This is a genomic window from Arthrobacter sp. zg-Y844 (assembly GCF_024385465.1).
Taxonomy (GTDB): domain Bacteria; phylum Actinomycetota; class Actinomycetes; order Actinomycetales; family Micrococcaceae; genus Arthrobacter_B.
In genome coordinates this window covers 1246357-1356608 of record NZ_JANFLS010000001.1, presented here as the reverse complement: position 1 = coordinate 1356608, position 110252 = coordinate 1246357, and the positions used below count along the sequence as shown (strand labels likewise).

General features: G+C 66.6%; 113 protein-coding genes, 4 tRNA genes and 1 riboswitch. Of the genes, 41 read left to right on the top strand and 76 right to left on the bottom strand.

The window, feature by feature from the left end; genetic code table 11:
- Nucleotides 1-117 precede the first annotated feature (117 nt).
- On the top strand, nt 118-1467 hold the full coding sequence (locus tag NNX35_RS06535) for an O-acetylhomoserine aminocarboxypropyltransferase/cysteine synthase family protein (protein WP_255867272.1): 1350 nt from the start codon (nt 118-120) through the stop codon (nt 1465-1467).
- On the top strand, nt 1457-1963 hold the full coding sequence (locus NNX35_RS06530; RefSeq protein ID WP_255765657.1) for a CoA-binding protein: 507 nt from the start codon (nt 1457-1459) through the stop codon (nt 1961-1963). The genes NNX35_RS06535 and NNX35_RS06530 overlap by 11 nt, the downstream gene beginning before the upstream one ends.
- 19 nt (nt 1964-1982) lie before the next feature.
- Here NNX35_RS06530 and NNX35_RS06525 read toward each other — a convergent pair whose 3' ends face one another.
- The 4 genes from NNX35_RS06525 to NNX35_RS06510 form a co-directional block, all read right to left on the bottom strand.
- The gene (locus NNX35_RS06525) at nt 1983-2729 is read right to left on the bottom strand and encodes a hypothetical protein (RefSeq protein ID WP_255867271.1); all 747 of its coding nucleotides are present in this window, start codon (nt 2727-2729) and stop codon (nt 1983-1985) included.
- Nucleotides 2713-3273 (bottom strand): RNA polymerase sigma factor, encoded by a 561-nt coding sequence (locus NNX35_RS06520; RefSeq protein ID WP_255765655.1) that lies wholly within the window; start codon nt 3271-3273, stop codon nt 2713-2715. Before NNX35_RS06520 ends, NNX35_RS06525 begins: the two co-directional genes overlap by 17 nt.
- Before the next feature lie 197 nt (nt 3274-3470).
- Nucleotides 3471-4277 carry a carbon-nitrogen hydrolase family protein gene (locus tag NNX35_RS06515; protein ID WP_255765654.1) on the bottom strand — a complete coding sequence of 269 codons (807 nt, stop codon included), beginning with the start codon at nt 4275-4277 and terminating at the stop codon, nt 3471-3473.
- Nucleotides 4278-4315: 38 nt separating this feature from the next.
- A complete protein-coding gene (locus NNX35_RS06510) occupies nt 4316-5434 on the bottom strand; it encodes an NAD(P)-dependent alcohol dehydrogenase (RefSeq protein WP_255765653.1) in 1119 nt (372 codons plus the stop codon).
- 94 nt (nt 5435-5528) lie between these two features.
- Here NNX35_RS06510 and NNX35_RS06505 point away from each other — a divergent pair, with 94 nt between their 5' ends.
- Nucleotides 5529-6524 (top strand): DUF2804 domain-containing protein, encoded by a 996-nt coding sequence (locus NNX35_RS06505; protein WP_255867270.1) that lies wholly within the window; start codon nt 5529-5531, stop codon nt 6522-6524.
- A gap of 106 nt (nt 6525-6630) precedes the next feature.
- Nucleotides 6631-7026 (top strand): VOC family protein, encoded by a 396-nt coding sequence (locus NNX35_RS06500; RefSeq protein WP_255765651.1) that lies wholly within the window; start codon nt 6631-6633, stop codon nt 7024-7026.
- A 55-nt stretch (nt 7027-7081) separates the two neighbouring features.
- On the opposite strand, the gene NNX35_RS06495 is transcribed toward NNX35_RS06500, so the two are convergent.
- Nucleotides 7082-8371 (bottom strand): adenylosuccinate synthase, encoded by a 1290-nt coding sequence (locus NNX35_RS06495; RefSeq protein WP_227920787.1) that lies wholly within the window; start codon nt 8369-8371, stop codon nt 7082-7084.
- Nucleotides 8372-8588: 217 nt separating this feature from the next.
- Here NNX35_RS06495 and NNX35_RS06490 point away from each other — a divergent pair, with 217 nt between their 5' ends.
- From NNX35_RS06490 to NNX35_RS06480, 3 genes are all read left to right on the top strand, one after another.
- Nucleotides 8589-9182 carry a hypothetical protein gene (locus tag NNX35_RS06490; RefSeq protein ID WP_255867269.1) on the top strand — a complete coding sequence of 198 codons (594 nt, stop codon included), beginning with the start codon at nt 8589-8591 and terminating at the stop codon, nt 9180-9182.
- Nucleotides 9183-9546: 364 nt separating this feature from the next.
- The gene (locus NNX35_RS06485) at nt 9547-10008 is read left to right on the top strand and encodes an excalibur calcium-binding domain-containing protein (protein WP_255867268.1); all 462 of its coding nucleotides are present in this window, start codon (nt 9547-9549) and stop codon (nt 10006-10008) included.
- Nucleotides 10009-10284: 276 nt separating this feature from the next.
- The gene (locus NNX35_RS06480) at nt 10285-10740 is read left to right on the top strand and encodes a class F sortase (RefSeq protein WP_255867267.1); all 456 of its coding nucleotides are present in this window, start codon (nt 10285-10287) and stop codon (nt 10738-10740) included.
- 91 nt (nt 10741-10831) lie between these two features.
- Here the strand turns inward: NNX35_RS06480 and NNX35_RS06475 are convergent, their stop codons facing one another.
- The 4 genes from NNX35_RS06475 to NNX35_RS06460 form a co-directional block, all read right to left on the bottom strand.
- Nucleotides 10832-11455, bottom strand: coding sequence for a GyrI-like domain-containing protein (locus NNX35_RS06475; RefSeq protein ID WP_255867266.1), 624 nt, complete (start codon nt 11453-11455; stop codon nt 10832-10834).
- 170 nt (nt 11456-11625) lie between these two features.
- Entirely contained in the window at nt 11626-12048 is a 423-nt protein-coding gene (locus tag NNX35_RS06470) for a DUF3151 domain-containing protein (protein ID WP_255867265.1), read from the bottom strand.
- Nucleotides 12048-13067, bottom strand: a complete 1020-nt coding sequence (fbaA, locus tag NNX35_RS06465; RefSeq protein ID WP_227920761.1) for a class II fructose-bisphosphate aldolase — start codon at nt 13065-13067, stop codon at nt 12048-12050. Before fbaA ends, NNX35_RS06470 begins: the two co-directional genes overlap by 1 nt.
- A gap of 125 nt (nt 13068-13192) precedes the next feature.
- Nucleotides 13193-13861: an RNA methyltransferase gene (locus NNX35_RS06460; protein ID WP_255765755.1), complete on the bottom strand. Its 669-nt coding sequence runs from the start codon at nt 13859-13861 to the stop codon at nt 13193-13195.
- A gap of 163 nt (nt 13862-14024) precedes the next feature.
- On the opposite strand from NNX35_RS06460, the gene NNX35_RS06455 reads away from it, so the two are divergent.
- Nucleotides 14025-14777, top strand: coding sequence for an HAD-IIA family hydrolase (locus NNX35_RS06455; protein WP_255765754.1), 753 nt, complete (start codon nt 14025-14027; stop codon nt 14775-14777).
- 27 nt (nt 14778-14804) lie between these two features.
- On the opposite strand, the gene NNX35_RS06450 is transcribed toward NNX35_RS06455, so the two are convergent.
- Together NNX35_RS06450 and pyrE are read right to left on the bottom strand one after the other, a co-directional pair.
- Nucleotides 14805-15815 carry an alpha/beta fold hydrolase gene (locus NNX35_RS06450; protein ID WP_255867264.1) on the bottom strand — a complete coding sequence of 337 codons (1011 nt, stop codon included), beginning with the start codon at nt 15813-15815 and terminating at the stop codon, nt 14805-14807.
- A 28-nt stretch (nt 15816-15843) separates the two neighbouring features.
- Nucleotides 15844-16413 carry an orotate phosphoribosyltransferase gene (gene pyrE, locus NNX35_RS06445; RefSeq protein WP_255765645.1) on the bottom strand — a complete coding sequence of 190 codons (570 nt, stop codon included), beginning with the start codon at nt 16411-16413 and terminating at the stop codon, nt 15844-15846.
- 153 nt (nt 16414-16566) lie between these two features.
- On the opposite strand from pyrE, the gene nadE reads away from it, so the two are divergent.
- From nadE to NNX35_RS06430, 3 genes are all read left to right on the top strand, one after another.
- Nucleotides 16567-17388, top strand: a complete 822-nt coding sequence (nadE, locus tag NNX35_RS06440; protein ID WP_255765644.1) for an ammonia-dependent NAD(+) synthetase — start codon at nt 16567-16569, stop codon at nt 17386-17388.
- A 115-nt stretch (nt 17389-17503) separates the two neighbouring features.
- Entirely contained in the window at nt 17504-18307 is an 804-nt protein-coding gene (locus tag NNX35_RS06435) for an exodeoxyribonuclease III (protein WP_255765643.1), read from the top strand.
- Between the two features lie 2 nt (nt 18308-18309).
- Nucleotides 18310-19164, top strand: a complete 855-nt coding sequence (locus NNX35_RS06430) for a hypothetical protein (RefSeq protein WP_255765642.1) — start codon at nt 18310-18312, stop codon at nt 19162-19164.
- A gap of 6 nt (nt 19165-19170) precedes the next feature.
- On the opposite strand, the gene NNX35_RS06425 is transcribed toward NNX35_RS06430, so the two are convergent.
- The 8 genes from NNX35_RS06425 to NNX35_RS06390 all read right to left on the bottom strand — a co-directional run bounded on the left by NNX35_RS06425 (nt 19171) and on the right by NNX35_RS06390 (nt 21978).
- A complete protein-coding gene (locus NNX35_RS06425; RefSeq protein ID WP_255867263.1) occupies nt 19171-19779 on the bottom strand; it encodes a hypothetical protein in 609 nt (202 codons plus the stop codon).
- Nucleotides 19776-20363, bottom strand: a complete 588-nt coding sequence (locus tag NNX35_RS06420; RefSeq protein ID WP_255765640.1) for a DUF6286 domain-containing protein — start codon at nt 20361-20363, stop codon at nt 19776-19778. The genes NNX35_RS06425 and NNX35_RS06420 overlap by 4 nt, the downstream gene beginning before the upstream one ends.
- Nucleotides 20360-20734: a hypothetical protein gene (locus tag NNX35_RS06415; protein WP_255765753.1), complete on the bottom strand. Its 375-nt coding sequence runs from the start codon at nt 20732-20734 to the stop codon at nt 20360-20362. The genes NNX35_RS06420 and NNX35_RS06415 overlap by 4 nt, the downstream gene beginning before the upstream one ends.
- 11 nt (nt 20735-20745) lie before the next feature.
- Nucleotides 20746-20937, bottom strand: coding sequence for a DUF2273 domain-containing protein (locus NNX35_RS06410; protein WP_230025100.1), 192 nt, complete (start codon nt 20935-20937; stop codon nt 20746-20748).
- Between the two features lie 64 nt (nt 20938-21001).
- On the bottom strand, nt 21002-21496 hold the full coding sequence (locus NNX35_RS06405; protein WP_255867262.1) for an Asp23/Gls24 family envelope stress response protein: 495 nt from the start codon (nt 21494-21496) through the stop codon (nt 21002-21004).
- A 144-nt stretch (nt 21497-21640) separates the two neighbouring features.
- Nucleotides 21641-21716 (bottom strand) — tRNA-Phe (locus NNX35_RS06400).
- 56 nt (nt 21717-21772) lie between these two features.
- Nucleotides 21773-21846, bottom strand: a tRNA-Asp gene (locus NNX35_RS06395).
- Between the two features lie 59 nt (nt 21847-21905).
- Nucleotides 21906-21978: transfer RNA gene (locus tag NNX35_RS06390), tRNA-Glu, on the bottom strand.
- A gap of 145 nt (nt 21979-22123) precedes the next feature.
- Here NNX35_RS06390 and NNX35_RS06385 point away from each other — a divergent pair.
- Both NNX35_RS06385 and NNX35_RS06380 read left to right on the top strand, forming a co-directional pair.
- Nucleotides 22124-22483 carry a metallopeptidase family protein gene (locus NNX35_RS06385; RefSeq protein ID WP_227920973.1) on the top strand — a complete coding sequence of 120 codons (360 nt, stop codon included), beginning with the start codon at nt 22124-22126 and terminating at the stop codon, nt 22481-22483.
- Between the two features lie 9 nt (nt 22484-22492).
- Nucleotides 22493-23422, top strand: a complete 930-nt coding sequence (locus NNX35_RS06380) for a cation diffusion facilitator family transporter (RefSeq protein ID WP_255765638.1) — start codon at nt 22493-22495, stop codon at nt 23420-23422.
- Nucleotides 23423-23436: 14 nt separating this feature from the next.
- Here NNX35_RS06380 and NNX35_RS06375 read toward each other — a convergent pair whose 3' ends face one another.
- A complete protein-coding gene (locus NNX35_RS06375; RefSeq protein WP_255765637.1) occupies nt 23437-24441 on the bottom strand; it encodes a universal stress protein in 1005 nt (334 codons plus the stop codon).
- 170 nt (nt 24442-24611) lie between these two features.
- On the opposite strand from NNX35_RS06375, the gene NNX35_RS06370 reads away from it, so the two are divergent.
- Complete coding sequence (locus tag NNX35_RS06370) at nt 24612-25253, top strand: FAD-binding protein (protein ID WP_255765636.1); 642 nt, start codon at nt 24612-24614, stop codon at nt 25251-25253.
- 3 nt (nt 25254-25256) lie between these two features.
- On the opposite strand, the gene NNX35_RS06365 is transcribed toward NNX35_RS06370, so the two are convergent.
- Nucleotides 25257-25862 (bottom strand): copper resistance CopC family protein, encoded by a 606-nt coding sequence (locus NNX35_RS06365; protein ID WP_255867261.1) that lies wholly within the window; start codon nt 25860-25862, stop codon nt 25257-25259.
- A 110-nt stretch (nt 25863-25972) separates the two neighbouring features.
- On the opposite strand from NNX35_RS06365, the gene NNX35_RS06360 reads away from it, so the two are divergent.
- Nucleotides 25973-27403 (top strand): NCS2 family permease, encoded by a 1431-nt coding sequence (locus NNX35_RS06360; RefSeq protein ID WP_255867260.1) that lies wholly within the window; start codon nt 25973-25975, stop codon nt 27401-27403.
- A 94-nt stretch (nt 27404-27497) separates the two neighbouring features.
- Here the strand turns inward: NNX35_RS06360 and NNX35_RS06355 are convergent, their stop codons facing one another.
- The 6 genes from NNX35_RS06355 to NNX35_RS06330 form a co-directional block, all read right to left on the bottom strand.
- Nucleotides 27498-29711 (bottom strand): catalase, encoded by a 2214-nt coding sequence (locus NNX35_RS06355; RefSeq protein ID WP_255867259.1) that lies wholly within the window; start codon nt 29709-29711, stop codon nt 27498-27500.
- Nucleotides 29712-29842: 131 nt separating this feature from the next.
- Nucleotides 29843-30736: a spermidine synthase gene (locus NNX35_RS06350; RefSeq protein WP_255765632.1), complete on the bottom strand. Its 894-nt coding sequence runs from the start codon at nt 30734-30736 to the stop codon at nt 29843-29845.
- Complete coding sequence (locus NNX35_RS06345; protein ID WP_255867258.1) at nt 30736-31248, bottom strand: GNAT family N-acetyltransferase; 513 nt, start codon at nt 31246-31248, stop codon at nt 30736-30738. Before NNX35_RS06345 ends, NNX35_RS06350 begins: the two co-directional genes overlap by 1 nt.
- 46 nt (nt 31249-31294) lie before the next feature.
- Entirely contained in the window at nt 31295-31945 is a 651-nt protein-coding gene (locus NNX35_RS06340) for an O-methyltransferase (RefSeq protein WP_255867257.1), read from the bottom strand.
- A 41-nt stretch (nt 31946-31986) separates the two neighbouring features.
- Nucleotides 31987-32331 carry a thiamine-binding protein gene (locus tag NNX35_RS06335; protein ID WP_255765629.1) on the bottom strand — a complete coding sequence of 115 codons (345 nt, stop codon included), beginning with the start codon at nt 32329-32331 and terminating at the stop codon, nt 31987-31989.
- Between the two features lie 102 nt (nt 32332-32433).
- Nucleotides 32434-33948, bottom strand: a complete 1515-nt coding sequence (locus NNX35_RS06330) for an amino acid permease (protein WP_255862160.1) — start codon at nt 33946-33948, stop codon at nt 32434-32436.
- A gap of 244 nt (nt 33949-34192) precedes the next feature.
- Between NNX35_RS06330 and pta the strand changes: the two genes are divergently transcribed.
- The 5 genes from pta (at nt 34193) to NNX35_RS06305 (ending at nt 40909) form a co-directional block, all read left to right on the top strand.
- Nucleotides 34193-36265 carry a phosphate acetyltransferase gene (gene pta, locus NNX35_RS06325; RefSeq protein WP_255765627.1) on the top strand — a complete coding sequence of 691 codons (2073 nt, stop codon included), beginning with the start codon at nt 34193-34195 and terminating at the stop codon, nt 36263-36265.
- Nucleotides 36266-37411, top strand: a complete 1146-nt coding sequence (locus tag NNX35_RS06320; RefSeq protein WP_255867256.1) for an acetate/propionate family kinase — start codon at nt 36266-36268, stop codon at nt 37409-37411.
- Between the two features lie 119 nt (nt 37412-37530).
- Nucleotides 37531-38004 carry a hypothetical protein gene (locus NNX35_RS06315; RefSeq protein ID WP_255867255.1) on the top strand — a complete coding sequence of 158 codons (474 nt, stop codon included), beginning with the start codon at nt 37531-37533 and terminating at the stop codon, nt 38002-38004.
- A 143-nt stretch (nt 38005-38147) separates the two neighbouring features.
- Nucleotides 38148-39335: a zinc-dependent alcohol dehydrogenase gene (locus tag NNX35_RS06310; RefSeq protein ID WP_255765624.1), complete on the top strand. Its 1188-nt coding sequence runs from the start codon at nt 38148-38150 to the stop codon at nt 39333-39335.
- Nucleotides 39336-39562: 227 nt separating this feature from the next.
- A complete protein-coding gene (locus NNX35_RS06305; protein ID WP_255867254.1) occupies nt 39563-40909 on the top strand; it encodes an MFS transporter in 1347 nt (448 codons plus the stop codon).
- 48 nt (nt 40910-40957) lie between these two features.
- Here NNX35_RS06305 and NNX35_RS06300 read toward each other — a convergent pair whose 3' ends face one another.
- From NNX35_RS06300 to NNX35_RS06290, 3 genes are read right to left on the bottom strand one after another with little or no spacing between them, the layout of a single operon-like run.
- Nucleotides 40958-41476, bottom strand: coding sequence for a metallophosphoesterase (locus NNX35_RS06300; RefSeq protein WP_255867253.1), 519 nt, complete (start codon nt 41474-41476; stop codon nt 40958-40960).
- 3 nt (nt 41477-41479) lie between these two features.
- Nucleotides 41480-41875: a hypothetical protein gene (locus NNX35_RS06295; RefSeq protein ID WP_227920692.1), complete on the bottom strand. Its 396-nt coding sequence runs from the start codon at nt 41873-41875 to the stop codon at nt 41480-41482.
- Nucleotides 41872-43734 (bottom strand): glycoside hydrolase family 15 protein, encoded by a 1863-nt coding sequence (locus tag NNX35_RS06290; protein ID WP_255867251.1) that lies wholly within the window; start codon nt 43732-43734, stop codon nt 41872-41874. The genes NNX35_RS06295 and NNX35_RS06290 overlap by 4 nt, the downstream gene beginning before the upstream one ends.
- Before the next feature lie 234 nt (nt 43735-43968).
- Between NNX35_RS06290 and NNX35_RS06285 the strand changes: the two genes are divergently transcribed.
- A complete protein-coding gene (locus tag NNX35_RS06285; RefSeq protein WP_255867327.1) occupies nt 43969-45174 on the top strand; it encodes a DUF445 domain-containing protein in 1206 nt (401 codons plus the stop codon).
- An 86-nt stretch (nt 45175-45260) separates the two neighbouring features.
- Here NNX35_RS06285 and NNX35_RS06280 read toward each other — a convergent pair whose 3' ends face one another.
- The 3 genes from NNX35_RS06280 to NNX35_RS06270 all read right to left on the bottom strand — a co-directional run bounded on the left by NNX35_RS06280 (nt 45261) and on the right by NNX35_RS06270 (nt 47265).
- Nucleotides 45261-46013: a hypothetical protein gene (locus NNX35_RS06280; RefSeq protein ID WP_370646968.1), complete on the bottom strand. Its 753-nt coding sequence runs from the start codon at nt 46011-46013 to the stop codon at nt 45261-45263.
- Between the two features lie 158 nt (nt 46014-46171).
- Entirely contained in the window at nt 46172-46441 is a 270-nt protein-coding gene (locus tag NNX35_RS06275; RefSeq protein ID WP_255765620.1) for a GlsB/YeaQ/YmgE family stress response membrane protein, read from the bottom strand.
- A 191-nt stretch (nt 46442-46632) separates the two neighbouring features.
- Nucleotides 46633-47265: an alpha/beta hydrolase gene (locus NNX35_RS06270; RefSeq protein ID WP_255867250.1), complete on the bottom strand. Its 633-nt coding sequence runs from the start codon at nt 47263-47265 to the stop codon at nt 46633-46635.
- 245 nt (nt 47266-47510) lie between these two features.
- Here NNX35_RS06270 and NNX35_RS06265 point away from each other — a divergent pair, with 245 nt between their 5' ends.
- Genes NNX35_RS06265 through NNX35_RS06250 form a run of 4 tightly spaced genes read left to right on the top strand, consistent with a single transcriptional unit; the run spans nt 47511 to nt 52835 of the window.
- Complete coding sequence (locus tag NNX35_RS06265) at nt 47511-48566, top strand: 1-phosphofructokinase family hexose kinase (protein ID WP_255862162.1); 1056 nt, start codon at nt 47511-47513, stop codon at nt 48564-48566.
- Nucleotides 48566-50773, top strand: coding sequence for a fructose-specific PTS transporter subunit EIIC (locus tag NNX35_RS06260; protein ID WP_255867249.1), 2208 nt, complete (start codon nt 48566-48568; stop codon nt 50771-50773). Before NNX35_RS06265 ends, NNX35_RS06260 begins: the two co-directional genes overlap by 1 nt.
- Nucleotides 50774-50804: 31 nt before the next feature.
- A complete protein-coding gene (gene ptsP, locus NNX35_RS06255) occupies nt 50805-52505 on the top strand; it encodes a phosphoenolpyruvate--protein phosphotransferase (protein ID WP_255765750.1) in 1701 nt (566 codons plus the stop codon).
- Nucleotides 52506-52556: 51 nt separating this feature from the next.
- The gene (locus NNX35_RS06250) at nt 52557-52835 is read left to right on the top strand and encodes an HPr family phosphocarrier protein (RefSeq protein WP_255765616.1); all 279 of its coding nucleotides are present in this window, start codon (nt 52557-52559) and stop codon (nt 52833-52835) included.
- A 208-nt stretch (nt 52836-53043) separates the two neighbouring features.
- On the opposite strand, the gene NNX35_RS06245 is transcribed toward NNX35_RS06250, so the two are convergent.
- From NNX35_RS06245 to NNX35_RS06230, 4 genes are all read right to left on the bottom strand, one after another.
- Nucleotides 53044-53781, bottom strand: a complete 738-nt coding sequence (locus tag NNX35_RS06245; RefSeq protein WP_255765615.1) for a hypothetical protein — start codon at nt 53779-53781, stop codon at nt 53044-53046.
- Nucleotides 53778-54503, bottom strand: a complete 726-nt coding sequence (locus NNX35_RS06240) for a hypothetical protein (protein ID WP_255765614.1) — start codon at nt 54501-54503, stop codon at nt 53778-53780. The genes NNX35_RS06245 and NNX35_RS06240 overlap by 4 nt, the downstream gene beginning before the upstream one ends.
- Nucleotides 54504-54633: 130 nt before the next feature.
- A complete protein-coding gene (locus NNX35_RS06235) occupies nt 54634-54933 on the bottom strand; it encodes a GNAT family N-acetyltransferase (RefSeq protein ID WP_255765613.1) in 300 nt (99 codons plus the stop codon).
- Nucleotides 54934-54978: 45 nt separating this feature from the next.
- On the bottom strand, nt 54979-55551 hold the full coding sequence (locus NNX35_RS06230) for a hypothetical protein (RefSeq protein ID WP_255867248.1): 573 nt from the start codon (nt 55549-55551) through the stop codon (nt 54979-54981).
- A gap of 190 nt (nt 55552-55741) precedes the next feature.
- On the opposite strand from NNX35_RS06230, the gene NNX35_RS06225 reads away from it, so the two are divergent.
- Together NNX35_RS06225 and NNX35_RS16165 are read left to right on the top strand one after the other, a co-directional pair.
- On the top strand, nt 55742-56830 hold the full coding sequence (locus NNX35_RS06225) for an iron-containing redox enzyme family protein (protein ID WP_255862166.1): 1089 nt from the start codon (nt 55742-55744) through the stop codon (nt 56828-56830).
- A complete protein-coding gene (locus NNX35_RS16165; RefSeq protein WP_370646966.1) occupies nt 56827-57168 on the top strand; it encodes a CDGSH iron-sulfur domain-containing protein in 342 nt (113 codons plus the stop codon). Before NNX35_RS06225 ends, NNX35_RS16165 begins: the two co-directional genes overlap by 4 nt.
- Before the next feature lie 61 nt (nt 57169-57229).
- Here NNX35_RS16165 and NNX35_RS06215 read toward each other — a convergent pair.
- Nucleotides 57230-57302, bottom strand: a tRNA-Lys gene (locus NNX35_RS06215).
- A gap of 150 nt (nt 57303-57452) precedes the next feature.
- On the opposite strand from NNX35_RS06215, the gene NNX35_RS06210 reads away from it, so the two are divergent.
- The 3 genes from NNX35_RS06210 to NNX35_RS06200 all read left to right on the top strand — a co-directional run bounded on the left by NNX35_RS06210 (nt 57453) and on the right by NNX35_RS06200 (nt 60057).
- Nucleotides 57453-58094, top strand: coding sequence for a hypothetical protein (locus tag NNX35_RS06210; protein WP_255765610.1), 642 nt, complete (start codon nt 57453-57455; stop codon nt 58092-58094).
- Nucleotides 58095-58427: 333 nt separating this feature from the next.
- Complete coding sequence (locus NNX35_RS06205) at nt 58428-59045, top strand: DUF47 domain-containing protein (RefSeq protein WP_255765609.1); 618 nt, start codon at nt 58428-58430, stop codon at nt 59043-59045.
- Nucleotide 59046: 1 nt separating this feature from the next.
- A complete protein-coding gene (locus NNX35_RS06200; protein WP_255867247.1) occupies nt 59047-60057 on the top strand; it encodes an inorganic phosphate transporter in 1011 nt (336 codons plus the stop codon).
- 7 nt (nt 60058-60064) lie between these two features.
- Here NNX35_RS06200 and pstB read toward each other — a convergent pair whose 3' ends face one another.
- The 4 genes from pstB to pstS all read right to left on the bottom strand — a co-directional run bounded on the left by pstB (nt 60065) and on the right by pstS (nt 64183).
- On the bottom strand, nt 60065-60844 hold the full coding sequence (pstB, locus tag NNX35_RS06195) for a phosphate ABC transporter ATP-binding protein PstB (RefSeq protein WP_229951410.1): 780 nt from the start codon (nt 60842-60844) through the stop codon (nt 60065-60067).
- A gap of 31 nt (nt 60845-60875) precedes the next feature.
- Entirely contained in the window at nt 60876-61985 is a 1110-nt protein-coding gene (gene pstA / locus NNX35_RS06190; RefSeq protein ID WP_255867246.1) for a phosphate ABC transporter permease PstA, read from the bottom strand.
- On the bottom strand, nt 61985-62917 hold the full coding sequence (pstC, locus tag NNX35_RS06185; RefSeq protein ID WP_255765606.1) for a phosphate ABC transporter permease subunit PstC: 933 nt from the start codon (nt 62915-62917) through the stop codon (nt 61985-61987). The genes pstA and pstC overlap by 1 nt, the downstream gene beginning before the upstream one ends.
- 117 nt (nt 62918-63034) lie before the next feature.
- Nucleotides 63035-64183, bottom strand: coding sequence for a phosphate ABC transporter substrate-binding protein PstS (gene pstS / locus NNX35_RS06180; protein ID WP_255867245.1), 1149 nt, complete (start codon nt 64181-64183; stop codon nt 63035-63037).
- A gap of 193 nt (nt 64184-64376) precedes the next feature.
- On the opposite strand from pstS, the gene NNX35_RS06175 reads away from it, so the two are divergent.
- The 3 genes from NNX35_RS06175 to disA all read left to right on the top strand — a co-directional run bounded on the left by NNX35_RS06175 (nt 64377) and on the right by disA (nt 68194).
- The gene (locus NNX35_RS06175; RefSeq protein ID WP_255765604.1) at nt 64377-65507 is read left to right on the top strand and encodes an aromatic acid exporter family protein; all 1131 of its coding nucleotides are present in this window, start codon (nt 64377-64379) and stop codon (nt 65505-65507) included.
- 44 nt (nt 65508-65551) lie between these two features.
- Nucleotides 65552-66919 (top strand): DNA repair protein RadA, encoded by a 1368-nt coding sequence (gene radA / locus NNX35_RS06170; protein ID WP_255765603.1) that lies wholly within the window; start codon nt 65552-65554, stop codon nt 66917-66919.
- A gap of 198 nt (nt 66920-67117) precedes the next feature.
- Complete coding sequence (gene disA / locus NNX35_RS06165) at nt 67118-68194, top strand: DNA integrity scanning diadenylate cyclase DisA (RefSeq protein WP_227920642.1); 1077 nt, start codon at nt 67118-67120, stop codon at nt 68192-68194.
- A gap of 2 nt (nt 68195-68196) precedes the next feature.
- Here disA and NNX35_RS06160 read toward each other — a convergent pair whose 3' ends face one another.
- Entirely contained in the window at nt 68197-68859 is a 663-nt protein-coding gene (locus NNX35_RS06160; RefSeq protein ID WP_255862169.1) for a hypothetical protein, read from the bottom strand.
- 97 nt (nt 68860-68956) lie between these two features.
- On the opposite strand from NNX35_RS06160, the gene NNX35_RS06155 reads away from it, so the two are divergent.
- A complete protein-coding gene (locus NNX35_RS06155) occupies nt 68957-69898 on the top strand; it encodes an A/G-specific adenine glycosylase (protein ID WP_255867244.1) in 942 nt (313 codons plus the stop codon).
- 12 nt (nt 69899-69910) lie between these two features.
- On the opposite strand, the gene dhaM is transcribed toward NNX35_RS06155, so the two are convergent.
- From dhaM to dacB, 22 genes are all read right to left on the bottom strand, one after another.
- Nucleotides 69911-70627 (bottom strand): dihydroxyacetone kinase phosphoryl donor subunit DhaM, encoded by a 717-nt coding sequence (gene dhaM / locus NNX35_RS06150; protein ID WP_255867243.1) that lies wholly within the window; start codon nt 70625-70627, stop codon nt 69911-69913.
- Entirely contained in the window at nt 70624-71265 is a 642-nt protein-coding gene (dhaL, locus tag NNX35_RS06145; protein WP_255765599.1) for a dihydroxyacetone kinase subunit DhaL, read from the bottom strand. The genes dhaM and dhaL overlap by 4 nt, the downstream gene beginning before the upstream one ends.
- Nucleotides 71266-71267: 2 nt before the next feature.
- Nucleotides 71268-72269 carry a dihydroxyacetone kinase subunit DhaK gene (gene dhaK, locus NNX35_RS06140; RefSeq protein WP_255862172.1) on the bottom strand — a complete coding sequence of 334 codons (1002 nt, stop codon included), beginning with the start codon at nt 72267-72269 and terminating at the stop codon, nt 71268-71270.
- Between the two features lie 204 nt (nt 72270-72473).
- Nucleotides 72474-72650 carry a CsbD family protein gene (locus NNX35_RS06135; RefSeq protein WP_227920630.1) on the bottom strand — a complete coding sequence of 59 codons (177 nt, stop codon included), beginning with the start codon at nt 72648-72650 and terminating at the stop codon, nt 72474-72476.
- Nucleotides 72651-72841: 191 nt separating this feature from the next.
- Nucleotides 72842-73339 (bottom strand): amino-acid N-acetyltransferase, encoded by a 498-nt coding sequence (locus NNX35_RS06130; RefSeq protein WP_255765749.1) that lies wholly within the window; start codon nt 73337-73339, stop codon nt 72842-72844.
- Nucleotides 73340-73505: 166 nt separating this feature from the next.
- Nucleotides 73506-76013: an ATP-dependent Clp protease ATP-binding subunit gene (locus NNX35_RS06125; protein ID WP_227920628.1), complete on the bottom strand. Its 2508-nt coding sequence runs from the start codon at nt 76011-76013 to the stop codon at nt 73506-73508.
- A gap of 96 nt (nt 76014-76109) precedes the next feature.
- A complete protein-coding gene (locus NNX35_RS06120; protein ID WP_255765597.1) occupies nt 76110-76436 on the bottom strand; it encodes an Lsr2 family protein in 327 nt (108 codons plus the stop codon).
- Nucleotides 76437-76712: 276 nt separating this feature from the next.
- Nucleotides 76713-78167 (bottom strand): lysine--tRNA ligase, encoded by a 1455-nt coding sequence (lysS, locus tag NNX35_RS06110; RefSeq protein WP_255867326.1) that lies wholly within the window; start codon nt 78165-78167, stop codon nt 76713-76715.
- A 137-nt stretch (nt 78168-78304) separates the two neighbouring features.
- Nucleotides 78305-79204 (bottom strand): pantoate--beta-alanine ligase, encoded by a 900-nt coding sequence (gene panC / locus NNX35_RS06105; protein WP_255867242.1) that lies wholly within the window; start codon nt 79202-79204, stop codon nt 78305-78307.
- Nucleotides 79205-79236: 32 nt separating this feature from the next.
- Nucleotides 79237-80157: a Rossmann-like and DUF2520 domain-containing protein gene (locus tag NNX35_RS06100; protein WP_255765595.1), complete on the bottom strand. Its 921-nt coding sequence runs from the start codon at nt 80155-80157 to the stop codon at nt 79237-79239.
- Nucleotides 80144-81787, bottom strand: coding sequence for a PH domain-containing protein (locus NNX35_RS06095; protein WP_255867241.1), 1644 nt, complete (start codon nt 81785-81787; stop codon nt 80144-80146). The genes NNX35_RS06100 and NNX35_RS06095 overlap by 14 nt, the downstream gene beginning before the upstream one ends.
- Nucleotides 81784-82296, bottom strand: a complete 513-nt coding sequence (locus tag NNX35_RS06090; RefSeq protein ID WP_255765593.1) for a PH domain-containing protein — start codon at nt 82294-82296, stop codon at nt 81784-81786. The genes NNX35_RS06095 and NNX35_RS06090 overlap by 4 nt, the downstream gene beginning before the upstream one ends.
- The gene (locus NNX35_RS06085; RefSeq protein WP_255765592.1) at nt 82289-82807 is read right to left on the bottom strand and encodes a DUF3180 domain-containing protein; all 519 of its coding nucleotides are present in this window, start codon (nt 82805-82807) and stop codon (nt 82289-82291) included. Before NNX35_RS06085 ends, NNX35_RS06090 begins: the two co-directional genes overlap by 8 nt.
- A 4-nt stretch (nt 82808-82811) precedes the next feature.
- Nucleotides 82812-83303: a 2-amino-4-hydroxy-6-hydroxymethyldihydropteridine diphosphokinase gene (folK, locus tag NNX35_RS06080; protein ID WP_255867240.1), complete on the bottom strand. Its 492-nt coding sequence runs from the start codon at nt 83301-83303 to the stop codon at nt 82812-82814.
- Complete coding sequence (gene folB, locus NNX35_RS06075) at nt 83300-83701, bottom strand: dihydroneopterin aldolase (RefSeq protein ID WP_255867239.1); 402 nt, start codon at nt 83699-83701, stop codon at nt 83300-83302. The genes folK and folB overlap by 4 nt, the downstream gene beginning before the upstream one ends.
- Nucleotides 83702-83705: 4 nt before the next feature.
- Complete coding sequence (gene folP, locus NNX35_RS06070; protein WP_255867238.1) at nt 83706-84611, bottom strand: dihydropteroate synthase; 906 nt, start codon at nt 84609-84611, stop codon at nt 83706-83708.
- 7 nt (nt 84612-84618) lie between these two features.
- On the bottom strand, nt 84619-85233 hold the full coding sequence (folE, locus tag NNX35_RS06065) for a GTP cyclohydrolase I FolE (protein ID WP_255765588.1): 615 nt from the start codon (nt 85231-85233) through the stop codon (nt 84619-84621).
- 69 nt (nt 85234-85302) lie between these two features.
- Nucleotides 85303-87387, bottom strand: coding sequence for an ATP-dependent zinc metalloprotease FtsH (gene ftsH, locus NNX35_RS06060; RefSeq protein WP_255765587.1), 2085 nt, complete (start codon nt 87385-87387; stop codon nt 85303-85305).
- A 188-nt stretch (nt 87388-87575) separates the two neighbouring features.
- Nucleotides 87576-88127 (bottom strand): hypoxanthine phosphoribosyltransferase, encoded by a 552-nt coding sequence (gene hpt / locus NNX35_RS06055; RefSeq protein WP_255765586.1) that lies wholly within the window; start codon nt 88125-88127, stop codon nt 87576-87578.
- A gap of 38 nt (nt 88128-88165) precedes the next feature.
- Nucleotides 88166-89329 carry a tRNA lysidine(34) synthetase TilS gene (gene tilS / locus NNX35_RS06050; RefSeq protein WP_255867237.1) on the bottom strand — a complete coding sequence of 388 codons (1164 nt, stop codon included), beginning with the start codon at nt 89327-89329 and terminating at the stop codon, nt 88166-88168.
- 6 nt (nt 89330-89335) lie between these two features.
- Nucleotides 89336-90520, bottom strand: a complete 1185-nt coding sequence (locus NNX35_RS06045) for a zinc-dependent metalloprotease (protein ID WP_255765585.1) — start codon at nt 90518-90520, stop codon at nt 89336-89338.
- 67 nt (nt 90521-90587) lie between these two features.
- Complete coding sequence (gene dacB, locus NNX35_RS06040; RefSeq protein ID WP_255867236.1) at nt 90588-92012, bottom strand: D-alanyl-D-alanine carboxypeptidase/D-alanyl-D-alanine-endopeptidase; 1425 nt, start codon at nt 92010-92012, stop codon at nt 90588-90590.
- 227 nt (nt 92013-92239) lie between these two features.
- Between dacB and NNX35_RS06035 the strand changes: the two genes are divergently transcribed.
- On the top strand, nt 92240-92785 hold the full coding sequence (locus NNX35_RS06035) for an inorganic diphosphatase (protein WP_255765746.1): 546 nt from the start codon (nt 92240-92242) through the stop codon (nt 92783-92785).
- Nucleotides 92786-92866: 81 nt separating this feature from the next.
- On the opposite strand, the gene NNX35_RS06030 is transcribed toward NNX35_RS06035, so the two are convergent.
- Nucleotides 92867-93079: a hypothetical protein gene (locus NNX35_RS06030; protein WP_255765583.1), complete on the bottom strand. Its 213-nt coding sequence runs from the start codon at nt 93077-93079 to the stop codon at nt 92867-92869.
- Nucleotides 93080-93154: 75 nt separating this feature from the next.
- Here NNX35_RS06030 and NNX35_RS06025 point away from each other — a divergent pair, with 75 nt between their 5' ends.
- Nucleotides 93155-93790: a hypothetical protein gene (locus tag NNX35_RS06025; RefSeq protein WP_255765582.1), complete on the top strand. Its 636-nt coding sequence runs from the start codon at nt 93155-93157 to the stop codon at nt 93788-93790.
- Between the two features lies 1 nt (nt 93791).
- On the opposite strand, the gene NNX35_RS06020 is transcribed toward NNX35_RS06025, so the two are convergent.
- On the bottom strand, nt 93792-94637 hold the full coding sequence (locus NNX35_RS06020; RefSeq protein WP_255765581.1) for an HAD family hydrolase: 846 nt from the start codon (nt 94635-94637) through the stop codon (nt 93792-93794).
- Between the two features lie 141 nt (nt 94638-94778).
- Nucleotides 94779-96053 (bottom strand): serine--tRNA ligase, encoded by a 1275-nt coding sequence (gene serS / locus NNX35_RS06015; RefSeq protein ID WP_255765580.1) that lies wholly within the window; start codon nt 96051-96053, stop codon nt 94779-94781.
- Between the two features lie 67 nt (nt 96054-96120).
- On the opposite strand from serS, the gene NNX35_RS06010 reads away from it, so the two are divergent.
- Nucleotides 96121-97194 carry a diacylglycerol kinase family protein gene (locus NNX35_RS06010; RefSeq protein WP_255765579.1) on the top strand — a complete coding sequence of 358 codons (1074 nt, stop codon included), beginning with the start codon at nt 96121-96123 and terminating at the stop codon, nt 97192-97194.
- Between the two features lie 46 nt (nt 97195-97240).
- On the opposite strand, the gene NNX35_RS06005 is transcribed toward NNX35_RS06010, so the two are convergent.
- Genes NNX35_RS06005 through NNX35_RS05990 form a run of 4 tightly spaced genes read right to left on the bottom strand, consistent with a single transcriptional unit; the run spans nt 97241 to nt 99922 of the window.
- Nucleotides 97241-97558 carry a hypothetical protein gene (locus tag NNX35_RS06005; RefSeq protein WP_255765578.1) on the bottom strand — a complete coding sequence of 106 codons (318 nt, stop codon included), beginning with the start codon at nt 97556-97558 and terminating at the stop codon, nt 97241-97243.
- Nucleotides 97559-97593: 35 nt separating this feature from the next.
- Nucleotides 97594-98568, bottom strand: coding sequence for a DNA topoisomerase IB (locus NNX35_RS06000; protein ID WP_255765577.1), 975 nt, complete (start codon nt 98566-98568; stop codon nt 97594-97596).
- A gap of 50 nt (nt 98569-98618) precedes the next feature.
- Nucleotides 98619-99599, bottom strand: coding sequence for a prephenate dehydratase (pheA, locus tag NNX35_RS05995; RefSeq protein WP_255765576.1), 981 nt, complete (start codon nt 99597-99599; stop codon nt 98619-98621).
- Nucleotides 99596-99922 carry a rhodanese-like domain-containing protein gene (locus tag NNX35_RS05990; RefSeq protein WP_227920571.1) on the bottom strand — a complete coding sequence of 109 codons (327 nt, stop codon included), beginning with the start codon at nt 99920-99922 and terminating at the stop codon, nt 99596-99598. The genes pheA and NNX35_RS05990 overlap by 4 nt, the downstream gene beginning before the upstream one ends.
- Nucleotides 99923-100073: 151 nt before the next feature.
- Between NNX35_RS05990 and NNX35_RS05985 the strand changes: the two genes are divergently transcribed.
- The gene (locus NNX35_RS05985) at nt 100074-101474 is read left to right on the top strand and encodes an amidase (RefSeq protein WP_255765575.1); all 1401 of its coding nucleotides are present in this window, start codon (nt 100074-100076) and stop codon (nt 101472-101474) included.
- A gap of 1 nt (nt 101475) precedes the next feature.
- Here NNX35_RS05985 and NNX35_RS05980 read toward each other — a convergent pair whose 3' ends face one another.
- Entirely contained in the window at nt 101476-102468 is a 993-nt protein-coding gene (locus NNX35_RS05980) for an MsnO8 family LLM class oxidoreductase (RefSeq protein ID WP_255765574.1), read from the bottom strand.
- Between the two features lie 270 nt (nt 102469-102738).
- On the opposite strand from NNX35_RS05980, the gene NNX35_RS05975 reads away from it, so the two are divergent.
- Both NNX35_RS05975 and NNX35_RS05970 read left to right on the top strand, forming a co-directional pair.
- Nucleotides 102739-104142, top strand: a complete 1404-nt coding sequence (locus NNX35_RS05975; protein ID WP_370646979.1) for a peptide MFS transporter — start codon at nt 102739-102741, stop codon at nt 104140-104142.
- Nucleotides 104143-104265: 123 nt separating this feature from the next.
- Nucleotides 104266-104389: riboswitch (SAM riboswitch) on the top strand.
- Between the two features lie 19 nt (nt 104390-104408).
- Nucleotides 104409-105614 (top strand): cobalamin-independent methionine synthase II family protein, encoded by a 1206-nt coding sequence (locus tag NNX35_RS05970; protein ID WP_255765571.1) that lies wholly within the window; start codon nt 104409-104411, stop codon nt 105612-105614.
- Between the two features lie 69 nt (nt 105615-105683).
- Here NNX35_RS05970 and NNX35_RS05965 read toward each other — a convergent pair whose 3' ends face one another.
- Nucleotides 105684-106049 carry a hypothetical protein gene (locus NNX35_RS05965; RefSeq protein WP_255765570.1) on the bottom strand — a complete coding sequence of 122 codons (366 nt, stop codon included), beginning with the start codon at nt 106047-106049 and terminating at the stop codon, nt 105684-105686.
- 116 nt (nt 106050-106165) lie between these two features.
- Here NNX35_RS05965 and pgm point away from each other — a divergent pair, with 116 nt between their 5' ends.
- The gene (gene pgm / locus NNX35_RS05960; RefSeq protein ID WP_255765569.1) at nt 106166-107797 is read left to right on the top strand and encodes a phosphoglucomutase (alpha-D-glucose-1,6-bisphosphate-dependent); all 1632 of its coding nucleotides are present in this window, start codon (nt 106166-106168) and stop codon (nt 107795-107797) included.
- Nucleotides 107798-107874: 77 nt separating this feature from the next.
- On the opposite strand, the gene NNX35_RS05955 is transcribed toward pgm, so the two are convergent.
- Nucleotides 107875-109311, bottom strand: a complete 1437-nt coding sequence (locus tag NNX35_RS05955) for an aldehyde dehydrogenase family protein (RefSeq protein ID WP_255765568.1) — start codon at nt 109309-109311, stop codon at nt 107875-107877.
- Nucleotides 109308-110183 (bottom strand): SDR family NAD(P)-dependent oxidoreductase, encoded by an 876-nt coding sequence (locus NNX35_RS05950; protein ID WP_255765567.1) that lies wholly within the window; start codon nt 110181-110183, stop codon nt 109308-109310. The genes NNX35_RS05955 and NNX35_RS05950 overlap by 4 nt, the downstream gene beginning before the upstream one ends.
- Between the last annotated feature and the right edge of the window lie 69 nt (nt 110184-110252).

Below are 110252 nucleotides of genomic sequence, written 5' to 3'. Positions count from 1 at the left end.
GTCCGTGCGCCCTGCCGGCACCCGCCCTGCTCCCCATTGTTTGCCTGACGGCAACAATTCTTCAACGGTTCCCGCGTTTCCAGCCCTCCATACTCCCCAGGAAGGAGCACTCAGCATATGAGTGAACACCAGTTCGGTTTCCGCACGCGTGCCCTGCACGCCGGCGGAACCCCCGATGCCCTGCACGGCGCACGCGCCGTTCCCATCTACCAGTCGACCTCGTTTGTCTTCAAGGACACGGACGACGCCGCGAATCTGTTCTCGCTGCAGAAGTACGGCAGCATCTACTCACGGATCGGCAACCCCACGGTGGCGGCCTTCGAGGAACGCATCGCATCACTGGAGGGCGGAATCGGGGCGGTGGCGACGGCGTCGGGCATGTCCGCGGAATTCATCACCTTCGCCGCGCTCTGCTCCGCCGGGGACCACATCGTGGCGTCGGCCCAGCTGTACGGCGGCACCTTCACCCAGCTGGACGTGACCCTGCGCCGGTTCGGGATTGACACCACCTTTGTGGCCGGCACCGATCCGGCGGACTATGCCGCGGCCGTGCAGGAAAACACCAAGGCCGTCTACGCCGAGGTGGTGGCCAATCCCAGCGGCGAAGTGACGGACATCGAGGCCCTGGCCCGGGTGGCGCACGACGCCGGGGTGCCGCTGATCCTCGACGCCACCCTCAGCACCCCCTATCTGGTCCAGCCCTTCACCCACGGCGCGGACATCGTCATCCATTCCGCCACCAAGTTCCTGGGCGGACACGGCACCACCCTGGGCGGCGTCGTGGTGGAGAGCGGCCGGTTCGACTGGGGCAACGGTAAATTCCCGGCTATGACGGAACCGGTGCCCAGCTACGGAAACATCTCCTGGTGGGGGAATTTCGGCGAATACGGGTTCCTGACCAAGCTGCGCTCCGAACAGCTGAGGGACATCGGACCCTCCCTCAGTGCCACCTCGGCTTTTGCCCTCCTGCAGGGAGTGGAGACGCTGGCGCAGCGGCTGGATGAGCACCTGCGCAACGCCCAGGCGGTGGCTGAATGGCTGGACTCGGATCCCCGGGTGTCCTGGGTCAGTTACGCAGGGCTGCCCTCACATCCGCATTATGAGCGGGCCCGGAAGTATCTGCCCAAGGGACCCGGATCGGTATTCAGCTTCGGCGTCCGGGGCGGACGTGCCGCGGGGCAGGCGTTCATCGAGGCGCTCCAGCTGGCCTCGCATCTGGCGAACGTGGGCGATTCCCGCACGCTCGTGATCCATCCCGGGTCCACCACGCACCAACAGCTCTCGCCGGAGCAGCTTCGCAGTGCAGGAGTACCCGAGGACCTGATCCGGATTTCCGTGGGCCTTGAGGACCTGGAGGACATTCTCTGGGACCTGGACCAGGCATTGGCGGTGGCCTGCGGGGGCGCAGGCAGCCGGAAAGTTTCCACCGCCGCACCCGCCCTCGAGGAGGCCGCCCATGTCCGCTGACACCGCCGCACAACGTTCCTGGACTGGACCAACGGCGCCGGAACGGCTGGCGTTGCTGCGCTCGGCAGAATCCATCGCAATTGTCGGCGCGTCGGCCAAGGCCTCCCGGGCGTCCTACTTCGTTGCCACCTATCTGCTCTCCTCCTCGCGGTACCGGGTCTATTTCGTGAACCCGGCAGCGAAGGAGATCCTGGGCCGGCCGGTGTATCCCTCGCTGGCGGACCTCCCGGAGGTGCCGGACATTGTGGACGTGTTCCGCCGCCACGAGGACCTGCCCGCAGTGCTGGCTGAGGCCCGGACGGCCGGCGCGAAAACGCTGTGGCTGCAACTGGGATCCTGGCACGAGGAGGTGGCCCGGGACGCCGAACAATCCGGATTAAAGGTGGTGATGGACCGCTGCATCAAGATCGAGCATGCGCGCTTCCACGGCGGCTTGAACCTGGCCGGCTTTAATACCGGGGTGATCTCCGCAAAGCGGCAGCTGACCGCGCAGTGACCGGGCCGGCACTGAATTCCTAGCGGCCCCGGCCGGACTGGCCGTGGCCGTGGGAGTTGGACGCGCCTTTGCCCCGGCCATTTTCCGGGCCCGAGTCCTGGCGTGATGCTCCACGGTCACCGGCGGGATCCGCTCCGGCGCGCTTGGAGTCCTGTCCCCGGCCGGCGGCATTGGGGTTCCCGTGCAGGTCATCGCCGCGAGGCGGGTCCGGAACAACTGCTTTGCCGCCCCCAACGCCGGGAAGGGGAGGGTTGCCCGGATCCATGCCCGGAGCGGGGACGATAGCCTGCTCCGGTTCCGGTTCCGGCTCGGGGACGGGCGCAGGTACCGGGACGGCTTCCACGACCGGGGCGGGCTCCGGCGCCGGAACATCAGCAGGGGCCAGCGGATCCGTGACGGCCTCCGGGGCAGCGGGCTCGGCTCGTTCCAGCGTGGGCGCTTCCGGCGTGAAGGTGACCTCGGGAGTCGGATCCGCCCGGATCAGGAAGTCAGGGTTGGCCGCCACGCCGCCTGCACCGACGGCCATGGCCCCGATCAGGGCTGCCCCGAGAATCACGCCGCGGCCGCGGCCGCGCCGGGGGCGAAGCGGGACGGGGGTCCCGGCAAACAGGGCAGCCAGCTCTCCGTCCGGTTCCGGCGCGGGCACGCGGGACTGCATGCGCAGCGCGAGCAGCTGCTCAACCAGGTCGGGGGACTCCGCTACGCCGGATTCCGCGAGGAGGCCGCGGACATGGAGCGTGTCCTGCGCTTCAGGATGCTCGTTCATTGTCCGGTACCTCCTTCCGTTCGAGTTGGTTCTTGAGTACGCCCAGTGCGCGGCGCTGAAGCTGCTTGACCGCTCCGGCACTGCGTCCCATGATCTTCGCCGATTCATCAATGGAAAGATCAGCCACCACACGCAGCAGCAGGACTTCCTTTTGCTGCGCTGTGAGCCCTTCCAGCAGCGCTGCGGCTCCGGCATCGGTGCCGAGCACGCTTTCCTCGGCGGATTCTGTTTCACGGCGGTCCAGCTCCGGATCGAACACGGCCATCACCGGCTCGCGCTCGCGCCGTCGAACGTCGTCCACCATGCGGGCGTGGGCAACGGAGAAAGCGAAGGTTCGAGCGCCGCGGAGGCCTCCGTTAAGCGTGTCCAGCTTGGAGAACAGAGTCAGGAAGACTTCCTGCGTGAGTGCTTCTGGGTCGTCGCACCCCTTGGAGCGGAGGTAGCCGAGGATGCCGGGCGCGAAGTCGTCGTAGATTTCCCGCAAAGCCGCCGGTTTTCGGGCACGCGCATCACGGAGCGTTTGCTCGGTAAGCGGTGCAGGCACGGCGGATTCACTTTCCTGGGAAGCGGGAGTGGTCCAAATGCTACCGTGTCCGCCGCCGTAGGCATGCGTGCAACGGCCGCACCGATGCTCGTTGGGGGGATAAGCCTCGGCGCGGCCGTTACAAACAGGTAATCGCGAACGGGTAGGAAAAGGTTACGCACCTCGCGGAAAATCTTTTCAGCGCCGGCCTCCCGGGCCTAGTGCGCCTCCACAATCCGCGCATTTCCGGCAAAACGGCGGTTCTTCAACACCGGCAGGAACTGGCGGACGTCGTCGATCCGCTGACGGGTGACGTCCGCCGTCACTACCGCCTCACGCTCTTCCTCCAGCGCCGCCTGAGGCACTCCCATGGGGTCCAAAATGACGGAGTGGCCCACGGTATGCCGGCTGGATGTTCCCGCCGCGGCAACCCACAGCGTGTTCTCGATGGCACGGGCCTTGAGCAGGGTTTCCCAGTGGTCGATCTTGTGCTCGCCCTTGAACCAGGCCGCCGGCACAGCCAGCAGATCTGCGTCCAGGTCGGCGAGCGCCCTGGCCAGTTCCGGGAAGCGCAGGTCATAGCAGGTCATGACACCCACCCGGAGGTCACCTACCTGCATAACCTTCACACCGCCGTCGCCCGGTTTGATCCGGGTCGATTCGGCGTAGGAGAACGCGTCGTAGAGATGCAGCTTGCGGTAGGTGTCCACAATCCGTCCGGTCGCATCGATGAGGACCAGGGTGTTGAAGGGCCGTTCCTCACCGCTGGACTCGTAGCCGCCGGCGATCACCGCGATTCCGAGCTCGGCGGCGAGCAGGGACAGCTGGGAGACGAAAGTGGTCCAGGAGGCGTCGACGGCGGCGGCCAGCGATCCTTCCACCTTGCCGATGCTGAACATGGATTCTTCGGGGAAGATGATCAGCTCGGACCCCTCGGCGCGGGCCTTGCCGGCCAGGGAGCGCATGGTGTCCAGGTTCTCCCGGACCTCACCGGCGGGGCTGAACTGACCGACGCTGACTAACACTTTCGACCACCTTCGTTTCGGGCTCGCTTGCCCCCAGCCTAGACCAGGTCCTCGAAGTGGAGGACGGGTTTCAGGACGCTTCCGCTCTTGGCTGCCGCGGCCGCCTCATTGATGTCCCGGAACGAGTACCGGGTGATCATCTTTTCCAGCGGGAACCGGCCCTGCTGCACCAGGTCCACCAGCGCCGGCAGGAACAGCTGCGGGTTGGAATCCCCCTCGGTAATTCCCAGGATCTGGCGCCCGTTGAGCATGAAGTTCACGTCCAGGCTCATGGTGCTGCCCGCGGCGGGTGCACCGATCAGTCCGAGCTTGCCCAGCGGTGCCAGCACCGAGGCGGCGGTTTCCGCCACCTTGACGCTGCCGGTGGTTTCCAGGGCGTGGGTGACGCCCTGGCCGCCGGTCAGTTCCATCAGCGCCTGGACGGCGTCGGTGTTCCCGGAGTTCACGACGTCGGTGGCCCCCAGTTCCCGGGCCAGTTCCAGCCGGGAATCCACCAGGTCCATAACGATAATGCGCGTGGCCGGGGACAGGGCGGCGGCCATTACGGCGGCCAGGCCTACGGGGCCGGCGCCGAACACGGCCAGAACGGATCCCGGCTCGGGCTTCAGGACGTTCAGCACGGCTCCGGCGCCGGTCTGGATGCCGCAGCCCAGCGGTGCCAGCAGGGATAGATCCGCGGCCGGATCCACCTTGGTTACGCCGCGTTCGTCCGCCAGGACCAGGTTGGAGAAGGACGACTGGGCGAAGAAGTGCCCGTGCAGGTCGGTGCCGTTTTCCGAAAGGGTGGAGCTGCCGTCCGCGCGTTCCCCGCCGAGGAGGTTGCGGGACAGGAATTCAACGCAGTACGCAGGGTGGGCACTGCGGCAGTTGCGGCACACTCCGCAGCTGGTGAAGGTCAGCAGGACGTGGTCTCCGGGCTGCACCGAAGTCACGGCGCTTCCCACGGCTTCCACCACGCCGGCACCTTCGTGGCCCAGGACACCGGGCAGCGGAAAAGGAATGTGGCCTGCCTGCACACCCAGGTCGGTGCCGCAGACTCCGCTGGCCACCACCCGGACCAGTACCTCGTCCGGACGGGGATCATCCAGCGTCACTTCTGCAAGTTCGAAGGGCTGGTTGGTGCCGCGCAGGACGGCGGCCGTAGCTGTGCTGGTCATGTCTGCCTTTCCCGGCCGGATCGGGTCACCCGACACGATCTGCGGCGGCGTTCCGGCACGTCTTCACCCTACGCCCGCCCTAGACTTGGGCGGCATGGATGAAATCACCGCCCCCGTTGACCTCGGCTCACCTGCCGGGGTGCTCAATCCGGCAGCCGTGGGCTTTGCCCGTAGCGCCCTGCACCGTCCCGTGGTCCCCTCCGGCGCCAAAGGCGGCTGGCGGGCCAAGCGCTGGGAGTACTGGGGCATCCTCACGCCCGAGCTCGCCGTCGGCCTGACCATTGCCCACCTGGATTACGCCTCCACCCTGCAGCTCTACGTGTTCGAACGCGGCACGGGCCGGGAGACCAGCCTGGAGCCGCTGAAGATCCTGCCTTCCTACGTGGACGTCTCCCTGCCGGATACGCTGCCGCCGCTCACTGCCTTCGGCGCCTTTGGCGGTGCCGGCCTGCGTTTCCACGATGCCGACGGCGGCACCCGCCTGCAGGCCTCGTCGCCGCGGATCACCGCGGACCTGTTCACCGAAGCGGACGGGGATGTCCTCGGCGTGGTGGTGCCATGGTCAGCGAGCCGTTACCAGTACACGCTGAAGGACGTAGCCCGCCGGGTTTCGGGCACCGTCACCGTGGACGGGCGCGAGTATCCGGTCGGCGGAGAAGATTCGTTTGCCGTGCTGGACCGCGGCCGCGGACGCTGGCCGTACTCGCAGCGCTGGAACTGGGGGGTCGGCTCGGGCACGGTGGACGGCACCCGGCTGGGACTGCAGGTCGGCGGGAAGTGGACCGCCAACACGCCGGCCACGGAGAACGCCCTGATCGTGGACGGGCAGCTGCACCATTACGACGGCGAACTGGAGTTCGAGTACGACCTCGCCGATCCGGCGTCGACCTGGCGGGTGCATGGACCGTGGATCGACGCCACCCTCACCCCGTTCCACCGTCGCACCGCGGCAACGAACGCCGTCGTGATCAGCGCCCGGACCTGGCAGGCCTTCGGCACGTGGACCGGCGCTGCGCGCACCCCGGACGGCACCGAGTATTCCCTGGACGGGCTGGGCGGCTGGATCGAGGAGGCCCGGAACCGCTGGTAGCCGGGCACCGACCGCACCGGTTCCGGCGCGGGAATCCGGCCGTTGACCGGTGTCCCGGGCCCTGTTAGCTTCGGGAATCATTTCCCTCGCCGGACAGGAGAACTCCATGGCCCTTGTCATCTCATCCATTGCCCTCGACGCGGCAGATCCGCCGCGGCTGGCGGAGTTCTGGACCCAGGCGCTGGGCTACCGGATTGCGGAAACCAACGACGCCGACGTCGTTTCGCTGGTTCGGGCTGACGGCAGGGCCGGTCCGGACATCGACATCATCCCCGTGCCCGAGAGTAAGACGGTCAAGAACCGGCTGCACTTGGACCTGCGGGCAGCGCACGGCAGTACCCAGGACCAGGAAGTGGAACGGCTGCTCGCACTGGGCGCGGTCCGGACCGACGTGGGGCAGGGAACCGAGGTGGACTGGGTGGTGCTGGCCGATCCGGAGGGCAACGAGTTCTGCGTGCTGAGCCGCTCCGAAGCGGCCCCGGATCCGCAGGCCGCCCGGTAGGCACACGGAAGGCCCCCAGCCTCAAGGACTGCGGGGCCTTCCGTGCGTGGTGGCTTTACTCGTTGATGAGGTCCCGCACCACGATGGTCTGGTCGCGGTCCGGGCCCACGCCGATGGCGGAGAAGCGCGTGCCGGACATCTTTTCCAGCGCCAGCACGTAGTTCCGGGCGTTGTCCGGGAGGTCCTCAAGGGTCTTGGCCCCGGTGATGTCCTCGGTCCAGCCGTCAAAGTACTCGAAGATCGGCTTGGCGTGGTGGAAGTCGGTCTGCGTCATCGGCATCTCGTCGAACCGCACGCCGTCGACGTCGTAGGCCACGCACACCGGGATCTTCTCGATGCCGGTCAGGACATCCAGCTTGGTCACGAAGTAGTCCGTGAAGCCGTTGACGCGGGAAGCGTGGCGGGCCAGGACGGCGTCGTACCAGCCGCAGCGGCGCGGGCGGCCGGTGTTCACGCCGAACTCGCCGCCGGTCTTCTGCAGGTACAGGCCCATGTCATCAAACAGTTCGGTGGGGAACGGGCCGGCACCGACACGGGTGGTGTAGGCCTTGATGATGCCCACGGAACGGGTGATCCGGGTGGGGCCGATACCCGAGCCCACGGACGCGCCGCCCGCGGTCGGGTTGGAGGACGTGACGAACGGGTAGGTGCCGTGGTCCACGTCCAGGAACGTGGCCTGGCCGCCCTCCATGAGGATGACCTTGCCCTCGTCCAGGGCGGAGTTCAGCTCGTAGGTCGAGTCGATGACCATGGGACGCAGCCGGTCCGCGTAGGAGAGGAAGTACTGGACCACCTCTTCGGCGTCGATATCGCGGCGGTTGTAGACCTTCAGCAGCAGCTGGTTCTTCTGCTTCAGGGAGCCTTCGACCTTCTGGCGCAGGATGGACTCGTCAAAGATGTCCTGGACACGGATGCCCAGCCGGGCCACCTTGTCCATGTAGGCCGGGCCGATGCCGCGTCCGGTGGTGCCGATGGCACGCTTGCCCAGGAAGCGCTCGGTGACCTTGTCCATCACCTGGTGGAACGGGGCCACCAGGTGCGCATTGGCGGAAATCCGGAGCTTGGACGTATCCGCACCGCGGGATTCGAGGCCGTCGATCTCGGCGAAGAGCGCCTCAAGGTTCACCACGCAGCCGTTGCCGATCACCGGAATCGCGTTGGGGCTGAGGATGCCTGCGGGCAGCAGCTTGAGTTCGTATTTTTCACCGCCGACGACGACGGTGTGGCCGGCATTGTTTCCGCCGTTGGGTTTGACGACGTAATCGACGCGGCCGCCGAGCAGGTCGGTGGCCTTACCTTTACCTTCGTCGCCCCACTGGGCGCCGACGATGACAATAGCTGGCATGGGATCCTCCCCCATTAGATACGGGACGGAGCTGCTTGGTTGCAGATCCGCTACCGTGCATGAGAACGCCCCTGAACCTGCGTCTCCTGCCTTACGGCGTACCTCGGCGCAAGTTGCGGGGCTCTTACCTGCCAAGTTTAGCCGATCATGCTGTTGCTCACTTGAAAATACGCTGCGGGGGCATCTATCTTCGGTGCTTCGCAGGTAGCGTGGCCGGATGGACCGATTCCGCGGCTACATTGCTGGGCTGGGTACTGCCTCCGGTACGAGGCTGGTGGTTGGGCACTGGCTCGAGTCCCCGCTGGGCGCTTTCACCGACGTGATGGCCGAGGACGACGCCGGCGTGCGGACGCTGCTGGCCCCGTCCGACGCGGCGGCCCGGTATATCGGCGAAACCTACAGTTTCGACCGGACCGTGGTGGCGCCCGTGGACGCAGTCCTTTCCCGAGAGGCGCTCCGGGTGGCCGCGGGACCCTTGCGGCTTGAGGCCGTGCTGGGGCCGGTGACCTTCCTGGGCCGGGTATTGGAGCATGTGCCGGGTCCGCTGGCCGTGGCTCCGTGGTGGCTGCGGCTGATCAATCCCGTCGCCAAACTGCTGGCTCCGGGCGTGCAGACCGCCGGATCGGCGGGCGGCGGCCGGCGGGAGTTCTACGGCGTCCGGTCCATTCGATCACTGGTGTCCGCTACTGCAGCGTGGGACGGCGCCGATCTGGGCGGGCTGCGTCCGGTCCAGCCGCCCGTGAACTTCGGCTTCAGTTCCGTTCCGGCTGCCCCGCGGATTGTCGCCGTCACCACCACCATCCTGCCCTGAGCTTGCGGGGCCGGGTCCCTCCCCGTCCCGGATCCCTGCGCTTTGTCCGGGCTCCTGCGCTTTGTCCGGGCTCCCTGCGTTTTGTCCGGATCCCTGCGCCGCGCAGCGAGGGGATCCGGACAAACCGCAGGGATTGGGACATATCGGAGGGATTCGACGGGAGTTGACGCCATTCGATGCCAGCACGCTCAGTCTCCGTCTCCGAAGCTGTTGCGTGAGGGCAACCTTTGCCCCGGCGAACTATTTCGGCTCTGCCGTGCCCAATTTCCTGCCCGGGGGAAGCGGGGCGATTGCCCGGATACCTACGCTTTCAGAGTCATCCACCCCCTGGATGCCCTTCTTTACTCAGAAAGCAGGGAATCAGATGAAAAAGACGACAGCCGGCCTCACACTGGCGGCCATCACCGGATTCGGGCTCCTTTCGGCGACGCCGGCGCTGGCCGACGAACCAGCTCGCACCTATGCGGCGCCGTATCCCAACTGCACCGAGGCGGCAGCCGCCGGAGCGTACAACATTCCTTCCACCGATCCGGGCTATGGCCCACATCTTGACCGCAACATGAACGGCATCGGATGCGAGGACTCTTCCCGGCCCATGCCCCAGCCGCAGGGGCATCTGGACAGCGACGGGACCTGGATTCCGTCTTATGTGGAACAAATGCCCGCCCAGGTGGGCAGGGTGCCCGCGGGCGGCGCCAACACCGGAATCACGCAGGAGCCGGAGGAATCCAGCGCCGAAGGCCTTGCCATTGGCGGCGGCCTGGTGCTCGCGGCGGCAGCAGGCGGCACCTTCATGGTGCGGCGGCGCCTCGCCGGCCAGGAATAAGCGGATCCCGGGGACCGGATCGAGATGAGGAAAACTCCGGGCGGCCGCCGCAGAAGCCTTGGTGCGGCTGCGGCGGCCGCACTTCTCCTCGCAGGGGCCGGCAGCGCCGGTCCCGTAAGCGTCCGTAACGCTGCAGCAACAGCCCTTGTCCCGGCTCCAACTGCCTCTGCACGGACCGCCCCGGAAACGGCCGTACCGGTACCCGCGCCGCCGTCGCCGTCGCCGTCGCTACCACCTGCCGCGGCGCCCTCCGCATCGAACGTCCAGAGCGCGGGAATGCCGGAATCCGCACCGGCGACGTTGCGCATCCCTTCGATCGGGGCGTCGTCGAGACTTATCCGCCTGGGCCTGGACGACGACGGCGCACTGCAGGTCCCTCCGGGCAAACCGGGTTCACCCGCCGGCTGGTACGAGTATTCCCCAACCCCGGGCGAAACGGGTCCGGCCGTGCTGCTTGGCCATGTGAATGCCGAGGGAGGTGGTCCCGGGATTTTCGCCGACCTCCGCCGGCTCTCCCCCGGCGACCGGATTGAGGTGGTCCGGGAAGACGGCAGCACGGCCGTTTTCACGGTGCTCAGCGGCGAGCAGTATCCCAAGGACAACTTCCCCACGTCACAGGTGTACGGCAACACTGCCGGGCCGGAACTCCGCCTGATTACCTGCGATGGCTACGATCCCAAAACGGGCCGCTTCGACGACAACTTCGTGGTGTACGCCGCGATGGTTCCCTGAAGCTGCGCTGCCGTCCTGCTGACCGGAAAAGTGCCCGGCATGAGGCATCGACTTTTCTGCCTGTTGGAAGCCGGCGGAAAACCGCTCTAACTCAGAGTTCGATGCTACGGACCGGCTGGCGCAGAACCGTCCGTAGTTTCTCCGGAGCCGCCCGCCTCGGGTCGCTGAGGTACACCTCGTGGTGGTCGCCGTTGAAGGTCAGCCCTCGCTCGGGCATCCAGGAGCCGTGCAGCCGGGCCAGGACCGGACCCTCGTCGTCGTAGGGTCCGATGTACAGGATCTGCGCCGCGAGACCCTCCGTGAGCGTCAGCAACCGCACCTGGTCCAGCCCGGGAACCTTCTTCTTGGCGGCCACCGAAGCAACAGCCGCGTCCACCATTTCCGGAGTGATCCACTCCGGCTGCGCAATGAGCATGGTCCAGTCCCAGGAGCCCTTGTCGCGGCGGCTAAAGGCCTCCGTATCCTCGGCACGCCACAGACCTTCCAGCGGGCCGACCGTAAAGTCCGCCTCCAGCTCATCCTTCGAGGCGAACTTCAGTGAATACGCCACCGGATAGAGGCACTCGAGGGCCCGGGTGTATTCGGGCGAGGTGTTGGGGTCACCGTGCCCGTCGACGGCGAGGTAGTGCATGATCGGCACGTCCACCAACGTGAAGTCCCGGCCGCCGGGCGAATAGAGCTCGGGGTAGGAGCGTTTCAGGTCGAACTTTTCCATGCGCTGTCCACCTTTCGAGCGGCTTTCCAGCGTAGGCGTGTGCACCCGGATACCGGGAGGCCCGGCCCCGCAAGGGCATCCCGCCAGGGCCAGAAAGGAACCGCAGGCGCCAGAACGGCGGCCCCCCGGAAAACCGGGGAACCGCCGTCGTTGTGGTGAAGCCGAGGAGCCTACAGGCTTTCGATAGCTGCCTTGGCCTGCGGATCGGAATCGTCCAGGAACTTGCGGATCCGGTCCACTTCCTCGGTCTCCCCGATGGCCGCAGCCGCGCGGCCCAGCGCGTACAGCGAGCGCAGGAAACCGCGGTTGGGAACGTGCGACCACGGGATGGGGCCGACGCCGCGCCAGCCGGCACGGCGCAGGGAATCCAGTCCGCGGTGGTACCCCACCCGGGCGTAGGCGTAGGACTCGATGTTCCGGCCCTCCTCGAACGCCTCGTCCGCGAGCGCTGCCCACACCTGCGAGGAGGTGGGGAACTGCGCTGCGAGATCCACCGGTTCGTCGCCGGCCTCCAGGCGGGCGACGACGTCGGTCTCCTCCGGCAGGTAGGTGGCGTCGGGGCCGAGGAGGTTCTTGCGGAATTCGTCTGACATTAGAGTGCCTTACCTGCCGATCCAAGGTTCTGTGCTGCTTCCACCACGCGGGCGGCCATGCCCTTTTCAGCGGCTGCACCCCAGACGCGCGGATCGTACTGCTTCTTGTTGCCCACTTCGCCGTCCACCTTCAGTACGCCGTCGTAATTGCGCAGCATGTGGTCCGCCACCGGGCGGGTGTAGGCGTACTGGGTGTCGGTGTCGATGTTCATCTTGACGACGCCGTAGGAGACGGCGTCGGCGATCTCCTGGGCGGAGGAACCCGAGCCGCCGTGGAAGACCAGGTCGAACGGCCGGTCCTTGCCGATGGAGCCGCCCACCGCGTCCTGGATTTCCTTGAGGATTTCCGGACGCAGCTTCACGCCGCCGGGCTTGTACACGCCGTGGACGTTGCCGAAGGTCAGGGCAGTGATGTAGCGGCCCTTGCTGCCGTCGCCGAGGGCTTCGATGGTGGCCATGCCGTCCTGGACCGTGGTGTAGAGCTTGTCGTTGATGGCGTTCTCCACGCCGTCTTCTTCACCGCCGACGGTGCCGATCTCCACCTCGAGGATGATCTTGGCGGCCGCCGTGCGGGCCAGCAGTTCCTGGGCGATGCGCAGGTTGTCTTCAAGGGTCTCGGCCGAGCCGTCCCACATGTGCGAGTTGAAGATCGGATCCTCGCCGCGCTTCACGGCAGCTTCGGAGGCGGCCAGCAGCGGCAGGACAAAGTCATCCAGCTTGTCCTTGGGGCAGTGGTCGGTGTGCAGCGCAATGTTCACGTTGTAGCTCTTGGCTACTTCCTTGGCGTAGGCAGCGAACGCGAGGGAACCGGCGACCATGTTCTTCACCGAGGCGCCGGACCAATAGGCCGCACCGCCGGTGGATACCTGCACAATGCCGTCCGAACCTGCTTCGGCGAAACCTGCGAGCGCGGCGTTGAGGGTCTGCGAGGAGGTGACGTTGACTGCCGGATACGCGAAGCCCCCTGCCTTGGCTCGGTCGATCATCTCGGCATAAATCTCCGGGGTTGCAATAGGCATGCTGACTCCAAGGTCGATACGGCAGGGCCTTCAGCCCTCGTTGGCTCCTTACATCCTAGCCACAAGTGTCCCTGCGGCATCAGGTACCGGCGCCGGATTACGACGCCGGTTTCCGGGGTGCGCTGCTAGCCCACCTTCTGGCCGAACACATGCCGGCGGATCCAGCCATGCATCGCGATGGCGGCGGCGGAGCCGGCGTTGATGGAACGGGTGGAGCCGAACTGGGCAATCGACAGGGTGGCGTCCGCTGCGGCGTGGACTTCCGGGCTCAGCCCGGGCCCCTCCTGGCCGAAGACCAGCACGCAGTTTTCCGGGAGTTCGTAGGTTTCCAGCGGCACCGAGTCCGGGAAGTTGTCGATTCCAATGATGTGCAGGCCTTCGCTGCGGGCCCACTGCACAAAGTCCTCAACGGTGGGGTGGTTGCGGATGTGCTGGTAGCGGTCGGTGACCATGGCACCGCGGCGGTTCCACCGGCGTCGTCCGATGATGTGCACTTCCTTCGCCATAAAGGCGTTGGCCGTGCGCACCACTGTGCCGATGTTGAAATCGTGCTGCCAGTTCTCGATGGCCACGTGGAACGGATGCCGCCGGGTGTCCAGGTCCGCCACGATCGCGTCATGCTTCCAGTAACGGTATTCGTCCACCACGTTGCGCGCGTCCCCGTTGGCCAGCAGTTCAGGATCCCAGTGATCCCCTTCCGGCAGCGGCCCCTCCCAGGGACCCACACCCACCTGGTGCAACGGTGCGGCGGCTTCATCTACGGTGTCATTGCTGACTTCTTCGGGGCTGTCTATCACCCTTCCAGCCTAAGGTGAAAGACTGGCAACGCCCGCTTCCGGCGCCTCCGGGACAGGTTCCAAGGCCGTGCGGCGCGCTGTAAGGCGAGGCAGTAATGCAGTATGCGAGAAATGGGAGACCGTGGGCGAAAACGAGAACATTGAATGCTGGCTGACGGACATGGACGGGGTCCTGGTTCACGAAAACCACCCCATCCCCGGTGCCGCTGAGCTGATTGAGCGCTGGGTCTCCACCTCCAAGCGGTTCCTGGTGCTGACCAACAACTCCATCTACACCCCGCGGGACCTTGCCGCACGCCTGCGTGCCTCGGGGCTGGAGGTGCCGGAAGAAAACCTCTGGACCTCCGCGCTGGCCACGGCAGAGTTCCTCAAGGACCAGGTGAAGAACTCCGGCACTCCGGGGCGCTGCTTCGTGGTGGGTGAGGCCGGATTGACGACGGCGCTGCATGAGGCAGGCATGATCCTCACCGACACCACTCCGGACTATGTGGTGCTGGGCGAGACCCGCACCTATTCCTTTGGCACCATCACCAAGGCGATCCGGCTCATCCTGGACGGCGCCCGTTTCATTGCCACCAACCCGGACGTCACGGGTCCTTCGCAGGAGGGACCGCTCCCGGCCACCGGCGCCATCGCCGCACTGATCACGGCGGCCACCAAGATGGAGCCCTACATTGTCGGCAAGCCGAACCCGATGATGTTCCGGTCCGCGATGCGCAAGATCGACGCCCACTCCGAAACCACGGCCATGATCGGCGACCGGATGGATACCGACATCGTGGCAGGCATCGAGGCGGGACTGCACACGGTGCTGGTGCTCAGCGGCATCACCCAGCGCGAGGACATCAACCGGTATCCGTTCCGGCCCACGCAGATCATGAACTCCGTCGCGGACCTGATCAACACCATCTGAGGACTCCCGGAACCTGGCCGGGCGGGGTTATTCCTCCGCCCGGAGACCTCCCGAGGGTCCTGGCGGGCCGAAGAGCCGCAGCACTTCCAGCACTATGTCCTCATAGACCGCGGGGTTCCACTGCGGGCTGGCGTGGGCCGGACGGGCTCCTTCGGTGACCAGCGAGCTGGTCAGCAGGTTCTCCGGGAACGCTGCCTCCCAGCCGGCCCGGGCCGTGCCGTAGTCCACCGTTTGGTCCTCCGGGTTTCCGATGAATGCCAGCTTCGTCCCGCCCAGCGATCCCGAAAACCGGGGAGCCGTGAAGTGGTAGATGTAGGACGCCTGGGACTGGATGAGCCGGCTGGACGGGGCCAGCGGCGAAAGCTGTTCCAGGGTTTGTTCCGCGACCGTCCGCCAGGACCGTTCATTCCTGTGCAGCATGCGCTCCCCCAGTTCGTAACCGCCGCGCAGCCCGGTGGTGATCCGGTAGCCGTTGTCGTACAGGAACACCGCTCCCTTGAACATGGCCTGGTCGCGGACGGCACTCCGGCCCGACGGGCTGGAGTCCAGGACAATCAGGTCGACGGCGACGCCCCGGCTGGCCAGCCCGGCGGCCACCTGCACCGCCAGCATCCCGCCGAAGCTGTGCCCGTAGAAGTAGACACGCGTCAGCGAGTGTTCCCGGATGGATGCATGCACCGCCTCCAGGATTGCCGGGACCTTCAAACCCCTGTTGGAATACCCGATCCCGGCGAGCTGTCCCCGCGTGGTCAGGGCCGGGCGCAGGGAGCGCAGGAGCCAGCCGGTTTCCTCCCAGCTGGTCTTGTAGCCGGGGAACAGGAACCACATGGCATGCGGAAACCGGCGTTCGGCGTCGTCGTCGGGCACGCGCAGGATTTCCAGCTCTTCACGGTAGTGCTGGACGCGGTCGGTGACCACAAGATCGGTGCCGAGCACAATCCCCGCCAGCGAACCGGCCAGGAAGCGGCGCCGGGATACCCGGTGCAGGTCTGCCGTGGTCCGAAGGAGTTCCCTCGGATCGGGAGGTGCCGGTTCCATCGAACCGGTGCCGCGGCGGTTGCTGCGGCTATCCGAGCCCGAGCTCATCCTTGCCGAACGCAAACAGATAGGGAACGCCGGCCTCGGCCTCGATGCGTTCCTTCGCTCCGGTGTCCCGGTCCACGATGACTGCCACGGCCACCACGTTGCCTCCGGCGTTGCGCACGCCCTCGACGGCGGTCAGCGCCGACCCGCCGGTAGTGGACGTGTCTTCCAGGACCACCACGTTGCGGCCGGCGACGTCGGGGCCTTCCACCTGGCGGCCCATGCCGTAGGACTTCTGTGCCTTGCGGACAACAAAGGCGTCCACGGCGCGGCCGGCGCGGGTGGCCGCATGCATAACGGCGGTGCCCACCGGGTCCGCGCCCATGGTCAGTCCGCCGGCGTTGGTGAACTCAATGCCCGCGCTGTCCAGCAGTTCCAGCATCACGTCACCGACCAGCACCGACGCTTCGTGCTGCAGCGTGACGCGGCGCAGGTCAATGTAGTAATCCGCCTCGGCGCCGGAGGAAAGCACCACTTTGCCCCGCACCACCGCCAGCTCCATGATCAGTTCGAGCAGCCGGGCGCGGGACGGGGCGATTGCGGGCGAAGTCATGGCTCAATCCTAGCTACGGGCACCGGCAGGACAGGGCTTTGGTCCCTTATGCGAATGTGGCGCCGGTCGATTCGGACAACCCGGGCCTGCGGCGGCGCAACTCGCGCGGCCTTTCCCGGGCACGGCGGGACCGTCGGATATAGGCTGTGATCCATGCGGAAACTACAAGCGGAAATCATTGCCGAACTGGGAGTTCAGCCCACCATTGATGCGGCCGCGGAAATCCGCCGCCGGGTGGACTTCCTCAAGGACTATCTGCACGCCTCACACTCCAAGGGGTACGTCCTGGGCATCAGCGGCGGCGTGGATTCCACGCTTGCGGGCAAGCTTGCCCAGCTGGCCGTGGACGAGCTGAAAGCCGAGGGCACCGACGCGGAGTTCATTGCCCTCCGACTGCCGTATCGGGTCCAGCATGACGAAGCCGACGCCCAGGCAGCACTCGGGTTCATCGCGCCGTCCAAGTCCCTGGTCTACAACGTCGGACCGGCAGTGGACGGCTTCGAAGACGAATATGTGAAGATGACCGGCGAGAAAATCACCGACTTCAACAAGGGCAACATCAAGGCACGGGTACGCATGACCGCACAGTACGCAGTGGCCGGCCAGCACAACCTGCTGGTGATCGGCACCGACCACGCCGCCGAGTCCGTCACGGGTTTCTTCACGAAGTTCGGCGACGGCGGCGCGGATCTCCTGCCCCTTTCCGGCCTGGACAAGCGCCAGAACCGGGCCCTGCTGGCCGAACTGGGCGCCCCGGAAACGCTCATCGCCAAGGCGCCCACCGCGGATCTGCTGGATGACAAGCCCGGCCAGACCGACGAAACCGAATTGGGCCTGAGCTACGACACCATCGACGGCTATCTGGAAGGCGGGGACACGCCTGCCGAAGACGCCGAAAAGATCGAGGCACGCTTTGTGATGACCCGGCACAAACGCACCGTACCGGTCACCGTTTCCGACACCTGGTGGAAATAGCGTCAGCTTCCGTGGCGTGCACCCTTCTAAGCGGGCGGTCCGTCCATACCGCCCGCTTACCCCTTGTGGCGCGGGGCGCAGTGTGGAGCCGGACGGGATTCGGTAACGTAGCAGTGTGAAGATAGCTACCTGGAACGTGAACTCCATCCGCGCCCGAGCCGACCGCATTGAGGCCTGGCTGCAGCGCTCCGACGTCGACGTCCTTGCCATTCAGGAAACCAAGGCGAAGGACGACAACTTCCCCTGGGAGCTGTTCGAAAAGAACGGTTACGAGGTGGCGCACTTCGGGCTGAGCCAGTGGAACGGTGTGGCCATCGCGTCCCGCGTGGGGCTCGACGACGTCGAACGCACCTTCCCGGACCAGCCGATGTTCGGCAAGACCGAAGAAACCACCGTGGCCGAGGCCCGCGCCATAGGTGCCACCTGCGGCGGCGTGCGGGTGTGGAGCCTGTACGTACCCAACGGCCGCGCCGTGGATGATCCGCACATGCCCTACAAGCTGCAATGGCTCAAGACGCTCAAGGACCACGCGGCGGAGTGGATCACCAAGGATCCGTCCCTGGAACTGGCCCTGATGGGTGACTGGAACATTGCCCCGGAAGATGACGATGTCTGGGACATCGACTGGTTCCGCGCCCAGAATGCCACGCACGTCACCGAACCCGAGCGGCAGGCCTTCAACGAGTTCCTTGACGCCGGGTTCACCGACGTCGTCCGGCCTTTCCATCCCGGCCCCGGCGTCTACACCTACTGGGACTACACCCAGCTGCGGTTCCCCAAGCGCCAGGGTATGCGCATCGACTTCGTCCTGGGCTCCCCGGCCCTGGCCAAGCGCGTGACCGGTGCCGTGATCGACCGGGAAGAACGCAAGGGCAAGGGCGCTTCGGACCACGCACCCGTGATTGTGGAACTGGACTAGCCGTGGCGCGGCATCCGCAGCAGTCGCTGTACCGCACCTTCCCGTTTGTCTCCTACCTCCGCGTCTACGAACCGCTGGACGCCTTTGATGACAGCCAGCAGCTGGCAATCATGGAGCAGCGTGCCCGCGGACGCCACGAAACCGAGGTCCTGGAACGCACCGACGCCGTCCGCCGGCTGGTCCGGGTGGTCTCGGACCCCTTCCCCCACAACGCCACGGACCTGGTCCGGGTGCTGCATTATCCGGCGCAGGAAGGGGTCACCAACCGGTTGTACTGCCCCAACCAGCTGGCCGTGCGCACTTCCCTGGCGGCGGAGTCCCTGGGCGAGTCCATCCGCGGCCCCCTAGTGGACGTGCTGGTCCCTGAAGTGGCCCGCGAGGCCCACGCGGCGCGGCTGGATCCGGATTCCTTTGCCGACTCGCTGGCGAAGCTCCACACCCGCTCCGCCACCTGGGGCGTGCCCTTCGGCTGGTTTGTCCTGCTGCACGAGGAGGACCACACCGAGGTGGTGGAGGATGACGGGCATGTCCAGACCGTCCGGCTCTCCGCGCCGGTGCTGCAGTGCATTGACCGGGCGCGTGCAGCCTCGGCAGCCTTGGCCATAGCTGCTCCGGAACTTGACCTGCTGGACGAGCTGGCCGAACTGACAGCCTGGCTGGAAGTCTTTGATCCGGACGCCGTGCTGGAGCTGGACTACGGCCCGGTGGCGGACCTCGTCTTCCCGGACGACTCCCCCTCCGATGTGCGGCTGGGGATCGAGTCCCTGGCCGACGGCGATATGACCGGCGCTGCCGCCGCGTACCGCCGGCTGGCGTCGCGGTGGATCCCCATCCGGCAGTTGGCCCGGGCCTCCTAGGCAGTCCTAGCGGACCCGGTCCTCCCGGCCGAAGCGCAGCCGGCGGCCGGCCTCCAGGCTCAGCAGCACCGGGGTCTGGTGTCCGAGGACGGTGTCCAGGGTTTCCACCAGCGCGGTGGCGTCGGCGGCAATCAGGTGCGGAGCGGCCCCCTGCCGCGGGGTAATCCGCACCCGCAGGGCGCTGCGCCCCTTCACGGAGTACGTGCTGACGGCGGAGGCGGCAACATCGGGGTTGTCCTGCAGGGCGGTGCGCAGGGCCTGCTCGGCCACGGTTCCGCTGATCGCGACCCGGCCGGGGGCGCCGTCGTCGTACTCGGAGACAAGTGTTCCCGTCCGGCCGCCGCCCTGGCCGGCCATCCACACCGCCATCAGCACGATGCCCAGGAAGCTAAGCACGGCAAGTGCGACCCAGATCCAGCTGCCGCCGCCCCCGGGCAGTGCCGTGGCGGAGAGCGCTGAGTCGATGGCCTGTCCGGCGTCGGCTGCAAACCTGTGCCAGACCTGCGCCGCGGCAGGCCAGACGGAAATGAGCACCAGCCCTCCGCCGATGCACATCAGCACGAACCCAAGAAGCCCAAGCAGGAAACGGTTCAGCGCGCGAGGTGTGGCGTTCACTGTCCAATCACCCCGGTTTCGGCAACCCGTACGCGGACCGCCGGCTGCGGGTCCAGCTTGGTCAGCAGCAACTCGTCCTCCACTGCGCCCCGCACCGCCTCGGCATCCACGGGAGTGCCCGACGTCGGGCGGATCTGCACCTCCACCAGTGTCCTTCCCACCGTTACGAGCACCTGCTGCGGCGTGACGTCAGCACGCATCCGGGCGCACCGGGCCAGCGATGCGGCCAGGACTTCGCCGTCCACAACGACGGCGGCACGCGGGTTGGGCAGCGCATAGCGGGCGCGGCGTCCGGGCAGCACGGCCGGCAGGAAGAACAGCAGGCCGGCAAGGAAAATCAGTGCACCGGATAATCCGAGGATCACCGGGTCCGTACCCGCGGGAAGATCCGCCAACCACCGTCCGAAGGTAGGCGGATCGATCAGCCACGCCTCCTGGCCCAGCGCCTGGAGCACGGATTCCAGCAGGACATACGCGAAAAAGAGAATGCCAAGGACGGCCGCAAAGGACGACGCGGCGGTGCGGGCCGAATGGGTTTCCCGTCGAAGGATTCTGTTGGTTACGTCCAGGTCCGCCTGCTTCACTGCACCCGCCTTCCTTCCACCGGCAGCGCGCCGGTGATGCGGATGTCGACCCGGGAAAGCCGGGACCCGGTAAGGTCAGCCACCCGTCGGAGCAAAACAGGTTTGGCGGCGTGCGCCCGCTCCCAGACCGTCCCGCCGGCGCGCTGCAGCATGGCGGGAGTGAGGACCTGCAGCGGCGGCAGCGCAATGGGCAGGGATACCGAGAGCGCGAGCAGCCCGCGGTCATCGGTCCACTGCACGCGCACCTGCTGTGCCGGCACGCCAAAGTATTCGGCCGCGGCCGCCTTGGCGGTGCTGGTCAGCGCCTGGGTGCTGATCCGGTTATGCCCGGCCAGCACCGACCCGGTCTCCATCGCCGGCGGCGCGGTCATCCCGGCGGCGCTCACGAAGAGGAGCGGCGGCCGGTCAGCGCATCGGAAACGCTGCGGAAGTCGATCTTTCCTTCCGCAGCGCGGCCCAGCAGCGCTCCGACTGCAATGAACAGGGCGGTCAGCAGAAAGCCCCAAAAATCGAATATCAGTGCGGCGAAAGCCAGTACGGCCCCGATTGCCATTCCCACGACTGTTGGTTTCATTTCCCCTGCCTTAATACCTGCTCCACATAACCCGGTGCGTCCTGCGAGGAACGTGCTTTGAAGCCTATACCGCTTTCGCGCCGCCGACCTGTGCGGAACCGGTTGGCTCGGTGGGAAGCTGCACGTCCGAAATTTCCACGTTAACCTCCACCACGCGAAGGCCCACGAGTTTTTCCACGGCACCGTAGACCGCGGCACGGACATTGTTCGCAACTACCGTCAGGGCATTGCCGTAGACGGCGGTCAAACTGATATCGACGGCGACTTCGCGTTCGCCGACCTCCACGTGCACACCGGAGGTGGCGTTTGAGCCGCCGACGGCGTCGCGCACCGCACCGAGCGCCCGCCCCGAACTGTTGCCGAGGGCGAAGACGCCGGGAACCGCCCGGGCGGCAATTGCGGCAACCTTGGCCACCGCCTGCTCGCTGATGGAGTTCCGGCCGCCGATCACGGCGGCATCGCCGGTGCCCGTTACGGCGTGCGCCGGGCCTGCCGGTGCGGGGGCGGTTGGTGCCGCAGTGACGGGAGCGTTCGCTGATGTGTTCCGGGGCTCATCCATGGGATCAGCGTATCCCGGGAGCGGGACGTTTTGCAGGGCGCAGCAGCAGCCGCTGATCCGCGCCGGGGGGCCGGAGGGCCGCCTCCGCGGGGCAAAAAGAAAAACCCCGTCCTGTCTCCTGCGAGACAGCTACGGGGTTTTAGCTGGTGGCTCCGACCGGCGTCGATCCGGTGACCTTTCGATTTTCAGTCGAACGCTCTACCAACTGAGCTACAGAGCCTGGCATCATCAACCGATGATCACCGAGATCTTCCAAATCGCTTCAGAAAATCTGAGCGACCCTGACGGGACTTGAACCCGCGACCTCCGCCGTGACAGGGCGGCGCGCTAACCAGCTGCGCTACAGGGCCTTGCATTTCACGAGTGTAAACTCTACCAGATTCTCGCCGGCTCATTTACCACTCCTGAGTACCCCCAACGGGATTCGAACCCGTGCCGCCGCCGTGAAAGGGCGGTGTCCTAGGCCGCTAGACGATGGGGGCCAACAGAACACACATGGAATGAAGCGGCTGGTGAACCAGTCGTTTCGCTCCGTTGTGGACTCTAAAACTATAGGGCTTATTTCCGGAATATCCAAAACGGTTCCGGTGAGGCCTGCGCCACTACAGTGGAGGGGTGCCAATCGAGATGAACCCGGACGAGTTCGACGCCTGTGTGGAAGCAGCCCTCGACTCCATTCCGGCGGACCTGTCCCGCGCCATGAACAACGTGGCGGTCTTCATCGAGGACGAGTATGAGCCGGGTCCGCACGAAGATCCGGACACGGAACTGCTGGGGGTCTATGAAGGGACCCCGCTGACCGAGCGGGATTCCTGGTGGGATGCGGGTTCCCTGCCGGACCGGATTGTGGTGTTCCGCGGACCCTTGCTGCGGATGTGCGACAGCCGGGAGGAAGTGGTGGACGAGGTCCGCATCACGGTCATCCATGAGGTGGCCCATCACTTCGGCATCAACGACGAACGGCTGCACGAACTGGGCTGGGGCTAGCCTTTAACCATGAGTGAACATCACGGGCACAGCCACGGGCTGGGCACAGTCACCGCTACCGGAAAGCACCGGCGGCGCCTCCTGATCGTTTTCCTCATCACCATCTCGGTGGTCCTGATCCAGGTTGCCGGTGCCCTGCTTTCCGGATCCCTGGCCCTGCTTGCCGACGCCGGCCACATGCTCTCCGACGCGGCCGGGGTTTCCATTGCGTTGTTCGCGGCGTGGATTGCCGCCCGCCCGGCCACGTCGCGGCGGACCTACGGCTACCAGCGGGCCGAAGTACTGGCCGCCCTGGCCAATGCCGTGCTGCTGATTGTGATTGCCGTAGTGATCTTCGTCGAGGCGGTCCGCCGCCTCGGCAGCGAGACCGACGTCGACACCGGGCTGATGCTGCCCTTCGCCGTCGTGGGCGGCCTGGCGAACCTCATTTCCCTGCTGGTGCTGCACGCCGGCCGCAAGGAATCCCTGAATGTGCGCGGCGCCTACCTGGAGGTGCTGGGGGACCTGCTGGGCTCGGCCGCCGTGGTGGTGTCCGCCGTCGTCATCATGACCACCGGCTATCAGCAGGCGGATACCTGGGCCTCCATCCTGATTGCCCTGATGATTGCCCCGCGGGCCTGGTCGCTGCTGCGGGAAGTGATCGACGTGCTCCTGGAAGCCACCCCGCAGGGCGTGGACGTGGGCATGATCCGCGACCACATTGTGTCGGTGGACGGGGTGTCGGACGCGCACGACATCCACATCTGGACCATCACCTCCGGGGTTCCGGTGTTCTCCGCACACGTGGTGCTGGAGGAGGAACACCTCACTCCGGACGGCCTGGACACCATCCTGGACCGGCTGACCAGATGCCTGAGCAGCCACTTCGACACAGAGCACTGCACCTTCCAGCTGGAGCCGGCCAGCCACGCCGTGCACGAAGGCCAGCAGCACGCCTGACCGCGTGCGGCCGGTTACTCGGCGATCATGGGGCCGAAGTTCGGCCGGTCCAGCAGCCGGGGATCGTCATGGTCCGGCACCACCATCAGCGGCCCCTTTGCGTGGTGCAGCACGCTCTGGCTGGTGGACCCCATCAGCATGCCGGCAAAGCCGCCGCGGCCGCGGGTGCCCAGCACCAGGAGCTCGACCTTTGCGGTGCGTTCAATCAGGATCTCGCCCGGGGCCCCGTCCACCAGCTCAACGGTCATTTCCAGTCCGGGGAAGTGGCTCTGCAGCCAGTCCCGGCCGGCGTCGAGCTGTTCATGCAGCTCCGCATGCAGCGCCTCGATGTCCAGCGGGGCAGGCACCCAGGCCAGCGAGCCGGTGAACGGCGGCAACGCGCACAGAATACGCAGGGGCAGCCCCATGCTCTGCGCCTGTTCGGCCGCAACCAGTGATGCTGCACGGCCCTGTTCCGAACCGTCCACGCCGACGACGACGGCGCGGTGCACGGCGTCCGGATCCGGCGAGTTGGCCGGCGGCCGCACTCCCGAGTCGGGAAGCCGCCCGGCGGTCCGCAGCGGCACCACGACCGTGGGGCACTTCGCGTGTGCCGGGAGGGCGCTGGAGACCGAACCCAGCAGGCGCCCGACAAAACCGCCGCGGCCGCGTGATCCCACCACCATGAGGTCCGCGTCTTCGGAGAGCTCCAGCAGGACGGCGGCCGCATCTCCGGTCTCCACCCGCGGGATCACTTCCACCCCGTAGTGGCTGATCCGCTCCACGGCCTCGTCCAGCACCTGCCGGGCGCCGTCGCGGATCATTGCGTCATCAACAGTGGTGTAGCCGGCGTCCATGGAGGAAGCGGCGAAAATGGGCACGGTGTACGCCGTCACGACGTGCAGCGGACACTCCCGCCGCCGCGCCTCCCGGGCAGCCCAGAACAATGCGCAGATACTCTGGTCGGATCCATCCACACCGACGACGATGCCCGCAGGCCCGTCGGCACCGGCCCCTGCGCCCCAGGTCGAATCAGTCATATGCCGCTCCCTCTGGTCCCCAACCGGCGTCATCCTCCGGCTGTCCTTGGCAGTAGCGTACCGCGCCGGGCAGCGGGCTACGCTACCGCAGCCGGGCAAGTGCCTATATGGTTCCGCCTCAGGACCGCAGCCTGTGGGGAGGTTCCAAAACCGTCGGAAGGAACGACTGCGTGGATTCTTTCCCGAACGCGCAAACCGGTTCCGCTGGGCAGAAGGAAACAGCGCACGAGGAAACGGCAACGGAGCTAACCGAGGCCGTGGTGATCGGCTGCGGACTCAGCGGGTTGGCGGTGGCCACCGAACTATGCCGGCAGGGGGTGGACTCGATAGTGGTCCACGGACCGGCGCCGGCTGCTGCCACCATCAGGGAGGCAGCGTCAGAGCCGGAGGTCTTCCCGGAACGGTTGGAACTGCTGCGCGTGCTGCACGCCTATGCTGCCAGCCACCGGCTGGACGTCCGGGAGGATTCCGCAGCGCAGGAAATGACCTTGGCTGCTTCCGCCGGCCTGCTTCCCTCGCCGGCGGCTGCCCCCGGCAAATGGGCCATCCGCACCGGCAGCAACCTGCTCCTGGCCGACTACGTGGTGCTCACCAGTTGCTCCAGATCGGACCTGCGGAAGCTGGCCCGGGCGCTGGGCGTGACCGCCGGACCGGAAGCAGTGGAGGCGTTGCGGGGAATCGGCGTGTACCTCGTCGGCGTGGGCGAGAACCTGCTGCCGTCCCTCCGCGGGCTCATGCGCCAAGCCAAGGCGGCAGGCGAGGCCATTGCGGACGCAGGGTCACCTGCCCCGCAAGGCCCTGCCCAGGGGTGAGCGTTAGTCCTCGCGCAGCCGCCGGCGCACAACCAGGGCAATCAGCACTGCCACGGCGAGAAGCACCACCGCTGCCGGTACGACCACCGTCCACGGGGATCCGGCATCGGCGGACTGGTTCAGCACCGGGCTTTGGGTCGCTGCGGGCGGCAGGGGCGCAGCAGTAGACGGAGCGGCGGTGCCGGTGGCGGTTCCGGTGCCGCCACTGCCCGCCACCGTAAACCCGAATGTCCCCTCGATCGGGTGGGCATCCGAGGACACCACGCGCCACTGAACCGTGTAGCTTCCGGCGGGCGCTCCGGGGCGGAGCGGCTGGGTGGCGGTGTTGTCCAGGATCCGCACCTGGCCCTGGGCCCAGTCCGTTCCTTCCTCATCCAAAACCCGCACCTCGGAGCCGATGGCCGCCGGAACGTTTGAGAAGGTCAGCTCCACGGACTCCGGAGCCGTGTCCACCACTGCACCGTTGCCCGGAGTGCTGCCCGTGAGTTCATCGTGGGCAGCAGCAGGCGGGGCGGAGAGAAGCAGCCCCGCGCAGAGGGCCAGCAGGAAGGCAGCAGCCACAGCGGCGAAACCGGACTTGGAAAGGTAATTGCGCACAAGGTTCGTCACCGTTTCAGCCTAACCGCCAGTTCTTCACGGCACTGCCGCGTGCCCGCGATAAGATCTAAATGCTGGATTCCCTCACCATCCCCACCACTGGTCAGTTCAGAGGACGCGTCATGCTCAAACAAGGTTCAAAGCTGGACCGTTACTTCGAAATCACCAAACGCGGTTCCTCCGTATCAGCCGAAATACGCGGCGGCTTGGCCACGTTTTTCGCCATGAGCTACATCGTGGTCCTTAACCCGCTGATTCTCGGCGGCGAGGACTCGATGGGCAACACCATGCCCGGCCCTGCAATTGCCGCGGGCACTGCCCTGGTGGCAGGCATCCTGACCCTGATTATGGGCATCTGGGCCAAGCACCCGTTCGCGATCGCCACGGGATTGGGCGTCAACGCCTTCGTAGCCGTGACGGTTGCCTCCAATGACGGATTGACCTGGCCTGATGTGATGGGCCTGGTAGTCATCGCGGGCCTGGCGATGGTGATCCTGGTGCTCACCGGATTCCGTACCGCCGTTTTCCGTGCAGTTCCGCCCAGCCTGAAAACAGCGATCGTGGTCGGCATCGGCCTGTTCGTAGCGCTGGTCGGCCTGGTCAACGCGGGCTTTGTCCGGCGCAATCCGGATGAGGCCGGCACTACTGTTCCGCTGGGCCTGGGCAACGGCGGCCAGTTGCTGGGGTGGCCCACGCTGGTGTTCGTCTTCGGCCTGCTGCTGACCATTGTGCTGATGTCCCGCAAGGTCCGGGGCGCAATCCTCATCGGCATCGTCGCCTCGACCGCTTTCGCCGTGATTGTCGAATGGCTGGCCGAGCCGGGCAGCCAGGGTGCCGGTGTGGCTACCGGCTGGTCGCTGGTGACCCCGAGCATGCCGCAGTGGGCTGCTCCGGATCTCTCCCTGATCGGCGATGTCAGCCTCGTAGGGTCCTTCCAGACCCTGGGCGGAGTTGCCGCCTCGCTGCTGGTCTTCGTGATCCTGCTCAGCATCTTCTTCGACGCGATGGGCACCATGGTGGGCCTCGCCACCGAGGCCGGCAGCATCGACAAGGACGGCAACATCCCGCGCGTGGAGCGCGTCCTCCTGGTGGATGCCGCAGGCGCGGTGGCCGGCGGCGGTGCCGGGGTTTCCTCCAACCAGATTTTCGTGGAGTCCGGCGCCGGCATCGGCGAAGGTGCGCGCACCGGGCTCGCCTCCGTGGTGACCGGCCTGCTGTTCATCGTGGCCATGTTCCTGACACCGCTGATCTATCTGGTGCCGTTCGAAGCCGTGGCCCCTGCCCTGGTGGTCGTGGGCTACCTGATGGTCTCCCAGGTGGGCAAGATCGACTGGAGCGACATCGGGCTGGCCCTGCCGTCCTTCCTCACCTTCACGCTGATGCCGTTCACGTACTCGATTGCTGACGGCCTGGGTGCCGGGTTCATCTCCTTCACCGTCATCCGCGTCTTCCAGGGCCGGGGCCGAGAGGTCCACCCCCTGATGTACGTGGTGGCAGCGGCATTCGCCCTGTTCTTCGGCATCGGTCCCATCAGGGAGCTGGCAGGGATCTAGGGAGCGATTCCACCCGGTACTGCCAAACACGAAGGGATCCGCGGCCGCGGATCCCTTCGTGTCTTAACCGGTTTCGGCACCGCAACCGCATCAGCTATGCAGCAGGAAAACGCTCCCACACCCGGTGGTTCGCCAGGAGCGCGGTAACGCCGGAGGCAACCTCGGCGGCTCCGCCTACAACAACGCCGGGTGTTTCAGCGGGGATGCCGGCGGCCGAAAGGACCGAAGCGCCGTCCCCCCAGGCCCCGATGGCCTTGGCATGGCGGAAGGCTTCCGTCAGGAGCAGGGTGACCCTCGGGTCAAGGGAGGGGTGCCCGCCGGGATTGCCCGCCTTGGCATCCAAACTGTCCACCGCATCCGGTGCCGCGGCACCCGAGGCCGCAACAACCACGGCATCGAATTCGGTGGAACGGGCCGTCAGGTAGGTCCGCTGGACAGTGATTTCAGCGCCCAGCTTGCCGCCGTGCGGTGCAATGACCAGCGGGACCATGCCCTCTGCATGGACAGCTGCCAGGACCTCGGAAACCGAGGCCAGGTCGGATGTTTCATCGGCGACAACACCGACCACCCGGCCCGCTACCGGCCAGGAGCCGCCGAGCTGGCTGAGGGCCGGGCTGGGGGCGGTGTCGGCAACGGCGAGGGCGGGAGCCGGGGCCGCCAGGCCCAGGCCGGCAGCCACGTCCTCGGCAAGGCGCTTGTCGATATTCGCAAGCGACTGGAGCTGGCGCAGCCGGATGTTCTCCTCATAGCACTTGCCCAGTTCAAACGTGTAGGCCTGAACCACATGGTCCTGCTCCACCGGCGTCAGGGAACGGAAGAACATCCGCGCCTGGCTGTAGTGGTCATCAAATGTCGCCGGATTCTCGCGCACCTTGCGGGCCGCGGGCACCTCGACAGGAACGTCGATGAAGGCACCCATGTCTGCTCCGGCCATGAACGGGCAGCCGCCGTCGAGGGAGTTGGGCTTATACGGCGCCACGCCGGAATGGTCCGCACTCTGGTGGAACCCGTCCCGGAGCATGTCGTTGACGGGTGCATGCGGGCGGTTGATGGGAATCCGGCTGAAGTTCGGGCCACCCAGCCGGGTCAGCTGGGTATCGATGTAGGAGAACAACCGGCCCTGCAGCAGCGGGTCATTGGTGACGTCGATGCCCGGCACCAGGTGTCCGGGGTGGAAGGCCACCTGTTCGGTTTCCGCGAAGTAATTCGTGGTGTTCGCGTTAAGCGTCATGGTGCCGATGACCTGGACGGGAGCCAGTTCCTCGGGGACGAGCTTCGTCGGGTCCAGCAGGTCGATGCCCTCGAACATTTCGTCTTCGGTGTCGGGGAAGACCTGGATGCCCAGGTCCCACTGCGGGAACGCGCCGGCTTCAATCGCGTCTGCGAGGTCGCGCCGGTGGAAGTCCGGATCCATGCCGTTGATGATCTGCGCTTCTTCCCAGACCAGGGAGTGCACACCCTGCCGGGGCTTCCAGTGGAACTTCACCAGGGTGGTTTCGCCCTTGGCGTTGATCAGGCGGAAGGTGTGGACGCCGAAGCCCTCCATGGTGCGGTAGGACCGCGGGATGCCGCGGTCGGACATGTTCCACATGGTGTGATGCTGCGCTTCGGTGTGCAGCGAGACGAAGTCCCAGAAGGTGTCGTGGGCGCTCTGGGCCTGCGGAATTTCCCGGTCCGGGTGCGGCTTCCCGGCGTGGATCACGTCGGGGAACTTGATCGCATCCTGGATGAAGAACACCGGAATGTTGTTGCCGACCAGGTCATAGTTGCCCTCGGCGGTGTAGAACTTGGTGCTGAAACCGCGGGTGTCCCGGACCGTGTCCGCAGAACCGCGGGAGCCGAGCACGGTGGAGAAGCGCACAAAGACGGGGGTTTCCACGCCCTTGGCCAGGAAACCGGCCTGCGTGACTCCTTCGGCCGCGCCGTTGGCGGTAAACACGCCGTGGGCGGCAGCGCCGCGGGCGTGGACCACGCGCTCGGGAATGCGCTCGTGGTCGAAGTGGGTGATCTTTTCCCGCAGGTGGTGGTCCTGCAGAAGCACCGGGCCCCGGGGGCCGGCCTTCAGGGAGTGATCGGTGTCCCGCAACCGCGCACCCTGGGCAGTTGTGAGGAATTGTCCGCTCTGCGCGGTGGAGGCCTTCGGCGCCCCGGTGGCCACACCTGTGGCAGTCACGGTCTCCGGTCCATCCTGGTCCGGCTTGGGCGGCAGCGGTTCGCGCGGCTGCGTCGGTTCGGCCAGTTCCGGGGCCTGCGGCGCCGGGGCGCCCGGTACGGGCAGGTCGGGTTCGGATGTGCTCTTGCTGAACATGTAGCCTCCATCGTGGTTGGTCCAACCGCCGCCCGAAGGCCACGGTCATTCTCACCACCCTACTGAAGTAAGCATGCTGATTGTCAACGGAGCTGCCGGGCGGCCACCTTCGGCAGGTACTCCCCGTGGCGCTACCGGCGGGGGGCCGGGACCGGCTGTTCCGCGGGCACTTCCCGGACAGGATCGTCATGCAGCGGCCGGGAACCGGCCGCGAAGCTGCGCACTTTTGCGTCATCCCACAGGTGGGCCGGCACCGCTCCCCCCAGCAGGGTGCGGGGCAGGGACGGATCCTCCGCAAACGGGGTGTCGCTGCCGGCCAGGATGATATTGCCGTAACGACGGCCCTTCAGCATGGCCGGATCGGCTATCGCCGCGGTGTACTCAAACGCCGCACAGATGGTGGCGGCTTCGGCGCGGGCGCCGCGCAGGTCCGGGGTGTCACCGCAGTTCACCACGTAGACGCCGCCGGGAGCGAGCACCCGGGCCACGTGCGCGGTGAATTCCGCCGTCGTCAGCGGCACCGGTGTCTTGGCGCCGGCAAAGACATCGCGGATCACCAGGTCGCGGCTGTCCTCGTGCAGGGTCTCGGTGACTGCACGCGCCTCCCCCACCCGCAGCCGCAGCAGGGGTGCCCGGGGCAGGTCAAACCACCCGCGGACCAGCTCCGCCAGCCTGCCGTCCAGTTCCACGGCAACCTGCCGGGCACCGGGATAGACGGCGGCCAGGTACCGGGCCAGCGAACACGCCGCCGCACCCAGGTGCAGGGCACGCAGCGAGGCGTCCGGACGCCAGCGGGATTCCACCAGGGCAACGATCCAGCGCATGTATTCGAAGTCCAGATGCCGCGGGTCGGCAAGGTCGATATGCGAACTGTGCACTCCGTTCACCATCAGGATCCAGCCGTCGGAGCTGAAGGAGTCCGGAACCAGCTCGCACGTTCCCGTGTCGATCGGATAGGTGCCGGCGACCGGGCCGGTGCCGGCCACGGCGTCCACCGGATCCTTGCCGGGGCGCTTGCGCCCCATCAGTGCCTCACCATCCGGATTTCCACCATGCCGGTGCCGGCCCAGACCTGCGGCAGGTCCTTTGACGTTCCGTCTGCCACGAAGCCGTTGCGCCGGTAAAACGCCTGGGCACGCGCATTGTCCTCTAGCACCCAGACGTAAGCGGGTTCCTTGTCCACGGCCTGCTCCAGCAAGGCCTGCCCAACACCCTTTCCATACGCTTCGGCGAGGATGTAGATGGACCAAAGTTCCAGCGGAACGTCCGCGTCGCTGTCCCGTGCGGGACCGGCGGACGCGAAACCAAGGAGCCGGCCGTCTTCCGAGTGGGCCAGCCAGTTTCGAATAGCCGGCTCCATTGCCTGTTCGGCCAGGGCTGCCCGCCGGTGTTCGACGGCGGCGCTGCGGTCCGCTTCCCGGCGCCGGAACACCTCATCCCCCAGTACATGGGCGTAACTCTCCCGCCAAGACTGCAGATGGACGGACACGAAGTCCTCGGCGTCGCCGGGGAGGGCGCGCCGGATACTAAAGCTCATATCTCCAGCTTAAGTCGGCACCGGCTGCGTCCCTGACCGGGGAGCGTCACAGCACCACCGCCAGCGCAAACCCGTCCCACCCCTTGCTCCCCACTGTCTGGAGGGCCGTGGCGTCCAGCCGCGGATGCGAGCCCAGGATGTCCACGGCAGCGCGGGTGCCCTGCACCGCGTCATCGCCCCCGGGGTCCAGGACGCTGCCGCCGCGCACCACGTTGTCCAGCACAATCACGCTCCCCGGCCGGGACAGTTTCACCGCCCACTCCAGGTAGGCGGGGTTGTTGACCTTGTCCGCGTCAATGAAAAACAGGTCGAACGGCGCCGCTTCCGCCAGATCCGGCAGGGTGTCCAGGGCTGCACCCACCCGAATGGTCACGCGGTCCAGAAGCCCGGCCGCAGCCAGATTGGCGCGGGCCACCTCCGCATGGCGGGGTTCGTATTCACACGTGATGAGTTCGCCGTCGTCGGGCAGTGCCCGGGCGAGCCAGGCCGTGCTGAATCCGCCCAGGGTGCCGATCTCCAGGATCCGCCGGGCCCCCGAAATGCGGGCCAGCAGCATCAGGAACTTCCCCTGCGCGGCGGTTACCTCGATTGTCGGCAGCCCTGCGGCCCCGGTCGCAGCAACGATGGCCTTCAGCTGGTCATCCGGCCGCACCACGCGGCTGCTGAGGTACTCCTCGACCTGCTCCCACTGCGACATCCCCTGCTCCCGTTCCGCCGGCGCGTCCGGCCGCTGCGTACCTAGGCGTGCCCGCTGTACTCGTCCAGGTCGCCGAGTGCCTTTTCCAGCCGTTCCACCTTGCCGGTCAATTCACCGGTGTGCCCCGGCCGGATATCCGCCTTGAGCACCAGCGACACCCGGCTGCCGTACTGGCCAACCGCTTCCGTGGCCCGGCGGATGACATCCATCACTTCGTCCCACTCACCCTCAAGGGTGGTGAACATGGCGTCCGTGGAATTCGGCAGGCCGGATTCCCGGACGATTCGAACGGCGGCGGCCACGGCGTCGTGCACGGAGGCCGAAGGACCGGCGGCTGGGGTCTGCGGTCCGGTACCGGACGGAGCGACGGAAAAGGCTACAAGCATCTGCCCAGTGTGCCACTGCAGGCACCAAAAAACCCGCGCAGGCCGCCGGAGCAGCCTACGCGGGTTTGGAGGTTTCCCGGCGGACCGTTCGGCCCGCAGGGCTCAGACTGCCGTGTCCCGGCTTGCACCGGCGGCGGCCACGTCATGGAACTTCTCGTTGAGACGCGAATGCCGCTGCCCGTAGGCGAAGTACAACAGGAAGCCGATGACCAGCCAGCCCGCGAAGTAGATCCAGGTCTCAACCGCCAGGTTGGTCATCAGGTACAGGCACAGCACCGCGGAAAGGACGGGGATCACCGGACCGAAGGGCACCCGGAAGGCCGGGCGCAGGTCCGGACGCTTCTTCCGCAGCACCAGGATGCCCAGGCTGACCACCACGAACGCGGAGAGCGTGCCGATGTTGATCATTTCCTCGAGTACGTCCACCCGCGTGAACCCTGCCACCACGGCGACCAGGGCGCCGAGGATGATCTGCAGCCGGGCCGGTGTGGAGTGCTTGTCGCTGGTCCGGGAGAGCGAGCGGGGCAGCAGGCCGTCCCGGGACATCGCCAGCACCACGCGGGCCAGGCCCATCAGCAGCACCATGATCACCGTGGTCAGGCCAATCAGGGATCCGACGGCGATGACCGATGCCGCACCGGTGTTTCCCACGAGGGCAAAGGCCGTTGCGAGGTTGGGGTCTTCGGCTGCGGCCAGGTCGGTGTAGGGGACCATGCCGGTCAGGGCCAGGGAGACGCCGATGTAAAGCAGCGTGACTACGGCCAGGCCGGCGAAGATGCCCCGCGGAAGGGTCTTGCCCGGATCCTTGACCTCTTCGGCAGAGGTGGCCACGACGTCGAATCCGATGAAAGCGAAGAAAACGATGGCGGCACCGGCAAAGACACCGAACAATCCGTACTGCGCGGGGGCGGCACCGGTGAGGAAGGAGAACAGGGACTGCTGCAGGACCCCCGAGCTTCCATCAGTGGCGGTGGCGACCGGATCCGGAATAAACGGCGTGTAGTTCTCCGCCTTGACGTAGAAGAAACCGGCGACGATCACGAAGAGAACCACGCCCACCTTGATGATGGTGAAAACGTTGCTTACCTGGGCGGAAAGCTTGGTACCCATGACCAGCAGGAAGGTAAAGATTGCGACGATCAGGAACGGGCCCCAGGTCAGCGAAAGCACGCCCAGGTCCAGCGTGGCGGGTATGTCCCAGCCGATCAGCGCAAAGACCTCGCTGAGGTAGATGCCCCAGTACTTCGCGATCACTGCCGCTGCCGTGAACAGCTCCAGGATGAGGTTCCAGCCGATGATCCAGGCCACCAGCTCACCCATCGTGGCGTAGGTGAACACGTAGGCGGAGCCTGCCACCGGGATGGCCGTGGCGAACTCCGCGTAACACATGATGGCGAGCGCGCAGGTGATCGCCGCCAGCACGAACGAAAGGGTTACGGCCGGGCCGGAGAACTGCGCCGCAGCCCGGGCGCCTACCGAGAAGATGCCGGCGCCTACGGCCACCGCGACGCCCATGATCATGAGGTCCCAGGTGGTGAGTGAGCGCTTTAGCCGACGGCCGGGCTCGTCGGCATCCGCAAGGGAACTCTCGATGGGTTTTGTACGGAAGAGACTCACGTGGATCCTCGCCTTATCTGAGGGAAATCTAACCGATCAATCGTAGTCCGGGCGCCGTGCGGCTCTTATTTTAGTCTCACATGCTGAGACAAAGGATTCCAAAAAGCTGCGGCTGCGGAACCGGCGCCGGGGCGCTGGCTGGCAAGTGCCGCTGCCTTTTGCGAGGATGGATATGACGTACGCCACTCGCTTGTCAGGGGCGGCTAACCCAGGTTTTATCCCGGCAACGAACGGACAAGCAGCTATGGCCCGCGGAATCTATGTAAGCGCCATGACGCCCGGATCCGGCAAGTCCCTGATCAGCCTGGGGCTGGCGGACATGCTCGGCCGGCACGCAGACCGGGTGGGCTTCTTCAGGCCGATTGTCGAGGGTGACAACCCGGCACAGGATCCCATGGTGGAGCTGATGCAGCGCCGCTTCAACCTGGGTCCGGCCACCTGCCGCGGTGGCCTGACCCGGACTCAGCTGCGTGCATTGCTGGTTGCCGGGGAGCGCGGCGAGGTTGATGCCCGCTGCCTGGCCGTCTACAGCGAAATCGCCGCAAACTGCGACGTCGTCATTGTCGAAGGCACCGATCTCTCCGGGCACGACGTCGCCCTGGAGTTCGATCTCAATGCCCGGCTGGCCAATGACCTGGGCACCGTCGTGCTCGCCGTCGTCAACGCCCAGGAAACCACTGCGGCGGAGACTGCCGACGCCGTCGACGTGGCACGCCGCCAATTGGCCGACGCGAAGTGCGACCTGCTGGCCGTGATGGTCAACCGGGCAGCGCCGTCCGACGTCGAGGCCATCACCGCCGCTATCCGGCCCGGACAGAGCGGCCGGCCGGTCTACGTCATTCCCGAGCAGAGTGAAATCTCCCAGCCGTCGATCGCCGAAGTGCAGACGGCACTGCGGGCCCGCCAAGTGGCCGGCAGCGCCAACCTTGAACGCGACGTTTCCGCAGTCAAGGTTGCCGCCATGACCGTGGGGAACTTCATCCCCCAGCTTTCGGACGGGACCCTGGTGATTGTCCCGGCCGACCGCGCCGACGTTATGGTCGCCACCCTGGCATCCTCCTTCTCCTCGGACTTTCCCGTGGCCAGCGGCATGATCCTCACCGGCGGCATCGATGTGGAACCGGCCATCCTGGGGCTGCTGGCGTCGGCACCCTTTCCCGTCTTCGAAGTCGAAACGGACACCTATATCACTGCGCGCAGGGTCAGCAGGGTCCGGGGCGAGATCTCCAGCGGCAACCGGCGGAAGGTTGCCGCAGCCCTGGGCACCTGGTCCCGGCATGTGGATGAGGCCGAGTTGCTGGAACGCCTGGCGCTCCCCCGCCCTGCCACCACCACACCGCTGCGGTTCCTCAACGAGCTGATCGTGCGGGCCCGCACCAGCCGGCAGCGGATCGTGCTGCCGGAAGGACTGGACCTGCGGGTGCTGCAGGCCGCAGAGATCCTCAGCCGGCGGGACGTATGTGCACTGACGGTGCTGGGCCCGGAGGGCCAGATCCGCGAACTGGCAGCAAGCGAGGGCATTGACCTGTCCAACATCAACCTCATCAACCCGGCCACCAGCGCCCTGCGGGAGGAATTCGCCCGGGAATACGCCACTCTGCGCAAGCACAAGGGCGTCTCCCTGGAAGACGCCAACGAACGTATGCTCCACGGGGCATATTTCGGCACCATGATGGTGCAGCTGGGCAGGGTGGACGGCATGGTCTCCGGCGCGGCCCACACCACCGCCAACACCATCCGGCCCGCACTGGAGTTCATCCGGACCCGGGAGGGAGTCAAGATCGTCTCCTCGGTGTTCCTGATGCTGCTGGAGGACCGCGTCCTGGTGTACGGCGACTGTGCAGTGAATCCGGACCCGGACGCCGAGCAGCTGGCGGACATCGCCCTCGCCTCCGCCGCCACCGCCGAGCAGTTCGGTGTCACCCCGCGGGTCGCCATGCTCTCCTACGCCACCGGCTCCTCCGGAAAGGGCGGCTCGGTGGAACGCGTCCGGCAGGCCACCGAGCTGGTCCGCCGCGCCCGCCCGGATCTCCCGGTGGAAGGACCCATCCAGTACGACGCCGCCGTCGATGCCTCCGTAGCGGCCTCCAAGGCACCCGGGTCCTCAGTGGCGGGACAGGCCACGGTATTCATCTTCCCCGACCTGAATACCGGAAATAACACCTACAAGGCCGTGCAGCAGTCCGCCGGAGCCGTGGCCGTGGGCCCGATCCTGCAGGGCCTGCGCAAACCAGTCAACGACCTCAGCCGCGGCTGCACCGTCGAGGACATCGTGAACACCGTGGCCATCACCGCAGTGCAGGCACAGGAGGATTAAATGCTGGTTCTTGTCATCAATTCCGGATCCTCTTCGCTGAAGTACCAGGTCCGGGAGACCGATACCCAGGAACTGCTGGCCAAGGGGATCATCGACCGGATCGGCGACGTGGTTCCGGACCACGCGTCCGCGCTGGAAGAACTCAGCAGCCGGCTCCGCGACGAGCTGGACGGACGCACAATCGACGCCGTGGGGCATCGGGTGGTGCACGGCGGGGAACGCTTCAGCGAACCCGTATTGGTCAACAACGAGATTGTCCGCTCGATTGAACGGCTCAGCCCGCTGGCCCCGTTGCACAACCCCGCGAGCGCCATGGGTATCCGCGCGGTCCATGAAAAGTGGCCGAAGATGCCGCAGGTGGCCGTCTTCGACACCGCTTTCCACCGCACCCTGCCCGAACACGCCTGGCGCTACGCACTGCCCGACAGCCTGTACCGGCGTCACGGCATCCGCCGTTACGGTTTCCACGGCACCAGCTACGCCTACGTCGCACCGGCGGCTGCACGCTTCCTGGGCATTGAGCCGTCAAAGTTCGACGGCGTGATCGCCCATCTGGGCAACGGTGCCTCGGTGGCGGCCATCAAGGACGGCAGGAGCATCGACACCTCCATGGGATTCACTCCCCTGGAGGGCCTGGTGATGGGCACCCGCAGCGGAGACGTTGACCCGTCGATCCTCGTTTTCCTGGCCCGGCAGGGGTACGACGCCGACACCCTGGACAACCTGCTCAACCGGGAATCCGGGCTGCGGGCCCTGGCCGGCGAGTCGGACATGCGCGGAATCGAGGAAGCGGCCGACAACGGCAATGAGCAGGCTCGGCTGGCCCTGACCGTGGCCGCCTACCGGCTGGCCAAGTACATCGGCGCCTACCACGTGGCCGTGGGCGGCGCGCAGGCCGTGGTCTTCACTGCCGGGATCGGCGAAAACGGCTGGCATTTCCGCCGGCTGGTGGTGGACCAGCTGGGCCCCCTCGGCATCCGGCTCGACCCCGAAGCCAATCTGGCACCCGGCAAGCAGGCCCGGCGGATCAGCACGCCCGACTCTGCCATTTCCGTCCTCGTGGTGCCCACCGACGAAGAGGAGGCCATTGCGGAGGCGACCGCCGCCGTCGTCGAACGCCACAAGGAATCCGCAGCTACCTATTGACGGTTTGCAACCGAAATCCGCTAAAAGGGGAAGAACGGCAGACAGCAGGACATCCGCGTTGGTACGGTTGCAGACCCGGTTAAGCAGCGGCCGGGGATACCTGTCGGCGTGGAGAAGACATGGAAAATCCGCTGCGTGTTCTGGTCCAGATAGATACGCGGAATGCAGCCGCCTCGATTGAAGTCCGTGGAGAACTCACGGGCGCCAGCTGCGAGACCCTGCTGAACATCCTCCAGCACACCGCTACCCTGGGCGCCGACATCTGCGTGAACCTCACGCGCACCGTCCGGATTGAGGCCGCCGCTTTGGAGGTGCTCGCCGGGGTCGCGGACGACGTCGAACGCTCAGCGCCTGCCAACCTGCAGCTGCGCGTGCATATCCAGCTTCCACCGGACGCCCTGCCCGGCCATCCGACCGCGGGCGGCCTCCTCCCGGGGAGCCGGGAAGTACTGGATAACGACACTGCACTGGCAATGATCCTGTGCCGGGATACCCGGGTCCTTGCCGGGGCCCGTGAGCCCGGACCCGGGGACGCCGCGATACCCGCCGGAACCGCACCTCAGTGGCGTGTCCTGCCGGGCCGCCGCCCCTAGCCCGCTCGCCGCGCACCCTCCCGCCCACCCGGAGGCGGCATTCTGCCAGAACAAACACCTGTTTTGTCAGTACGCTTATGAATTGACACAATGGAGTTAGTTCTTTCAACGCACTCAGAATGCAACTAGCAGGAGGTTCGCACGTGAAAGCAGTTACATGGCAGGGAAAAGAGTCCGTCAGCGTAGAGGTGGTTCCGGATCCGGTGATCCAGGAACCGACCGACGCCATCATCCGCGTCACTTCCACCGCCGTCTGCGGTTCGGACCTCCACCTCTACGCCGTCCTGATGCCGTACATGAAGCCGGGTGACATCCTCGGCCACGAGTCCATGGGCATCGTGGAAGAGGTCGGCTCGGCCGTCACCAACCTGAAGAAGGGCGACCGCGTGGTCATCCCCTTCCAGATTTCCTGCGGCAGCTGCTACATGTGCCGCCAGGGCCTGCAGACCCAGTGCGAGGTGACCCAGGTGCGGGAGAAGGGAATGGGCGCCCAGCTGTTCGGCTTCTCGGAGCTCTACGGTTCCGTCCCGGGCGGCCAGGCTGAATACCTGCGCGTGCCGCATGCCGACTACGGCCCCATCAAGGTCGGCTCGGAACTGCCGGACCACCGCTACCTGTTCCTCTCCGACATCCTGCCCACCGCCTGGCAGGGCGTCCAGTACGCCAACGTGCCCGACGGCGGCACGCTCGCCGTCTACGGCCTGGGACCGGTGGGCCAGTTCGCTGCCCGTATCGGCACCCACCTCGGCTACCGCGTCATCGGCGTCGACCCCGTGGAGGAGCGCCGCAAGCTCGCCGGCCAGTACGGCGTCGAGGTCCTGGACCTGCACAAGGACATTGCCGACGAGCTGCGCGAAATGACCGACGGCCGCGGCCCCGACTCGGTGGTGGACGCCGTCGGCATGGAAGCCCACGGCTCCCCGGTCGGCAAGGCCGCCCAGACTGCTGTTGGCCTGCTGCCGGACAAGCTGGCCCAGAAGGCCATGGAAACCGCCGGAACGGACCGGCTCTCCGCCCTGCACGGCGCCCTCGACGCGGTGCGACGCGGCGGAACGGTCTCACTCAGCGGCGTGTACGGCGGCACGGCCAGCCCGATGCCGCTGATGAACATGTTCGACAAGCAGCTGAACCTGCGGATGGGCCAGTGCAACGTCAAGCGCTGGGTTGATGACCTGATGCCGCTGGTCGAGGACTCCGCCGATCCGCTGGGCGTGACCAACCTGGTGACCCACCAGGCCAGCCTTGAGGACGCACCGGAGCTGTACGAGAAGTTCCAGAAGAAGGAAGACGGCTGCATCAAGGTTGTCTTCCAGCCCGGTATCCAGAACTAACCGACACCGGCTCTGCCGCAGAAAGCCAGGACCCGCCGCAAGGCCGCGGGTCCTGGCTTTCTGCGGTTAACCGCCCCGGCAGCCCGCCGGGGACGGGTACACGGATGTAATTCGCACCACACAGCCCTGTGGCCCTACACTCATTGAGGTTCTTCAAACGAACACCCGTTCGGCATGCGTACAAGCGTGGCCGGTCCCCCGCCCCCAGAGCAAGTTAGGTAAGGCCCATGGAAATCAAGGAACGCATCGAAGCGGCTCCTATGAAGCGAATGCAGGTCGGCATTGTCGCCATCTGCGTCGCCCTGAACATGATCGACGGCTTTGACGTCCTGGTTATGGCTTTCAGCGCCAATTCGATCAGCGAGCACTGGGACCTCACCGGTGCCCAGTTGGGCATGCTGCTCTCCTCGGCCCTCTTCGGCATGGCGGTGGGATCCATCCTGGTGGCCCAGGTGGCGGACATCATCGGCCGGCAGAAAACCATCCTGATCTGTGCGCTGGTGATTTCGGCGGGGATGTTCGCCTCCGCGTTCGCTCCGTCCTATGCGGTCCTCTTTGTGCTGCGCTTCATCACCGGACTGGCCATCGGCACCATGCAGGCGAGCCTCAACGTCTTCGTCTCCGAGTACTCCTCGGCCAAACGGCGTTCCACCGCGATCAGCTTCTACAGCGCCGGGCAGCCTATCGGCGGCATGCTGGGCGGCATCATTGCGGGCATCCTCATCGCGGCCTACAGCTGGCACGCGGCGTTCATTTTCGGCGGCATCATCACGCTGGCCATGATTCCGTTCATCCTGAAGCTGCTGCCCGAATCCCTGGACTACCTCATGACCCGGCGCCCGGCCGGCGCGCTGGAGAAGACCAACCGCATCCTGGCCCGCCTGGACCAGCCGCAGATCACCGAACTGCCCCTCATCCCCCAGGGCACGGCGCTGACCGTCGGCTCACGCTGGAAGTCCCTGTTCTCCGGCAAATACGCGGCGACTACGATCTTCCTGTCCATCGCGTTCATGATGCTGATGGCGAGCTTCTACTTCGCGAACTCCTGGACGCCCAAGCTGGTCGCTTCCAGCGGCTTCACGGCACAGGACGGCATCGACGCCGGCGTGCTCTTCAGCCTCGGCGCGATCATCGGTTCCATCGTCTTCGGACTGATCGCCGCCCGCTTCGCCGTCAAATGGGTCCTGGTCACGTTCTTTGTCCTCGCCGCAGGCGGCTTCGGCGTGTACGCGGTCTCCACCGGCGCACTGCCCACGGCCCTGCTGGCGGCGGCCCTGCTGGGCTTCCTGGTGAACGCAGGCATCGCCGGCATGTTCTCCATCGGTCCCGTGTACTACTCCTCGGACGTCCGCGCCACGGCGGTCGGGTTCATCACCGGCATGGGCCGGGTGGGTGCCATCATCTCCCCGATCGTGGCCGGTTCCCTGATCGACGGCGGCTGGGAACCCGGCAACCTTTACTTCCTCTTCATCGTCCCGATGCTTGTGGGCGGCGGAGCGATCGCCTGCCTGCGGACCGGCCGGCGCAAGACGGCCGAGCCGGCCGCCCTCCGCAAGGACACCGTCCCGGCCTGACCGGGCACCGCGGTGCCGCACCGAAAGGCGCGGCACCCGGAACGTCCCCTAGGAACGCCCGATCCCCCGCGGTGGAAGCCGCCGGAGATCGGGCGTTGCCGTTTTCCCGTCAATCTCCAGGCGCAGGTAGGTGCAGAACGGCTGGCGCCGGCGGTCCGTGGGGGACCCGGGGTTCAGCAGGCGCATCCCTGCAGGTGTTACGGAGTCCCACGGGATGTGGCTGTGGCCGAAGACCAGCAGGTCCGTGTCCGGGAACTGGGCGTCCATCCGCGCTTCCCGCTTTGCGGCGGGACCTGTCTCATGCACGACGGCGAGCCGCACCTCTTCAACCACCGCCCGGGCCACCAGCGGCAGCCGGTTCCGCAGGTCGGGGCCGTCGTTGTTGCCGTAACAGGCGATCAGCCGCCGTGAGCGGGACTGGATCTGGTCGAGCAGCTCCTCATTCACCCAGTCACCGGCATGCACCACAATGTCGGCCGCTTCAATGTCCGCCCAGAGGACCTCGGGAAGCACTTTCGCCCGCTTGGGCAGATGGGTATCCGAAAGCAGGAGGAGCTTCGTCGACATCCGCTATTTCCGCAGGTTCCATGCCCAGAGGATCAACGGCAGCTGGAGCGGGAGCCGGACACTGTGGATCAGTTTCTCTTTGTCCCCGCCGCGGGGGCCGAAGGCACGCTGCAGGGCAGAGATATGCCCCGCAATGAAGGCAACATACATGGCCGCCGTCCCCGTTGCCGCCAGCCGCCGAGTAGCCGGCAACAGCAGTCCGGCGGCGGCCGCGAACTCAATGACTCCGCTGACGTGCGTCCACTGCCGCCGGGTCAGCACACCGAACTTCCCCTCGGTATCGGTGCTGATGCTGCGTGGAACCACCGCGTTGTAGAAGCGCGGGTTGCGGAAGTGGTTGACGGCGCTGGTGGTCAGCAGGGCCGCCATGGCAGCTGCTGAGAGCGTCTGTCGGTTCATCGGGTTCCTTCGGTTGTGGGGACGGCCGCCTGCCGGGATGCCGCGGTCGGCACTTGTGCCGCGACGGCAACGGCAATTGCATCGGCTGCTCGGACCAGGGCCAGGTGGGAAAACGCCTGTGGAAAGTTGCCGGCCATGGTGTTGTTTTCTGCATCATATTCCTCACTGAGCAGACCAAGCTCGTTGGCGTACCCCACCAGCTGGTCCATCAGCCGCCGGGCCTCGGCGAGCCGGCCCGAGTGGGCGTACTGTTCCACCAGCCAGAAGCTGCACGCCAGGAAGGGGTTCTCCCCCGCCGCCAGTCCGTCCACCCCGGTTTCGGTGGCATAGCGCAGCAGGAGTCCGGAGCCGTTGACCAGCTCCGACTCCAGCCGGGAAACCGTGCCCAGCATTTTTTCGTCGTCGTAGGCAACGAAACCCACGTGCGGCAGCTGGAGCAGGGCGGCGTCCACGGTGCCGCTGCCGTAGAACTGGGTGAAGGAGTTCAGGTCGGGATCCCAGCCGCGTTCCATCACTTCGTCGCGCAGTCCGTCCCGCAGCCCTTCCCAGACCTCCACCGGCCCGTCGAGGCCGTAGGTCCTGGCGGCCTTGGCCGCGCGGTCGAAGGCAGCCCACATCATGACGCGCGAGTGGGTGAAGTGCCGGGGCGTCCCGCGCATCTCCCAGATGCCGCGGTCCGGTTCCTCCAGGTGCTTTTCCAGGAAGGTCAGCAGCGCCCGCTGCAGCGGCCAGGAAAAGTGGTCCTCCGGCACGCCCCGGTCCCGCAGCCGGTCCAGGGCCACCATCACTTCGCCCACGACGTCGGCCTGGTACTGCCCCACGGCCCCGTTGCCGATGCGCACGGGTGCAGCTCCCGCATAACCGGGAAACTGCGGGAGGATCCGTTCCGGAAGTTCCCGGCCCCCGTCCACGGCATACATGATCTGCAGGTCCTCCGGATCTCCTGCCACGGCACGGAGGAGCCAGCTGCGCCACTGCAGGGCCTCGTCCTCGTACCCGTGGGTCAGCATGGCTTCGAGCGTCAGGGCGGCGTCCCGCAGCCAGCAGTACCGGTAGTCCCAGTTCCGGTCCCCTCCTGCCGCCTCGGGCAGTGAGGTGGTGGGAGCGGCGACAATCCCGCCGGTGTCCTCATGGGTCAGGGCACGCAGGACCAGCAGCGAACGCCGTACCGCGTGTTCATAGGGGACGTTCTGCGGGCACTGCCGGCCCCAGCCCTGCCAGTAGGCGACGGTCCGCTCCAAGGCCGCGTCAACGTTCTGCCGGGGCGGTACCGGCCGGTGCGAGGGGTACCACGTGAGTTCCAGGTCAACGCATTCCCCGGCCCGGACTTCGAAGCGCCCTACGTGGCGGTGGTTGTCTGCTTCGGGCAGGCTCGGCCCGCGCAGGACCAGGGCACCCGGGCCCGCGATGGCGGAAAGGTGTTCGCCGTCGTCGTCCCACCCCCGGAAAACCCAGGGAATGACCGTGCCGTAATCAAAGCGGATCTCCAGTTCCTGCCTCATGTCCACAGTGCCGCTCAGGCCCTCGATCCGGCGGGTAAGGGACGCCCGGCGGTCCTTCACCGGCATGAAGTCCGTGACCCGGACCGCTCCGGAGGGTGTCTGCCAATGGGTACGCAGCACGAAGGTGGACTCAACATACCCGCGGTGCGTTACGGTCGCTGCGGGATGTTCCGGCGCCAGCAGCCACCGGCCGTGGTCGCTGCTCCCGAGCAGCGCACCGAACACCGAGGGCGAATCGAACCGCGGCAGGCAGAGCCAGTCCATGCTGCCGGTCCGCGATATGAGGGCTCCGGTATGCAGGTCCGAAACCAGCGCATAATCCTCTATGGGGGATGCCATGGCACTACTCAACCACACGGTGCCGAAGCAGATGCCCCGGTTCGTAGCGCAGCTGCGGCAATCACTGATTAGATTGGGGTGGTCCCGCGCAGAAGTTCCTTGCAGCGGATCGGCAGCGGGACCGGCACTGGATTAGGGAGCGGTATTGAAACACGCGTCAACCTCGAAGATGTCCTTCTCAGTGAAGGAGGTACACGCGTGAGCGTGGTTGCCCAGCCCACCGACGAGCAGCGCGCCTATGCCCTGCGGCGCATGAAAATGCTGGCCACGGGCCTGCTGATCCTCCTGGCCGTCATCTTCCTCTTTTCCTTCGCACTGCAGGACAGGTACCCTTGGCTGGAATACGTCCGCGCTGCGGCGGAGGGCGGCATGGTGGGCGCCCTTGCCGACTGGTTCGCGGTCACCGCCCTGTTCAAGCATCCGATGGGGGTGAAGATCCCGCACACAGCCATCATCCCGGAGAAAAAGGACCAGATCGGGGCGTCCCTGGGCCAGTTCGTGGAACAGAACTTCCTGGCCGAAGACATCATCCGGGCCAAGCTCGATTCCATGCAGGTTGCTGCGAAGGCAGGCACCTGGCTGGCGCGGCCCGAGGGAGACGAACGCGTCGCCACCGAAGGTGCCGCAGCCATCCGCGGGGCCCTGAGGGTGCTCGACGACGACGCCGTCCGCGACGTCCTGGAATCCATGTTCCGCCGCCACGTGGTGGACCCGCAGTGGGGGCCGCCGGCCGGAAAGATGGCCCAGCGGATCTTCGAAGAGGGCCACCACCACCAGCTGGTCAACCTGATTGTGGACAGCCTGTCCGACTGGGTGCTGGCCAACCCCGAAGTGATCGGCCGGCTGGTAACCGAGCGTTCGCCGTCGTGGGTTCCCGCCTTCGTGGATGACCTGGTCGGCGAGCGCGTGCAGATCCAGGCCGAACGGTTCCTGATCGACGTGCAGGAAAACCCCAACCACCAGCTGCGAGTGGCCTTGGACAACTACCTCACCGGAGTGGCCCGGGACCTGCAGGAGGACCCCAAGACCATGGCGAAGGCCGATGTGGTGAAGGAGCAGGTCCTGGATGATCCGCGCGTGCGCGAATTGATGACCTCCACCTGGACCACCATCAAAAACGCGCTGATGACGGCCGCCGATGACCCGGACAGCGAACTCACGCGGAACTTCAAGTCCGCACTTCAGGACTTCGGTACCCGCCTGATCAACGAGCCGGAGCTGGCGGCCAAGGTGAACGGCTACGTGGCGGACGCTGCGGGCTACCTGGTCCGCACGTACAGCAACGACATTGCCGCCGTCATTACCGAGACGGTGGAGAACTGGGATGCGCAGGAGACCTCGGAGAAGATCGAACTGCAGGTCGGCAAGGACCTGCAGTTCATCCGGATCAACGGCACCGTGGTTGGTTCGCTGGCCGGACTGGCGATCTTCACCATCGCCACGGCTGTATTCGGCTGATCCGGGTCCGGAGAAAAGGAACGCTTAGGACAGAAAGGCCCGCCGGCAAATGCCGGCGGGCCTTTCTCCGTCGAGGGACAGTTGCCCTAGGCGGACTTCTCCAGCTGGTCCAGTTCGCCTGCCAGCTGTCCGGGGATCGACGCCGGCGGTTCACCGAAGGCGGCCCGGGTCGCCTTGATAACACCCTTGCCCATGGCACGGTTGCCCACGCCGCCGACGACGGCGCCCACACCCAGCGGCAGGGCACGTCCAAGCAGGGCGGTGCCCTGCTTGGCCATGACCCGCTTGAGGAACTGCTTGCGGATGCTGCCGCCCACCGAGCCCATCAGGCCGGAGGGCATGCTGCCCATGCTGCTGCCCCAGGCCTGTGCGGTTCCGCGTCCGGACAGGGACTGCATCATGGAGGTCCCTTCCTCGCCCAGCATGATGGCCATGACCATGGTCCGTGACTTCTCCGGATCGGCCAGCCGGACTCCGTGCAGTTCAGCCACCGACTGCGCGTACAGGGCTGTCGCCTCGAGGAACCCGACGGTCGCTGCGGCTGACAGGCCAAGTGCCGCGACGGTTCCCACGCCCGGAACCACGGCGGTGGCACCGATGGCCGCGCCGCCGCCGGTCACCACGTTGATGTAGTGCCGGTCCAGGATGCTGATCAGCTCGGCGGCATTGGCGGACGGGTTCTTGCGCTGCATCCTGCGGATGTTCGCCAGCACCAGCGGCCGCTGGACTTCCACGGCACGCTCGATGGCCTTCACAACCTGAGGCTTGGGCTTGCCGTCCGCGCCCATAGTGGCTCGTCCGGCCAGTTTGGCTGCGGGATTGAACTTACGTCGCTTCACAGAACTCTCCTCGGGGAAATCCGGTACAGGCTTCACGCCTGCGGTATTGCTCCAACACCAGCGGGTTTTACCTAAAGCAAAGGGCGGGGTCCGGCGGAATATTCCGCCGGGGCCCCGCCCTCTAAATCAACGCCGCGTCAGCGGCGTTTACGCGCTAATTAGGCGCGGTTGCCGCTCTTGCGGGTGACGAAGCCGTAGATCACGAGGACGACAATGGCGCCGACGATGGCAACGAGCCAGGTCTGGATGGACCAGAATTCTTCAAGACCGACGCCGAAGATGGCGCTGCCGATCCAGCCGCCCAGCAGAGCGCCGATGACACCCAGAACCAGAGTGGCGATCCAGCCGCCGCCCTGACGACCCGGGAGGATCATCTTTGCAATTGCACCTGCGATGAGACCAAGAATAAGGAACGCAATGAAACCCATGAGATTCTCCTTGCTATGTGAGTGACAGTGATTTGAAGCACGACCTTGTGAGCCACGCTTTCCTCCAGACTACTTGATCAGCAACCTTACGTCACAGTCCGGAGGGAATTCCCATTCAGCCGGGGGTGTGTTAGGTACCGCGGGTGTGCGCCCAATTCCAGCTATTGTCCCCTGGGGCGTGTCGGCGTTCCCTACGGCGTGTCGGGGACAAGGTATCGGCGAAGGAAAACCGCTACATCGGTCATTTCACGCGTACCTATGGAATGCCCCATTCCCGAATAGGTCCGTGCCGTCAGCGCCACATTCTCGTCAAGCCACTGCGCGGTGTAATCCACTGCGTCTGCATTAATAACCCAGTCCTCCCGGTCCCGCCCCCAAAAGAACGGCACCCTTACGGGCAGCGGTTCCGCGGCGGCGAGGAGTTCGTTGCGGGCAATAAAACCGGAAAGGCCGACGACGGCGCGAAAATCCTGCGGCCTCAGCCGCAGCAGCGTGCCGGCCATGGCCATGCCCTGGGAAAATCCCACCAGCGAGATGCCGGTGAATCCGTATTCCGTCCGGGTCCGGTTCAGCCAGGCCAGCAGCGAGAGGGCGGATTCCAGGACCTCGGCGGTGTCCGAGTTCAGGAGCGGATCCAGCAGGAACCACCCGCTGGCTCCGCCCACGTCCAACGGCCCCCGCACCGCGGCTCCGACAGCAGAAGGCGGCAGGGCAATGAAGAGCCGCTCCATTGCCTGCTCGCCGGATCCGTAGCCGTGCAGAAAGACCACCAGTTCGCGCCCCCGGCGCCGCTCCGCCGGCTCGGACCACGTTACGTTTTCCATCGGTTCAGCGTAGCGCTGCACGCCGTTTGCAGGCCGTCGGCGCGGCGCCGCCCGAGGGCCATTGCCACGGGTGGTGCGGCAAAAGTAGAGTCGCATTCAGCGCATATACGTGGCAATTGCCACAGATCGCGGGCGTGCATGTATCCAAGCAAAAGCCACCAAAAGCACCGGGAACCGCACCGGCAAGCCGTTCCCCACCCAACAGCGGCCGGCCCTGGCAGGCACGGCCTGGACGGATCCCCTTCATGATCCTCACCCTTACCGCCAATCCCAGCCTTGACCGCACCGTCCAACTCCCCGGAGTACTGGAGCGGGGAGCCGTCCAGCGCGCCGTTGCCGCGGGGGAAGAACCGGGCGGCAAAGGCGTCAACGTCTCCCGGGCCCTGACCGTCTCCGGCATCCGGTCCGTTGCCGTCCTTCCCGGCGCCGACACCGATCCCGTCATGGCCGGATTGCGGCAGGCGGGAGTCGAGTACTTGAACCTGCCCATCACGGCACCGCTGCGCAGCAACATCACGCTCACGGAGCCGGACGGCACCACTACCAAGATCAATGCTCCCGGTCCGCCGCTGAAGCCGGTGGAGCAGGAAGCACTGATCTCCCTGCTGGTAGGGGCCTGCACCGCCAGTGACAGCGGCCCGGGTTCCTGGCTGGTGCTGGCCGGCTCCCTCCCCCCGGAAGTGCCGCCGGACTTTTACGCTTCGGTGGCCCACACCGTGAGGGACCGGCTGGGGGCCAAGGCACCCCGCATAGCCATCGACTCATCCGGACCGCCGCTCATGGGCGCGCTGCTCCACGGAGCGGAGCCGGACCTGCTTAAACCCAATGCCGAGGAACTCTCCGAAGCCACGGGGTTTTCCTCCGAAGCGGAGCTGGAAGCCGACCCCCTGCTGGCGGCGCGGGCGGCGGGGATGCTGATTGAACGCGGCGTCGGCGCTGTCCTCGCCACTTTGGGCGCCAGGGGCGCACTGCTGGTCACCGCGCACGGAAGCTGGCTGGCCACCCGGCCACCCGTGCAGGCCCGCTCGACGGTTGGCGCAGGGGATTCGGCCCTGGCCGGGTACCTGCTTGCCGATGTCTCCGGTGCGGCGCCCCCGGACTGCCTACGGCAGGCCGTGGCCCACGGTGCCGCCGCTGCTTCCCTTCCCGGAACCACTGTCCCAGCCGTTACAGCCACTGATCCCGGAGCGGTAACGGTCACCACCCTCAACGGCACCCGGGGCACCCCCCGGGGAGCTGCCGCCGCAGGGAGCGCCACCGCTTCGCCGTCGTCGTCGTCGTCTTCGAAGGAGGAAAGCTGATGTCGGACCTCATTACGCCGGATCTGGTCACATTGGACGAGAACCTGGGCACGGACAAGACCGCTGTTATCGGCCATTTGGCCCGGGGCGTGGTGGCCGCGGGACGAGCCACCAACTACGAAGACCTCTACGCGGATGCGATGGCCCGTGAATCGAAGACCGCCACCGGCGTGCCCGGCGGCATTGCGATTCCGCACTGCCGATCCGCGGCGGTCACCCAACCGACGCTCGCCATGGCACGGATCCGCCCCGCAGTGGACTGGGGAGCGAAGGACGGCCCCGCCGACATCGTCTTTTTCATTGCAGCTCCGGAAGGAGCGGACCAGGAACACCTCCAGCTGCTCGCAAAGCTGGCCCGATCACTCATCCGTAAGGACTTCACCGCCTCCCTACGTTCGGCTACCTCGCCGGTGCAGATCGTGGAACTGGTCGACGGAGCCCTCGGACTCGGCCCGGCACCGGACAGCGCCGGAAGCGCCGCCGGTGCGGGCGGCGCCGCTGCGGCGGGTGCGGCCACCGGCGCGACTGCCGTGGGCAGCGACGCCGGCTCCCACGACGCCGGCTCCCGCAACGGGGGCTCCCGCGACGGGGGCTCCCGCGACGGGGGCCAAGCGGACGGAACCGGTGACGGCGGACACGGAGCCGACGCTCCTGCGTCCGCGGGCGGTACCGGGGCAACCCAAACCGACACCTCGAGGTCACGGCATCTGGTCGCCGTCACCGCGTGCCCCACCGGTATTGCGCACACCTACATGGCCGCTGATTCCCTCGCCGCGGCAGCTGCCGAGCGAGGCGTCGACCTGCAGGTGGAAACCCAGGGTTCCGCCAAATCCACTCCCCTGGACCCCTCGGTGATCCGCAACGCGGAAGCGGTGATCTTCGCCGTCGACGTCGATGTCCGGGACAAGGGGCGCTTCGCCGGGAAACCGCTGATCAGCGGACCCGTGAAACGCGGCATCGACGAACCGGGCGTGATGATCGACGAAGCCCTCAACGCAGTCAATGACCCGAATGCCCGGCGCGTGTCCGGAGGCGGCGGCGGCGGGGAGGAGAACGAAGGCGGGTCCGGCTCCGGCGGCGAAGGCTTCGGCGGACAGCTCAAGCGGGCGCTGCTGACCGGCGTCAGCTACATGATTCCGTTTGTTGCCGGCGGCGGCCTGCTGATTGCCCTCGGCTTCCTCCTGGGCGGCTACGAGCTCGCCCTGTCGGTCGACGACGTTGCCAACGGAGACCGGATGCTGGACGGCACGTCCCTCCTGAATCCGCCGCCTGAAGGGATAATCGCCTATCTCGGGGCCGTGTTCTGGAAGATCGGCTCCCTGTCCATGGGCTTCCTGGTGCCTGCCCTGGCCGGCTACATTGCGTATGCCCTGGCCGACCGGCCCGGCATCGCACCGGGCTTCACTGCAGGCGCCGTGGCGGTGTTTATGGATGCCGGCTTCATCGGCGGCATCATCGGCGGCCTGCTGGCCGGTTACGCGGCCCGCTGGATCGGCGGCTGGAACGTTCCGTCGTGGATGCGGGGGCTGATGCCGGTGGTCATCATTCCGCTTTTGGCGTCGATCATAGCCTCCGGCCTGATGATGCTGGTCCTGGGCGGACCCATTGCCGCCTTGACCCTGGGACTGAATGACTGGCTGACCGGCCTCACCGGTGTGGCGGCCATCGGCCTGGGCATCATTCTCGGCCTGATGATGGGTTCCGATCTGGGTGGCCCGATCAACAAGGTGGCGTACGCGTTTGCCGTGGCCGGGCTTGGGGAAGGCAGCTTCGAGAACCAGGTGCCGTGGGAAATCATGGCAGCGGTCATGGCCGCCGGCATGGTCCCGCCGCTGGGCATGGCCTTTGCCTCCACGGTGCTGGCAAAGAACCAGTTCAGCATGGCCCTGCGCGAGAACGGAAAGGCTGCGTGGCTGCTGGGCGCGGCCTTCATTTCGGAGGGCGCCATCCCGTTTGCCGCTTCCGATTTCTTCCGGGTCATTCCCTCCACCATGCTGGGCGGTGCGGTGGCCGGTGCGATCTGTCTGGGCACCGGGGTAACCTCACAGGCACCGCACGGCGGTATCTTCGTGTTCTTCGCCATCGGCAACCTGCTGATGTTCATCGTCGCCATACTGGCCGGAGCAGCCGTTACCGGGTTCGTTTACGTGGCTTTGAAACGGTTCGTGAAGCCCCGGAAAAAGGTGGAGGAACCAGCAATTGCCTAAAGCACAGTCGATGAAGAGGAAGGCTTAGATGATGCGGACCATCCAGGGAATCGGAGTCAGTGCCGGACGCGTCCTCGGCCCCTCGCGCCGGATGCCGCCTCCGGTGCCCGAGCCTGACGCCGAGGCGAAACCCGCCCCGGGCAGCACGGTGGACGGGGAGAAAAGCCGCCTCAAGGATGCCGCTGAAGCAGTCCGGGGGGACCTTAAGCACCGGGCGGAAACTGCCTCGGGCGACGCGAAAGCCGTATTGGATGCCACCGCCATGATGGCTTCCGATCCCATGCTGCTCAAAGCGGCGGGCAAACACATCAACGCAGGCATGGCTACGGACCGGGCCATCTGGGAAGCGGGCATGGAGGTAGCCGCCATGCTCCAGAGCCTCGGCGGCTACATGGCTGAACGGACCCAGGACGTGCTGGATGTCCGCGCCCGGATTGTCGCCGAACTCAACGGACTGCCGGCACCCGGGATTCCGGCTTCCGATGTTCCCTTTATCCTCACGGCCGTGGAGCTGGCACCGGCAGACACCGCAACGCTGGACCCGGCAATGGTGATCGGCCTGGTCACCAGCGAGGGCGGCCCGCAGTCCCACACGGCAATCCTCGCCCGCTCCCTGGGCCTGCCCGCCGTGGTCGGAGCCCCCGGCGCGGACGAAGTTCCTGATGGAGCCGAGATCTATCTCGACGGCGCGGCCGGCACCGTGGTGGTGGAACCCGGGGCAGAGGAACGGGAGGCCGCGCACAAATACGCTGCACGCTCCGCACTTCCGGCGTTCAACGGCACGGGCTCAACCTCGGACGGGTACCTGGTGCCGTTGTTGGCCAACGTGGGGTCGGGGAAGGACGCCCGGGCCGCGGCAGAGGCAGGTGCCGAAGGAATCGGGCTGCTCCGCACGGAGTTCTGTTTCCTCGGCAGGGATACCGAACCCACCATCGAGGAACAGGTTGCCGCCTACGGTGCGGTGTTCGAAGCGTTCCCCGGCCGGAAGGTAGTGATCCGGACCCTCGACGCCGGCGCGGACAAGCCGCTCCCGTTCCTGACGGACGCAACGGAGCCCAACCCGGCGCTGGGGGTACGCGGATTCCGGACCGACCAGGCCACACCCGGTGTCCTTGCCCGCCAGCTCGAGGCTATTGCCGCTGCCGCCGGGGCCTCCACGGCGGATGTCTGGGTCATGGCACCGATGGTCTCCACCGCAGAGGAGGCCGCCGACTTCGCGGTGATGTGCGCCGGAGCCGGTCTCGGCATGCCCGGGGTGATGGTGGAGGTGCCGTCGGCGGCCATCATGTCCGAAGCCATCCTTTCGCGGGTGAGGTTTGCCAGCCTGGGCACCAATGACCTGACGCAGTACACCATGGCCTCGGACCGGCAGCTGGGTTCGCTGGCGTCGCTGAACGACCCGTGGCAGCCAGCTGTCCTGCAGTTGATTTCCGCCACCGTGGCCGGTGCGGCAAGGGCCACGGCACTGGACCCGGCTGCCGGCGCCAGGACCGTGGGTGTTTGTGGTGAGGCAGCCGCCGACCCCGCACTCGCCGTCGTCCTGGCCGGTATGGGGGTGAACACGCTGTCGATGACCCCCCGGGCGTTGTCCACCGTGGGGGCGGTCCTGGCTTCCGTGACCCATGACCAGGCGAAAGAGTTGTCCGCGAGGGCCCTGGCGGCACACTCCGCGGCCGAAGCGCGGACCATCGTCCGCAGCCGGCTGCCCATCCTCGAACAGCTCGGCCTGTAGGCGGGCAAGGCGGAACAAAAGCCAGCAGCTAAACCACGGAAGGAACGAAAAATGGCAGAACGCAAAGCCACAGTGGCCAGCAGGGTGGGACTCCATGCCCGGCCGGCATCGATCTTCGCGGAAGCGGCAGCGGCCCAGCCCGTCGACGTGACCATAGCGATGGAAGGGGAACCCGCCGAAGAGGCAATGGATGCCTCGAGCATGCTCTCCCTGATGAGCCTGGGTGCATCGCACGGAGATGTGGTGGTGCTCCGCTCGGACGGCGCGGGTGCGGAAACGGCCCTGGAGGAACTGGCCAAGATTCTCGAGACGGATCTGGATGCGACCTAGGCAGCCCGGGCAAGAGGCGGGGCGCCGATCCGTTCCATGATTGTCCCGCCTTTTGCCTTCAGCACCGGTTACTTCCGGAAATGACGAAGCCAGCGGCAGTGCCGCTGGCTTCGTTGCAACTTCACGCTGACCCCCCACAGGCAGCGGACGTTACATATTCATTATTCTGGCATACAAACATGAAATCGTGAACAACTTTACCTAATTGTCATCTTGTGTAGTAAGGAGTCAGCAGGCTTTGCTTTTCCTTCTTTTTTGAGGCGATACCGAAGAGGGCCACGGCAGCGAGCCCCGCCGTGAGAACAATGACCGAGGAATGCGGAAGGATATAGTCCCAAACACCGGTCTGCTGTCCGGTTACCCACAGCACCGACCAGATCAGGATCTCGGCAAGGGCAAACCCTATCAACGCCGATCCGACCCGCAGCAGGGCCGGCCGCCTCGCGGTCGCAGCAACCCGGAAAGCGGGGATGATCAGGCAGGCGGCTATATAGGCGGGATAGATCCGCCCGAGCACTGAGTAGGCCCAGACATGCTCCTGGTGCATATAGCCGTTGAGGCCCGGCGAAGAGACAGGCATTTCACACATGCTGAACAACACGGTGGTGGCGATGACGGTAGCAGCCAGCACTACGAGTCCGGGTAGCCCAAGAATGATTCGCCGCACCTGGGGGGCCCGGAAGGCTGCAGCGGCACTTCCGCCAATGAACGCTACAACTCCGTAGGTCGCATAACGGAGAATCAGGTTCGCATGGTTTGCTCCGCCCAGCAAAGCATCCACGGGAAGGTATATCGACGGAATGCTCAGCGCAACTCCGATGGTGGTAGCTGCGAGCCCCCAAAAGAGCATTGGATTGCGCCCCCGGATAGCCAGCGGCAGCCGAACCAGGGTAAAGACAGCCACAACGGCCAGCGCGCCAAACTGAATGGCGGAGGCTATATTCATCCCAGGTTCTCCAAGAGCGTTAGATCATTTTCCACATCGTGTTCAAACTTCCTTAGTTGCTTTCCCGCCCCGTCCAAGCGGTCCCGGGCCAGAAACAGGAGTTCGGAATCGGTGAGCGCAGCCAGAGCTTCCTGCTGGCCCTTCTGCGGCCAGCCGGCCTCCTCCGGCGTAACCAGCCCGGTGGCCACCAGGCCGCCCGGCAGCGAAGCGCCCGCAATCCGCGCAGCTTCCACGGCCAGCTCAGGTGCCAGCCGGGCCGCGGAAAGCTGGGCCGAAATATTCTGGGGTGCAACGCCGGTCCGGGCGCTAAGCTGCTGGCGCAGGTCCCCCGGGTCTACTGCCTCGAACCAGGAACGGATCGCGTTCCGGTGCGGATGCTTGGCAAGGTCGGGGCATTCCGGGGGTCCACTCTGGGTGGCCCTGGCCAGGATCATTTGCAGGATGCAGATGTAGGAAACCTGGCTGATGAGTTCCGCGGGGTTGGGCCGCCACGGCCCGCCGAGCAGATCGGAGTACTCCTCGAAGTCAGAAAGGGCCTCTACCGGATTTTTCCCGTACGCCCGGGCTACCCGGACCACGGTAATCTCCGCTACTTTGCCCCGGACAACCTGCTGGGCCAGGGTGGAGCGCTTGATCCCCGTCCGGCGGCAAACGTCCGCATTGGATTCACCCGGAGCCACTGCGGTGCGCCAATTTTGGAAAGCCTTGGCAGACACCGCCATTTTGGCCCCCCTCGATTGGATTTACCCGAACAAATGGAATTATACTGTTGGAACTGGCTTCCCCTTCTGCGTTCCCCCCATATGCAGAGCGGGAAGCCAGCTTCAATTAACGCGCGGCCTGCCGCTCCGGCTATTCCTGCGGCCAGGACACATGGTGGCTGTATTCCGGATGCTTGCCAAGGTACGCGGCCATATAGGAGCAGTACGGCTTGACCCGTCGCCCGCCGCTCACAATGTCCTCCACGGCGTAGCGGGCCAGACGTGATGAGTAGCCCTGATGCCGGAAATCCGGCTCCATTTCCGTGTGGGTCAAAGCGACGCCGTCCGGCTCCACCTGATAATCGGCCATGCCCACGAGGGTGCCGTCCAGCCGCAGTTCGTACCGATTCAGCGCTTCATTGCGCGTGACGCTGATGTCTTTGCTAGTCATGGCCCGAGACTGCCACGCATTCCCACCGCGGTCCAGTCCCCGCCGTCAGGCCGCCCGCCCGCCGTCAACGGTCGCTTCCGCGCGTCGCAGCGAGTCTTCCAGCACGGTGACGGCTTCGGCGTAGGCAGCAGCCTCCGCCGCGGTTCCCGCTTCGGGGCGGAGCTGCTCGGCAACCTTCAGCGCCCGGATAAAGGTCCGTGTTTCCGGGGTGCGCAGGTCCAGCAACTGCGGGTTTTCCGCCGCGAGCCAGGGGTCCAGTTCATAGGCACTCCAGCGGGCCAGGACGTCCCGGTGCCGGGCGGCAGCGGCATTTACAACTGCCTCCAGCTGTTGGCGTTCGCGGTTCCGGCGACGACGGCGGTCCCGCCGCCCCACCCAAAGCGCCGCTGCGATACTGCCCGCCACCACAACGGCTCCGACGGCGGCCGATGCGGCCGACGTGGCAGCCAACACCCAGGCAGCGGTCAGGAGCACTCCCAGGAACGCGGAGAACCCGACCCAGAAGAGGTTTTCCCCGTCCCGGGTACCAAGCGCACGGTCCACACCGGCAGACCCGGCCACCAGCACTGCCGCCAGCAGCAGCAGCGGCAGAACCGTTGAAGGATCCGTACCGGGCATATCCACCCTCCTGCGTATTGTCGTTTGCCTCCATTGCACCGAACCCGGCGGCAAAGGTCAATGCCGGCCCCGGCCGCCCGGCAAAACAGGCCCCGTGGGGCCACACCAAGTATGCTGACGGTTGGATTCGTTCCAACCAACCCATGAAACCCGCCGGAAAAGCACCCTGTAGTGCGTTGTAAGGAAAGCAATGAAGATTCCCGCCCCGAGAGGGCCCGTCAGCGCCACCTTGATTGACCTCCTCCAGAACCGCGGCGGAACAGGTCATGCCAACGCCTACGGTTCCTTGAACCTGCTGGTGGACGAAGCACTGGCTGCCACTGCGGACCTGTTCCGTGACGAAGACCTCCAGCTGGCCCTGTTCTGCCTGTACGAGCTGCATTACAGCGGACTGGACGGAGTTGAAGACGCGGCAGAGTGGGATCCCGAGCTGATCCGCGTGCGGGCACGGCTGGAGGCCGCCTTCGAGGATGTGCTGCGCCGTACGGTGCCCGTCCCCGAGCTGCCCGCACCGGAAAGCGAAGCCGTCGCGGAGACCCTCTTCCGCCTGGCAGCCGAAGACGACAGCCCCAGCGTCTCCCGGTTTATTGCCAGCAAGGCCAGCGTGGAACAGCTTCGCGAGTTCCTGATCCTGCGCTCGATCTACCAACTGAAGGAAGCGGATCCGCACAGCTGGGCCATCCCGCGCCTGCCGGTGGGCCGCGCAAAGGCGGCGTTGGTCGAAATCCAGGCCGATGAGTACGGCGGCGGGCGGGTGGAGCGGATGCACTCGAAGCTGTTCGGCACCACCATGGAAGGCCTGGACCTGGATTCCGGCTACGGGTACTACATTGACCAGGTTCCCGCCCTGACCCTGGCATCCTCCAACGCCATGTCGCTTTTCGGACTGAACCGCCGGCTGCGCGGCGCCATTGCCGGGCACCTGGCGGCGTTCGAGATGACGTCCTCGATCCCCAACTCGTTCTACGCCCGCGGGTTCCGCCGGCACGGGTTCAGCGACGATGTCACCTACTACTTCGACGAGCATGTGGAAGCGGATGCAGTGCACGAACAGATTGCCGCACGGGACCTGGCCGGAGGCTTGGCCGAGGCTGAACCCGATCTGCTCGCCGACGTCATTTTCGGCGCCGCAACTGTCCTGGCCATCGATGCGATGCTCGGCGAAGACCAGCTGAATGCCTGGCAGGCGGGCGAATCCGCGCTGCTGCTTCCCCTGGTGAACGACGGCGGCAAGGCAGCGCTGGCCGCAACCGCAGCGGCCGACGGAGTAACCCCGTGACGGCTCCGGCGGCCGGCCCCGTAGATGAGAAGGACGCCGAACACGCGGACGTCCAGGCGGAGCAGGACGGCGCCGACGCGTGGAAGACACGGGAAGGAGCCGCTCCCGCTTCGATCGTGGCCTGCCCCAACGGTCCCCTGCTGGTCCGCGGCGACTTTGAAATTGTCACGCCTGACGGGGTTCCGGTACCCCGTGACCGGGAAACCGTTGCCCTGTGCCGGTGCGGCGGTTCGGCCATCAAGCCGTACTGCGACGGCACCCACAAGCTGATGAAGTTCGATACCGCCCGCCGTCGTCCGGTTCCGGCACCGGCGCGCAAAGCGGCGGAAGAGGCGTAACCCGGCGGTGCCGGATACAGAAATGGCTTGCCTTCAATGAAGGCAAGCCATTTCTGTTCGGTGCGCCCAGCAGGGCTCGAACCTGCGACCCACGACTTAAAAGGACGTTGCTCTACCAACTGAGCTATAGGCGCTCCACCGGCCCCGGCTTTTGACAGCGCGCGGACCGACTGTCCCACTTTATCGCACACCACACAGATCGTGGAAAACCCCGGTCTGGAGCACGGCAGGGTACCCCGGGGACCGCCTCGATTTCCGCGTAAGTGCCGGAGTATTCTTCCAGTATGAGTGAGTCCAATTCAACGCCGCGCCATCACAAGCCAAAGCCTCTTGCACCTGTGGACTTCGCCAATTTCCCCGGCGGTGCCGATCCGGCACGCGTTTCGGAGGCGGCCCATCTTGCCGCCCAGGCGCTGGTCCACCACGGCCGCGAGAGCACCGATCCGGAAGTCACCCGCCGGCTCGTGGAACTGACCGACCAGCAGGGGGTGGAAGCGGTGGCCGAGATGTGGGCTGAAAGCCCCGCCCGGTCCCTGCCCGGCGCCCTCTGGCGCCTGTATGCCCTCCGTGCGTCCATCCAGCGGAACCCGGAACGGATCGCCGCCTACTACGCCGCAGGCAAAGACGTTGCCCAGGTATCCAAGGTAGTCGCCGGAGTAGCCGAGCCCCTCGGAGCGGACGAAATGCGGGCCATGGCGGACACCATTCTTTCCGGTGCCTTCGAGGGTGACTTCGACGTCGCGCTGGAGCGTTTCGCCGCGTTCTGCCGCGTGGTGGCCCTCGGCCAGGCCAACCATGCCGATGCCTCGGAGGCCTCCAACGGGGACCGGGCCACCCTGCTGACCCGCAACGCGCGCCAACTGGTGCACACGGCCGAGGACCTGGAGCACTCGGCAGCCGCCTGGCGGCGCGGAGAGCTCGACTAGCCGTGCCGCGGCGGGCACAGTGTCAAGCCCCACAGTGTCAAGCCCCACAGTGGCGCTCCGCACAGTGCCGCCCCGGCCTGCAGGGCCGTGTTGACATCACCGGCCGAGCGTAGAAAACTGAAATCGGTGTCGGACTGCGGAACCCCCGGGCTTCAACTCTGAGCCGCTTCGAGCGGCCTTCCGCCGAGAGGCGCTCCCGGTCCGGCACCGTTACTTTTCCCCAGCTGGTTCCCAGCGGGAGTCTTTCGCGGGCGTCCCCGTAATTCCAGACCCGCCATCGGATATTCTTGGGGCTGTGAGCACCCTTACTTCCCCGGCCGACGTTCGTCCAACGTGAAGCTTCAACTCTTCCCCCAAGAGAATGCCGGGCTTGAGCTGCTTTCCCGGATGGCGTCCCAACTGCTGCGCGGCACCAGCGTGCTGGCGGAGATCCTCGGAGCAGAACCGGAGGAATTCGACCGGCTGACCGAGCAGCTGCATCAGATCGATGCCGAAACCACCGATCTGCACTTTGCACTGATGACGCAGATGCGGACCAGCTTCATCAACCCGCTCCCCCGTGAAGACCTCTACGAGCTTTCCCTGCTCCTGATGTCCGCCATGGAGTGCCTGGACGCCTCAGCGGAAACCATTTCCCTCTACAAGCTCACAGGAGTGTCCCGCCGGGCGTCCGAGCAGCTGGAAGTCATCGGCCGCCAGGCTGAGCTGACCGCCGCCGCCATGCGGCGGCTGGCTTCGCTGGAGGACCTGGAAGAATACTGGATCGAAATGCTCCGGCTGGCCCGGCGGGCCGAGCGGTCCCGGCGGATCTGGGTGGCGGAACTGATGCGCGAGTACAAGCCAATGGCCTATGCCCGGCACCGGGACCTTGCCGACCAGCTTTCGGGAACCTCGGCGCAGCTGCGCCTGGCGGCCACGTTCGTGGGCGGCGTCCTCGTCCGGGAATCCTAGGGTGGCCACCCTCCTCCTGGCCGGCGTCGTCCTGCTCGCCGGAGCCTATGCCTTCCTCAACGGCTTCCATGACGCCTCCAACTCGGTGGCCACCTCCGTCCGCACCCGGGCACTGACCCCCACCGTGGCCATTCTGCTGGCCGCCGGCTTCAATCTCCTGGGTGCGTTGGTGAGCACCGCATTGGCCGTTGCCCTGACCGTCCGGTTTGTGGATCTCCCGGCCGGACCAGAGGGCCTCGGCATCCTGATTGCCGGGCTGCTGGCGGCGTGCGGATGGGGGGTGTGGACCTGGTGGCGGCGGATGCCGTCGTCATCCACGTCCGCCCTGGTGGGCGGGCTGGTGGGTTCCGGCGCGGCCTCAACCCTAGTGGGCGGGCACAACATAGCCGAGTCCTACCGGCTGATCTGGGAGCAGATAGCCCTGCCGCTGCTGCTGTCCCCCCTGATCGCCTTTGCACTGGCCTACCTGCTGGTTTTTCCGGCCACGTGGCTGATGCGTTACAGCTCTCCGCGCCGCGGAGACGCCGGAAACCGGATAGCGCAGTCCGTCTTCACCTCGGCTTTCTCCCTGGGGCACGGAATCCAGGACGGGCAACGGACCATGGCCGTGGTGGTGCTTGCGCTGCTGGCCGCGGGGCAGACAATTGAAACCGACATTCCCCTCTGGGTGCAGCTCTTTGCGGCGCTGGCCCTGACCGCCGGCACGCTCTTCGGCGGCTGGCGGATCACGCACACACTGGGGTACCGGCTGGTCCGGATGGACCCGCTGCGGGGCATGAGCGCCCAGGCGGTCAGCTCCGCGATGCTGTTCCTGGGTGCGCTCTGGCTGCACATTCCGCTCTCCAGCACCCAGACCATGACGTCCGCCATCGTCGGCGCCGGCACCAACCAGCGCTTTTCCACCGTCCGCTTCATCCCGCTGCGGGAAATCCTCGTCACCTGGCTGGTCACGGCGCCCATAACCGCGCTGCTCGGCGGGATCCTGCTGCTGGCCCTCAGCCCGCTCCTCTAGCCGCCGCTTATCCGAAACGTCCGGAGACGTAGTCTTCCGTGGCCTGCTCGGCGGGGTTGCTGAAGATGACGGGAGTGTCGGCGTATTCGATCAGCCGGCCGGGCTTGCCGGTGCCGGCGATGTTGAAGAACGCCGTCTTGTCCGACACCCGCGCCGCCTGCTGCATGTTGTGGGTAACGATGACCACGGTGTAGTCGCTCTTGAGTTCCTCGATGAGGTCCTCGATGGCCAGCGTCGAGATGGGGTCCAGGGCGGAGCAGGGCTCGTCCATCAGGATCACCTCCGGCGACACCGCTATGGCGCGGGCTATGCACAGGCGCTGCTGCTGGCCGCCGGAGAGCCCGGAGCCCGGCTTGTCCAGGCGGTCACGGACCTCTTTCCAGAGGTTGGCGCCGGTCAGGGACTTTTCCACCAGGTCATCGGCGTCGGACTTCGAGATGCGCTTGTTGTTCAGTTTCACGCCTGCCAGCACATTGTCCCGGATGGACATGGTGGGGAACGGGTTGGGCCGCTGGAACACCATGCCCACGTGGCTGCGGACGGTCACCGGATCAACGCCGGGGCCGTAGAGGTTCTCCCCGTCCAGCAGCACTTCACCTTCGACACGTGCGCCGGGGAGTACCTCGTGCATCCGGTTCAGGGTGCGCAGGAAGGTGGATTTGCCGCAGCCCGAGGGGCCGATGAAGGCGGTCACGGAGCGGGGTTCAATGTTGATGTTGACGTCCTGGACGGCAAGGAAATTGCCGTAGTAGACATTCAAGTCTTTGACGTCGATGCGCTTGGACATGGTTTCCTTCTCGGTAAATCGCTGTACAGGGCTAGCGGGAGGTCCGGGGGGCGAATATCCGGGCAATCAGGCGGGCGCCCAGGTTCAGCAGCATCACCATGATGATCAGGATCAGTGCTGCCGCCCAGGCCCGCTGGGTACTCGGATCTGTGTTGGTCGGGGAGGTGGGGCTCATCAGCTGCCGGTAGATAAAGGTGGGCAGCGTGCTCATCCAGCCCGCAAACGCGTTGAAGTTGATGGTGTTGACGAAGCCGGCGGTGACCAGCAGGGGTGCCGTTTCCCCGATCACGCGGGCGATCGCCAAGGTGACGCCGGAGGCAATGCCGGAAATCGCTGTGGGCACCACTACCTTCAGGATGGTCCGCCACTTACGCACGCCCAGGGCGTAGGAAGCCTCGCGTAGCTCGTTGGGCACGATCTTGAGCATTTCCTCGGTGGAGCGGACCACCACCGGGATCATCAGCACGGAGAGGGCGACGGCGGCAACGAATCCGGTGCGGGTGCCCGGCCCGAAGACGAGCCCGAAGAACGCGGCGGCAAACAGGCCGGCCACAATCGAGGGGATACCGGTCATCACATCCACAAAGAACGTGATGGCCCGCGAAAGTGTTCCGCCCCGGCTGTATTCCACCAGGTAGACGGCGGCGAGCAGGCCCACGGGCACCGAAATGACCGTGGCCCAGAAGGTGATCAGCAGGGTGCCGACAATGCCGTGGTACGCGCCGCCCAGGACCGCTGTCCCGTTGTCCGTCGTGGCGTTGTCCACGGCGCCGGTCATGCCGCCCATGGAAGTGAGCAGGAAATCCGGGCTGAGGCCGGGCAGCCCGCGGACCAGGACGGTGAAGATCACCGATACCAGGGGCAGCAGCGCCAGCAGGAAGGCACCGCAGACCAGGTTCGTGGCGAGGCGGTCCACTGCATGCCGCCTGCCCTCCACGACCCAGGTGGCAACCGTGCCGCCGATGACGAAAAGCACGGCGGTGAAGATTGCGAAGGACGTGACGGAGAAGCCGATGAGGGCGGACAGTGCCGCCCCCAGGATCAAGGCAGCGGCCAGCACGACCCAAGGCGTATAGCGGGGCAGCCTGTTCTTGGTCAGCAGGGACCCGGGACGGCTGAGGGCGGAGGTTGTATCGAGCATCAGTTGGCTCCAGAGAATTCTTTGTGGCGGCTGATGATCCAGCGGGCAATGATGTTGACCGCCAGCGTGATCAGGAACAGCACGAGTCCTGCAGCGATCAGTTCCGAGAGCCGGAGCCCGAATGCTTCAGGGAAGTTCAGGGCGATCTCGGCGGCGATGGTCTGGTTGCCGGGCCGGATCAGGCTGGCGATCAGGCCGCCGGAGGAGAGCACCAGGGCCACGGCCATGGTTTCGCCCAGCGCACGTCCCAGCCCCAGCATGACGGCACTGACGACACCGGGACGGGCGAAGGGGAAAACGGCCATCCGGATCATTTCCCAGCGCGTGGCGCCCATGGCCAGGGCCGCTTCCTCGTGCAGCTTGGGCGTCTGCAGGAAGATCTCCCGGGTAAGGGAGGTAATGATCGGCAGCACCATCACGGAAAGCACAATTCCGGCCGTGAGCATGGTTTTGCCGGTCTGGCTGGCGGGACCGGCGAATATCGGAATCCATCCGGCGTTTTCGGCCAGCCAGTTGTACGGACCCACGAGTGCCGGGGCCAGCACTGTCATGCCCCAGGCACCGTAGACCACCGACGGGATGGCCGCGAGCAGGTCCACCAGGTAGCCCAGTCCCTGCGCGAGCCGCCGCGGGGCGTAGTGGGAGATGAACAGGGCGACGCCGATTCCCACCGGAGTGGCGATCAGCAGGGCGATTAGGGCGGCAATCACCGTTCCGATGACCAGTGGCAGGATGTACTGTCCGAACCCGCCGCCGCCGGAGATGTCCGCCGGATCGGCCATGAACGTGGGCAGCGCCTGCCACATCAGGAAAACGGCCACGCAGAACAGGACGAACAGGATCAGGCACCCGGCTGTCACCGTAATGCCGGAGAAAACCTTGTCTCCGGCACGGCCCGCGCCGCTTTCTCCCGTTATGGACTTGCTGGACACTACTCACCCTTCGAAATGCGTTGCGTGCAGACTCTTTTATCAGTGTAGGGACTCCGCCTCGGAGCGGCCCCTGCCCTCCCCGTGCTGAGACCCGGGGAGGGCAGGATGGTGGTCGGGCTAGGAACGCACCTGGATGGACTCCAATGCGGTTTCGGCCTTGCTCCGCAGGCTCTCGGAGAGCGGCGCACTGCCCGCGGCGTCGGACGCGGCAGCCTGGCCTTCGTCGCTGACCACGTAGTCGCCGAAAGCACGGACCAGGTCCACCGTCTGCTGGTCCTCATAGCTGGTGCAGAACACGTGGTAGCTCACCAGCACCACGGGGTAGGCACCCGATTCTGCCGTGTCGCGGTCCAGGTCCATGGCCATATCCGCTTCCGGACGACCCTCCCCTGTCACCGGGGTGGAGGATTCGACGGCGAGGGCGGCGGCGTCGGCGCTGAACGGCACATAGGCATCGCCCACCTTGACGCTGACCTTGCCCAGGGAGCCGGCTGCCGACGCGTCGGCATAGGTGATGCCACCCTCAGTGGAAGTCACCGTGGAAATAACGCCGCCGGTGCCGGAGGCGCTTTCCCCATTCGGCAGCCCGGCCGGCCATTCACCTGATGCCTTATCCGTCCACTTTTCGGGTGCTGCTTCGGCCAGGTATTCGGTGAAGTTCTTGGTGGTGCCCGATTCGTCGCCGCGGTGTACCGCCGTGATGGCGGTGTCCGGCAACTCAACTGCTTCGTTCTGCGCGGCGATGGCCGGGTCATTCCACGTGGTGACCTCGCCGCGGAAGATCGCTGCGATGGTGTCTGCGTCGAGGTTCAGGTCCGTTATGCCGGGAAGGTTGAAGGCCACGGCGATCGGCGAGATGTAGACCGGCACGTGGATGGCGCCGTCGGGTCCGCAGACTTCGGCGGCCGCGGCGGTTTCCTCATCATCAAGGTAGGCGTCGGACCCGGCGAACTGGACGCCGCCGGCCAGCAGCGCTTCCCGGCCGGCGCCCGAGCCGTCCGGTGAATACTGCACCGATGCTTCCGGATTGGCTGCACCGAAGCCGGCGATCCAGGCCTGCATGGCCGCATCCTGGGAGGAGGCACCGGCACCGGAAAGCGTGCCCGTGACGGAACTTTCCGAACTCCCCGCAGTCGGGGCCGCGGAGGGTGCAGCGCTGTCCGTGCCGCAGGCGGCCAGGCCGAGTGCGGCAACAAGTGAAACTGAAAGTACGGATGCAGCGCGGTTCAAAACCTTCACTATCGTGTCCCTTTCGAGGGGTTTCATTCGGCGCGGGTGCGCCGGGAAGCTGATTGCGGAAAAGCAGTCGAGCACGCGGAACCTCCAGCACGTTCCTGTTCAAGGGTGGCGAAGCAAGGTGAACGGAAAGTTAACGCCCGCCGGGCAGTCGAAGAACATCCGTTGCCGCCGAATGTAACGCCGGATACAGGTTGCCCTCAGCTCCCCCTAGACTGGTTTCATGCCCCAACGCAGCTCCTTCGCCAAAAGCCGGGGTTTCCTGCAGAACCGGGCCCGCGTAGGGCTGCAGCGCAGCCGCAATTCCGTGGTGCCGGCCCTCCAAATGACCATCTGCGCCGTCGGAGCGTACGCCTTTGCCGAGTACGTGCTCGGGCACGAGGGCCCGCTGTTCGCCGCGACGGCCGCCCTGATTTCCCTGGGCTTCTCCCGGGAACCGCGGACCCGCAGGGTGCTGGAGGTGGGAATCGGCTGCACGCTGGGCATCACCATTGGCGAAATCCTGCTCACCCTCCTGGGCAACGGTCTCGCCCAGGCCGCCGTCGTCCTTTTCCTCTCGGTGATGCTGGCCCGCTTTCTGGACCGCGGCGTTATCTTCACTACCCAGCTGGGGCTGCAGTCCCTGCTGGTGGTGCTCCTGCCCGCCCCGGACGGCGGTGTGTTCACCCGCAGCGTGGACGCCATAGTGGGCGGCGTTTTTGCCCTCGTGGTGACCATGCTGGCGCCGCGGGATCCGCGCCGGGAACCGAAGTCCAACATCCGCGAGCTCCTGCACGAACTGTCTGCCGTGCTGCGCCAGTGTTCCGAAGCCATCGCCAAGAGCGATTCCACCATTGCCTGGCATGCGCTGGTCCGGGCCCGCAACACCCAACCCCAGCTGGACACCCTGGCCCGCAGCGTCCGGGATGCACGGGAAGTCGCCCGGATTTCGCCCGCCTACCGGCGGTACCTGGCGGAACTGGGAGACCTGCGCGGCTCCATCGGCTATCTGGACCTGGCGGTCCGCAACAGCCGGGTTTTCGCCCGCCGGACGACGTCGGTCATTAACCATGCGTCGCTGGGTGACGAGGCCATCGAGAACGTGTCGGAGGTGCTGAACGAGACGGCCGATGCCGTGAATGTCCTGGCCCGCGCGCTGGGCGGCGGGGAAGGCCCGGACACCCGGCTCCGGCACCTTCGCCAGGCCCGCAACGAGCTGGCCGCGGTGGGGAGCCGCCTGCATCCGAAGTCGCTGGGCATCACGGATCTGCAGGGCGACGCGCTCATCATGCTTTTCCGCCCCCTCGTGGTGGACCTGCTGGAATCCACCGGGCTCACCCACGAAGAGGCGGTTACCTACCTCTCGGAGGTCTGAGCCGGCCGGAAGAAAGTGTCAGTGCCGCGGGATAGCCTGATTCCATGGCAACAAAGACTGCACGGCCCAAGACCGCCAACTTCCGCTGCTCGGAGTGCGGCTGGACGACGGCCAAATGGGTTGGACGCTGCGGCGAGTGCCAGGCCTGGGGAACGGTGGAGGAATCCGGCGAAGTCCTGGCCCGGACCACCGCCGCCACCGTGGTTGCCCGCCCGGCCCTGCGGATCGGCGAGGTAGACGCCACCACTGCCGCGTACCAGGCCACCGGGGTAGGTGAACTGGACCGCGTCCTGGGTGGAGGCCTGGTTCCCGGTGCGGTGATCCTGCTGGCCGGGGAGCCCGGTGTGGGTAAGTCCACCCTGCTCCTCGACGTCGCCGCCCGCGTCGCCGGCCTGGGCCGCGATGTCCTGTACGTCACCGGGGAGGAATCCACGGCGCAGGTGAAACTGCGGGCCGAGCGCATCGGCGCCGTGTCGGAGAACCTCTATCTCAGTGCGGAAACGGACCTCAGCCAGGCACTGGGCCAGGTGGAGCAGGTCTCCCCCGGGCTGCTCATTGTCGACTCCGTCCAGACCCTGAGCAGTAGCGCCGTGGACGGCAGCGCCGGCGGCGTCAGCCAGGTCCGCGAGGTGGCCGCGTCTTTGATCAATGCCGCGAAGACCCGGAACATGACCACCCTGCTGGTCGGCCACGTCACCAAGGACGGCTCCATCGCCGGCCCCCGGCTCCTGGAGCACCTGGTGGACGTTGTGTGCCAGTTCGACGGCGACAGGCATTCGAGGCTTCGGCTGCTGCGTGCGGTCAAGAACCGCTACGGACCTACGGACGAGGTGGGCTGCTTCGACCTGACCGAAGACGGCATCGAAGGGCTCGCCGACCCCAGCGGACTCTTCGTCTCGCGTACCAAGGACCCGGTCTCAGGCACCTGCATCACGGTCACGCTGGAGGGCAAGCGGCCGTTGGTCGCGGAGGTCCAGTCCCTGGTCGCCGAAACCGGAAATGCCCAGGCCCGCCGCGCCACCAGCGGCGTTGATGCCTCCCGCGTTGCCATGCTCCTGGCGGTTCTGCAGCAGCGCGCCTCCATGAGCCTGGCCAAGGATGACAGTTACGTCTCCACCGTAGGCGGCGTGAAGCTTGGCGAGCCCGCCACGGACCTGGCAGTGGCGCTGGCGGTGGCGTCGGCGAAAATGAACAAACCGCTGCCGGCCCAGCTCATAGCCTTCGGCGAGGTCGGACTGGCCGGGGAGGTGCGTCCGGTGCCCGGTATCGCACGGCGGATCAACGAGGCCGAACGGCTCGGTTTCACGCACGCCGTCGTTCCGGCTTCCCCGAACGGACCGGGAAACGTCCCCTCCGGCTTCAAGGTCCGGGAGGTCTCCACGTTGGCCGAGGCCCTGGAGCTGCTCTTCTAGCACTGCCGTTTCCGAAGATCCCGGGGAGCCGCCGGTGAGCGGTATCACCGCAGCTGTCTCCAGCGGCCTGCAGGCGGGCCCGGTCCGGGACGTGCCGTGGTTCACGAGTTGGATGGTCTACCCGGATCTCCCACTAGTATAGGGACGGGCAAGCCTCAGCCCAGATCATCCAGGCCCCCGGGCCGGAAGGAAGTGACCATGGCCCGCAGTCCCGAAGACGCGCTTAAAGCAACCCTGGCGCGGGTCGCACCCGGGACCGAGCTCCGCGACGGACTCGAGCGCATCCTGCGGGGCCGCACCGGCGCCCTGATCGTCCTCGGCTTTGACCGCGCGGTGGACAGCATCTGCTCCGGCGGGTTTGATATCGGCATCGACTTCTCCCCCACCAGGCTGCGGGAGCTGGCCAAAATGGACGGCGCGATCGTCTGCGACCGCGACGCCGGGAACATCCTGCGCGCGGCGGTGCAGCTGGTCCCCGACCACACCATCGAAACGCATGAATCCGGCACCCGGCACCGGACCGCCGAACGCGTGGCCATCCAGACCGGCTTCCCCGTGATTTCGGTCAGCCAGTCCATGCGGATCATCCAGCTCTACGTCGGCGGACTCCGCCACGTCCTCGAAGGATCCGAGCCGGTCCTGGCGCGTGCCAACCAGGCACTGGCAACCCTCGAGCGCTACCGCGCCCGGCTGGACCAGGTCACCAATTCCCTGTCCGCCTTGGAAATCGAGGCAATGGTGACGGTCCGCGACGTAGCGGTCACGCTGCAGCGCCAGGAAATGGTCCGCCGCATTTCCGAGGAAATCTCGCAGTACGTCCTCGAACTCGGGGTCGACGGCCGCCTGCTGTCCCTCCAGTTGGAGGAACTGACCACCGGCCTCGGCCCGGGCAGCGAAATGATCCTGCGCGACTACGCGGACCTGAATGACGGAAAGCGCAACATCGAGGAACAGATCTCCACGCTGCAGAACATGAGCTCGTCCGAAATGGTGGACCTGGGCAAGATCGCCTCGGTGGTCGGTTTCCAGCCGGGCCAGGATTCGCTCGAAGCCGTAGTGCAGCCGCGCGGCTACCGGCTCCTGAGCAATATCAAGTCGGTTCCCCCCGCGGTATCCAACCGGTTGGTGGACCACTTCGGCGGCCTGCAGAACCTGATGGCCGCCAACATCGATGACCTGATGACCGTCGACGGCATCGGCGAGCAGCGCGCCCGCACCGTCCGGGAAGGCCTCTCCCGGATCGCGGAGACCAGCCTCCTCGACCGGTTCATGTAGGCCTATTCCAGTTCGAAAACAGCCGTTTCGCTGGTGACTTCCCCGAGCCTGGCAGTGAACACGTAGTAGCCGGGGTTCGGGTTGGAAGCCACGGCAGCGCAGCCCGGAGCCGAGCGGTTCCGGTCCCAGGTGAAGTTGGCTGTCTCGGATGCGCCCGGTTCCACCGTCTTGAGGTAGTCCTCGCCGCCGTCCTGGCAGTCAGTGGAAGAAAAAATCCGGTCCGAGCCGCTGGCTACCGAAAACTCCATCTGCGACGTGCCCACGTTGATCTCGCAGGCGGATTTCCCCGTGTTCGTGACCGTCAGCGCCAGGATCGGTGTGGCACCGGCCGGGTAGACCTGGGCATCGGTGGCAGCAGTAACCAGCACGGACTCTGCGGGGCAGGCGGACTCCGACGGGGTCGCCGCGGGTTTCGGAGCCTTCGACGCTTTCGTCTCGGCCGCAGGCGTGGCGGCCGGCGCGGTAAGGACCGGAGAGGGGACGGTGGCGTCGGCTACGGGCTGTTTTTCCGGTGTCAAAGCGCCGATCACGCCGGCAACCGCGAACCCGAGTCCCACCAGGAGCAGCACCGCGAGGATGCCTGCAACCAGCCGCCGCCGGCGGTAGACGGCGGGGCTCGGACGGCGCGGACCGGGGCGTGGTCCGGCCGGCTGCTGTCTTCCCATCCCATCCATGGTTCAAGGCTAGGGATCAAGACAGCGATTACGAGGCGCACCACGCCGGTTAGTAGAGTATTGCTGGTCATATGCAAGGGAGTGCAGCATGGATTCACAGGTGGAAGACCTGCACCGCCGGATTACCGGGTGGTTCGCCGGCAATGCCCGCGAGTTGCCCTGGCGGGACGCCGGGCGCACGCCCTGGGGTGTTCTGGTCAGCGAAATCATGCTCCAGCAGACGCCGGTGGTACGGGTGCTGCCCGTCTGGACTGAATGGCTGCAGCGCTGGCCGACGCCGGCCGGGTTGGCTTCGGAGCCCAGCGGGGAAGCCGTCCGGGCCTGGGGCCGGCTGGGCTATCCCCGGCGGGCCCTGCGGCTGCACGCGGCGGCAAAGGCCATTGTCGAGGAGTTCGGCGGCGAGGTGCCGTCCACTTATCCGGAGCTGCTGCGGTTGCCGGGAGTGGGTGATTACACCGCCGCCGCTGTGGCTGCGTTTGCCTTCGGGCGGCGGGAAACGGTGGTGGACACCAATATCCGCCGGGTGCATGCCCGGGCAGTAACCGGGAACGCCTTGCCCTCACCGTCCCTTACCGCTGCCGAGATGCGGCTGGCCGCTTCCCTGCTGCCCCTCGACACCAGCGACTCCGTGGCCTGGAATGCCTCTGTCATGGAACTCGGCGCACTGGTCTGCACCGCCCGCAGCCCTCGGTGCGGGGAGTGTCCGATCTTGGACCGCTGCGCCTGGGTGGCAGCGGGCAGGCCGGAACCCCATTACGCGGCCAAGGGCCAGGCCTGGGCCGGCACGGACCGGCAGGTCCGCGGGGCCATGATGGCGGTGCTGCGCTCCGCGGACGGCCCGGTCCGCCGGGAACTGCTCCTGCACGCGCCGGTGGACCTGGCCGGCCCGAGGCTGACGGCCGACGTGGATCCCCTGGGCGCCCTGCACCGGCTGCAGGCGCCGCAGGAGCAAATGGAGCGCGCTTTGGCCGGCCTGATCGCGGACCGGCTGGCGGCAGAAGACGCCTACGGAGTGTCGCTGCCGCTTTGACCGGCGGCGGGCTCAGATTTCTCCGAACCCGTTGCGCACCTGCTCGGCCACGAGTTCCACCGCCCGGGCCGCATCAGGTCCGGTGGCGGTGGCGCTGAGCGTTTCGCCGGGCCGCAGGCCCAGCGTCATAAGCATCATGACCGATTTGCCGTCCACGCCGTTGATGGTGATCTCTGCGTCCAGGTCCGCCAGCAGTTGCGCCAGGACTGAAGCCGGACGGGCATGCAGGCCCATCGGGTTTATCAGCGTCCAGGCCCCGCTGGCGGAGTCGGCCGCGGCCGGCTCGGGCTCCCCGGAGGCAGGCGGGCCGCCGGCGGCTTCGTCGGAGGCTGGGCTGTCCGGGGTGTAGGACGCTCCCGCGGACTCCGCGGCAGCCGAAACCTCGGCAACGTTCCTTCCGGTCTGTGCCGCTACGGCTGCGGCCACTGTGCCCTCGACCAGCGGCGCGTTGGCCATGAGTACCCGCTGCTGCTGCTCCGGGTCGAGGAACTCCAGCGCCGATTCCGCCGTCATTACAGCGGATCCGAGGTCTGTCAGCAGGACCGCACCCTCGCCGGAGTCCGTCGCGGCAATACCGGCCATGATTTTTTCCAGGCTGGTGCCGATGCCGTCGTCGTCGGTGCCTCCTGCCGGGACTATCCGAACGTCTGCGGCCATCTGCGCCGCAAGCTCGCAGACGCCCTCGGCCAGCTTCCGGCTGTGCGAAACTACCACCAGGCCGACACTCACGCTGCCGTCTCCGCCGCCGAAACCGCTGCCTGCAGGATCAATGCCGTGGACGCGGCCCCGGGATCCAGGTGCCCCGCACTGCGCTCCCCCAAGTAGCTGGCCCGGCCCTTGCGGGCGACGAGCGGCTCGGTGCCGGCCAGCCCGGCGTCGGCCGCGTTCGCGGCCGCCGTCAGGATCTCCACCGGACCTGAACCCGCCGCCTGGGCCGTAACAGCGGCATCCACCGCGGGAGTCCAGGCATCGATCATGGTTTTGTCACCGGGTTCGGCCTTGCCGCGGGCGACAATTCCGTCCCGGGCAGCCGTCAGGACCGCCACCAGCTCGGCCGGTCCGAGGGCGGACGCGCTGCCCGCCGCGGTGGAGGCGCGCAGGAATGCGGTCCCGTACAGCGGTCCTGCGGCGCCGCCCACCTTCGACATCAGGGTCATGGCGACTGTTTTGAACACCGCCCCGGGTGTCTCCGGCACGCCGTCGGCGTCCAGTTTCTCCACCACCGCGCTGAATCCGCGCTCCATGTTCTCGCCGTGGTCGGCGTCGCCGATCTCCCGGTCCAGGGTGGTCAGCCGCTGGCGGTTCTCGCTCAGGGCGGCGGCGCTTAGGCGCATCCATTTATCCGCCCAGGCTGCGTCCAGTTCCATGCCTATACTCCCCACCGCAGGGCCGGAGTGTTCACCGGCGAGTCCCAGAGTTCCGTAAGTTCATCGTCCAGCCGCAGGACGGTCACTGATGCCCCTTGCATTTCCAGGGCGGTGATGTAATTGCCCACCAGGGAACGCTCCACCCGGGCACCTCTGTCTGCCAGGATCCGGGCCGCCCGGCGGTAGACAATGTACAGCTCGCTCAGCGGAGTGCCGCCCATGCCGTTCACGAAGAGCAGCACCCGCTCCCCGGACGCCACCCCGAGGTCGCTGAGCACGGCTTCCATCAACTGGTCCGTAATGGAATCCGCCGTTGTCATGGCCACCCGGTGCCGCCCGGGTTCGCCGTGGATCCCTACACCCATTTCAATTTCGTCTTCGGCCAGGGTGAAGCTCGGCTCACCGGCATGCGGCACCGTACAGGGTGCCAGGGCAACACCCATGGACCGTACGTTCGCGTTTACGCGTTCGGCGATCTCCGCCACCTTGGCAAGGTCATCTCCGCGCTCCGCGGCGCCGCCGGCAATCCGCTCCAGCAGCACGGTCCCGGCCACACCGCGCCTTCCTGCCGTGTACGTCGAGTCTTCTACCGCGACGTCGTCGTTCACCACGACTGTGCGGATGTCGATGCCTTCGACGCCGGCAAGTTCGGCAGCCGTCTCGAAGTTCAGGATGTCGCCGGTGTAGTTCTTCACCACGAGCAGGACGCCGGAGCCCGAGTCGCTTTTGACGATGGCCGGCAGGATCTGGTCCGGGGTGGGCGACGTGAAAACGGCTCCCGGTACGGCAGCGGTGAGCATGCCCGACCCCACATAGCCGCTGTGCAGCGGCTCATGGCCGCTGCCGCCGCCGGAGACCAGGCCTACCTTGCCCTGTACCGGAACGTCGCGCCGGAGGACGTAGTCCGGGTCCAGATGGATCTGGACCAGGTCGTGGTGGGCCAACCCGAAGCCTTCGAGTGATTCTGCCACCACCGAGCGGGGATTGTTGATGAGTTTCTTCATGACGCCGGGCTCCTTAGCGGTCGGACTGAGGAGCCCCGCGAGCACGCCAAGGCTCCCTCTCCCCCACCGACCCTACCCGCGCCGGAAGCAGTGCAACAGGGTGCCCGCGTGCCAGCCGCACCGGCAGCGCTCGAGAGTCCGAAAAGCCGCCCGGGCAGCAAAAAAGCGGGAGGGGCGAACCCCCTCCCGCTTTTGAATAAAGCCTTACTTGCCCTTGAAAGCGTCCTTGACGTTCTCGCCGGCGTCCTTCAGGCTCGACTTGGCCTGGTCGCCGTGGCCTTCGGCCTCCATGCGCTCGTTGCCGGTGGCCTTGCCTACGCCTTCCTTGACCTTGCCGCCAAGATTTTCGGCCTTGTTCTGCATCTTGTCATCTGCGCCCATTGCTGAACCCGCTTTCTGATCGTGGCCCGTGCAAACGCGAAACCGCTGCTGGTTCGCAACCGTTTACTGCTGCGTTCCACGGGACCGTTGATGATGCTAAGTATCCTGAGCTTATCCAGTTTCGAAGACAAAAGGCCAGCACGGCCCTCCCGGTTACTCTCTCTGCGAACGCGCCCCGGACGGCTGCCGGATCAGAACGAGCGGATCATCCGGGTGTTTCCCAGGGTGTTCGGTTTTACCCGGGCGAGGTCCAGGAACTCGGCAACACCCTCATCGGAGGAACGCAGCAGCTCGGAATAGACCTCCGGATCCACGGCGGATTGGTTGGCCATGACGGCGAATCCGTGCCGCTGGAAGAACTCCACTTCAAAGGTCAGGCAGAATACCCGCCGCACACCGATTTCCACCGCATCAGCGAGCAGCTGTTCCAGCAGGAGATGGCCGATGCCGCTGCCGCGCAGGGCGGGGTCCGCTGCCAGGGTGCGCACTTCGGCCAGGTCTTCCCACATCACGTGCAGTGCACCGCAGCCGACAATCCGCCCGTCAGCGTCCTCGGCGACCCGGAATTCCTGCAGTGCCTCGTAGTAGGCAACAGCCTCCTTGGCCACCAGGATCCGTTCCTCGGCCAGCGGCGCCACCAGGGCGCGGATGCCGGGAACATCGGAAGTGCGGGCGCGGCGGATGGTCATGGCGGATACGGAAGTCACCGGCCCAGTCTAGGACTGTCAGGGCAGCCGCACCCAAACTTCGTTTCGGCGTTCGACGCCGGAGGGCCGCCCTGCGAACGCCAAAGGACCCGGCGGGCTGCCTGCCCGCCGGGTCCTTTACCCGTGCATTGGTTGTACTGAGCGGCTGTTAGTCGCTGACGCCGGCTTCGATTGCCGGGGAAGCTTCCTCAATGGCCTTCGGAACGCCGCTGCCGACGAAGGTGAACTTCGCTTCGTCGCCTTCGCCCTCGACATCCACCGAGATGACTTCGCCGGGCTTCAGCTCGCCGAAGAGGATCTTCTCGGACAGCTGGTCCTCGATTTCGCGCTGGATGGTCCGGCGCAGCGGCCGGGCACCCATCGCGGGATCGTAGCCGCGCGTTGCCAGCAGCACCTTGGCGGCCGGGGTGAGCTCGATGCTCATACCCTTCTCGGCCAGGCGCTCACTCAGCCGGTTCAGGAACAGGTCCACAATCTGGACAATCTCGTCCTGGGTCAGCTGCGGGAAGACCACGGTGTCATCAACACGGTTGAGGAACTCGGGGCGGAAGTGCTGCTTCAGTTCTTCCGTCACCCGTGCCCGCATCCGGTCATAGCCGGTCTTGGTGTCCGTGCCGGACTGGAAGCCCGTCATGACGCCCTTGGAGATGTCCCGGGTACCAAGGTTGGTCGTCATGATGATGATGGTGTTCTTGAAGTCCACCATCCGGCCCTGGGCGTCGGTCAGGCGGCCGTCTTCGAGGATCTGCAGCAGCGAGTTGAAGAGGTCCGAGTGGGCCTTCTCCACTTCGTCGAACAGCACCACGGAGAACGGACGGCGGCGGACCTTTTCGGTCAGCTGCCCGCCTTCTTCGTAGCCCACATATCCGGGAGGAGCACCAAACAGGCGCGAGACCGTGTGCTTCTCGGCGTACTCGGACATGTCCAGCGTGATGAGGGCGTCCTCGTCACCGAACAGGAACTCCGCAAGGGCCTTGGCAAGCTCGGTCTTACCGACGCCGGTGGGGCCGGCGAAGATGAACGAGCCGCCCGGACGCTTGGGGTCCTTCAGCCCGGCCCGCGTACGGCGCATGGCCTGCGAGATGGACTTGATGGCCTGGTCCTGGCCGATGACGCGCTTGTGCAGTTCGTCTTCCATCCGCAGCAGGCGGGTGGACTCTTCCTCGTTCAGCTTGACCACGGGGATGCCGGTGGAGTTGGCAAGCACCTCGGCGATGAGTTCCTCATCCACCTCGGCAATGTCATCCAGGCCGCCGGACTTCCACTGGCGTTCCTTCTCCGCACGCTGATCCTGGAGCTTCTGCTCCTTGTCGCGCAGGGAGGCGGCACCTTCGAAGTCCTGGGAGTCGATTGCGGACTCCTTTTCCATCTTCAGCGCCGAGATCCGCTCGTCGATTTCCTTCAGCTCCGGCGGAGCCGTCATCCGGCGGATCCGCAGGCGGGCGCCGGCCTCGTCGATCAGGTCGATTGCCTTGTCCGGCAGGAACCGGTCACTGATGTACCGCTCCGCCAGCGTTGCTGCTGAGGCAAGCGCGGCATCGGTGATGGAAACGCGGTGGTGCGCTTCGTAGCGGTCACGCAGGCCCTTGAGGATCTCGATGGCGTGTGCCACCGAGGGCTCGGCAACCTGGATCGGCTGGAAGCGGCGCTCCAGCGCTGCGTCCTTCTCGATGTGCTTGCGGTACTCGTCCAGCGTGGTGGCACCAATGGTCTGCAGCTCGCCCCGGGCCAGCATCGGCTTCAGGATCGATGCGGCGTCAATGGCGCCTTCGGCGGCACCCGCACCCACAAGGGTGTGGATCTCGTCGATGAACAGGATGATGTCGCCGCGGGTGCGGATTTCCTTGAGGACCTTCTTCAGGCGTTCCTCAAAGTCGCCGCGGTAGCGGGAACCGGCAACCAGCGAACCGAGGTCCAAGGTGTAAAGCTGCTTGTCCTTCAGGGTCTCGGGCACGTCGCCGCGCACGATCGCCTGGGCCAGTCCCTCTACGACGGCGGTCTTGCCGACGCCGGGCTCGCCGATCAGGACAGGGTTGTTCTTGGTCCTGCGTGACAGCACCTGCATCACGCGTTCCATTTCATGCTCGCGCCCGATAACCGGGTCGAGCTTGGATTCACGCGCGGCCTGTGTGAGGTTGCGGCCGAACTGGTCCAGCACCACGGATCCGGCGGGCTGGCCTTCCTGCTGCTGGCCACCGGTGGAGACGGGCTCCTTGCCCTGGTAGCCGGAAAGCAGCTGGATGACCTGCTGGCGGACACGGTTCAGGTCAGCACCGAGCTTGACCAGCACCTGCGCGGCTACGCCTTCACCTTCACGGATCAGGCCGAGCAGGATGTGTTCGGTGCCGATGTAGTTATGGCCGAGCTGCAGGGCTTCACGGAGCGAAAGCTCCAGCACCTTCTTGGCGCGGGGGGTGAAGGGGATGTGACCGGTCGGGGCCTGCTGGCCCTGACCGATAATCTCCTGCACCTGCTCGCGGACAGCACCAAGCGAGATGCCCAGGGATTCAAGGGCCTTAGCAGCGACACCTTCACCCTCATGAATGAGCCCAAGCAGAATATGCTCGGTGCCGATGTAGTTGTGGTTGAGCATGCGGGCCTCTTCTTGGGCAAGCACGACAACGCGACGGGCACGGTCGGTAAATCTTTCAAACATGAGGCACACTCCTAGCTAACGCGTAATTCGATGCTACGTGCCCCAGGGGTGCTTAAGGAGCTTGTTCGCCATGGGCGTGAGACCTAGGCGGTATGCCTAGGACTGCGCGGCCCGGTAGGCGTCGATGATCTCGCTGTTCACGCGGCCGCGCTCGGAAACCGTGTAGCCGTTCTTGCGGGCCCATTCGCGGATCTGTGCCGCTTCGTTGCTGCGGGCCGAGCCGGTGCCGCGCGGACGCCCGGTGCGGCCTCCGACCTTGCGGCCGGCATCCACATAGGGCTTCAGTGCATCGCGGAGAGTTTTCGCATTGTCTTTCGACAGATCAATCTCGTACTGTGACCCGTCCAAGGCAAACCGTACGGTCTCATCCGCACTTCCGCCGTCGACGTCATCCACGAGAATGATTTTTACCTTTTGCGCCATGACAGGCTCCTAAGCAGCTAAAAATGGGAAGACTAATTATGAGACCACTTAGAGTATGACGCAATTGGTAAAGCCCCGTCAAAGTACTTGGCTATTTATTCTCTTCTTCACTCGGTTTTTTCAAAGCTTCATGGTCTACACTCTGGTCAGCTTCCCGTTCTGCCTCGGCAAGGGCCTGCCGCTCCGACCGGTCCGAGTTAAGCAGGGCCCTCATCACGAAATAAAAGAGAGCTGCAACACAAATTGACGGCAGGAGGACTTCTACATATTCCATGGCTAACCCATTTCCGGCTTAAGGAGGGGAAACAGAATTGTTTCCCTGATTCCTGTATTCGTGAAAAGCATCACAAGGCGGTCAATTCCCAGACCGATGCCGCCCATGGGAGGGGCACCATATTCCAATGCCCGAAGGAAGTCCTCGTCGAGGGCCATGGCCTCGTCATCGCCGCCGGCCGCCAGCAGGGACTGCTCGGTGAGGCGTTCACGCTGGATAACCGGGTCAATCAATTCCGAGAAAGCCGTGCCGCGTTCCATGCCGCCGATGATGAGGTCCCAGGCTTCGATCAGGCGGGGGTCCTCGCGGTTAGGACGGGCGAGCGGCTGCGCGGACGGCGGGTAGTCGTACACGAAGGTCGGCTGCAGCAGCGTCGGCTCCACAATTTCGCCGAATAGTTCGATAACGAGCTTTTCCGCGTCCCACTTCGGATCCACCTTCACGCCGTGCTTTTCCGCAATATCGCGGAGCACGGCTGCGTCGGTGTCCGGGGTGATCTGTGTGCCCACCGCTTCGGACAGGCCGGGGTACACACTCAGCCAGCGCCACTCGCCGTCCAGGTCAATGGTGCCGGCCGCCGTTTCGATCTGCCGGCTGCCCATGAGGTCCGCACAGTGCAGGATGATTTCCTTCATCCGCTCGGCCATCACAAACTGGTCCGCGTAGGCCTCGTAGCATTCCAGCGTGGTGAATTCGGGCGAATGCGTGGAGTCCACGCCCTCGTTGCGGAAAATGCGGCCGATTTCGAACACCCGCTCGATCCCGCCGACCACTGCACGCTTGAGGTACAGCTCCGTGGCGATGCGCAGGGTCATCTTCTGGTCGAAAGCGTTCAGGTGCGTCTCGAACGGCCGGGCAGCGGCACCGCCGTGCACCAGCTGGAGCATGGGGGTTTCCACCTCCACATAGCCGTGTCCGTGCAGGGTGTCGCGGACTCCGCGGATAACCGCCGCGCGCTTGTAGACCATGTCCCGCGCTTCATCGCGGACCATCAGGTCCACATAGCGCTGGCGGACGCGGGTTTCCTCGCTCAGTCCGGCGTGCAGCACCGGCAGCGGGCGCAGCGCCTTGGAGGCCATCGACCAGGACTGCGCCATCACCGAGAGTTCCCCGCGGCGGGAGGAAATCACCTCTCCGCGGATAAAGACGATGTCGCCCAGGTCCACCAGCGACTTCCAGTCCGCCAGGGATTCCTCTCCGACGACGGCCAGGCTGAGCATGGCCTGCAGCCGGGTTCCGTTGCCTTCCTGCAGGGTGGCGAAGCAGAGCTTTCCGGTGTTGCGGATGAACACCACGCGGCCGGTGACGCCCACGGTCTCGCCGCTGGCTTCGTCGGCCCCGAGGTGGCCGAACTTTTCGCGTACTTCCTTGAGTGAGGCGGTGCGTTCCACCCCTACCGGGTAGGCCTCATCCCCCCGGTCGATGAGCCGCGCGCGCTTCTCGGCACGGATGCGCATCTGTTCGGAGGTGTCTGCGGCTTCGGGAACGGGGTTAGATGTGGTCACGGTTATTAAGTTTACAGAGCAAAGCACCGCTCCCGGTTCCTGCGCTCCGTGCACCCGCACCGGGTACGCACGGAGCGCAGGTACTTTTGCTACGGCAGCAGGGTGTTGTCGATCAGGCGGACCGGACCGACCCGTGCGGCCAGCAGTGCCAGCGCGGTTCCGGCCAGCGGTGCACCGGCAGTATCCGTGAGCGGTTCAAGGGTCTGCGGGTCCACCACCTCGAAGTAGTCCAGTTCCACTCCGGGCTGCGACGAAACGAGTTCGACGGCGTCGGGCAGGTCCAAGGGCCGGCCCGCCGCAGCGCGTTCCTTCAGCAGGTTCAACGCCCGGGACAGCACCAGTGCCGCCTGCCGCTGGCCGGCGTCGAGGAAGCGGTTCCGGCTGGATTCGGCGAGTCCGTCGGCCGCCCGGACAATCGGCACGCCGGTGATCTCCACGTCGAAGTTGAGGTCCGCGACCATCCGCCGGATCAGCGCCACCTGCTGGGCGTCCTTCTGCCCGAAGTAGGCCCGGAAGCGCGCCGGTACCGGCGGAGCTGCCAGGTGGAAAAGCTTGGCGACCACGGTCAGCACGCCGTCGAAGTGTCCCGGCCGGACGGCACCTTCCCAGCGGGTGCCCATGGTGCCGGCGCTCACGCGGACCAGCGGCGCTCCGCCGGGGTACATTTCGGCCTCCGACGGGGCGAAGACCAGGTCCACGCCGGCGCGGCCCAGGAGCTCGAGGTCCGCATCGAGGGTGCGGGGGTACCGCTCGAGGTCGGCCGGGTCGTCGAACTGCAGGGGATTGACGAACACCGAGGCGGTGACGACGTCGTTGTCCGCCCGGGCGGCACCCATCAGGGAGGCGTGCCCTTCGTGCAGGGCACCCATGGTGGGAACCAGCGCGAGGGAGGGAAGGCGGGCGGGGTTGGCTGCGGCCGCTTTTTGGAGCAGCTCCTCGGTGGCGGAGCGCAGTTCGGCGGCGGTGGTGACGAGGCGGGGGGTGTTCAACGCTGTCCTTCTATGGGGGTTCGTTCGGATGTTCAGGGTTCCTGCGGGTCCCGGAGGGCGGCCAGGATGGCTTCACCCTGCCGGGGGGTGAGCAGTCCGCGGTCAACGGCCCGGGAGGCCGTCGCGGCGGAGAGTGCGGCGTAGGCGGCGCGGAGGTCCTCCGCGCCTGCCTGGGCAAGGGCGCGGGTATGTGCGGATACGGTGCCGACATCGCCCCGGGCCACCGGGCCGGTGAGGGCACCCTCGCCGGAGGCCAGCGCGTTCTCCAGCGAGGCGCGCATGAGCGGCCCCAGGAGCCGGTCCGGATGTTCGACGCCGAGGCCTGCCAGCAGCTGCGTGGACTGAGAGGCCAGGGTGACCAGGTGGTTGGAGGCATGGGCGAGGGCCGCGTGGTAGAGCACGCGGTCCGCTTCGTCGATGACCACCGGTTCGGCCCCCATCTCCACCACGAGTGCCTGGGCGATCGGCAGGACGGCGGCGGGGGCGCTGATGCCGAAGGAACAGTCCGCCAGACGGGTCAGGTCCAGGCTCATCCCGGTGAAGGTCATGGCCGGGTGCAGTGCCAGGGGAATGGCGCCCGCTGCCCGCGCCGGGGCAAGGATTTCCGTGCCGAACCGCCCGGACGTGTGGGCTACCAACTGTCCCGCCTGCCAAGCGCCGGTTTTCGCCAGTCCGGAGACCAGCGGGCCCAGGGCATCGTCCGGAACGGCGAGCAGGACGAGTTCGGAGCGTTCCACGATGTCCGGTATCTCAAGGATCGGCACTCCGGGAAGCAGGTTTTCCGCCCGTTCGCGGCTGGCGTCGGACACCGCGGAAACCCCGACGACGGCGTGCTCGGCCGCGCGCAGGGCAGCACCCAGGACGGCACCGACCCGGCCGGCACCGATGACGCCGACTCCCAGCCGGCCGCGGCGCCGGCGTTCTTCGACGCTGGCTGAATCAGCGGTGTTCATGGGGAGGCTCCTCCTTGGAGACGGGTAGCGGCATCACCGCGGTGGGCGGCGGGTTGGCAGGGGTGGGCGGCGGGTTGGCAGAGGTGGGCGGCGGGGCCGGGGCCGGAGCCGGCATCGGGGCCGGGGCGGCAGGCGCGGACTTCGCCAGGGACGGACCGGTTCCGCGCAGCCACTGTTCCGGGAGGTCCCGGCGGCGGGCGGTCCGGGCGCGCAGCGCCTGCTCGTGGAGCAGCTGCCGGGCGGTGTCCGCATCGATTTCCACCACTCGAGGGGAAACCGGGCCGGGTGTGGAGTGCAGGACCAGGTCTGCCAGGCGCAGGCGGCGGGCCACCGGGCCCTGTTCCAGGGCAAGGGACTGGGTCCTGCTGTGCGGAACCACCTGAAGCGACCGCCACAGGAATCCGTGCCGGGACAGGATGGCCGTCTCCGTGACGAGGTAGCCGTTCCGGCGCCGGGAAAGCGGGGACAGCCAGCGGGCACGCCGCGGTGAGACGGTGAAGCCCGCTGCCGGGCCGGTCCCGTTCATCCCTGCGGTGAACACTCCCACCGGATCCTCGGTACCGGGATCCGGGATAACCAGGGCCAGCATCTGCAGGACCTCTTCCGGGGTACCCGCGGGCAGCAGCCGGGTGCGCGCGGAGGATTCACTGTCGGCGCCGACTCCGTACCCTGCAACGTTCACGGAGATCGAATACCAGCCGGTGATCCGCCACAGCGGCGGCTGCCGCACGGCCAGGGCCTGGATCCGGCCCGGCGGTACCGTCTGCGTGCGGGTGTCCAGCAGTCCGGAGCGGATCCGGATACCTTCCCGTGACACGGAGGCACGGAAGTTGAAGCCGGAACTGAACAGGCCCCAGTACGCACTGCCGAAACCGAAAATGATCGGGACCATGGCCGCAATGGAGGCGGCCTCGCCCGTGAGCGACGTCAGGACAATTACTCCCGCAACGGCCAGGATCAGGAAGACGGTGGTCCCGGACAGCAGGACGGAGGAAATCACGCGTCCGGCCGACAGTGCCAGCACCTGCCGTTCTCCCGGCACCGTTGCCTCGCCGGCACCGTTGCCGCCGTCGGACTGTTTTTCCTCGAGGCCGGAGGCGTCCTCGAGGATCCGCGCCCGCAGCTGCTGTGCATCCGGCAGCCGAAGGAAAGCCAGGCGCACTGCCGACTCACCGGCGTCGGCTACCTCAAAGCGCAGTTCGGCCAGCCCGAAGATCCGTGCGAGCAGGGGTTGGACGATGTCGATGGCCTGCACCCGGTCCAGCCGTGCCTGGCGTTGGCGGCGCACCACCACACCCGAACGCACGCGGATGTGGTCATGGGTCAGCTGGTAGCGGGTAACCCACCAGGAGAGGAAGAAAGAGCCGGCGATCACCACCAGGGCGATCCCCAGGGCCAGTACCGTCCAGAACAGTGCCGTACCGGCGGGCAGGTCCATGCGGCCGTCGGTAAACCACGACTCAACCTGGTCCCTGCCCACGAAATAGGCGAGGGCGGCCAGGGCTATCCAGCCGCGGACCAGCGGGGAAACCGGGTGCACCCTTTTCCACTCGGGTTCCGTCTCGATAACCGAATCGATGCCGGCGGTTTCGGGGTCCTTGCCCGGCCCCCGGGCGGCGCCGGCGGTCACAGTCCGGCCAGCTGCGCTTCGCCGCGGGCGGACAAATGCTCCCGCAGGCGGGCACCCTCGTCAGCCGGCAGTCCGGCAATGCCGGCGTTGGTGCCCGGGGCGGCGGTATGGAGTTTCAGCGTGCACAGCCCGAAGGCCCGTTCCAGGGGTCCCACTGCCACGTCCACGTACTGCATCCGGCCATAGGGAACCACCAGGGTGCGCTGGAAGAAGATGCCCCGTCGAAGCAGCAGGTCCTCGTTGCGTTCGGCGTAACCGAGGGCACGGACCTGGCGGGGAAGCAGGATCCCGCGCCACAGCAGGGTTACGGCAAAGAAGATGGGCAGCCCCCACGCCAGCCACGCCGGGTATCCGGGCCAGATTCCGGTGAGGCGCAGCACCAGCGGAAGGCCGGTCACCACCAGCGTGATTACGGTTTCAATGCCCCAGCTCAGCAGCCTCAGCCGCAGGTACTTCGGTGAGACGCGCTGCCACTGCACTGCTGCGGGGTCGATTGCCTCGCTAGGCATATTCTCCTCCATCCCCCGCTCCATCTCCGGAGCCGCCTCCTGGGCCGGGCTCGGACCCGGTGCCGTCCTTGTCGACAGGGGGCAGCTTACAGAACCGCTCGACGGTAAGCCCCGTGGCAATCATCAGGATCCCGCCTACGCTGACGGCGAGGGAGGACCAGGTGCCGGCGTGACCCGGCCGCAGCGACCACAGGGGCAGCTGGGTGAGGAAGATGGCGGCATGCCAGCCGAGCAGCAGGGCGCCGGCGTAGGCGAGTGCCTGCGCCAGGACAACGGTGCGGGCGGCGGCAATGGGGTCCAGCTCCCGGTCCCGCCGGCCGTTGCGCCAACTGCGCACCCGCAGCCCGAGGAAGAGGGTGGCGCCGGTCACCAAGATGATGGCCACCAACGCCACCGAGCTCAGCACGGGTGCGGGATAGCCGTTTTCCGACAGGAAGTAGTTCGCCGTCCAGCCCACAACGCCGGCAGCGAGGCCGATGACGGCCAGCCACCGATATTGGATGCTGCTCACGGGCTCATTCTCCTTCGAAGACTTCGAGTCCGGGGAGGTCCTCGGCACGGGCGGCCAGCTCGGCCACGGGCACTGAGTCCAGCCGGGCGTCGGGTTCCATCCAGGCCCAGGGCTGCAGGACAAAGGCCCTCACGGCGGCACGGGGGTGCGGAATGGTGAGGTCCTCCTCGTCCAGCCGCAGGTCCCCGTACGTGATGATGTCGACGTCCAGGGTCCGCGGGCCCCAGCGGACAATGCGTTCGCGGTGGTGGCGTGCCTCGACGGCCTGGCAGTGCGCGAGCAGGGCGTGCGGTTCGAGTTCGGTTTCGATCGCCACCACGAGGTTGAGGTAGTCGGGCTGTTCAGGGCCGCCGACCGGACGTGTGCGGACCACGGGGGATACGGCGCTCAGCTGTACCTGCGGATGGTCGGCCAGGTCCGCTACCGCCGTGGAGAGGGTGTCCCGGCTTTCGCCAAGGTTGCTTCCAAGGGCAAGGACGCAATGGACGGCAGTCATGCGCGCTCCCGGTGGATAGTCACCGCGACGTCGCCGAATTCCACCGTGATCGGCGCCTTCGGCTTATGCACCGTGACCTCAACTGCGGCAAGGACGGAGAAGGAAGCCAGGACGGCGTCCGCAATCCGGCCCGCCAGCGCCTCGATCAGGTTCAGCGGGTCCCCGGTGATGATCTGCACTACGCGTTCGGCAACCTCGCCGTAATGCGCCGTCAGGGTCAGGTCATCCGTGGCCGCGGCCGGCCGCAGATCGGTAAACAGGACCAGATCCACAACGAAGGGCTGGCCGTCCCGCCGCTCGTGGGGGAAGACACCGTGGAAACCGGTGGCAGTGATGCCGCTCAGCGTGATCCGGTCCCGTGTTCCGGGGGCCGTTCCGGAAACTCCGGTGCTCAGCATCCGGCTACGCTTTCCATGCCGCGGCGACTTTTACGGCATCAAGGCTGGCCGGCACGTTGTGCACGCGCACGGCCCAGACGCCGGCGGATGCCGCCAGCGCAGTCACCGCGACCGTAGCGTTGTCGCGTTCCAGCGGCTGGGCCGCCTTCCCGTAGCTGGTGAGCAGCGAGCCAAGGAAACGCTTGCGGGATGCACCGATAAGGACGCGGTGGCCCAAGGCGTTGAGACGGTCGATTCCGCGCAGCAGCTGCCAGTTGTGTTCGCCGTCCTTGGAGAAGCCCAGTCCGGGGTCGAGGATGATCTGTTCGGGGGCCGCACCGGCGGCGTAGAACCGGTCACGGACCTTCAGCATTTCCGCTGCCACCTCTTCGACCACATCGGCGTAGCTGGCGTTGGGGTCATCGCTGCGGACGTTGCCGCGGCTGTGCATAAGGATGTACGAGACCCCCGTACGGGCAACAAGCCCGGGCATCCCGGGATCGGTTTCGGTGCCGGACACGTCATTGATGATCGCGGCGCCGGCCTCAATCGCCTTTTCCGCCGTGGCCGCATTCATGGTGTCGATGCTGACGAGGGCTCCTGCACGGACGAGGGCCTCGACCACGGGCAGGACCCGCTCCTGCTCCGCTTCCGGGGAGACGCGGACGGAGTCCGGCCGGGTGGATTCACCGCCGACGTCGATGATGTCGGCGCCTTCGTAGTGCATCTTCAGCCCCGCACGGATTGCCGCGTCGGTATCGGCGAATTGCCCGCCGTCGCTGAAGGAATCCGGCGTGACGTTGAGGACACCCATAACCAGGGTGCGGTCAGTGGGAAGGTCGGAAAGCCTGCGCGCCTTGCGGGCGGGCCGCAGTACGGGCAACGGGGAGGTTGCCGGTCCTGTGCCGGGTGCGGCAGCGAGTGAATCCATGGTGGTCCTATCGTCCTAGTATCAGGCTCATTGCTTCGGCCCGGGTTGCTGTCTCGCGCAGTTGGCCGCGCACCGCCGAGGTCACGGTCTTGGCGCCTGGCTTGCGCACCCCGCGCATCGACATGCACAGGTGCTCGCATTCAATAACCACTATGGCACCGCGGGGGGAAAGATTGGTCATCAGTGCGTCCACGATCTGGGTGGTCAACCGCTCCTGGACCTGGGGCCGCCGGGCGTAGATGTCTACCAGCCGGGCGAGCTTCGACAGGCCGGTCACCTTGCCCTCGTGGGAGGGGATGTAGCCGATGTGCGCGGTGCCGTGGAACGGCACCAGATGGTGCTCACAGGTGGAATAAAAGGGAATGTCCTTGACCAGGACCATTTCTTCGTGGTCCAGGTCAAAAGTGGTTGCCAGCAGGTCCGAGGGGCTCTGGTGCAGGCCGCTGAAGATCTCGGTATAGGACTTGGCCACCCGGCTGGGGGTTTCCCTTAAACCGTCGCGGTCCGGGTCCTCCCCGATCGCGAGGAGGATTTCCCGGACCGCCCGTTCAATCCTTGGCTGATCCACCGGGGAATCCGCTGCCGCTTCGGCGGTCAGTAGTTCATCATCGAAATCCGTCACTGGTCGATCCTATCGCGCCGGTACTTCGTTCCCCGGCTATGCCGGGCGGCCCCGCAGGGCCGCCCGGACCTACGCCTCGGGGGGCGTGCTGCCGTTGCTTCCGCTCCGGCCGGGATGGCTGCCGTTCCCGCTGCCCTTGGGCAGGCCATTGCTGGACACATCGAAGTCCTGCGGCAGGTCGGCGTCGGCAATCTGGTCCTGCGGAGCAACCGAGGCCGGATCCGGGGCACCGATTTCCTTGGCCTGGCGCCGTTCCTTCTGCGAGACCACCGGCGGCATGCTGTGGACGGGGCGAGTGGGCTTGGACAGCCAGACCTCGCGGACATCGCGCTTGCGCACATCGGAGAAGACCTCGGCGATCTCCGCCTGGTTCAGGGTTTCCCGCTCCAGCAGCTCCAACGCGAGCCGGTCGAGGACGTCGCGGTTCTCGGTGAGGATCTGGTACGCCTCGTCATGCGCGTTGTCCAGCAGGCGCCGAACCTCCTCGTCAACCACATAGGCCACCTGGTCGGAGTAGTTGCGTTCCTGGCCCATGTCCCGGCCCAGGAACGGCTCTCCGCCGCCGGAGCCGAGCTTGACCGACCCGATCCGCTCGCTCATGCCGTACTGGGTGACCATCTTCCGGGCCGTGGACGTGGCCTTTTCGATGTCGTTGGAGGCCCCGGTGGAGGGATCGTGGAAGACGATCTCTTCGGCGACGCGGCCGCCCATTGCGTAGGCGAGCTGGTCCAGGAGCTCGTTGCGTGTGATCGAGTACTTGTCGTCCTGCGGCAGGACCATGGTGTAGCCGAGTGCCCGGCCGCGCGGCAGGATGGTCACCTTGGTGACCGGGTCCGTGTTCCGCAGTGCCGCAGCCACCAGGGCGTGTCCGCCTTCGTGATAGGCGGTGATCTTGCGTTCCAGTTCCTTCATCACGCGGCTGCGCTTCTGCGGGCCGGCGATCACGCGGTCGATGGCCTCATCCAGTGCGCGGTCGTCAATGAGGTCCGCGTTGGAGCGGGCGGTCAGCAGCGCCGCTTCGTTGAGCACGTTGGCCAGGTCCGCACCGGTGAAGCCCGGCGTCTTGCGGGCAACGGTTTCGAGATCCACGCCGGGAGCCATCGGCTTGCCCTTGGCATGGACCTGCAGGATGTGCAGGCGGCCCTGCATGTCGGGTGCCTCGACGCCGATCTGGCGGTCGAAGCGGCCCGGACGCAGCAGTGCCGGGTCCAGGACGTCGGGCCGGTTGGTGGCAGCGATCAGGATGACGTTGGTGTTGCCGTCAAAACCGTCCATTTCCACCAGCAGCTGGTTCAGCGTCTGCTCGCGTTCGTCGTTTCCGCCGCCCACGCCGGCGCCGCGGTGGCGGCCGACGGCGTCGATCTCGTCCACGAAGATGATGGCAGGGGCGTTGGACTTGGCTTGTTCGAAGAGGTCGCGGACGCGGGAGGCACCCACACCTACGAACATTTCAACGAAGTCCGAGCCGGAGATCGAGTAGAACGGCACACCGGCCTCGCCGGCGACGGCGCGGGCCAGCAGGGTCTTGCCGGTGCCGGGAGGGCCGTAAAGCAGCACGCCCTTGGGGATCTTTGCGCCCACGGCCTGGAACTTGCCCGGATCCTGCAGGAATTCCTTGATCTCGTGGAGTTCCTCGACGGCTTCGTCGGCGCCCGCGACGTCGTCGAAGGTTACCTGGGGCATGTCCTTGTTGGTCAGCTTGGCCTTGGACTTGCCGAACTTCATGACCTGGGAGCCGCCGCCCTGCATGCGGGACATCAGGAACCAGAAAATCAGGCCGATGATGATGAACGGCAGGAACAATCCGAGGAAGCTGGTGAACCAGTTGGTCTGCACCGGCTGGTCCGTGTAGTTTGCCCCGGAATCGTTGACCGCCTGGACTATTTCCTCGCCGCGCGCAGTGCTGAAGTAGAACTGGACGTCAGTGACGCCCTTGTCATCAACGCCGCTGTCATTCAATGTCAGGTCGACCCGCTGCTCGCCGTCATAGATCTTCGCCTGCGAGACTTTGTCCTGGTCGAGAAGCTCTATGCCTTCCTTGGTGTCCACTTGCGTGGCCCTGGTGGCAGTAAGGCTCGGCACAAGGATCAAAAGAGCGGCCAATGCCAGCGCGATCCAAATGACCGGCCCCTTGAAGAAGTTCTTGGATTTCATTCGTCGTCAGGGCTAATGCCCCGTCCCTCCTGGTCAACAACGCTGGTATGCGCGGAATTTACCTACTAGCTATACACCGTCCCTCAGAAGAACACGGTCAGGGGAAGGGATTAGTTCCCTCAGGGCGTAGAGCGTTGCATCCGTGACGGTCCCTTGTCGGGGACGGGGAGGAACGGGGCCGGAAACCGTTATTCGTAAACGTGCGGCGCGAGGGTGCCGATGAAGTCCAGGTTGCGGTACCGCTCTGCAAAGTCCAGGCCGAAACCGACCACGAACTCGTTGGGGATTTCATAACCGACATACTTAACGTCGATTTCCACCTTGGCTGCCTCCGGCTTGCGCAGCAGGGTGCAGATTTCCACGCTGGCCGGTCCGCGGGATTCCAGGTTGGTGCGCAGCCAGGAGAGCGTGAGGCCGGAGTCGATGATGTCCTCGACAATCAGCACGTGCTTGCCGAGCAGGTCCGTCTCAAGGTCCTTGAGGATGCGCACGACGCCGGAGGACTGCGTGCCGGAGCCGTAGGAGGACACTGCCATCCAGTCCATGGTGACGTGGCTGTGCAGGGCGCGGGAGAGGTCAGCCATAACCATCACGGCTCCCTTGAGCACGCCAACCAGCAGGACGTCGCGGCCGGCGTAGTCGCGGTCAATTTCGGCCGCCAGTTCATTGATCCGGGTTTGGATCTGTTCCTTGGTGTAGAGAACGTGCTTGAGATCTGACTGGACGTCGTGTGAATCCACGAATGACTCCCGGGTGCGAGGTGTTGCAGCTTTGGATGTTAGGTGCTGCTCTTTTTCCTAAACACAAGATTGCCATAGCTTGAGCCGCCGTGGTGAACCGTTTTGGCGCGCGGCTGGCGGTAGACGCTGACTTTCCCCACCAGCTGGACGGGTCCCGCCGACCCGGTTCGCCGCAGCAGCGACTGGACCGCCGCGAGGCGCTCGTAGCTCGGCTGGGCACCGCCGAGTTCGAGCGCGGCGAGGGCCAATACGCGCTGGCGGACGGCGGGGGCAAGGTTCCGCAGCTGCTCTTCGGGCAGGAGCAGCTCCCCGGAATCCGGGACGTCACCGGCCGGACCGGCGACGCGCAGCTCCGCAAAGGCCTGCGCCGCGACGGCGTCCAGATAGTCGGCGTCGGCGGAGAGGATACGTGAGGAACGGAACAGGGCTTCGGCGATGCCGGGGCCCAGCTTTTCTTCCAGGAACGGCAGCACTTCGGTACGGACCCGGGACCGGGCGTACGCGGGATCCCGGTTGCTGGGATCGTGCCAGGGGTCCAGCCCGGCATGCTCGCAGATCTCGACCGTCTGTTCCCGGCGCAGGCCCAGGAAGGGCCGCAGGTATTTTCCCCGTACAGCGGGCATGCCGGCCAGGGACCGGGTGCCGGAACCGCGCATCAGGCCCAGCAGCACCTGCTCGGCCTGGTCATCAAGGGTATGGCCAAGCAGGACGGCGTCGGCCTCCAGTTCCTCCACTGCGGCGTCCAGGGCGGCATAACGGACCGTGCGCGCTGCCGCTTCGGGCCCCATGCCGGAGGCCGGCACTTCCACCTTCCGCACGAGGACGGGTTCCAGGCCCATCCCTTCCAGCTTGCCCCGCGCAGAGGCGGCCACGTCTGCACTGCCGGGCTGCAGGGAGTGATCAACGACGACGGCGCCCACCCGGTAGTCCCCCCGCCGGGAGAAGAACGAGGCGGCCAGCGCCAGGGCAAGGGAGTCGGGCCCGCCGCTGCAGGCCACCAGGATCAGCGGCGGACGGTCTCCGCCCGGGGCCAGGCCGGCGTCGCGCAGGGTGTCACGGATGCTGTTCCGGGCATCCCCCAGCGTCGGAAGGAGCCGTTTGCGCACCCGCGGCGCGGGCCGGGCGGCGGCATGTGCCGCGGTGTCCGCTGTGGAGGCGGGGTTGTTGGAGTTGTTGGAGTCGTTGGAGTTTTCGTCGAGCACGTGCGGTTACAGTCCCATCCGGGCAATCCATAGGTCTGCGGAGTGGATCTCCGCTTCGGTCGGGAGGTTTTCGGGGCGCTCCCACACCCGGTTGAAGCCTTCCATGCCCACCCGGTCGGTGACGGCGCGGACAAAGCGCGCGCCGTCGCTGTACTGGCGCATCTTGGCATCCAACCCCATGATCTGGCGGAAGAAGCGGTCAATCCAGGTGCGCTTGGCGCCGCGGTTGTTGAACCGCTGCCGGATGGTCTTGACGCTGGGCACGATGCTCGCATCCACGGCGTCCATCACCACGTTCGCGTGGCCTTCCAGAAGCGACATCACGGCCGTCAGGTGCGAGAGGCGTTCCTTGTCCTCCGGATCCTGCAGCAGGGAGAGCAGGTCCACGGACTTGTGCGGCACGCCGTCGGCGTCCACGCCGCCCTTGGGTGCTGCCAGCGCCTTCACGGCGGAGCCCAGCCGCTCGGAAATGGTCTGCGCCTTGTCCATCATGCCGTTGGAGAGCTGGCTGATCTGCTCCAGCATGTGCCCGCGCAGCCAGGGAGCGGCGGCGAACTGCACCCGGTGCGTCTGCTCGTGCAGGCAGACCCAGAGGCGGAAGTCGGCGGGTTCCACGTTCAGTTCGCGTTCCAGCGTGACGATGTTCGGGGCCACCAGCAGCAGCCGCCCGCCGGGTTTGCCGACACCGCCCAGCGCGGCGAAGGGATCGTACTGGCCCAGGACCTTGCTCGAGAGGAAGGCGAGGATAGTGCCCAGCTGCGCGCCGGTCATGGTTCCGCCCAGTGCGGTGTTGGCGGCGGCCAGCTGTTCCGGCCGGGTTTCGGCCAGGTGCTGCAGGGCCGGGCCCATCAGCACCGAGAAGCTCTGCGAGTTGGCGCGGGCCCAGGATGCCCGGTCCACAATCAGCACGTCCGAATCCCGCAGGTCCCGGGCGGCGTCCAGGCCGGTGATGCGGTGGACGTGCGCAACGGAGGCGTCGGCGGCGGCCCGCAGGTCCGCCACCGCGTCGCGGATCTCGCGGGCGGACATCTTCGGTCCGGGCGCCACCATGGCCGCAGCGGTGGAAGCGGCCAGGTCCCAGTTCACCAGGGACGGCGCCCCGCCGGCAGACGGGTGGGCGTCGGTATTTTGCCCTGCAGGGGCGGAAGGCGCGGGGACGGGGGTCGGACGGCTTCGCTCGTTGCTCTCCATTGCTCCATTCGACCACATTGGCTTCCGGCACCACACCACCTCGGGGGAAGGAACCGTCCTTGCTTCGTCAGCGGCAGCCGCATCCGGCCAGCACCGCGGCGGCGGAATCCACCGCGTCCCGTGCCTGCTGGGTGTTTCCGTCCAGGCCGCTGGCTATGAAGGTGAAGGCCAATACCCGGCCGTCGGCGTCGGCGGCGTACCCGGTCAGCGCGGTGACCGCCAGCAGGGTTCCCGTCTTGGCCCGCACAATTCCCGCCGCTCCGGAATCGGCGGTCTCGTCATACCGCCCGGCCAGCGTTCCGCTCAGGGCCGCAACGGGCAGCCCGCCCGCCACAGCGCGCAAATCGGGGTCGGTGCTGGTGCTGGTGAGGAGGATCCGCATCAGCGAGTTCAACTGCGAGGCGGACACTGAGGTTTCACCGGACAGGCCGCTGGTATCCCCGAGCACCATTGCTCCGGTGTCCACGCCAAGGGCGGTCACTTCGGCGACAACGGTTTCGATTCCCCCGGCAAAGGATGCCTCCCGGTCCGTCGCAGCGGCGCTGAGCCGGGCCAGTACCTCCGCCAGGTAGTTGTCCGAGTTCAGCAGCATGTAGTCGACCTGTTCGGCCAGCGGTGCGGAACGGACCTCGGCGAGGGCAACAGCATCTGCCGGAGCGGCGCCGCGTTCAACAGACAGCTCGACGTCGATGCCCTTGGGTGCCAGGGCGGCAGCCAGCGCGGCGCGGTAGGACTCACCGGCGGACAGGGCGGCGTCGTCGACGCGGGGCCCAGGCCCGGTGCCCTCCTCTGCCCACGCCGAGCTCACCGCAAGGGAATGGATCGGGGCGATCTCCCCGGCCGCGACGTCGGCTTCCCCCCACGCGTCCGAGAGCGCCGGGCCGGTGAACAGCGAATCATCGACCAGCACCTTCACTGGGCCTGCGGTTTCCTTGTCGGCAAGCGCCGCGGCGGTCTTTTCGGCCAGGGTGGCCAGCCCGGCGTGGCCCGCCACGGAATCGGGATCCGACTCTCCAGCGGTGAGCAGCACATCGCCGCCTCCGCGCAGGACCACCGTGCCGGGGTCCTCTCCCGGCAGTGCGGTGGTGGGAAAGCGTGTCCCGCCGTCCATCGCGGACAGAGCCGCGGCGGCAGTCAGGACCTTGAGGCTTGAGGCGGGGGCCAGCCCGGCGGCGCCGTCGCGCTCATAAAGCACCGTGCCGGTGAGCACGTCCTGCACCACAGCGGAGAAGGTGCCGCTGCCGTCCACGGCCAGTTCTGCGTCCAGCAGGCGCCCCAACTGCTCCGCATCCGGCATCGGGTCCGACACCTTCGGAGCAGACACCAGCGCCCTGTCCGTGAGCTTCACGGGTGCCTGCTGGTAGCGCGGAACCACCTCGGCGCGCTGCAGCCGCGGTTCGGTCAAGGACTGGGCAACCGGCGGGAGGGCATAGCAGGCCAGCGGAACCAGCAGCACTGCGAAGGCCAGGGCCAGCAGAGTGCCGGAGAACATCCGAGACATGTCCCACCGACTCTTTCTTTTCCGCCGGCTTACCCGGCCCGTTCCGGCCCTGCACACGTTCTGTGCACAGGACATATATCTTTAAGACTAGACCGACGCCGGCGCCCGCCCCCATCTTTCCGGTCGCGGGGCATGCCGGCGCATGATCGCCAGCCAAATCTTTCCAGTGGTTCCTCCGCGGGCCACGCCAGTGAGGAGTCGCAATGTCCGAAACGCCCATGACGCTCGACGTCACCATCGAGATCCCCAAGGGATCCCGGGTCAAGTACGAAATTGACCACGAAACCCACCGCCTCCGCCTGGACCGGGTCCTGTTCACGTCCATGGCCTACCCCACCCACTACGGGTACTTCGAGAACACCCTCGGTGAGGACGGCGATCCCCTGGACGCGCTGGTAATGCTGCAGGACTTCGACCTGATGCCCGGCGTTCTGGTGGAATCCCGCCCCATCGGCGTGTTCAACATGGTTGATGACGGCGGCGGAGACGCCAAGGTTCTCTGCGTTCCCGTGGACCCGCGCTTCAACCACATCCAGGACCTCTCGGACGTCTCCGACTTCCTGCTCGACGAGATCAAGCACTTCTTCACGAAGTACAAGGACCTCGAGCCGGGCAAGTGGGTTGAAGCCGCTGACTGGGCCGGCCGCGAAGACGCCGAAGCCGAGGTCAGGGCCTCCCTGGAGCGCTTCAAGGCACACGGCGAAGGCCACGAAGAGGACGAGGCCCAGGGCCGCGACGTCGACGCCAACCCCGTCAACAACTAGTTCTTCCTACCGGCCCTGCCGGTACGACGGCGGCTGCACCCTTCGCGGGGGTGGCCGCCGTCGGCGTTTAACCCGGCAATGTCAGTTGCCGCGTGCCTTGCGCCGTGCCCAGGCGCGCAGGTCTCCCGCGTGGGTCCTGGCCGGGACAACCGCCACCAGTACGGCTGCCGCAAGGACAATCCAGCTGGACGTCAGCCATGCCGCCCACGCGCCCAGGAGGACAACGCCCGCTCCGAACAGCAGGCGAAGCAGCGGGCGGCGATCCGGGCTGGGCGCTTGGTCTTGGCTGGTCATGCGCCCGACTCTACCGCTAGGGCGCGCCACAACCGGATTCGGTTGTTTTCCCCGGAAATCTGACATGCTGATGCCATGCATTTTGTGCTGACCATCAACCAGCGGGACTCCCGCGAGGTCGGGGACCTGGTTCCGGGCCTGATCCGCTCCCTTCGGCATCTGCCTGCTGCCGTTCCCTTCCAGCGCACCGTCGGCGACGAAGCCCAGGGGGTGCTGACGGATGCAGCCACCGCGGTGGAAGCCGCGCTGACAGCGGTCCGGCAGCGCCGCTGGCATGTAGGGGTGGGTGTCGGCGAGCTCCAGGTTCCCCTGCCCGAGGATCTGATGGACGCACGGGGCTTCGGACTGGTCTACTCGCGGCGTGCCGTGGAGCGTGCCCAGCGCGCCGGCGACCGTGTGCCGCTGGCGGTGGAGGGGCCGGATGCGGAGCTGGCGGCGGAGGCGGAAGCCGTGCTGCGCCTGCTGGGCCTGATTGTGGCCGCCCGGTCCGAGGCCGAGTGGAAGGTGCTGGACCTCATGACCCCGGGAGCGCGCGGGCAGCAGAAATTCGTAGCCCAGGAGCTGGGGATCACCGCGCAGGCCGTGAGCAAGGCGGTGGTCCGGTCCCACTGGAGTGAAGAATGGGCCACCCGTCCGGCCGCCGCGCGGCTGCTGGGACTGGTCTACGGCCCGGCGTCGCTTCCGCCGGCCGCGCTCCCCTACCGGGCGTGAGCTAGGACTCGTCCAGCACGCTGGACAGCACGCTCGCCGCACCGTCCTCGTAGACCGTGCCGGTGACCTCGGAGGCTGCTGCCAGGACCTCGTCCGGCGCCTGCCCCATGGCCACTCCGCGGGCGGCCCAGTCCAGCATCTCAATGTCGTTGCGGCCGTCGCCCAGGGCAATGGTCAGCGTCGGATCGACCTCCAGCCGGCGGCGGACCAGTTCCAGCGCGCTGGCCTTGGTGACACCGGACGCGGCGATATCCAGCCAGGCAGTCCAGCCCACCGAGTACGTCACGCCGTGCAGGCCGATCGCCTCCACCGCTTCGCCGAATTCCTCCGCGGTGCTGTCGGTGCTGAAGACCACCACGCGTACGGCCTGTGCCTCCAGCATCGATTCGAAGTCCACGGCGAGGGCTTCGGCGCCGAAGCTGGCGTCCTGGAATCGCTCGGTGGACAGGAAGCGCCCTTCAGCGTCCTCCAGGGCGAACTTTGCAGTTGGAAGCTTCGCCCGCAGCGCGGCCAGTGCCGGTTTCGGGTCGAAGACCACACGGTCCATTACTTCGTAGCCGTCTTCGAGGGAGGGGTCCAGGCGCAGGGTCACGGCACCGTTGGAGCACACGCAGTATCCCCGGGTCAGGCCCAGGAGTTCGAGGATGGGCAACGCGGCCCCGTAAGACCTGCCGGTGGCCACCACCAGGTGGTGCCCTGCCGCCAGGGCCTTTCGTGCGGCCCCGCGCACGCCCGGGGACATGTGCCCGTCGTGGTCCACGAGGGTTCCGTCTACGTCGAGGGCCACCAGGTGCCGCTTGTCAGGGGTTCGCTGGTCTTCGATGCCAGCGGTACTCAAAGTTGTCATCGTTTTATCTAAGCAGATGGGTAAGGAAGGCGGCTAGGACAGCCGACACAGGACGTACCGCCGGACGGCGGTTGCGTGCCTGGGCAAAAGACGGCGGGACCGAAGGGCAGTGCCCATCGGTCCCGCCGGCTTGGGAAGGAGCTAGAGGACCGGAAGGACTTCCAGGCCGCCCAGGTACGGCTGAAGCGCAGCCGGGACATTAACCGAGCCGTCCGGGTTCTGGTGGTGTTCCAGGATGGCGACGATCCATCGGGTGGTGGCCAGCGTTCCGTTCAGGGTGGCGACCGCGCGGGTGCCCTTGCCCTCGGCCTGGCGTTCGCGGATGTTCAGGCGCCGGGCCTGGAAGGTGGTGCAGTTGGAGGTGGACGTCAGCTCGCGGTAGGCATTCTGGGTGGGAACCCAGGCCTCGCAGTCGAACTTCCGCGCCGCCGACATGCCCAGATCGCCGGCCGCCGTGTCGATGACCCGGTAGGGCAGTTCGACCTTGGCCAGCATTTCCTCTTCCCACGCCAGCAGCCGGCGGTGCTCTTCCGCCGCGTCCTCCGGCCGGGTGTAGACAAACATTTCCACCTTGTTGAACTGGTGGACGCGGATGATGCCGCGGGTGTCCTTGCCGTGCGAACCGGCTTCGCGGCGGTAGCAGGAGGACCAGCCGGCGTAGCGGACCGGTCCGCCGTCCAGCTCAAGGATTTCGTCGGCGTGGTAGCCGGCCAGCGGCACCTCTGACGTGCCCACCAGGTACAGGTCGTCTTCGGCCAGGCGGTAGATCTCGGCGTCGTGCGCCACGTCGAAACCGGTGCCCTGCATCGTCTCGGGGCGGACCAGGGTGGGGGTGATCATCGGGACGAATCCGGCCTTCACCGCCTGGTCCATGGCCATGTTCAGCAGTGCCAGTTCCAGGCGGGCACCGACGCCGCGCAGGAAGTAGAAACGGGAGCCGGAGACCTTGGCGCCGCGTTCCATGTCGATGGCGCCGAGCAGCTCGCCGATTTCCAGGTGGTCGCGGGGCTTGAAGCCCTCGGCCTCAAAGTCGCGGGGGTTGCCGACGGTCTTGAGGACCTCGAAATCGTCCTCGCCTCCGGTGGGAACGCCGTCGGACACCAGGTTGGGGATCCGGCGCAGCAGCGCATCGGACTCCGCCTGGATGGCGTCGGCTTCGGCGCCGGCGGCCTTCACCGCGGCAGCCAGTTCCTTCACCTCGGCCAAGAGGGCCTGCTTCTCTTCGCCCTTCGCGGCGGCGACGCGCTTGCCGAAGGCGTTCTGCTCGGCACGCAGGGTCTCGTAGCGGGTCCGGGCGTCGCGGCGGGAAGCGTCAGCGGAAATGATCGCGTCCACAAGGCTCTCGTCGGCCAGCCGGGCGCGCTGCGAGGCTCGGAATTTTTCGGGGTTTTCGCGGAGCTCATTTACATCGATCACGTCTCAAGAGTACCCAAAACCCGCCCGGCCTTGGCTTTGCGGGGCGGCGGCTATTCTGGGAGGCATCATGCCCGTTGAAATTACCCTCCTCCTTGTCCTCATCGCCGCCCTGTTGGCCTCCGCCGCAACCTGGGCCATTGCCGGCACCCGAAGCAGGAGGCAGGCGGCAGCGGACGCGGCGGTGTTCGCCCCGCGCGGAGCGGCCCACCAGCGGGTGGCGATGGTCGTCAACCCGATCAAGGCGCTTGCTGCAGACGCCGAGAAGCTGCTGAGGGCTTCCTGCGAGCTGGCGGGCTGGGATCCGCCGCTGATCCTGGAAACCACCGTGGACAGCCCGGGCTATCTCCAGGCGCTGCAGGCGCTGGAGTCCGGGGCCGACGTCGTCCTCGCCGCGGGCGGCGACGGCACCATCCGCGAAGTCTCCCGCGCGGTGGCGCATTCCGGTGCAGCGTTGGGCCTGATCCCGCTGGGCACCGGCAACCTGCTGGCACGGAACCTGGATATCTCGGTGGCGGACCTGGCGGGAAACATCCGTAACGCCCTGCACGGGGACGTGCGGCGGATCGACATGGCGGACATTGTGCTCGAAGATGCCTCCACCGGCGGGCGTTCCCACAACGCGTTCCTGGTGATGGGCGGGATCGGCCTGGATGCCCAGGTGATCGCCGCTACCCGGGATGAACTCAAGAAGCGGGTGGGCTGGCTGGCCTACAGCGAAGCCGGCGTCCGGCTGCTGCCGGGGAGGCGCACGCGGATGACCGTCAGCCTGGACGACGGTCCGGCGCAGTCACAGAACGTGCACAGCGTGCTGGTGGCCAATACCGGACGCCTGCCCGCCGGCATCGATTTCATTCCCGACGCCGTGGTGGATGACGGACTGCTGGACGTCGTCATCATCAGCCCGCGCAGCGTCCTGGGCTGGGCCTGGGTGGCAGGCAAAGTGATGACGCGCTACCCCAAGGACCTGCCGGTGATCCGCCACCACCGGGTCCGGAAAGTCACGGTGACCGTCGCGGAACCCACGCAGACCCAGCTCGACGGCGACCTGACCGGTCCGGCCACCACCATCGCGGTGGAGGTGGATGCCGGCGCCCTGCTGGTCCGGGTGCCGCCCTCGCCCGTCCTGCCGCCGGAGGCATAAAAACGGCGCCGCACCGGTGGGTGCAGCGCCGTTTCGGGGGAAGGCGTTACTTGCCGTCCTGGGTGCCCTCGGAGTCGGTGTAACCGCCTTCGCGGCCCTTGTCCGTCCTGGCACCGTCTTTGTCGGTGTACTCGCCTTCGTCCTCGCTGGGGGAGGACTGCTCGCGGATCAGTGCCTCTTCCTCGGCAAAGCGGATGTCGTTGCCCTGGTCGCCGACATCGCCGCGGTAGTTATCGTCATTGGTGGAAACACCGCTGGGCTTCGGGTCCTTGAGCTGCTCTTGTTCGTTCGGGTACTCGCTCATGCCGGCACCTTCCTTCTTGGGGTGGTTGACCAGTGCGCCAATACTGCGCGCGCCTTCCATCAGCATACTTATTGCCGGTCCCGGCGGAAACCCGGTTAATTCTCGAGCATGTTCCGGGTTGCGGTCTCCGAGGCGGAGAACCCCGTCACGGGGATGACCTGGCCGTCGAAGAAACGGTCCACCACCCGGGGATCAATGTAGGACTTGCGGGCGATTGCCGGGGTGTTGCCCAGGTGCTCCGCCACGTCGCGTGCAGTTGCTGCCACGGCCTTCCGCTTCGCCCGGTTGGTAGCGGCTGCCGGCGCCATCCGGGCCAGGGACATGGCCGCCACCACCGTGGCCTGCCAGGTGCGGAAGTCCTTGGCGCTGAATTCTCCGCCCGTGACCTCCCTCAGGAAGGCATTGAGCTGGGCGGCATCGACGCTGTGCCAGGCGCCGTCCGCGCCGAGGTAGGCCAGGGCCGTGTCCGCGTCCGGGCGGCGGAGCATCGGTTCGAGGGCCGCCGCGAGGTCGGCGTCCTTGATGGAGGTGTGCCACTCCTGGCCGCTCTTGCCGGGGAAGTCGAAACGCACTTCGGTTCCGTCCAGCCGCACGTGCTCGATCCGCAGGGTGGTGGTGCCGTAGGACCCGTTGGCGTCCGCGTACCGGGTGCCGCCCACGCGCAGCGCGCCGGCGTCGACAATCCGCAGGGCTGCGGCCAGGGCGCGTTCCGAGCCGCAGCCTTCGGCGCGCAGGTGCTTGGTGATCAGGCGGCGGGCCGCCGGAAGGGACTGGGCGAACGCGAGGGCGCGGTCGAATTTTTCCCGGTCCTTCATTTCACGCCACTGCGGGTGGTACATGTACTGCTTACGTCCGGCGGCGTCGGTTCCCGTCGCCTGGATGTGGCCGTTGGCGTACGGGCTGATCCAGACATCCGTCCAGGCCGGCGGAATGGCCAGCGAGCGGATCCGCGCCACGACCGTGCGGTCGGTGATGACGTTTCCGCGGACATCCCGGTAACTGAATCCCTTGCCCCAGCGCCGGCGGGAGTAGCCGGGATGTTCGCAGTTGCTTCGCCGCAGTCGGCCCATGGTGCGTCCCTTTCACCCGCCGCGGAACGGTTCGGCCGCAGCTTCCAGCCCTAGTATCCGTTCAGCAGGGACTCGAACCAAATGTCAGCGGCCCGGAACGCCTCGTCGCTGGTGTGCCGGGGTATTTCCGACTCGCGGTGGTCCGCCCGCGGATAGGAGCCCAGGAAACGCAGTTCCGGGCTGATCCGGTGCAGGCCCTTCAATGCATCCGCCATCCGGGCATCCGCGACGTGGCCGTCGGCGTCGATGCTGAAGAAATAGTCACCGAGGAACATACCCGTGGGACGGGACTCGATCCGGCTCAGGTTCACCCCGCGGGTGGAGAACTGCTCGAGGATTTCCATCAGGGCACCCGGGTGGTCCTCCGGCAGGGGAACTACGAGGGTGGTCTTGTCGGAGCCGGTTGGTTCGGGGAGCAGGCCGGGCTGGCTGATCATCACGAATCGGGTGACGGCATCGCGGACATCGCCGATGTCCGCCGCCAGAACTTCCAGCCCCAGCCGCTGCGCCACCAGCGGTGCGCAGATCGCCGCGTCGAAGGACGGATCGGCTTCGCTCAGTCCTACTGCTGCCGCTGCCGTTGAGGAAGCGGGCAAGTATTCCGCTGCGGGAATATTTCCCGCAGCCCATTCCCGGCACTGCGCCCAGGCATGGGTGTGCGTGGAAACCGTGCGGATGTCCGCCAGGGCCACCCCCGGCCGCACCGCCAGGACAAAGGTGATGGGGACCAGGATTTCCCTCAGGATCCGCAGCGAGGCACCGGCGGACAGCGCATCGAGGGTGGCACTGACACCGCCCTCCACCGAGTTTTCAATCGGCACGACTGCAGCGGTGGCCTGCCCGGAGCGGACCATTTCCAGTGCGGAATTCACGCTGGGCGCCGGAATGCGGATGGCGTCCCGGGCGCCCGGAATGGTCAGCAGTGCAGCCTCCGTAAAGGTGCCCTCCGGACCGAGGTAGGCATAAACCACGGTTTCCCCCAGCGGACCGCGGTGATGCGGGGCGGTCTGGGTGTCGGCGGCATGCGTCATTTAACGGTCGGTTCCTGCCCGTTGTCGGAAACCATGGGCTTCCCCGCCTCGAGCCAGGCACCCATCCCGCCGTTGACGTTGACGGCGGAGTAGCCGTTGGCTTCCAGCCACTGGGTGGCCCGGGCACTGCGGCCGCCGGTGCGGCAGATGACGGCAAGGTCCTGGTCCGGGTCCAGATCGTCCAGGGCCTCGGGCAGCCGGTCGAGCGGGATGTGGAGGGCGCCGTCAACGTGGCCGGCCTCCCACTCGTAGTCTTCCCGTACGTCGAGGATCTTCGCGCCCTCGGGAATGGTGTCTACGGTTACGCTCTGCATCTCACTCATTGCTGCCCTCACTGTCGAACGGAAATGTCGCCCCGCACCACGGTTCCGGGCACGCCCGGGCCCGCCGTACGGTGCCGTTTTGTCCAGCCTATAGTGGGACGCGGTCCGAGAGAATAAACGCCCGGACGCCGCCCGCACCGAAAGGCTCGCAATGCCCGCTCCCCACGAGATGACCGCCGTCGAACTCCGGGATGCCCTGGCCTCCGGCGGGCTCGGCGCGGAGGAAGCCACGGACCACTACCTGCGGCGCATCGAAGAGCTCAACCCGGCATTGGGTGCCTTCCTCACGCCGACGCCGGAACTCGCCGTCGCCGAGGCGCGGGCCGCGGACGCACACCGTGCCCGGGGCGGCGAACTGGGCCTGCTGCACGGAATGCCGCTGGCGCACAAGGACCTCACCGATGTGGCCGGCGTGCGCACCACCATGGGCAGCACGGCCCTGGACCCGTGGACAGCCCGGGAGGACGCGGCCCTGCCGGCCGTCCTTCGCCGGGCCGGGGCGATCAGCCTCGGCAAGACCCAGGTCCCCGAATTCGGGCTCAGCAGCTACAGCGAAAACCGGGTGGGTCCGCCGGCGCGGAACCCGCGCGACCAGCGGCTCAGCCCCGGAGGATCCTCCGGCGGCAGCGCAGCCGCAGTCGCCGCCGGATTGATTCCCTTTGCGCCGGGCACCGACGGCGGCGGCTCGGTACGCATCCCTGCGGCGGCCACCGGACTGGTGGGCCTGAAGCCCAACCGCGGGCGGATCCCGGCCGGCTCAGGGCAGCAGGACCTGGGGCAGTTCGTGGTGGCCGGCCCGCTGGCCCGGAATGCAGCGGATGCGGCACTGCTGCTGGATGCGATGGTCGACGAACCCAATTACCGCGCCACCAGCGCGGCCCCCGCCGCCGGAACCTTCCTCGAGGCCGCACTGCGGGCCGAGGGCAGGTTCCGGATCGGGATCAGCACCCGTTCACCCTTCGAATCCGGATTGGAGATCCGGCTTGATCCCGAGGCGGTACAGGCGCTCGACGCCGGTATCGCGGCCCTGACCGGCGCCGGCCACGACCTGCTGGACACGGACCTGGTTTATGACGAACGGTATCCGGACGCGTTCCAGGTGGTGTGGACGGCCGGGCTGGCCACCGCCGTCCTGGCACCGGGCGGGGAAGAACGGCTGACCGACCTGGCCGCCGTCATGCGTCAGCGCGCCCTTCAGCGCAGTGCCGCGGACCTGGTGTCCGCCGTCGAGGTCCTCCGCGCCTTCGAGGCCGAGACCATCCGGCAGTACAGCGCCTACGACATGATCCTGACGCCTACCCTGGCAATGCCGCCGCGGCCCCTCGGCTGGTACGCCAGCGGCGACGCCGGCGCCGGTGACCGGGCGGACGAGGATTACGCGAGGCAATGCCGGTACTCCCCCTTCACCTCCATGGTGAATGTCTGCGGGCTTCCCGCGATTACCCTGCCGGTGCTGGATACCGCGGACGGACTGCCCATGGGGATCCAGCTGATCGGGCGGCCCGGTGCGGAAGCGGATCTGCTGGCCGTGGCGGCCCAACTGGGCTATTGACCTAGAAGAGCCCTGCCAGCAGCCGGTCTGATTCCCGCTGTCCCTCGACATCGAAGGCGCCGCCGGTAACGAGCAGCTCGTCCGCACCGGAGGAAGCCACCAGGTCCTCGAGCCTGCCGTGCACCTGTTCCGGTGTCCCGTAGACAGAGGTCTCGAGGGTGGCGCGGACCAGGTCCTGCTGCCGTCCGGACAGTTCGGCGGCGCGGTGAGCTGCCGACAGGGCGGGGAACACCCCCTTGGTCCGGGAATCGGCCAGGGCATGTGCCTCGGGCAGCAGCAGTTCCCGTGCCTCTTCTTCACTCCCGGCCGCGGCGATGTTGACTGCCGCCAGCACGTAGGGCCGGGGAAAACGGTCCGAGGGGCGGAAGGAGGAGCGGTACCGCTCCAGTGCACCTGTCTGCCCGGCACTGTTCTGCCGGAACAGCGCCGGGCCGCCCAGGACGACGCCGAGGCCGGCGCGTGCTGCTATGTCCACTCCCGCTCCGGTGGCAAGCACAAACACCGGGGTCCGGCCGCGGTCCTGCGGGCGGGCGGTGATCGGCGCGGTGCCGTCGAGATAAGCGAGCAGTTCCGCCAACTGCCCTTCGAATTCCTCCGCCTCGGCCGGTCCTGCCCGCAGTGCCTTCCGCACCGCCGGAGTGAAACCGAGGGAACGGCCCAGGCCAAGATCAATCCGGCCGGGATACAGGGCCTGCAGCGTCGCCGCCTGCTCGGCCACGACCAGCGGCTGGTGGTTCGGCAGCATCACGCCGCCGGAGCCGATCCGGATGCTGTTGGTGCGTGCCGCCAGGGCGGCCATCAGGACGGCGGGTGCCGAGCCGGCAATTCCGGCCACGGCATGGTGCTCGGCAACCCAAAAGCGCCTGTAGCCCAGCCGGTCTGCCGATTCGGCGCGTTCAAGCACTGCATTAAACGCCTCCGGCTCGGGAAACCCTTCGCGGGAGTTGGCACGGTCAAGGATCGAGACGGGAACGCTGAGGCTTGGCATACCCATGCCAACCCCCTGCCTGCTTAGGGAATTCCGTCGCAGACGTGCAAATCCGCGCGTCATGCAGGCAGGTATGCATGTAACGCTGGCAAAATCATCCTTTTTTCATGTGACCTTCGACATAGCTCACCGGGAAAGCTGCCTAGTCTCCGGCGGATTCTTTCAGTTCGGCCTGCTTGACCCCCGGGAGGGAGTGGGAATATTAACCTCGTGAGCCATACCCCCAGTACCTCAGGCGTACAAGAAGCGCGTAAAACCTTCTTCGGCCATCCCCGGATGTTGGCCAACCTCTTCAGCGTTGAGCTGTGGGAGCGATTCTCCTTCTACGGCATGCAGGGCATCCTGCTGTACTACATGTACTACAGCACCACCGACGGCGGCCTCGGCATCGACGAAGCCATTGCCGTCTCCCTGGTCGGCGCCTACGGCGGTGGCGTGTACCTTTCCACCATCGTCGGTGCCTGGCTCGCCGACCGCGTGTTCGGCTCGGAGCGGGTGCTGTTCTACTCCGCCGCGATCGTGGTCCTCGGCCACATTTCCCTGGCTGTGCTCCCCGGTTCCGTGGGACTGGCCGCCGGCCTGATCCTGATTGCCCTGGGTTCCGGCGGCGTCAAGGCCAACGCGACCTCCCTGGTGGGCACCCTGTACGAGGAGAAGGACGAACGACGCGACGCCGGTTTCTCCCTCTTCTACATGGGCATCAACCTCGGCGCCCTCGTCGGCCCGCTCCTGACCGGCCTCCTCCAGGTCCGCCTTGGCTTCCACTACGGCTTCGGCCTGGCCGCTATCGGCATGGCCATCGGCCTGGTCCAGTACGGCATGACCCGCAAGTACCTGCCCAAGGCAGCCCACGAGGTCACCAACCCGCTGCCGCGCAAGAAGTACCTCCCCATGGGCATCGTCGTTGCCGCAGTCGTGGTCATCGTCGCCCTGGCCGCCGCCTTCGGCCTGCTCAAGGCGGAGAACCTGGCAGTGGTCATGGCCACGGTCGCCATCCTGGCCTCCATCGCGTACTTCATCATCATCCTGCGCAGTCCGAAGGTGGACAGGCTAGAACGCCGGCGTGTTTACTCCTTCATGCCGCTGTTCATCGCCAGTGCCGCTTTCTGGGCGCTGTTCCAGCAGCAGTTCACCGTGGTGGCCCTGTACGCCGACACCTCCCTGGACCGGCACATCTTCGGGTGGGAAATGCCGCCGAGCTGGGTCCAGTCGATCAACCCGATCTTCATCATCATCTTCGCTGCAGTGTTTGCCGCCGTCTGGACCAAGCTGGGCGACCGCCAGCCGTCCTCACCGCTGAAGTTCGCCCTGGGCCTGGCAGTGATGGGCCTGGCGTTCCTGGCCTTCATTCCGTTCTCCGGCGGCGGCGCCAACAGCACCCCGCTGCTGGCGATCGTCGGCATCCTGCTCCTGTTCACGTTCGCGGAGCTGTTCATCTCCCCGATTGGCCTGTCCGTGGCAACCAAGCTGGCTCCGGAAATCTTCCGGACCCAGATGGTGGCCCTGTTCTTCCTGTCCGTCTCCCTGGGCACCACCCTGGCAGGCTGGCTGGCACAGTTCTACGATCCCGCAACTGAGGTCAGCTACTTCACCTTCAGCGGCGTCACCGCAATCATCCTGGGCATCGCCCTGGCTGTCGCGACACCGTCGATCAAGAAGCTCATGGGCGGCGTGCGCTAGCAGGCAGGCACCAAGCGTTTCACTAAGGACGGCGGCACCGGAACTTTCCGGTGCCGCCGTCCTTTTTGCCGTCCCGTCACATGCTTGGCTGCATCCCTGCGGCGTGGTTAGGATGGGTCCCAGCTTCAGGAGACACGGCCGCCAAGCTCCGACTTGGCCGTGCACCAACCCCATGCTTCACGGGTGGTTCGGATGACGAAGCGGCCTGCACCGCCCCTTGGGCATCCGGTGCGGGCAAGAGCACCGATTCCTTAAGGATCACTGCCATGCGCAAAAGCACTGACCGTATTTTGACCACGCACGCCGGTTCGCTCCCCCGGACCCCTGAACTGATTGCCGCGAACGCGGCCCGGGAAACCGACCCCGCGGATACGGAAGGCTACGCCGAACTGCTGCAGGCCGCCGTCGCCGACCTCGTGCGCCGCCAGCGCCAGGCGGGTATCGATATCCCCAACGACGGCGAATACGGGCATGCGATGTCCGCGGACGTCGACTACGGGGCCTGGTGGTCCTACTCGTTTGCCCGGCTTGGCGGCCTGAGCGTTGCCGAGACGGGGATCTGGAACATGGAACCGCACCGCTCCGAGCCCGGAAACGTTGTCCTCACCAGTTTCGGGGACCGCCGCGACCGGCAGCGCTTCGCCGATGCCTACACCGACCCAACCTCCGGCATCACCACCGGGGCGCAGAAGGTCTTTCCCAAGGTCACGGGTCCCGTGGAATACACGGGGTACGACGCCGTGGCCGGCGACATTGCCAACCTCAAGTCCGGTCTGGCCGAGGCAGGTTTGTCCGAGGGTTTCCTCGCCTCACTCTCCCCCGGCTCCTGTTCGCGGATTGCCAACGAGTACTACGCGACGGAGGAGGAGTTCATCTACGCCTGCGCGGATGCCATGCGGGAGGAATACCTTGCCATCGTGGACGCCGGGCTGATCGTCCAGATCGATGATCCGTCCATTGCCGAGAACTGGGACCAGATCAACCCCGAGCCTTCGGTGGCCGACTACCTCAAGTTCACGCAGATCCGCGTCGAGGCCCTGAACTATGCCCTGCGCGGCCTGCCCGAGGAACAGGTCCGATTCCACCTGTGCTGGGGTTCCTGGCACGGGCCGCACACTACGGACATCGAGTTCCGCCACCTGGTGGACACCCTGCTGCAGATTAACGCCGGCGGCTACAGCTTCGAGGCAGGCAACGTCCGGCATGAGCACGAATGGCGGGTCTGGGAGGATACCAAGCTGCCGGAGGGGAAGGTCCTCATTCCCGGCGTGGTCTCCCATGCCACCAACGTGGTGGAACATCCGGAACTGGTGGCGGACCGGATTGAACGGTTCGCCCGGCTGGTGGGGCGCGAGAACGTCATTGCGTCCACCGACTGCGGGCTGGGCGGCCGGGTGCATCCGCAGATCGCGGCGGCCAAGCTGGAGACGCTCGGAGAAGGTGCCCGGCTGGCCAGCGCCCGGCTCTGGTAGGCGGGCCACCGACCTGCGTGAGGGTGCGGCGGGCGGGACCGGCGTCCCGCCTCACCCGTGCCCGGGGCCTTAGCCGTCCAGTCCGGCGCTGACCAGCGCCAGCATGCCGCTTGCTGCCGCCAGGGCACCCAGTGCACAGACGGAATTGAACGCCTCCGCTCCGGCCTGCCGCCGGTCCCGCCCGAAGAGGATCCCCGCCGCGGCCCAGGCGGCCGCGAAGGCCAACGCCGGCATCGGTCCGCTGGCAAAACCCGCGGCGGTTTCCGCCCAGGCCGGCAGTGCGAACGCCGAGCGCTGCGTCCAGAAAAACCAGAACACCGGTGCGGCGCACAGGTAGAGCACGTTGAAGAAAACCATCATGGCCCGGGCGCCGCGGCGCAGGCCGCCGTGCGGCAGTGCGCCCTGCGGCGGCACGGAACTACTCGACGTGGCCATCAGCTTCCTTCCCCCGCCGCACCCGCGGCTTCGGCTAGAAGCATACGGGTGCCCCTGCGTTTCTACGTGCACGGCGTGTCTGCCGCCGACTGCGTTTCTTTGGCATGCTTAGGGGTATGTCTAATCGTGCCGGCCAACGCGCCGAACCTTCCGACCTTGTAGATCTCACCGCACTCTTGGACGCCTATTACGACGTCGTACCGGATCCGTCCAACGTTGCCCAGCGCGTGGCCTTCGGCACCTCCGGGCACCGCGGTTCCTCCCTCAACGGCGCCTTCAATGAGCAGCACATCGCGGCCATCACCCAGGCCATCGTGGAATACCGCACCTCGGCGGGCATCACCGGGCCGCTGTTCATGGGCAAGGACACGCATGCCCTGTCCGAACCGGCGCAGAACACCGCCTTGGAAGTGCTGGCCGCCAACGGCGTCAATGTGCAGATCGACGCACGCAACGGATTCACCCCCACCCCGGCCGTGAGCCATGCCATCCTGGTGCACAATTCCACGCGCACGGACCAGGCTGACGGCATTGTGGTCACCCCGTCGCACAATCCTCCGGCGGACGGCGGCTTCAAGTACAACCCGCCCACGGGCGGACCCGCCGGATCGGACATCACCAACTGGATTGCCGACCGCGCCAACCAGCTGCTGGAGAACGGCCTGGACGGGGTCCGGCGCATCCCGCTGGGCGAAGCACGCCTGGCCGATTCGGTGGGCACCTATGACTTCCTGGCGCATTACGTGGAAGACCTGCCCGCGGTGCTGAACCTGGATGCCATCCGGAGCGCCGGCCTCCACATCGGCGCCGATCCCCTCGGCGGCGCCTCGGTGGACTACTGGGGCGCCATCGCGGAACGGCACTCACTGAACCTCACCGTGGTCAATCCCAACGTGGACCCGCAGTGGGCCTTCATGACCCTGGACTGGGACGAGAAGATCCGCATGGACTGCTCCTCGCCGTTCGCCATGGCGTCGCTGATTTCCCGGGCCGGGGATTACGACATTGCCACGGGCAACGACGCCGACGCCGACCGGCACGGCATTGTCACCCCGGATGCGGGACTGATGAACCCGAACCACTTCCTGGCAACCGCGATTGACTACCTGTACCGCAACCGCTCCGGCTGGAGCGCAGACGCCATGGTGGGCAAGACCCTGGTCTCCTCCTCCATGATCGACCGCGTTACCGCAGACCTGGGGCGGGTCCTCATGGAGGTACCGGTGGGCTTCAAGTGGTTCGTGCCGGGCCTGCTCTCCGGCGAAACCGCGTTCGGCGGCGAGGAATCCGCCGGTGCGTCCTTCCTCCGGCTCGACGGAAGCCCCTGGAGCACTGACAAGGACGGCATCCTGCTGGCCCTGCTGGCCTCGGAAATGACGGCCGTCACCGGCAAGACCCCGTCCCAGCGGTACCGCGAACTGACCAACCAGTTCGGCGATCCCGAATATGCGCGCGTGGACGCACCCGCCACCCGCGAGCAGAAGGCCGCGCTGGCCAAGCTCTCGCCGTCGGACGTTACCGCCACCACCCTGGCCGGTGAGGAAATCACCGCGCGCCTGACCGAGGCACCTGGCAACGGCGCGCCCATCGGCGGCCTGAAGGTGACCACGGAAAACGCGTGGTTCGCCGCGCGCCCCTCGGGCACGGAAGACGTCTACAAGATCTACGCCGAGTCCTTCAAGGGCGAGGAACACCTGCACCAGGTCCAGGCCGAGGCCAAGGCCATCGTGGACGGCGTGATTTCCTAGCTTCCGCCGTAAACGGGCCGTAAAAAACAGAAGGGGTGCACCTGCCGGTGCACCCCTTCTTCCCGTTCTGCAGCCGGTTACAGCAGCCGGCGCAGGAGCCGCTTCTTCAGCCCCGTGTAGGGCGGGTACGCGAACCGGAGGGTGTCCAGCAGCGTGCCCTTGGTGAAGACCGGCCGCAGCTGGCTGAACGTGTCGAAGGTGTATTTCCCGTGGTACGCGCCGGTGCCGCTGGCACCTGCACCGCCGAAGGGCAGGCCGGGTACGGCCAACTGGACGGTGCTGGCGTTGTGGTTGATGCTGCCGGCCCGGACCCCCTCCTCGAACGTCTTCCGTGCCGCCGCAGAGTTGCTGTACAAATAGGCGGCCAGCGGAACCGGACGGGAATTAATGAATTTCATTGCCTCCGCCAGGTCCCGGACCTCGATGATCGGCAGGACGGGGCCGAAGATTTCCTCCTGCATCACGGGTGAATCCGGGGCCACGTCGGTGAGGATGGTCGGTTCCAGGTACAGGCTTCCGCGGTCGCTGCGCCCGCCGGCCAGGACCGTGCCGCTGTCCAGCAGCCCGACCAGCCGTTCCCAGTGCTGTTCGTTGACAATCCGGCCCAGGTCCTTGCTCCGGGACGGATCCTTGCCGAACTGCTCCGCGACCGCCCGCACCAGGTGCTTCTTCAGCGCAGGTGCCGCCTCTTTCGTCACGAGGACATAGTCCGGGGCCACGCAGGTCTGGCCGGCGTTAAGCAGTTTCCCGAAGACCAGGCGGCGCGCGACGGCGGCCCAGTTGCCGTCCAGCACCACGGCCGGAGATTTCCCGCCCAGCTCCAGGGTGACCGGGGTCAGGTGTTCGGCGGCGGCCTGCAGGACAATCCTGCCCACGCGCTCCCCGCCCGTGAAGAAGATCGAGTCGAACCGTTCCTTCAGCAGGGCGGTGCTGGCTTCCTGCCCGCCCTCGACCACGGCGACGGCTTCCGGGTCCACATAGCGCGGCAGCAGCTCCGCCAGCACGGCCGACGTCGCCGGGGCCAGTTCGCTGGGTTTGAGGACTGCCGCGTTGCCGGCGGCGAGGGCACCGACCAGCGGCGCCAGGACCAGCTGCACGGGATAGTTCCAGGGACCGATGATCAGCACCACGCCCAGCGGCCGTGGTTCGGTCCGGGCCGACGCCGGCTGCAGGCCCAGGGGGACGGAAACCCGCCGGCTGCGGGCCCAGTTCTCCAGATGCTTCAGTGCGTGTTCGGCCTCCGCCCGCACCAGGGAAAGTTCGGTGACGTAGCTTTCGAGCGGATTCTTGCCCAGGTCCGCTGCCAGGGCGTCCGCCAGCTCCTGTTCCCGCTCGTGGAACAGCCGGACCAGGCCTTCGAGCTGCTGCCGGCGCCAGGCGAGCGGCCGGGTGCGGCCGGAGTCATAGGTTTCCCGCACCTTGGCCAGCACCGAGGGAACTGCTGCGGGGGAACCAGCGGGGTCGGTGGCGGAATCGCGGATGGATTCAGAGAACGCGGAGACCATCTCGCTCATGCCTGGGTGCTTTCCTTGAGGGACGTTTCGTCAGCGGGAGCCGCCGGTTTCCGGCCGGTGAAGTGGTCCATGGACTGGTAGACCTTGAAGACGCGGCCGGCAACCACGTCCCAGGCCGGTTGGGGCAGCACATTGCGCAGGGCGCTGCCCAGGGCCACCGTCCAGGGCAGCTGGATCCGTGCCTTGCCGGCAAGGAGCGCCTCCCACGCCTTGTCCACCACGTATTCCGGTTCCATCAGCGGAGTCATCAGCGGCCCCCTGGCCCCTTCGAACATGCCGGTCTTGATGTAACTGGGGATCAGGGTGGTTACTGCAACGTGGCCGTTGCCGGATTCGGTGAGTTCCAGGCGCATCGAGTCGCTCCAACCGATGACTGCCCATTTCGAAGCCGTGTAGACACTCATTTTCGGAACGGACAGTGTGCCGGAGGCGGAGGCTACGTTCAGGATGCGGGCCGGGGTGCGCCGCTCGATCATGCCGGGCAGGAACGCGCGGGTCACCTGCATGGGGGCGAGGGTGTTGACCTGCATAACGGCGTCGATATCCGCTTCCGGCTCGTGTTCCCAGAAGTACTTGCCGCGCACAATCCCGGCGTTGTTGACCAGGATGTCCGGTACGCCTACCTCCCGGATGACCTGGTCGGCCGTGGCCGTGATGTCCGGCAGGGAGGCAACGTCCACCGCGTAGGGGTGGATTGCCGACGCGCCCAGTTCCCGCAGCTGCGCGGCGGTGACCTCCAGGGCCTCGGCGTTGAGGTCCCACAGCACCACTGCTGCCGCGCCGTCATGCACGGCCCGCTCGGCGTAGAGCCGGCCCATGCCCATGGCTGCGCCGGTGATGAGAACTACGCGTCCTGCAACTGAAATGCCCATGCTGCTCCATCGTCCAATCGGTTTGTGATCAAGGTCCCGCCCTGCACCTTGCATTCTTCCTATGCAACG

Excerpts from the sequence above, each read along its gene's own strand:
- NNX35_RS06535 (WP_255867272.1), top strand. The coding sequence starts at position 118 with ATGAGTGAACACCAGTTCGGTTTCCGCACGCGTGCCCTGCACGCCGGC.
- NNX35_RS06530 (WP_255765657.1), top strand. The coding sequence starts at position 1,457 with ATGTCCGCTGACACCGCCGCACAACGTTCCTGGACTGGACCAACGGCG.
- NNX35_RS06525 (WP_255867271.1), bottom strand. The coding sequence starts at position 2,729 with ATGAACGAGCATCCTGAAGCGCAGGACACGCTCCATGTCCGCGGCCTC.
- NNX35_RS06510 (WP_255765653.1), bottom strand. The coding sequence starts at position 5,434 with ATGACCAGCACAGCTACGGCCGCCGTCCTGCGCGGCACCAACCAGCCC.
- NNX35_RS06505 (WP_255867270.1), top strand. The coding sequence starts at position 5,529 with ATGGATGAAATCACCGCCCCCGTTGACCTCGGCTCACCTGCCGGGGTG.
- NNX35_RS06500 (WP_255765651.1), top strand. The coding sequence starts at position 6,631 with ATGGCCCTTGTCATCTCATCCATTGCCCTCGACGCGGCAGATCCGCCG.
- NNX35_RS06495 (WP_227920787.1), bottom strand. The coding sequence starts at position 8,371 with ATGCCAGCTATTGTCATCGTCGGCGCCCAGTGGGGCGACGAAGGTAAA.
- NNX35_RS06490 (WP_255867269.1), top strand. The coding sequence starts at position 8,589 with ATGGACCGATTCCGCGGCTACATTGCTGGGCTGGGTACTGCCTCCGGT.
- NNX35_RS06485 (WP_255867268.1), top strand. The coding sequence starts at position 9,547 with ATGAAAAAGACGACAGCCGGCCTCACACTGGCGGCCATCACCGGATTC.
- NNX35_RS06480 (WP_255867267.1), top strand. The coding sequence starts at position 10,285 with ATGCCGGAATCCGCACCGGCGACGTTGCGCATCCCTTCGATCGGGGCG.
- NNX35_RS06475 (WP_255867266.1), bottom strand. The coding sequence starts at position 11,455 with ATGGAAAAGTTCGACCTGAAACGCTCCTACCCCGAGCTCTATTCGCCC.
- NNX35_RS06470 (WP_255867265.1), bottom strand. The coding sequence starts at position 12,048 with ATGTCAGACGAATTCCGCAAGAACCTCCTCGGCCCCGACGCCACCTAC.
- fbaA (WP_227920761.1), bottom strand. The coding sequence starts at position 13,067 with ATGCCTATTGCAACCCCGGAGATTTATGCCGAGATGATCGACCGAGCC.
- NNX35_RS06455 (WP_255765754.1), top strand. The coding sequence starts at position 14,025 with ATGGACGGGGTCCTGGTTCACGAAAACCACCCCATCCCCGGTGCCGCT.
- NNX35_RS06450 (WP_255867264.1), bottom strand. The coding sequence starts at position 15,815 with ATGGAACCGGCACCTCCCGATCCGAGGGAACTCCTTCGGACCACGGCA.
- pyrE (WP_255765645.1), bottom strand. The coding sequence starts at position 16,413 with ATGACTTCGCCCGCAATCGCCCCGTCCCGCGCCCGGCTGCTCGAACTG.
- nadE (WP_255765644.1), top strand. The coding sequence starts at position 16,567 with ATGCGGAAACTACAAGCGGAAATCATTGCCGAACTGGGAGTTCAGCCC.
- NNX35_RS06415 (WP_255765753.1), bottom strand. The coding sequence starts at position 20,734 with ATGACCGCGCCGCCGGCGATGGAGACCGGGTCGGTGCTGGCCGGGCAT.
- NNX35_RS06410 (WP_230025100.1), bottom strand. The coding sequence starts at position 20,937 with ATGAAACCAACAGTCGTGGGAATGGCAATCGGGGCCGTACTGGCTTTC.
- NNX35_RS06405 (WP_255867262.1), bottom strand. The coding sequence starts at position 21,496 with ATGGATGAGCCCCGGAACACATCAGCGAACGCTCCCGTCACTGCGGCA.
- NNX35_RS06385 (WP_227920973.1), top strand. The coding sequence starts at position 22,124 with ATGAACCCGGACGAGTTCGACGCCTGTGTGGAAGCAGCCCTCGACTCC.
- NNX35_RS06380 (WP_255765638.1), top strand. The coding sequence starts at position 22,493 with ATGAGTGAACATCACGGGCACAGCCACGGGCTGGGCACAGTCACCGCT.
- NNX35_RS06375 (WP_255765637.1), bottom strand. The coding sequence starts at position 24,441 with ATGACTGATTCGACCTGGGGCGCAGGGGCCGGTGCCGACGGGCCTGCG.
- NNX35_RS06360 (WP_255867260.1), top strand. The coding sequence starts at position 25,973 with ATGCTCAAACAAGGTTCAAAGCTGGACCGTTACTTCGAAATCACCAAA.
- NNX35_RS06355 (WP_255867259.1), bottom strand. The coding sequence starts at position 29,711 with ATGTTCAGCAAGAGCACATCCGAACCCGACCTGCCCGTACCGGGCGCC.
- NNX35_RS06350 (WP_255765632.1), bottom strand. The coding sequence starts at position 30,736 with ATGGGGCGCAAGCGCCCCGGCAAGGATCCGGTGGACGCCGTGGCCGGC.
- NNX35_RS06345 (WP_255867258.1), bottom strand. The coding sequence starts at position 31,248 with ATGAGCTTTAGTATCCGGCGCGCCCTCCCCGGCGACGCCGAGGACTTC.
- NNX35_RS06340 (WP_255867257.1), bottom strand. The coding sequence starts at position 31,945 with ATGTCGCAGTGGGAGCAGGTCGAGGAGTACCTCAGCAGCCGCGTGGTG.
- NNX35_RS06335 (WP_255765629.1), bottom strand. The coding sequence starts at position 32,331 with ATGCTTGTAGCCTTTTCCGTCGCTCCGTCCGGTACCGGACCGCAGACC.
- pta (WP_255765627.1), top strand. The coding sequence starts at position 34,193 with ATGGCCCGCGGAATCTATGTAAGCGCCATGACGCCCGGATCCGGCAAG.
- NNX35_RS06320 (WP_255867256.1), top strand. The coding sequence starts at position 36,266 with ATGCTGGTTCTTGTCATCAATTCCGGATCCTCTTCGCTGAAGTACCAG.
- NNX35_RS06315 (WP_255867255.1), top strand. The coding sequence starts at position 37,531 with ATGGAAAATCCGCTGCGTGTTCTGGTCCAGATAGATACGCGGAATGCA.
- NNX35_RS06305 (WP_255867254.1), top strand. The coding sequence starts at position 39,563 with ATGGAAATCAAGGAACGCATCGAAGCGGCTCCTATGAAGCGAATGCAG.
- NNX35_RS06300 (WP_255867253.1), bottom strand. The coding sequence starts at position 41,476 with ATGTCGACGAAGCTCCTCCTGCTTTCGGATACCCATCTGCCCAAGCGG.
- NNX35_RS06295 (WP_227920692.1), bottom strand. The coding sequence starts at position 41,875 with ATGAACCGACAGACGCTCTCAGCAGCTGCCATGGCGGCCCTGCTGACC.
- NNX35_RS06285 (WP_255867327.1), top strand. The coding sequence starts at position 43,969 with ATGAAAATGCTGGCCACGGGCCTGCTGATCCTCCTGGCCGTCATCTTC.
- NNX35_RS06275 (WP_255765620.1), bottom strand. The coding sequence starts at position 46,441 with ATGGGTTTCATTGCGTTCCTTATTCTTGGTCTCATCGCAGGTGCAATT.
- NNX35_RS06270 (WP_255867250.1), bottom strand. The coding sequence starts at position 47,265 with ATGGAAAACGTAACGTGGTCCGAGCCGGCGGAGCGGCGCCGGGGGCGC.
- NNX35_RS06265 (WP_255862162.1), top strand. The coding sequence starts at position 47,511 with ATGATCCTCACCCTTACCGCCAATCCCAGCCTTGACCGCACCGTCCAA.
- NNX35_RS06260 (WP_255867249.1), top strand. The coding sequence starts at position 48,566 with ATGTCGGACCTCATTACGCCGGATCTGGTCACATTGGACGAGAACCTG.
- ptsP (WP_255765750.1), top strand. The coding sequence starts at position 50,805 with ATGCGGACCATCCAGGGAATCGGAGTCAGTGCCGGACGCGTCCTCGGC.
- NNX35_RS06250 (WP_255765616.1), top strand. The coding sequence starts at position 52,557 with ATGGCAGAACGCAAAGCCACAGTGGCCAGCAGGGTGGGACTCCATGCC.
- NNX35_RS06245 (WP_255765615.1), bottom strand. The coding sequence starts at position 53,781 with ATGAATATAGCCTCCGCCATTCAGTTTGGCGCGCTGGCCGTTGTGGCT.
- NNX35_RS06240 (WP_255765614.1), bottom strand. The coding sequence starts at position 54,503 with ATGGCGGTGTCTGCCAAGGCTTTCCAAAATTGGCGCACCGCAGTGGCT.
- NNX35_RS06235 (WP_255765613.1), bottom strand. The coding sequence starts at position 54,933 with ATGACTAGCAAAGACATCAGCGTCACGCGCAATGAAGCGCTGAATCGG.
- NNX35_RS06230 (WP_255867248.1), bottom strand. The coding sequence starts at position 55,551 with ATGCCCGGTACGGATCCTTCAACGGTTCTGCCGCTGCTGCTGCTGGCG.
- NNX35_RS06225 (WP_255862166.1), top strand. The coding sequence starts at position 55,742 with ATGAAGATTCCCGCCCCGAGAGGGCCCGTCAGCGCCACCTTGATTGAC.
- NNX35_RS06210 (WP_255765610.1), top strand. The coding sequence starts at position 57,453 with ATGAGTGAGTCCAATTCAACGCCGCGCCATCACAAGCCAAAGCCTCTT.
- pstB (WP_229951410.1), bottom strand. The coding sequence starts at position 60,844 with ATGTCCAAGCGCATCGACGTCAAAGACTTGAATGTCTACTACGGCAAT.
- pstA (WP_255867246.1), bottom strand. The coding sequence starts at position 61,985 with ATGCTCGATACAACCTCCGCCCTCAGCCGTCCCGGGTCCCTGCTGACC.
- pstS (WP_255867245.1), bottom strand. The coding sequence starts at position 64,183 with ATGAAACCCCTCGAAAGGGACACGATAGTGAAGGTTTTGAACCGCGCT.
- NNX35_RS06175 (WP_255765604.1), top strand. The coding sequence starts at position 64,377 with ATGCCCCAACGCAGCTCCTTCGCCAAAAGCCGGGGTTTCCTGCAGAAC.
- radA (WP_255765603.1), top strand. The coding sequence starts at position 65,552 with ATGGCAACAAAGACTGCACGGCCCAAGACCGCCAACTTCCGCTGCTCG.
- disA (WP_227920642.1), top strand. The coding sequence starts at position 67,118 with ATGGCCCGCAGTCCCGAAGACGCGCTTAAAGCAACCCTGGCGCGGGTC.
- NNX35_RS06160 (WP_255862169.1), bottom strand. The coding sequence starts at position 68,859 with ATGGGAAGACAGCAGCCGGCCGGACCACGCCCCGGTCCGCGCCGTCCG.
- NNX35_RS06155 (WP_255867244.1), top strand. The coding sequence starts at position 68,957 with ATGGATTCACAGGTGGAAGACCTGCACCGCCGGATTACCGGGTGGTTC.
- dhaL (WP_255765599.1), bottom strand. The coding sequence starts at position 71,265 with ATGGAACTGGACGCAGCCTGGGCGGATAAATGGATGCGCCTAAGCGCC.
- dhaK (WP_255862172.1), bottom strand. The coding sequence starts at position 72,269 with ATGAAGAAACTCATCAACAATCCCCGCTCGGTGGTGGCAGAATCACTC.
- NNX35_RS06135 (WP_227920630.1), bottom strand. The coding sequence starts at position 72,650 with ATGGGCGCAGATGACAAGATGCAGAACAAGGCCGAAAATCTTGGCGGC.
- NNX35_RS06130 (WP_255765749.1), bottom strand. The coding sequence starts at position 73,339 with ATGACCATCCGCCGCGCCCGCACTTCCGATGTTCCCGGCATCCGCGCC.
- NNX35_RS06125 (WP_227920628.1), bottom strand. The coding sequence starts at position 76,013 with ATGTTTGAAAGATTTACCGACCGTGCCCGTCGCGTTGTCGTGCTTGCC.
- NNX35_RS06120 (WP_255765597.1), bottom strand. The coding sequence starts at position 76,436 with ATGGCGCAAAAGGTAAAAATCATTCTCGTGGATGACGTCGACGGCGGA.
- lysS (WP_255867326.1), bottom strand. The coding sequence starts at position 78,167 with ATGCGCATCCGTGCCGAGAAGCGCGCGCGGCTCATCGACCGGGGGGAT.
- NNX35_RS06100 (WP_255765595.1), bottom strand. The coding sequence starts at position 80,157 with ATGAACACCGCTGATTCAGCCAGCGTCGAAGAACGCCGGCGCCGCGGC.
- NNX35_RS06090 (WP_255765593.1), bottom strand. The coding sequence starts at position 82,296 with ATGCCTAGCGAGGCAATCGACCCCGCAGCAGTGCAGTGGCAGCGCGTC.
- folK (WP_255867240.1), bottom strand. The coding sequence starts at position 83,303 with ATGACTGCCGTCCATTGCGTCCTTGCCCTTGGAAGCAACCTTGGCGAA.
- folB (WP_255867239.1), bottom strand. The coding sequence starts at position 83,701 with ATGCTGAGCACCGGAGTTTCCGGAACGGCCCCCGGAACACGGGACCGG.
- folP (WP_255867238.1), bottom strand. The coding sequence starts at position 84,611 with ATGGATTCACTCGCTGCCGCACCCGGCACAGGACCGGCAACCTCCCCG.
- ftsH (WP_255765587.1), bottom strand. The coding sequence starts at position 87,387 with ATGAAATCCAAGAACTTCTTCAAGGGGCCGGTCATTTGGATCGCGCTG.
- NNX35_RS06045 (WP_255765585.1), bottom strand. The coding sequence starts at position 90,520 with ATGGAGAGCAACGAGCGAAGCCGTCCGACCCCCGTCCCCGCGCCTTCC.
- dacB (WP_255867236.1), bottom strand. The coding sequence starts at position 92,012 with ATGTTCTCCGGCACTCTGCTGGCCCTGGCCTTCGCAGTGCTGCTGGTT.
- NNX35_RS06035 (WP_255765746.1), top strand. The coding sequence starts at position 92,240 with ATGACGCTCGACGTCACCATCGAGATCCCCAAGGGATCCCGGGTCAAG.
- NNX35_RS06030 (WP_255765583.1), bottom strand. The coding sequence starts at position 93,079 with ATGACCAGCCAAGACCAAGCGCCCAGCCCGGATCGCCGCCCGCTGCTT.
- NNX35_RS06025 (WP_255765582.1), top strand. The coding sequence starts at position 93,155 with ATGCATTTTGTGCTGACCATCAACCAGCGGGACTCCCGCGAGGTCGGG.
- NNX35_RS06020 (WP_255765581.1), bottom strand. The coding sequence starts at position 94,637 with ATGACAACTTTGAGTACCGCTGGCATCGAAGACCAGCGAACCCCTGAC.
- NNX35_RS06010 (WP_255765579.1), top strand. The coding sequence starts at position 96,121 with ATGCCCGTTGAAATTACCCTCCTCCTTGTCCTCATCGCCGCCCTGTTG.
- NNX35_RS06005 (WP_255765578.1), bottom strand. The coding sequence starts at position 97,558 with ATGGAAGGCGCGCGCAGTATTGGCGCACTGGTCAACCACCCCAAGAAG.
- NNX35_RS06000 (WP_255765577.1), bottom strand. The coding sequence starts at position 98,568 with ATGGGCCGACTGCGGCGAAGCAACTGCGAACATCCCGGCTACTCCCGC.
- pheA (WP_255765576.1), bottom strand. The coding sequence starts at position 99,599 with ATGACGCATGCCGCCGACACCCAGACCGCCCCGCATCACCGCGGTCCG.
- NNX35_RS05990 (WP_227920571.1), bottom strand. The coding sequence starts at position 99,922 with ATGAGTGAGATGCAGAGCGTAACCGTAGACACCATTCCCGAGGGCGCG.
- NNX35_RS05985 (WP_255765575.1), top strand. The coding sequence starts at position 100,074 with ATGCCCGCTCCCCACGAGATGACCGCCGTCGAACTCCGGGATGCCCTG.
- NNX35_RS05980 (WP_255765574.1), bottom strand. The coding sequence starts at position 102,468 with ATGGGTATGCCAAGCCTCAGCGTTCCCGTCTCGATCCTTGACCGTGCC.
- NNX35_RS05975 (WP_370646979.1), top strand. The coding sequence starts at position 102,739 with ATGTTGGCCAACCTCTTCAGCGTTGAGCTGTGGGAGCGATTCTCCTTC.
- NNX35_RS05970 (WP_255765571.1), top strand. The coding sequence starts at position 104,409 with ATGCGCAAAAGCACTGACCGTATTTTGACCACGCACGCCGGTTCGCTC.
- NNX35_RS05965 (WP_255765570.1), bottom strand. The coding sequence starts at position 106,049 with ATGGCCACGTCGAGTAGTTCCGTGCCGCCGCAGGGCGCACTGCCGCAC.
- pgm (WP_255765569.1), top strand. The coding sequence starts at position 106,166 with ATGTCTAATCGTGCCGGCCAACGCGCCGAACCTTCCGACCTTGTAGAT.
- NNX35_RS05955 (WP_255765568.1), bottom strand. The coding sequence starts at position 109,311 with ATGAGCGAGATGGTCTCCGCGTTCTCTGAATCCATCCGCGATTCCGCC.
- NNX35_RS05950 (WP_255765567.1), bottom strand. The coding sequence starts at position 110,183 with ATGGGCATTTCAGTTGCAGGACGCGTAGTTCTCATCACCGGCGCAGCC.